Below are 100,293 nucleotides of genomic sequence, written 5' to 3' on the forward strand. Positions count from 1 at the left end.
GCGGCATCCTCGACAGTCAACCGCTTTTCCCGCAGGGCCGTCAGCAGCGCCGAGGACTCCGCCTGGGGCAGGCTCTCAAGGTACAGAATCAGCGGGAGGGTCATCTTGCCTTCGCGCAGGTCGCCGCCGGCGGGCTTGCCCATCTCGCTCTCGGAGACCGCGTAGTCCAGCGCGTCGTCCACCAGTTGGAAGGCGATGCCCAGGTTCAGGCCGAAGTCCCCGGCCAGGTCCTCCAGGGCGCGGTCGCGGCTGGCGAGGGCGGCCCCGCAGCGGCAGGCCGTCTCGATGAGTCGGGCGGTCTTGCCGATGATGATGTCCAGATAGGCCTGCCGGTCCACACTGGGCCGCGCCGTATGCGCCAGCTCCAGGATCTCGCCCTCGGCCGTGGCCATAATGCCCCGGGCCAGGAGCGCGTTCAGCCGGGGGATGTCGTAGCCCGCGCCAAGGCTGTTGGCCAAGGCCAGCAGCACGTCTCCGGCCAGAATGGTCTCGGTGACGCCGAAGGCCACATGCGCACTGGTCTTGCCCCGCCGGGTCTGGGCCTGGTCCAGCACATCGTCGTGCAGCAGGGTGGCGGTGTGCAGCATCTCCAGGGCGCACGCCATGGGCAGCACGTCGCCCTGCCCGTGGCCCAAGGCGCGGGCGCAAAGAATGGTCAGCATGGGCCGGATGCGCTTGCCCCCGGAGAGCAGCACATGGCGCGCCACCTCGCGCACAAGCCCGTCAAGCCTGTCCGCCTCGGCGGCGAGGAAGGCGTTGATGCCGGGAATCTCCCTGGCGAAGTAGGCGCGCATTTCGTTCATGCCGTTCACGTCCGCTGGTTGGGGGTTGCGTCCGGGCCTCCCGTGGAGGCCAAAAGTCGTTGCGCGGCCACGCCCAGGGCGTCCAGCGCTCCGGGCAGATCCCAGGACTCTGGCGGACGCGCGCCCACTGCGTTGGACACCGCGCGCAGTTCCGCAAAGGGCAGCCCGGAGAGCCTGGCCGCGTAGGCCACGGCAAAGCCTTCCATGTTCTCCAGCCCTGGGCCGAAACGGGCCAACCGCTCCCCGGCGCGCGCGCGGTCCGCGCTCACCCCGCTCACGGTGATGCTCGCGGCCCTGTCCAGCCATGCGGCGTCAAGCCCCATGCGCGCGGCCTCGGCCGGGGCGTCCCAGGCAAGGGAGGCGAACACGGCGGCGGGGTCGGACGCGGGCACGCCATTCAAGCTGAAGCCCAGGGCGCGGGCATCCGCATCGCACGCGCCGGAAAAAAGCAGGCCGTAGTCAGGCCAGACCTCGCGCTCCACCAGCCGCGCGCAGCCCAGCGGATGCGCGGCCAGATCGAAGCTCCCGGCCACGCCCACGCACAGCACGCCAAAAATCTCCGTCTGCTCCATGGCGCGCCCCAGGGCCAGCGCAGCGTTCACCACGCCGATGCCGGTGACCAGGGCCAGCACGGGACGGCCATGCGCCTGCGCAGGGAACAGCCGCCCCTGCAGCTGCTCCTGGCCTGGCGCCTGGGCCAGCCCCAGCGCGGCGGCCAGCTCGCGCCCGGTGGCGGCGGCGACCAGCAGCACGCCCGCCCTACAACCGCCAGAGGGTGAACCCGGCCGCAGCAGCCGCCGCCGGATCGAAATGTCCCTTCACGTCCAGCACGATGGGCGCCGCGCCCTGGCGGAACCAGCCGCGCAGTTCCTCGAAACCGAGGTCGGCGTACTGCCGGTGCGCAACGGCCAGGATCAACGCGTCCAGGTCGCGCAGTTCGGAGACGGGCGAAAGCCCGATGCCGTACTCGTGCCGGGCCTCGTCCGCATCGGCCATGGGATCGGTGGTCAGCACCCGCACGCCATAGTCCTCCAGCGCGCGCACCACATCGATGACCTTGGTGTTGCGCAGATCGGGCACGTTTTCCTTGAAGGTGAAGCCGAGCACGCCCACGCGCGCCCCCTTGACCTTCACATCGGCGGCGATGAGCTTCTTGACGCAGGTTTCGGCGATGAAGCCGCCCACGGCGTCGTTGATGGCGCGCCCGGCCAGGATGACGCGCGGCGAAAAGCCGAGAGCCTGGGCCTTGAAGGTGAGGTAGTACGGGTCAACGCCGATGCAGTGCCCACCCACGAGCCCCGGCCGGAAGGGCAGAAAGTTCCATTTGGTGCCAGCGGCCTCAAGCACTTCCAGGGTGTCGATGCCCATGCGGTCGAAAATCGCCGCCAACTCGTTCATCAGGGCGATGTTCAGGTCGCGCTGGGTGTTCTCGATGACCTTGGCCGCCTCGGCCACTTTGATGGAGGAGGCCCGGAAAGTGCCCGCCTTGACCACGGCGCCGTAGAGCGCGCACAGCAGGTCCGCGGTTTTGGCGTCCTGCCCGGCCACCACCTTGGTGATGGTTTCCAGCGTATGGGCGCGGTCGCCGGGGTTGATGCGCTCCGGCGAGTAGCCGACAAAGAAGCCCTCGCCGCACTTGAGGCCGCTGGTTTCCTCCAGCAGGGGCACGCACACCTCTTCCGTCAGGCCGGGATACACGGTGGACTCGTACACCACCACCGCGCCGGGAGCCAGGTTCGCGCCGACGGTCTTCGTCGCGCCGACGACCGGCCGCAAGTCCGGGGAGCGGTGCTCGTCTATGGGCGTGGGCACGGCCACAATGACCACGGCGGCGTCCTTCAGGCGGGCTGCGTCGCAGGTATAGGCGACCTTGGCCGCCTTGAGGTCGCCGGGAAGCACCTCGCCGGTGCGGTCGCTCCCGGCCTCAAGCTCCTCCACGCGCTTCTTGGAAATATCGAATCCGATGACCGGAAAATGCCGCGACAAGGCCACGGCAAGGGGCAGGCCCACGTAGCCCAGGCCAACCACGGCCACGCTGGCGCGCCCGGCGCGCAGATCCTCGATGCCCGCTTTCAAACCCATGTGCATTCCTTCCTCGCTGGTTCATCGGGCAGGGCGCTGTGGACAACCCGCGTCCGCCCGGATACAAGGGCGCATGAACCTCGACTGGCCCCTTTTCTTCGTGGCCCTGGGCCTGGCCTTCCTCATGGAAGGGCTGCCCTACTTTCTGCTGGCCGAGCGCATGCCGCCCGTGCTGCTGACCCTGGCCAGCAGGCCGCCGCGCGCGCTGCGCGTGCTGGGCCTCACATCCATGATCCTGGGCGTGCTTCTGGTGGCTCTGGGCCGCTCGTTCTAGTCCTTTTGCGGGCCGTCGCCGCCCGCCTTTTGCGCCACATGCAGGTACACGATGCCGGAGAGCATGGCAACGTGAAACACGCGCGCAAAGCCCGCGTCCATAAGCTCCCGCGAAAGCTGGCGTTCATCCGGAAACTCGCGAATGGTCTCCGCCAGATAGCGATAGGCGGCGCGGTCGCCGGAAAACAGCCTGCCGACAAGCGGCAGCAGCTTGTCCAGATAAAAATTATACAACCCGCCCCACACCTTGCGTCTGCCGGTGCCGAACTCCAGGATGCAAAAGCGGCCGCCGGGCCTGAGGCAGCGCAGCACTTCCCTGTGGGCGGCCATGCGCGGGCGGATGTTGCGGATGCCGAAGGCGATGGTGGCCGCGTCCACGGATTCGTCGGCCAAGGGCAGTTGCCGTCCATCGCCCTGCACAGGGATGATCTGTCCATCCAGGCCGCGTGACAGCTTGCCCTTGCCCGCCGCCAGCATGGGCAGGGTGTAGTCCACTGCGGCCACGCGCACGCCAGGATACTGGCGCACCAGGGCCAGAGCGACATCCAGGGTTCCTGCGGCCAGGTCGAGAACCACGCCGCCCGGCCTGGGCAAGGCCACGCGGGCCAAGCGCCAGCGCCAGTAAATATCCAGCCCCAGACTCAGGGTGTGGTTGAGAAAGTCATACCAGCGGGCAATGCGGCCGAACATGGCCGCCACCTGCCTGCCGTGGAGCCGGTCTTTCTGGGCCAGCTCCTGATCCGTGGAATGCGGCATGGCCTAGGCGTCCTTCTTCCCCGGCGCGGCCGTTTGCGCGCCGCCGCTCACGGTGCGCAGGACCTCGGAATATATCTCCGCGAAATGCTCGGCGAAATTGGCAGGAGAGATGCGGCCCACCTCGATGAACTTGACCACGATCTCCTTGGCCACCTGCAGGGCCTGCTTCTCCAGCGAATCCATGCCCGCTCCCTTGCGCTTTCCGGACGCGCAGGCCCGGCTTGACTGTCTGAAAACCCGCCCGGTGGGAAATGGTCGCGACCGCACCACGCGGGAGACCCCGGGCGGGAAGGAGGAAAAAACCTGCGAGGCCCCTCCCCCCTTGTTTGGTGGTTAGCCCTACCACGCCGCCCCCCCCTTCGTCGAGTGCGGCGCGCAGGGAATACCGCCCTGCGTGCGGACGCAAAAAGGCCGCCCCCGGAATGGAGGCGGCCCCTTGGTGTTGATCGGCGCGCGCGCTATTCGTCGCGCATACTGGCGGCCAGCGCGGCGATCTCCTCGCGGATGACGCGGGCGGCCTCGCGCGGCACCGCGCGAGAGATCTCGGAGAAGATCTCGCGGTCCAGCTGGGCCTGGCGGTCCTCCACCACGGCAAGACGCTCCGCAGCCCCGGCGACGGCCTTCTCGGCCCCTTCCACGCGCGCCCCAAGCGCCTGTGCGGCGTCGGATGCCGCACGGGCCTCCTCGCGCGCAGCGTTGGCCTCGCGGTCGGCCTCGGCCAGGCGGGACTCCAGTCCGGCCTCCAACTGCGAACGCAGGGCCGTGAGTTCCTCGCGCAGGGCGCCCGCCTCTTCCTGCGAGGCGTGCAAGCGCGCTTCCAGGTCGGAAAGGGCGCGCTCGCGCTCGGCCAGCTGCCCTTCAAGGCGCACCACGGCAACGCTGCTGCCGGTGACCTGCAGGGCCAGTTCGGCCAGACGCTGCTCAATGGCTGCAAGGGCCTCCCCGGACAAGGCGGCGGGGGCCGCCGGGCTTTCGGAAGCGGCAAAGGCCGCTCCAGCGGCCACAACGCCGAGGGCGGCGTCGGCCAGGGGGAGCACCGGCTCCTCAAGCATTGGCTCCTCAAGCGCCGGTTCTTCAAGCGCCGATTCGGACGCCTCCGCCAGCGGCTCCGCTTCGGGCGCGGCGAAAGCGGCGGGGGCCAGTTCGGCCTCAGGCGCGACTTCAAGCTCGGCCTCAGGCTCGACTTCGGGCTCGACTTCGGGTTCGACTTCGGGTTCGACTTCGGGCGCGGCTTCGGGTTCGACTTCAAGACCGGCCACCGGAGCGGTCCCGGGCGCGGCCAGCTCGTCGAGCAAGGCCTGGGGGTCGAGGGAGCGTTCGGGCTCCGGTTCCCCGGCGGAACTCTCAATGCCTTCCATGAGGCCGCTCATGTCCAGGTCGCCGGAATCAAGGATGGTCTCCAGCCCGGCTGGCGCCACGGCTTCCGCGGACTCGTCCAGATCCGGCAGGGACAGGTTCAGATCCCCGCCAAGGTCGGCGGGCTCCTGCTCCGGCGCAAGGTCGCGACCCGGCTCGGGGTCGGAAAGATCAGGCAGGGTGAGGCCCAGCAGATCATCATCCGCCACGGCTGCGTCCGGGTGCTCCGCGACCTCGGCTTCCGGCGTTGCGGCAGCGCTCTCTTCCACCAGATCGCCCAGCGAAAGCTCCAGCAGATCCTCGGCGGGTTCGGCAGGCTCGACTGGCTGGGCGGCCGACACGGCGGCGGCCTGTCCCGCGGCGGGAACGTCCAGGGTCTCCAGCAGATCGGCCATGTCGGTGCTGTCCAGTGGCTCGGGCGCGGCAGGCTGGGCAGGCGCGGCGGCTTTCTCCCCCAGGCCGGAAATCAGGTCATCCAGCCCGGCCAGGTCGATGCCGCCGTCCTTGCCGCCGGACACATCCTCCGGCGGGGACAGCAAGTCCGAACCCGCGCCCTCGGCAAAGGCGGACAGATCAAGGATGTCGTCATCCCCATCGGCAGAGGCATCCTCCACCAAGTCGCCCAGGGAAAGTTCCAGCAGCTCGTCCTCCGGTTCGGAGACAGGCGCGGAAGCGGGCGCAACGGCAGGATCCGGCGCGGGGCCACCCACAGGCGGAGCGGACGCGGGCGTCTCGTCCGCAGCGGCGAGCTCCTCGGCGAAGAGGGCTTCGAGCTCTTTTTCAAAATCGCTCTCGCTGGCCGTTGGTTTTTTCCCCGAGGCCTTCATGTCGAGGGCGTCAAGGTCCAGGGCGTCGTCGGGAGCTCGAGAAGTCGGCGGCATGGGCTTCGCCTCCGGGAGTTAAAAAAAGGGGGCCGCTTGCGCAACCCCCTTGGTGAGCGGGCGTCCTGCTAGGCCTTCGGGTGGCACTTGTCGCAGGCGGTGGGAACGTTGGGCTTCTCGGCCTTCTTGGCCTTGTGGCAGCCCAGGCAGGACTTGGGATTGTTGCCGTGGAACGCGGCGTAATAGGAATCCTTGCCCTGCTTGGCGGTCAGGTTGTCGTGGCAGCCCTTGGTGTCGCAGCTGGCAAACTCGCTGCCCTTGGCGTCCTTCTTGTGGTGGCAATCGGCGCACTTCACGGCACCGTGCTTGCTGTGGGGGAACTTCACCAGCGACTTGGTCATCTTCATGCCCGCAGGGGCCTTGAAGACAAAGCTGTCAGCCGGGGCCTTGGGGGCCGCGTACAGGGGCAGCGCCAGGGCGCAGCCCAGGGCGGCGACGACCAGACTCATAAAGAGAGAACGTTTCATGCTCCTCAATCCTCCTTCTTCACATGCGTGGGAACTCCACTCTACCACTAGCCTTGGGAAGCCTCCCCCGTGTAACGGGGGAACATTCCGAGACGAACACTTAAGCAAATACTCCCAAAACGCGTTCCCTGGCAAGGGAGGGTGCGCACTTTTCCGGGATTTTTTTCACGATCCCGGCGCCGCAGCCCCCCCGGCAAGCGCATATTTTCCCGCATAGCCGCGCGGGGTCAGCAGCCGCCCCCCGACCAGCCTCGTGGAGGCGTTGCCCACCAGCACGATGCTCTGCATGTCCACGGCTTGCGGGTCCAGCGCGTCCAGCGTGGTGGCCAGAATCTCCTGCCCCGGCCGGAAGGCCCGCTTCACCAGGCCGACCGGCGTGCCGCCGGGCTTGTGCGCCCGCAGCAGCTCAAGGGCCCTGGGCAGTTGGTCCGTGCGCCTGCCGGAACGGGGATTGTAGAGCACCACCACGAAGTCGGCCCCGGCCGCCGCCGCCAGCCGCCGCTCGATCTGCTCCCAGGGGGTGAGCAGGTCGGAGAGGCTCACCACGGCGAAGTCGTGCATGAGCGGAGCGCCCAAAAGCGCAGCCGCCGCGCACAGGGCCGGAATGCCCGGCACCACCTCGAAGTCCACCTGCCCGAGCAGGCCGCGCGCCTCCAGGAGTTCCAGCACCAGCCCGGCCATGGCGTACACGCCCGCGTCGCCGCTGGAGACCACCGCCGTCTCCACGCCGGAAACGGCCAGGTCGATGGCCGCATTGCAGCGCTCCACCTCGCCGGTCATGCCCGTGGAAAGCACCTGCCTGCCCTCCAGCAGCTCCGGCTCCAGCAGGCCTATGTAGCCCTTGTAGCCCACGATGGCGCGGGCCCGCAGGAGCGCCTGCCTGGCCATGGGCGGCAGCAAGGCCGCGTCTCCGGGCCCAAGCCCGACAACCGTGATGCGCCTGTTCACTCACTCTCCTTTCACGGGCAGAAGCGCCACCGCACAGGTGACGCCCTCGCCCTTGACCTTGTCCACCAGCGGAGCCGGAGCTCCGGAGAGCAGCAAGGCCGCCGCCTCGCACACGCTCCCGGACCCCACGCGCCGCTTGACCGTCTCGGACTGCCCGGCGGCCTCCACCGCCGCCAGGGCCTCCACCTCGAAAAATACAACTTCCGGGCCAAGGGCCGCAGCCGCCGCACAAATACCCGGATCCTCTCGTTTTATGACCGCAGTGCCCACCCGGCCGATGCTCTGCCGGGCCAGGCCGTGCTGCGCAAACACGTGCGCAACGTGCGCAAGAATTTCCCGCTCCCCCACGCCCCGGCGGCTTCCCAGGCCCAGGCACAGGCAGCGCGGATAGGCGCGGAAGGTTCCCGGATACGCCCCCCCCGCCTGCCAATGGCACCACACCCCCGGCGCGTCCGGGGCCCAGTGCGCTGGCGCGGTCGCGACAAGCAGCCCCCCTGCGTCGTCGCCGCAAAGCAGCCGTCCCTCGGGGTCGTAGCACTGCACCGGGCGTCCCTCCAGCAATGCGGCCGAGACGGCCTTCACCGCGCGGGCGTTTTCCACAGCCATGCCCTTGGCCGCGGCCAATTCGTCCACGCCGGGCAGGCAAGCCGCATCGGTGCCGGTGGTGATGACGGCGGTGGCTCCGGTCAGCCGCGCCAGTTCGCGCGCAAGCTCGTTGGCTCCGCCCACATGGCCGGAGACCAGGCTCACGGCGAAGCGCCCGGCCAGGTCCAGCACGGCCACGGCCGGGTCGCGCGCCTTGTCCTGCAAGTGCGGGGCAACGGCGCGCACGGCGATGCCCGTGGCCGCCACGAACACATGCCGCCGGTGCTGGCGGAACACGCGGGCCATGTGCGCGGCCAGCCCGGCAAAAGGCGCCACGCCCTCGCGCCCGGCGGCGAGCCGCGCAGGGGCGTAGACACGCGCGTCCAGATCCGGGGCGATGCGCAGGGCCAGATCAAGGCCCTGGGCGCTCAAGGCGTGGATGGCTGTTTCCGGTGGGGAGGCCACGGCGTTCAGAGGCGCTTCTCGGCCCAGATGATGAACACCGGGTTCTGGGCGCGCAGCATGAAGTCCCCGGCCAAACGGTCGGCGTGGCTGGCCTGCAGCTGGGTGACGCCGAAGTTCCAGTTGTGGGACTGGAAATACTCCTTCACGCGCATGAGAGTGTCCAGCAGGATGGCGTGGGCCACGATGCGGCCGCCGGGCTTGAGCCTGCGGCAGGCATGGGCCAGGGTGCGGGTGTTCTCGCCCAGGCCGCCGCCAATGAACACGCGGTCCGGGTCGGGCAGCTCCACCAGGCTCTCGGGCATCTCGCCCTGCACGGTCTCCACCAGCCAGGCCCCGATGCGCCGCACGTTCTCGCGGATCATGGCCGCGCGGCGCGGCTCGCGCTCCACGGCGAACACGCGGCCCTCATGGGCCAGGTGCGAGGCCTCAATGGCCACGGAGCCGCAGCCCGCGCCCAGATCCCAGACCACGGAATCGGGCAGCAGGCCCAGCATGGACAGCCCGGCCGCGCGCACGGCCTGCTTGGTGATGAGGCTCTTCTCGTGGAAGTAGTAGTGGTCAGGGATGCCCAGCATCAGCGGGATCTCCGGCGGCGCGGTGCGCTCCACCAGCACCAGGTTCAGGTCGGAAAAGGGCAGGTCCCAGGCCTCTTCCATGCGCAGGCGGCGGGCGGTTTCGCCGGGGGTGCCCAGATTTTCCAAAACGACGAGTTGGGCGTCCACCACGCCGCGCTCCAGAAGCGCCTGGGCCACCGCCGCCGGGCCTCGCTCGGGGTCGGTGAACACGGCGATGCGCTCAAAGCGGGCCAGGGCGGCGAAAAGCGGCGTGAAGTCGCTTCTGCCGTGCAGGGAGACCACGCGCACGTCGTGCCAGGGCAGGCCCACGCGCGCGGCGGCCATCTGCAGGGTGCACAGGTTGGGGTGCACCACCACGCGGGCCGCGCCCAGCGCCTCGATGAGCCGCTTGCCCAGGCCGAAGAACAGCGGATCGCCGTCGGCCAGCACCACCACGGCCTTGCCCGCCGCACGCTCGCGGGCGATCTCGTCCAGGATGGGCGAAAGCGCTCCGGCCACGGGAATGTCGCGTTCGGGCCGACAGCAGCGCGGAGCCGCGTCCAGCAGCCTGCGCCCGGCCACCAGCACCTGCGCACGGGCCAGGATGTCCTCCACGCCCGGCGGGGGCGTAAGGTCTCCGGGCCGAAGGCCCACCACATGCACGGGGTTCTGGCGTTTCTCGAACATGGGCACCCTTACCGCGAACCCGCGCCGGGGTGAAGGGGGGAATCCACGGAAAACAGCGCGGGCGCAATCCCATCGGCATGGAGGATGCTCCCGTCCTGGCCCCCGGCGTTTTTCCCGGTGTCCTGACCGGAAATGTCGAAAACCACGTAGCGCACGTCCAGGGGGGCAAGGCCAGCCTCGCGCAGATGCCGGGCCGCAGCGGCCATGGCGTCCCCCACAAGCAGGGAGGTCAGCCGCCGCGCCGCGTCTGGCGGCAAAAGCGCCAGGGCCTGGGCCGCCGTGTTGGCCCCGGCGATGGCCGTGGCCGCGGCGCGGTCCGCCCCGGCATCGGCAGCGCGCGCGGCGAGCCGGGCGAAGTCGATGGCCTCGCCGTGGGCGTGGGTATTGGCGAGCCCCTGCGCCTGCTTGACCAGCTTGCCGAAAAATACGGCCCAGACGACGATCGCGAAGCCGCGCTCCGCCGCGGCGCACAGGGCGTGGGCGTAGAAGTCCGCAGCCTGGACCAGGCACAGCTCCGGCGCAAAGGGATGGCGCTCCAAAAACAGCCGCTCGCTCCTGCGGCCGGTGGTCATCACCGCGCAGGCGTGCCCGGCGGCGCGGGCCACGTCCAGGCTGCGCGAGACGCACTCGGCCCAGGCCCCGTGGCTGTACGGCCGCACCACGCCGCCCGTGCCCAGGATGGAGATGCCGCCGGTGACGCCAAGGCGCGGGTTCAGGGTGCGGCGGGCCATGTCCTCCCCCCCAGGCACCTCTATGACCACAAGCGCGATGCCGTTGTAGCCTTCTGGCAGGGCCTCCAGCACGCTGGCGCGGATTTGCGCCTCCGGGCCGGGGTTGATGGCCGCGCGGCCCACGGGCACGGGCAGGCCGGGCAGGGTCACGGTGCCCACCCCTTTGCCGCCACCGATGAGCACGTGCGGCCCGGCGCCGGAAAAGGCCGGGTCCAGGATCACATGGGCCTCGATGCGCGCTCCGTGGGTGGCGTCGGGGTCGTCGCCCGCGTCCTTGACCACGACGGCGCGCACGCCCATGCCGTCCTCGGCGGCGCTCAGCACCGGGACGCAGAGGCGGCCCTGGTTGGGCGGCGGCAGGGGAACCTCGACCATCTCCGGCGCGGTCGCGGCGAGAGCGTACAGCGTGGCGGCCTTGGCTGCGGCGGCGGCCGCCGTTCCGGTGGTGAAGCCCTCGCGCAGGGGGGCGGCGGCTGTTTTTCTCACACGGATTCCTTTCCGGATTCCAGACGGACCGGGCCTTCCAACACCGGCGCGTGGGCCGCCCGGGCGATATTTTTGAGCATTGCGGGAAACAGCAGCCCATGGGCCGGGTACATGCTCCACCAGTAGGCCAGGCCCCACAGCCCGCGCGGGCGGAAGCTCGTCAAAAGCTCCAGGCGGGTGGCCTCGCGGCCGTCGCTGTTCCGGGGGGTGGTGCGCAGCTCCAGGGTGGCCGCGCCGGGCAGCTTCATCTCCGCCAGCAGCAAAAGCCGCTCGCCCGGCGTCACGTCCAGCACGCGCCAGAAGTCCAAGGCGTCCCCCGTCCCAAGGCGTTCGGAATCCCGGCGGCCGCGCAAGTGCCCCGGCCCGCCCAGCAGCTTGTCGGCCAAGCCGCGCAGCCGCCAGAGCGGGTCGCCAGCGTACCAGCCCGTGCCCCCGCCAATGCGCTCCACCGCGTCCCACACGCGGGCCGTCGGCGCGTCCAGCACGGCGGCGTAGTCGGCGGTGAAGAGCATGCCCCCGGCAAAGGGGGCGTCGCCGGGCCTTGTCCACTCCGCCGGGCAACTGGTGCGACCGGGCAAAAAGTCCGGGGCGCAGGCCTGGCCCGCATCGTAGCAGCAGCTGGGCGCAGGGCCTTCCCAGGCCTCGGAAAGCGCCTGCGCAATGGCCTCGCGGCAGGTGAGGAGCCTCTGCGGCGCAAGGTCCAGAATGCGCCGGTCCGCGCAGACCACCTCGTTCCTGAGGCCCTCGATGAGCGGACGGACGAGGTGCGCGGGCACCGGGGTGACGAGATTGACCCAAAAGGCGCTCAGGGTCGGCGTAAGCAGGGGAACCGGGATGATGAGCGGAGCGCGGATGCCCGCCGCGTGCGCGTAGATGCGGAACAGCTCGGCGTAGGTCACCACCTCCGGCCCGCCGATGTCCAGGGTGAGCCCGGCCGTGGCCGGATTGTCCAGACAGCCGACGAGGTAGCCCAGGACGTTGCTGACGGCGATGGGCTGGCAGCGCGTGCGCACCCAGCGCGGAGTGATCATCAGCGGCAGGCGCTCCACCAGGTTGCGGATGATCTCGAAGGAGGCGCTGCCCGAGCCCAGAATCACCGCCGCGCGCAGAATGGTCACGGGGACCGGGCCTTCGGAGAGGATGCGGCCCACCTCGGTGCGGGAGCGCAGGTGCTCGGAGAGCCCGGGAGAATCGTCGCCCAGGCCGCTCAAGTAGATGATGCGCTCCACCCCGGCCTCGGCGGCGGCCTGGGCCATGTTGCGGGCGGCCTCGCGGTCCGCCTTGGCGAAGTCGCCGCCAGCGCCCATGGAATGGACCAGGTAGAAGGCCGCGCGGCAGCCGCGCATGGCCTCGGTCAGGCTGGCCCGGTCGGTCACGTCGGCCCGGCATATCTCCAGATTCGGATGTGCGCCCCAGGGACGGCCGGACAGCTTGCGCGGGCTGCGCACCCCGGCGCGCACCTTCTCGCCCCGCGCCAGAAGCAGCGGGGCAAGCCTGCCGCCCACATACCCCGTGGCCCCGGCGATGAATACAGGCCCGGCCTCCATGGCTACTCCCTGGGCCGCCAGCCCAGGCGGCCCAAGCAGTCGGCCATGGCCTTGTCGCGGTCCGCGCCCTGGACCTGCGCCCCGATCTTGCCTTCGCAGAACGCGGTGTCCTCCTCAAAGAGGCGGTCCTCCTTGCGCGGGTCGGCCATCTGCGGGTGGACCCAGTCCTTGGTCTTGGGCAGGCAGCCGGAAAGCAGACCGGCCAGAATCAATGCGGCCCAGAGGCCGGCAGGAACGGGTTTGCGGGACATGAACGGACCCTCCATTTTCGCAGTACGTCGATATCAGCGGCCGTGGACACCCGTGCGAACACCGCCCCCAAGGCAGCCACATAGGCGGCCTGCACGTCGGCCGCGGCCACGGTGCGCCCCTCGTGCTCCAAATCGCGGGTGGCGCAGGCGTCGGCCACCAGGCGGCAGTGAAAGCCCAGGTCAAAGGCGGCGCGCACGCCGGTATCCACACACATATGCGTCATCATCCCGCAAATGGTCAACCGGGAAGCGGAAAAACGCTGCAATACGGCCATAAGATCCGTGTGGCGGAAGCAGTTGTGGTCGTGCTTGCTGATGACGGTCTCGCCAGGCAGGGGGGCCACCAGCGGATGCAGCTCCGAGCCGTCGCCGCCCTTGAGCAGAAACGTCGCTCCGGGCTGGATGCTCTCGTGCCGCACATGCACCACGGGCTTGCGCGCCGCGCGGAAGCGGGCCAACACAAAGGCGGCCTTTTCCGCCGCCGCGGAAGCGTCCGCAAGCTCCATGCGGCCGCCGGGGAAATAGTCCTTCTGGATGTCGATGAGAATCAGCGCCTCGTTCATTGCCTACCTCGCTCGTCTTTCATGCCGGGCGCAATGCGTCCGGGGGGCTCCCTACCACCTTTGACGAGCATGTCCAGCCCGGCGAGGGGGGCTTGTCCCGATTTTCCCAGGGTGCGCAACCCCGCGGACGGCCACGCAAACGCTCAGGCCGGATCCAGTTCGGCGGCAGTCGAGACCTGGGCGAACACCGCGCCCAAGGCGGCCAGATACGCCGTCTGCACCTGAGCGGCACTGGCGCTCTGCCCGCCATGGGACAGGGCGCGCGTGGCGCAGGCATCGGCGGCGAGGCGGCAGGCGAAGCCCAGGTCAAAGGCCGCGCGCACGCTGGTGTCCACGCACATATGGGTCATCATGCCGCAGAAGGTCAGGCGCTGCACACCCTGGGCGCGCAACATGTCCAGCAGGCAGGTGTCGCGGAAGGCGCTGGGAAAATGCTTGAGCACCACGGGCTCCCCGGGCTGCGGGGCCACGCACTGGCGGATCTCCGCGCCGGGCGTGCCGGGCAGGAAGAAGGTCGAGCCGGGGCGTATGCTCTCGTGGCGCACATGGAACACGGGCTGCCCCGCCCCGCGCCAGCGCTCCAGCAGCAACGCCGCCTCGCTGCCTGCCGCATCGGCCCCCTCAAGCTCCATGCGGCCGCCGGGGAAATAGTCGTTCTGGATGTCGATGATGACAAGCGCATCACTCATGCCCTTCCTCCAAGTTTTTCTCCGCTGGTGTTTCGCCGACTGTAGCAGCATCTCCCCGTAAGCCCAAGCGGCCAATGGACCGCCCTGCCGGTGCGCCGCCTGTCGAATGGCTTGCAATAGCTGTTCGGAATGGTTTTTGGTCACACGAAAACAAACGAGCAGCAACGTTTTTCAAGAAGACTTGACAATGAACTTCATTTTCAATTAAGACTGATGGCGAAGCCGCCACGCGGCCAGAACACAACCCAAACGGCCTGTCCGCGCACGTTCCCGGCAGGCCGCAGCCCTCGAAACGAGGAGGCGCGATATGCTGAAGCCAAACATGTGGGACCATCCGGACTACGCCTGTCCCATCGTGGGCACCTGCCTCTCCACGGCCGAACTGCGCAAGCTGGGGGCGCGCGTGCAGCTCATTCTGCCGCCGGGCGCCACGGATTACGAACTGCACGGCTGCTTCGTCACCTTGGCCAAGCGCTCGGACAAGCCGGCGAAAATCGTGCAGAAGTATCTGGACCGCAAGTTCGCCCGGCAGATGAAGCGCTTTGACCACACCCAGGGCGACGAGGCCCTGTGGGCCCTGTGGTCCGAAATGGCCGACGCGGGAGACATCCCCGGCGCGTTCTGGTCCGTCATGCGGCACAACGGCGCCAGCGAGCAGCTCATCGCGCGCATCTACGGCGAGGTGCACATGCTTTCGCACCTGGTGGGCGCCAGCACCCGCGCCGACCTGCGCCGCCTGGCAGAGACCCAGGCCAAGGTGGAGCGCCTTGAGGCCGCGCTTGCCGAACGCAAGAACGTGCTGCGCGAAGCCGTGGCCGTCTGGAAGCGCCGCACCATGGAGCTTGAGCGCGAGCTGGCCGCCGAACGCGCCCGCCGGGAAAAGGCCGAACGCGAACGGGTGAGCCTGCGGGAGATGCTGGAATCGCGCAGCGTGGCCGAGCTGACGCAGGACCGGGAAGCCCTCTTGGGACAGTTGGAGCAGGTGCAGGACAGACTGTTGGACGCACAGGCCGAAACCCGCCGCCAGACCCTCATCATTGAAGGCAACTATCGCGAGGAGGCGCTTCTGCGCAACCAGCTGGCAGAGCGCGACCGCGAGGTGGCCGCCCTGGAGCTGGCCCTGCTGGAAAACCTCCAGCCCAAGCAGATGCCCCCCTGCGGCGGGGCCTGCAGCAACCCCGAAAATTGCCCCTGCCCGCATTTGCGCGGCAAGTGCGTGTTGTACGTCGGCGGCAGAAGCGGGCTCAAGGGGCAGTATAGAATGCTCGGCGAACGCTTCGGCTGCCAAGTGCTGCACCACGACGGCGGCGTGGAGCAGTCCTCCCAGCACCTGCAGCAGCTGCTTTCCAAGGCCGACGCCGTGGTCTGCCCCGTGGACTGCGTGAGCCACGACGCCTGCGCGTTGGTGAAACGCATGTGCCGCGGCAGCATGAAGCCGGTGCTCTTCGCGCGCTCGTCCGGGCTTTCAAGCCTGGCGTCCTCGCTTGCGGCGCTGGACCAGGCGTGCCAGTAGGGCGAAGGGGGCCCGAAGCCCCCTGCCCGCCTGGCTAGAAGATCAGCACCGCGTACCCTTGGGCTTGGTAGCCCGCAATGGACGGGTGCCCGCTCATGTCGTCAAGCAGGGGCAGCCCCAGCGCCTCCACTGCGGCCAGCGCGCCCAGCTTGTTCGAGCAGGCCCGGCACGCGCCGAACAGGAGCCCCCGCTCGCGCGCCTTGCGGTACAGGGGATTCAGGAAATGTCCCGCCTCGGCCATCGGCCCCGCAAGCCGGGTGGCGCCCCCTTCAAGCACAATGCCCGCCCGCGCGCCCTTGGCGTCCAGATCAAGGGCGTTCAACAACACGTGGACGAAACAGAGCGGATCGTCGCGGAAGGCGAACAGCACAGTATCCTGCATGGCGGTCTCCTTGTCCGGCTTTGGGTCGCGGCCAGGGATGCGTGAAGCCCCTGGCGATGAGTATGGGCAGCATAGCCCCGCGCGGAGCGTTCCGCAACCCACGCGAACCGGACAGGGTGACAAGACAACCCACCGTTTTTATGAGCATAAATTCTCACTTCCCCTTCGTCTGCTTTTCAGGTAAGCAAACAGGTTCCGTTGTTTGAGAATCCGGTTCGGCAGACCCCGCGTCCGTGCCGCGCCCGCCAAAGAGAGGTTCATCCATGCCCCTGTGCACCATAGAGGAAGCCATCGAGGACATCCGGCAGGGCCGGATGGTCATCATGGTAGATGACGAGGACCGCGAAAACGAGGGCGACCTCGTGGTCGCGGCGGAAAATACCACCCCGGAAATCATCAATTTCATGGCCAAACATGGCCGCGGACTCATCTGCCTGGCCATGGAGCCGGCCATGATCGACCGCCTTGAGCTGCCGCTCATGGCGCAATCGAACCAGTCCAAGTTCGGCACCAACTTCACGGTCTCCATCGAGGCCCGCGAAGGCGTGACCACGGGCATCAGCGCCTTTGACCGCAGCCACACCATCCTGACCGCCGTGGCCGACGGCGTGAAGCCGAACGACATCGTGACCCCGGGCCACGTGTTCCCCCTGCGCGCGCGCAGCGGCGGCGTGCTGGTGCGCGCCGGGCAGACCGAGGGCAGCGTGGACATCGCGCGGTTGGCCGGGTGCAAGCCCGCTGGCGTCATCTGCGAGATCATGCGCGACGATGGCCAGATGGCCCGGATGCCGGACCTGCAGGTCTTCGCCCAGGAGCACGGCCTCAAAATTTGCTCCGTGTCCGACCTCATCAAGCACCGCATGAAGTTCGGCGGCAAGGCGGTGACCAAGATCGCCGAGGCCGAACTGCCCACGCGCTGGGGGCATTTCAAGACCGCCGCCTTCCAGGCCGAGGGCGATCCCCGTACGCACATCGCCCTGTTCATGGGCGACATCCGCCCGGACAAGCCCGTGCTGGTGCGCGTGCACAGCGAATGCCTCACCGGCGACGTGTTCGGCTCCATGCGCTGCGACTGCGGCGACCAGTTGGCCGCGGCCATGTGCATGATCAAGAACGAGGGCACGGGCGTGCTGCTCTACATGCGCCAGGAGGGCCGGGGCATCGGCCTGGGCAACAAGATCAAGGCCTACCACCTGCAGGACGAGGGCTACGACACCGTGGAGGCCAACGTGAAGCTCGGCTTCAAGCCCGACCTGCGCGAATACGGCACCGGCGCGCAGATCCTGGTCTCGCTCGGCGTGAGCCAGATGAAGCTCATGACCAACAACCCCAAGAAAATCGTCGGGCTTGAGGGCTACGGCCTCAAGGTTGTGGAGCGCGTGCCCATCGAGATGACCGCCTGCTCCGTCAACGAGCGCTACCTCATGACCAAGAAAGAGAAGATGGGCCATCTGCTCAATCTGGGCGAAACCGAAAAATAGCCGTCACCATTTCCGCCACGGAGGACTCTCATGCCGCACATCAAGACCATCGAGGGACAGCTTGACGCCAAGGGGCTGAAGGTGGCCATCGTGGCCAGCCGCTTCAACGACTTCATCGTGGACAAGCTCGTGGGCGGCGCGGTGGACGCGCTCACCCGCCACGGGGCCAGCCGCGAAGACCTGACCATCGTCAAGATCCCCGGAGCCTTCGAGATGCCGCTCATCGCCAAGAAGCTGGCGCAAAGCGGCAAGTACGACGGCATCGTTTGCGTGGGCGCGGTGATCCGCGGGGCCACCCCCCACTTCGACGTGGTGGTGAACGAATGCGCCAAGGGCCTGGCCGCGGTAAGCATTGAGCACGCCATGCCGCTGGGCTTCGGGGTGCTCACCACCGAGAACATCGAGCAGGCCATCGAACGTGCGGGCAGCAAGGCCGGCAACAAGGGCGTGGACGCGGCCATGGCCATGCTCGAAACCGCCCGCGTGGCGGCCCAGATCTAATCGCCGCGGCCCGCCGGGACCAAACCCGCGGGCGCATTTCATGAACCGGGACGGGGCTGCGCCCCCGCCCTCAGGAGCCACTGGTGACGACAACCGATACGCGCAAAGGCGCCCGCAGGCAGGGACGCACCCTGGCCTTCCAGGTGCTCTTCGGGTTGGCCTTCAACCCGCACTTCAAAAACGACCAGGGCTCGCTCCGGCGCACCTTCGCCGACAATCCCGCCGTCATGGACTGCGAGAATCCCGATGCCGTCACGTTCGCCTCGCAGCTGTTCATGGGCATCACCGAGCACCTGGACGACATCGACAAGGTCATCGGCAAGCATTCCGACCATTGGAAGATCAGCCGCATCGGCAAAGTGGAGCTGGCCATCCTGCGCTTGGCGCTCTTCGAGATCCTGCACCGGCAGGACATTCCGCTCAAGGTGGCCATCAACGAGGCCATAGAGCTGGCCAAGGGCTTTGGCGACGAAAACTCGCGCGCCTTCGTCAACGGCATCCTGGACGCCGTGGCCCGCGCCGTGGATCAGGGCCGCTTCGGCGACCTGGGCAAGAGCATCGACAAGAAGATTGAGCCGCAGCAGTGCGGCGGCGCGGACGCGCGCAAGACCGGCGCGCAGAAATAGCGCCGCACGAGAGCACGGGGAGGCAGACGCACCATGGGTTTCGGCAAATACGATCCGCAGCGGGTTGAAGGCAAGTGGCAGCAGAACTGGAACGAGTCCCGCTGCTTCGAGGTCGAGGCCGACGAGGCCAAGCCCAAGTTCTACGTGCTGGAGATGTTCCCCTATCCCTCCGGCAAAATCCACATGGGCCATGTGCGCAACTACTCCATCGCCGACGTGGTGGCCCGCTACAAGCGAATGCGCGGCATGAACGTGCTGCACCCCATGGGTTGGGACGCCTTCGGCCTGCCCGCCGAAAACGCCGCCATAAAGAACAAGACGCATCCCGCCGCCTGGACCTACCAGAACATCAAGGACATGCGCGCGCAGCTCAAGCGCCTTGGCTACTCCTACGACTGGCGGCGCGAGCTGGCCACCTGCCGCCCCGAATACTACAAGTGGGAGCAGCGCTTTTTCCTGCAGATGCTGGAAAAGGGCCTGGCCTACCGCAAAAACTCCCCGGTGAACTGGTGCGAGAGCTGCAAGACCGTGCTGGCCAACGAACAGGTGGAGGAAGGCCGCTGCTGGCGCTGCGACAGCGAAGTTGAGCAGAAGCAGCTGGAGCAGTGGTTCTTCAAGATCACCGCCTATGCCGAGGAGCTCATCGAGGACCTGAAGCTTTTGGAAGGCGGCTGGCCCGACCGCGTGCTCACCATGCAGCAGAACTGGATCGGCAAGAGCATCGGCGCGGAGCTCACCTTCCAGGTCAAGGGCCGCGACCTGGGCATAACCGTGTTCACCACCCGGCCGGACACCCTGTGCGGGGCCACCTTCATGAGCCTGGCCGCCGAGCACCCCCTGGTGGAGCAGCTCATCGCGGGCTACGACAAGGCCGACCAGGTGCGCGCCTTTTGCCGCGATGTGGCCAACATGGACCGCATCAAGCGCGGGGCCGACGACCTGGAGAAGGAAGGCGTCTTCACGGGCGCGTACTGCATAAACCCCCTTACCGGCCGGGAAATGCCCATCCACGTGGCCAACTTCGTGCTCATGGGCTACGGCACAGGCGCGGTGATGGCCGTGCCCGCGCACGACCAGCGCGACTTCGAATTCGCCCGCAAGTACGCGCTGCCCATGCAGGTGGTCATCCAGCCCAAGGATGCGGTTCTTGACCCCGCGTCCATGACCGAGGCCTACAGCGCGCCCGGCGTGCTGGTGAACTCCGGGCGGTTCGACGGGATGCCCAACGAGGAGGCCAAGAAGGCCATCGTGGAGCACCTGGGCGCCTCCGGCCTGGGCAAGCCCACGGTGAACTATCGCCTGCGCGACTGGGGCATTTCGCGCCAGCGCTTCTGGGGCGCGCCCATTCCGGTGGTGCATTGCCCGTCCTGCGGCCTGGTTCCCGTGCCGGAGAAGGATCTCCCCGTGCGCCTGCCCGAGGACGCGCAGGTGCGCGAAGACGGCCGCTCCCCCCTGCCCCTGCTCGACTCCTTCGTCAACGTGGCCTGCCCCAAGTGCGGCGCAAAGGCCCGGCGCGAGACCGACACCTTCGACACCTTCATGGAGTCCAGCTGGTATTTCCTGCGCTACACAAGCGCCCGCAACGAGGATGCGCCCTTCGACCCCGCCGCGCTGAAATACTGGACCCCGGTGGACCTGTACATCGGCGGCATCGAGCACGCCATCCTGCACCTGCTCTACTCCCGCTTCTTCGTGAAGGTGCTGCGCGACCTGGGCTACACCGACCAGGCCGAGCCCTTCAAGAACCTGCTCACCCAGGGCATGGTGCTCAAAGACGGCTCCAAGATGAGCAAGAGCAAGGGCAATGTGGTGGACCCCAATTCCATGATCGGAAAATACGGGGCCGACGCCACCAGGCTGTTCATCCTCTTCGCCTCGCCGCCGGAAAAGGACCTGGAGTGGAGCGACGCGGGCATCGAGGGGGCCTTCCGCTTCCTGAACCGCGTGTGGCGCCTGGCCGAGGACCTCTCCGATGCGGGAGCCCTCAAGGCCGTGCCCCCCTGCGCCCCGGTCTCCGCCCTGGGCGGCGAACCGGCCGGCCCGGTCAAGGACCTGCGCCGCAAGGAGCACGACACCGCGCGCCGCGTCACCCGCGACATGGAGAACAAGTTCCAGTTCAATACGGCCATCGCCGCGCTCATGGAACTGGTGAACGAAATGTACGCCGCAAAGGACGTCCTCAAGGACGCTCCCGGCGGACCGGAGGCGCTGTCTTCGGCCCTGGCCACGGTGCTCGTCCTGCTCTCGCCCGTCACCCCGCACCTGTGCGAGGAGCTGTGGGCCAACATGGGGCAAAAGGGCCAGCTGGCCACCACGCCCTGGCCCGAGCACGATCCGTCCGCCCTGGTGAAGGACGAGATCGAGCTGGTGGTGCAGGTGAACGGCAAGGTGCGCGGCAGGCTCAACGTGGCCGCCGACGCCGACCAGGAAGCCGTGCGCCAGTTCGCCATGACCCACGAGAACGTCCTCAGGCACCTTGAAGGCAAGAGCATCAAAAAGCTCATCGTGGTGCCGGGCAAGCTGGTGAACGTGGTGGCGGGCTAGCGCACGCCACGGGAGGCCCCTCATGCGCACTGTTCCGCTCCGCAGCGCTTCGGCGTTTCCGCCCTCGCTGGCGTTGCTGCTGCTTGCCCTGGCGCTGGTCCTTGGCGGGTGCGGCTACCGTTTCACGGGCCAGGCTTCGGCCGACGGCGAGGATCCCTCCTCCCGTCTGGCCCCGGAATACCGGCAGATGGCCCTGGTGCGCGTAGAGAACCCCACCACCGAGGCCTGGCTTGAGCCGCGCCTGCGCTCGCTTCTGCGCGACGAATTCAACCGCCGCCGCCTGGTGACCTGGACCGACAAATCCAAGGCCACCAGCCTGCTCACCATCACGATCAAGAAGTACACGCGCTCCACCGCCGTGTCCGGCGAGGCGGACCAGTCCGTGAAGCTCAGCGCGGGCATCGTGGTGGTGTTCCGCGTCACGCGCGCCACGGACGGCTCGGTCATCTGGGACTCCGGGGAGATCACCCAGGACGAATCCTACTACCCCGGCGACGCCGACGGCGCGGACCAGCGCGTCACCGACCTGCTCATGCGGCGCATGGCCGACCTCATGACCGAAAACTACTAGGAGCCAGGCCATGTCTCCGGCCCAGCCCAATACCCAGCGAACAGCCCGCAGGGGACACCGCGTCCTCATCTGTCCAGACGCGGAGCTCTTGCGTCGGCAGGTGGCCAAGCTGGCCGAGGGCATGGGCGGCGGGACCGCGCGCAAAATCTTCTGGGGCGACGACGAACCCTTTCCCCAGGCCTACTGGGGCGAGCTGACCATCCAGAACCTTTTTTCCACACCCACGGTGCTGGTGCTGCGCCGGGCCGACGCCCTTAAGGCCGAGCAGTGGGACCGGTTGGACGAAACCATCGGCCTTGCGGCGTCCACGGTGCTGCCCGTCTTCTGTCTGGAAGGCCGCTGGAAGGATTCCAAGCAAGCGCCAGTGCCCGCCTTTCTCACCAAACGCGGACTGTGGCAGGCGGCGGAAAAGAACGCCTGGATCTGGCAGTCGCCCGGTCTCACCGAGTCCACGCTTGGGAAATTCATCGACCGCTGGGCCACCGAAAAGGGGCTTGCCCTTGACGCCCCTGCCCGGCAGGCGCTGGCCGCCGCCCTGCCCCACGACGCCCTGGCCGCCGGGCTCGAGCTGGACAAGCTGGAGCTGGCCGCCGGAGAATCCGGCCGCGTCACCGCAGCCATGGCCGAACTTGTGGCCCCGCACGGCGACATGGAGTTCTTCGACTTCATGCGCGCGCTGGCCGTTCCTCCAGGCCGGGACCCGCAGTCCGCGCGGGCGGTGTGGGCCCGCGTGCTGGACGACCACCTGCGCCCCGGCGGGGACAAAATCCTGTTCCAGCTGCTGGGCTACGTCGCCTGGCAGGCCCGGCAGATGTGGATGCTCAACGAGGGCGAGGAGCAGAAGGTGCGCATGAACCCGCGCGACAAGCCCGCCCTGGCGCAGATGGCGCGCAGGCTCGGACGCGCAGGCATCGCCCAGGTCATTGAGCTGACCTTGGACGCCCAGCTCGGAGTCATCGGCGGCACCCGGCGGCCCGACGACACCCTGGAGTCCTACGTGGCTGAGCTTTCAGCCCTGCTCTCGGGCCAGGACGGCCCCTCCGCCCGGGGCGGAGGCCCTGGGTGAGCCCGCCGCGCGCGGCCAAAGCTGCGGCCTCGGCCGCCGAGTCCCCTGCCCCGCACTACCTGGGGCACCGCCAGCGGCTGCGCGAGCGGCTGCTTGTCGAGCCCAAGGCCTTGGCGGACTATGAACTGCTTGAGCTGCTGCTCGGCCAGGTGCTGCCCCGCCGCGACACCAAACCCTTGGCCAAGGCATTGCTGGCGCGCTTCGGCACCCTTCGGGAAGCCATGAACGCGCGCGCCGACGCCCTGCGCGAGCTGCCCGGCTTCGGCGAGGGGCTGCTTGGCCACTGGGAGCTGTTGCGCGAACTGTTCGCCCGCCTGGGCGAGGCCCCGGTGCGCGAGCGCCAGGTATTTTCCGGCCCCGAGGTGGTGGCCGAGGCGGCGCGCGCGCGCATCGGGCACCTGGGCGTGGAGGAGTTCTGGGTGGCGCTGGTGGACAACAAGAACCGCCTGGTGGCCTGGGAGCGCGTGGGCAGGGGCACGGTGGACGAAACCCCCATGTACCCGCGCGAAGTGCTGGCCCTGGCCCTCAAGCACCAGGCCTCCGGCGTCATCCTGGCGCACAACCACCCCGGCGGCGACCCAAACCCCTCGGTGCAGGACCGCGAGCTTACCCGGCGCATGGTCCGCGCCGCACAAGAGCTGGGCCTGCGCGTGCTGGACCACGTCATCGTGGCCGAAACACGGCATTTCAGCTTCCAAGACGCCGGGCTGCTGTAGCGCAATCCGCGTCTAGATGGTCCCCCGCAAGCCCGACACGGCGGCCTCGCCACGGCCGGACGCGCCATTTCCCGCCTCGCGCCTCAGGGTGTCGGTCACCCGCTGGCTGATCTCCGGAATGAACCCGATGGCCGTGCGCTGGGCCACGTCGCGAGCCTCGCGCAGGGCCTGCGGCAGCACCGCGACGGCCTTGCGGCCAACGGGCGATTCGTAAAACGCGGCGAGCTGGCGCAACTCCGCCTCGGTAAAACGCTTGGAAAACACGGGCATGACCTGCTCGGCAAGGCCGCCGGGCGCGGCGATCTTCTCCCGCAGCAGCGCGGCGATCTCCCGCTCCACCACAGGCATCTTGTCCGCCGGGATGTCCGGCCGCAGCTTCTTCACCAGCTCCATGTTCTGGCGCACGCACTGGTCGATCATTTCGTTTCCCCCAAGCGCCTCCACCAGGCGCAGCACCTCCTGGCGCTTCTCCGGGGTCAGGGTCTCGGCGCGCAACGGGGCAGCGGGAAACAAAAGCGCCAAACCAAGCGCCAGTGCGGCGCAGCATGTTTTCGCAGTCATGGTGTGGTCTCCGGTCTGTTGTGGATTGGTTCGGGCGGGGATCAGCCTGTGCCGCTCCCTGAAAGGTCGAGTTCGGTCATGGCGGTCGCAAGCATCCGCTCCAGGCCCAGGTCCAGGATGCTTTCAAGCGATCCCAGCAGCACCCTCGACTTCTGGCCCAGGGGCGTGGAAAGAAAGGCGGTCAGTTCACGCACCTCGTCCTCGGTGAACAGGTGCGCCACCCTGGATTCCAGCTGGTCGGCCAGGCCGCCGGGGGCCGACATGCTGCGGCTCAGGGCGCGAACGAGCAGTTGCCGGGCCTCATCCCTGCGCTGGGGCGCAATGTCCGGGCGAAGGCCCCACATCCTGGCGTCCCACGCGTTCACAAGGCCGAGCAGCGCGGCATCGTCCCGCAAGACGTGAAACAGATCGGCCACCAGCGCGCGCCGCTCGGCGCCCACCTGGCGCTTGGCCCATTTGGCCCGCAGCTCCTCCATCGCGTCCATGGTCCCCCTCCCGCGCGGCCCAATGCCGCAGCTAGAGTTCGCGCCCCTGGCGCAACTGGCGCAGGCGCTCCTGGATGCGCTGTCCGGCCCTGGCCGTCACGGCCTCGTTCAAGCGCTCGCCAATGCCCTCAAGGTCCGTGGCGATTTGCGGCTGCAGGGCCACAATGCGCCGCATCCTGGGGTCGCGGCCCACGCCGATGAGGTACTCCACGTCCTGACGGCTCAGTCGGCGCTGGAACACGGGCACCATCTCGGCCACGCCGCGCTCGGACTCGACCCGCACATCACCCTCCAGTTCCGTTCGCAGACGCTCCAACACGCCGGGCTGCAATTCGGGCCTGGTCTGGCGCACAAGCTCCACCACGGCGGCCAGTTGCTGCCGCACGCCCAGTTCCAGCATCTCACGATAGCCGAAGAGGTCGATGTACTCGCGCACGGCGGCGTCGGGGGGCGTGTCCGGACCGGCCATGTCCTTTGCCTGCGCGGCGGCTGCCGCCATCGGGGCCAGGGTTGTGAGCCAAAGGCACAGGGCGAGGGGAAAAACCGTGGAGTGGTGGCGCATGGGGCCTCCTGATGTTTGCTGCAGGGAAGCACGCTTTGACGGGAAAGGCAAGGGCCGGGCACCTTGCGAGACCCCCGGCTTCCCATGAAGGCAGGCCATAACCGCTGCCAACGGAGAGAGAACGCGGCCCCCGTACTGGCCGTCGGGCCGCACCCGCCCGTACACGCCGCGCATCATCCGCAAGGCCGAGCGCTTCATCCAAACGGCGCTGCGCGAGTGGGCCTACGCGGTGGGCTCCGCCAGCTCAAATGAAAGAGCCAACGAGTTGCCCCGCTGGCTCCACGAATACAATTATCATCAGAATAACAGTGCGTTACAAAACAAACCGCCAATCAGCCGAATTGGACAGGTGGTGAACAACGTCTTGCAACTCCACACCTAGCGGGCGATCTGCTCGCCGGTCTTGCCGAAGCGGCGCTGGCGGCGCTGATAGTCGGCCAGGGCGCGCTCCAGCTCGGCGGCGTCGAAGTCCGGCCAGAGGGTGTCGGTGAAGTAGAGCTCCGCGTAGGCGGCCTGGAAGAGCAGGAAGTTGGAGAGCCGGAGCTCTCCGCTGGTGCGGATGATGAGGTCCGGGTCGGGCTGGCCAGCGGTATAGAGCGCGGCGGAGAAGTCCTCGGCGTCGATGTCCTGGCCCTTGGCGGCCAGGGCGCGGCAGGCGCGCAGAATCTCCTCCCGGCCGGAGTAGTTGAGGGCCAGGTTCAAGGTCATGGCGCGGCAGTTGGCGGTCTTGGCCATGACGAGGGAGAGGCTCTGCCGGGCCACGAAGGGCAGGCCGTCGAAGTCGCCCAGCACCTTGAGGCGGATGTCCTGGTCCAGCAGGTTCTGCAGCTCGCCCTTCATATACTCCACCAGCAGGTCGAAGATGAGGGCGACCTCGTCCTTGGGGCGCGACCAGTTCTCGCGGGAGAAGGTGTAGAGCGTGAGGTGGCGGACGCCCAGCTCGCGGGCGCGGGTGACGATGGCCTTGGCCGCGCGCGTGCCCGCGCGGTGGCCCTCGCTGCGCGAGAGCCCCCGGCGCTGGGCCCAGCGTCCGTTGCCGTCCATGATGACGGCGACGTGCGCGGGCAGTGCGGCACGATCAAGCGCTTCCGGCATCGGCTACAGCGCCAGAATCTCCTTCTCCTTGGCGGAGAAGGTGTCGTCGCACTTCTTGATGGTCTCGTCGGTCAGCTTCTGCACCTCGGCGGTGAGCTTGCGCTCCTCGTCCTCGGTGATGTCCTTGTCCTTGAGCAGCTTCTTGAGGGCCTCGTTGAGGTCGCGGCGCACATTGCGCGCAGCCACCTTGGCCTCCTCGGTGAACTTCTTGGCCAGCTTCACCAGATCCTTGCGGCGCTCCTCGGTAAGGGGCGGGATGGTGATGCGGATGAGCTTGCCGTCGTTGACGGGGTTGAGTCCCAGGTCGCTTTTGAGGATGGCCTTCTCCACCGCGCCGAAGGCCTGCTTGTCCCAGGGCTGGATGGTGATGGTGCGGGCGTCCGGGGTGGAAAGGGAGGCGATCTGCCCCACGGGGGTGGGGTTGCCGTAGTACTCGGCCATGAGCGGCTCGATGAGGGACACCGAGGCCCGGCCGGTGCGCAGGCGCGCCAGCTCCTTGGTGAGGCTGGTGAGCGCTCCGGACATGCGTTTCTTGCCGTCTTCGATAACCGCGTGCATGTTAGTTCCCTCCTTCTACGATTGTGCCGATCTTCTCGCCCAGGATGACGCGACGGATGTTGCCTTCCTTGAACAGATTGAAGACGATGATGGGCAGGCTGTTGTCGCGGGCGAGGGAAATGGCCGTGGCGTCCATGACGCCCAGGCGCTTTTCCAGGGTCTCCATGTAGGTGACGGTGTCGTAGCGCTTGGCGTCGGCGTGCTTCTTGGGATCCTTGTCGTACACGCCGTCCACCTTGGTGGCCTTCAGGATGGCTTCGCACTTGAGCTCGGAAGCGCGCAGGGCGGCGGCGGTGTCGGTGGTGAAGTAGGGATTGCCGGTGCCCGCCGCGCAGATGACCACGCGGCCGCGCTCCAGGTGGCGCTCCGCCCGGCGGCGGATATACGGCTCGGCCACTTCCTTCATGGTGAAGGCCGTCATGACGCGGGTGTCGCAGCCGAGCTTCTCCAGCGCGTCCTGCACGGCCAGGGCGTTCATCACCGTGGCCAGCATCCCCATGTAGTCGCCCTGGGCGCGGTCCATGCCCTGCTCGCTGGCGGCCATGCCCCGGAAGATGTTGCCCCCGCCGATGACCAGGGCGATCTGCACGCCGAGACTGGCCACATCGGCGATCTCGCGGCAGAAGGTGCCAATGGCCTTGGGCTCGATGCCGAACTGTTGTTCGCCGGCCAGCGCCTCGCCCGAGAGCTTGAGGAGAACCCGTGAGTAGTGCAGCTTTTCCATGATCGTCCTCCCTGGCGTGGGCGTTGTCGGCGCGGGCGCGTCCGTGTTGTGCGGCTTCAAAAAAAACGGGCCTTGCGGCCCGTTTCGTTTCCCTACTCGGCGTCGGCTTCCGCTTCGGCGTCCTCGCCCAGGACAACCCGCGTGAACCGCCCTATCTGCATGTTCTCCCCGAGAACCGAGATCAGCTCGTTCAGCATGTCCTTGATGGTCTTCTTGTCGTCCTTGATGAAGGGCTGCTCCAGCAGGCACACCTCGGAGTAGAACTTCTTCACGCGGCCTTCGACGATCTTCTCGGCGATGGCTTCGGGCTTGCCTTCCTGCATGGCCTGGTTCTTGTAGATCTCGCGCTCCTTGGCCAGCAGGTCGGCGGGCACCTGCTCCGGGGTCACGCACACGGGGCTGGCCGCGGCCACCTGCATGGCGAGATCCTTGGCGAAGGCCTGGAACTTCTCGTTCTTGGCCACAAAGTCCGTTTCGCACTTCAGCTCGACCATGACGCCAAGCTTGCCGTTGGAGTGGATGTAGGAGCCGATGATGCCCTGGCTGGTGGCGCGACCGGCCTTCTTGGCGGCCTTGGCAAGGCCCTTCTCGCGCAGGTAGGCGATGGCCTTCTCCTCGTTGCCGCCGCTCTCAACGAGGGCCTTCTTGCAATCCATCATGCCCGCGCCGGTCTTCTCGCGCAGGTTTTTCACGGCGGTGGCGCTGATCTCAGCCATGTTCCTACTCCTCCTCGGCGTCGCCCTTTTCGGCGGCGGCGGCTTCGACTTCATTTTCCTTGGCCGGTGCGTTCTTGGCGCCTCCGGGGGCGTTTTCCTTCAGGGTGGCGGCGCCTTCGATGCAGGCGTCGGCGATGTGGGTGGCGAAGAGCTTGATGGCGCGGATGGCGTCATCGTTGCCCGGAATCACGTAGTCGATGAGATCCGGGTCGCAGTTGGAGTCCACCACGGCCACCACGGGGATGCCCAGCTTGCGGCATTCCTTCACGGCGATGTGCTCGCGGTTGGGGTCGATGACAAAGGCGCACCGGGGAGCCTCGTTCATGTTCTTGATGCCGCCCAGGGCGTCGTTCAGCTTCTCCACCTCGCGCGCCATCTGCACCACTTCCTTCTTGGGGAACTTGTTGATGGAGCCGTCGGCGAACATGGCCTCCAGGTTCTTCAAGCGGTCGATGCTCTTCTTGATGGTCTGGAAGTTGGTGAGGGTGCCGCCCATCCAGCGCTGGGTGACGCAATGCATTCCGCAGCGCTCCACCTCGGCCTTGATGGCCTCCTGTGCCTGGCGCTTGGTGCCGATGAAGAGCACCTTGCCGCCCTTGGCCACGGTGTCCACGATGAAGTCGTGGGCCTTCTGGAAGAGCTTCACGGTCTGCTGCAGGTCGATGATGTGGATGCCGTTGCGCGCGCCGAAGATGTAGGTGCGCATCTTGGGGTTCCAACGGCGGGTCTGGTGACCGAAGTGGACGCCGGTCTCCAGCATCTGCTTCATGGTGACGTAAGCCATAAATCCTCCTGGGTTTGTCCTCCGCCCCGGCGCATGGCCGTCCCCGGCACGTCCGGGGCACCCAGTGGAAAACCGGGGCGTGTGATTTGTGAAACGGCTGCTTTTACGCCGAACGCGCACGCTTGGCAAGGGGAAAATGTCCGCTGCGAAGAGCCGAGCGCGCCGCCGGACGCTCCGCGCCTTACTGCACGGCGCCGGGATCGGCCGGGCCCTCGCCCGTGACCGGGTTGAGCAGGAAGCCCACCTGGTCGATCTCGATGCTCACCTCGTCGCCTTCGCTCATGGGGCCAATGCCAGCTGGCGTGCCGGTAAGAATCACGTCGCCGGGCAGAAGCGTCATCACGCTGGAGATGAAGCTCACCAGCCGGGCCGGGGGGAAGATCATGTCCGCTGTGGAACCGTTCTGCCGCAGCGTGCCGTTGACCAGCGCGCGCACGCCCAGGGCGTTCACGTCGCCCACGTGCGTCTCGATCCACGGCCCCACCGGGCAAAAGCTGTCGAAGCCCTTGGCCCGCACCCACTGGCCGTCCTTTTGCTGCAGGTCGCGGGCGGTGACATCGTTGGCGCAGGTGTAGCCGAACACGCTGCCCAGGGCGTCATCCTCGGAAACGCGCCGGGCGGCGCGGCCCATGACCAGGGCCAGTTCGGCCTCGTGGTCCACCCGGGCGGAGGCGGCGGGCAGCACGATGGGGTCGCCGGGGCCGATGACGGCGCTGGGCGGCTTGAGGAAGAGCACGGGCTCGTCGGGCGCGGCCATGCCCAGTTCGTCGGCGTGGGCATGATAGTTGAGGCCCACGCACACCACCTTGCTGGGGCGCACCAGGGGCAGAAGCTCCACCTCGGCAAGGGGAATCTCGTCGGGCAGGTTCTCCTCGCGGTTCAGGCAGCGCACGGTCTCCGGGCTTTCGATGACGGCATAAAAGGAACGCTCGCGGTAGCGGACGCGGATGATGCGCATGAGACTACGCGCCCTTGGCCGTCTTGCGGCGGTCAAAGGCAATGTGGATGATGCCCAAGAGTTCCTCCATGGGATAGGGCTTGAGCAGATAATCCGAACCGCCGTGGGCGATCATTTCGGCGGCGATATCCACCGAGGCGTGGCCGGTGAGGATGATGACCTCCAGGTCCGGGTCGATCTTCTTGAGCTCAAGCAGGGTCTGCTGGCCGCTCATGCCGGGCATTTTCACGTCCAGAAGCGCCACGTCGTGGGGCGTGCTCCGCAAGATCTCCACGGCGCGCTCGCCGCCCTCGGCCACGGTCACGGTCATGCCGTGGGCGGTCAAGAGCTTGCCCAGAGTGTTGCGGAAACGTTCCTCGTCATCCACCACAAGAACCTTGATCGTCTCGGACATGGGCGGCTCCTTGCATAAGCTGGAGAATCCGGCGAGGGAGAAGTGCGCGAAGGCCGGGATGCACTCCGGCCAACTCCTCTTCCCGCAACCATGCCACATCAAGCCGACCCCGTCGAGGGGGGCGGGGGCGGATTCATTGCGGAATCTCCGGGCGCGGCAGGCCCCTGCCCTGGACCGTCCTGGCCGCAGGCCAAAGGGACGTTGATGCTGAAGGTGGTTCCCTGCCCTGGGGCGCTGGCCACATGGATGGTTCCGCCCAGGGTCTGCGTCACCAGATTGTACACGATGGACAGCCCCAACCCGCTGCCGCCCTTCTGGCGGTAGGTGGTGAAAAACGGCTCGAAAATCTTGGTCAAATGCTCCGGCACGATGCCCCGGCCATCGTCGGCGAAAATGAAGCGCATCCGGCCGTCCCCGCAGCTGGCGCTAATGCCGATGCGCCCGGCCTGGCCGGGGTCGAAGGCGTGTTGCAGGGCGTTCATCACCAGATTGCTCACAATCTGCGACCATACGCCCGGATAGGAATCCACCTCCACCTCTGGATCGCAGTCCAGGTCCACCACTATGGCGGTCTTCTTCAAATGCGGCCTGAGCGACAGCAGCACCTGCTCCAGGTAGCCGCGCAAGAGGAACACGCGGCGCTCCTCGCTGGAGCGGTCCACGGCGACCTGCTTGAAGCTGCGGATGAGGTCCGAGGCCCGGCGCAGGTTGGCCAGGATCATCTTGGCGGACTCGTCGCACAGGGCGAGGTAGTCGCCCAGCCCGGTGCGCTTCAGCGCCCCGGCGCGGAACTCGTCCAGAACGGTCTTCGTCTTGTCCTCCAGGTGGGAAGCGGCCGTGACGCCGATGCCCACCGGGGTGTTGATCTCGTGGGCGACGCCCGCCACCAGCGCGCCCAGCGAAGCCATCTTCTCCGACTGGATGAGGTGCCGCTGGGCCTGATTCAGGCGTTCCAGCGCGGCGCTCAGCTCGGCATTGGCCTGGGCCAGCTCGCGGGTGCGCCGCTCCACCCGCTCCTCCAGGAACTCGTTCAGGTGGCACACCTCGTTTTCATAGGCGTCGCGCTCGCGCTCGCGTTCCTGCAGCGCCTGGGCCATGGCGTCGAAGGCCTGGCCCAGCCGACCGATCTCGTCGCGCCCCCAGTCCAGTCCGGAGCGGGCGGACAGGTCGCCCGTCCGCAGGCGGGCCGCCGCGGCCACCAGTTCCTTGAGCCGCCGCACAACGGCCACCTCGCCAAGGGTCCAGGCGGCCGCCATGCACAGGCCTGCCGCCAGGCCAAGCAGCAGCAGGTTGCGGCGCACCACGCCCCGCGCCTGGGCCAGGGCCTCGTCCACGGGAACGCCCAGCCGGATCATCAGATACGGAAAGGGCGCACCCTCGAAATGCAGCCTCGTGTACGCGTACAGCCGCAGCACGCCGTCCACCCCGGACTCGCGGAAGGCGCCCTCGTCCTTTGGCCCGCTCATGCGCGCCACCATGCGCGGCAGATCCGGCACCCACGTATATTTCTCGGTTTCCGGAAAACGGGTCAGGCGCATCCCCTTGGCGTCGGTCAGGGTGAACACGGACCCGGCGGGCAGGGCAACCCGCTCGAACAGGGTACCAAAGTGCTGGAGATCGAAGGCGGCGAGCAGCACCCCAACCGGTGCGCCCCGGCCATTGGCCACGCTCTGGGCGAAATGCAGCACCACATGCCGGGTCTGCGGCAGCAGCGCATACTCGCCGGTGACAAAGCCGTCCGTCCTCAGGGCGGCCCGGTAGCATGGGCTGACAAGCAGGTCCGGCTCCGCTGGGGACGGATGCTCCGCCGGGGAACGGGCCAACACGTGGCCGCCAGCATCGGCCAGGGCCAGGGACACGTACACCGGGTTCCTGGCCTGGATGTCGGCCAGCAGGGCCTGGGCCTTGGCCGGGGACAGGGTGCGCACCTCTGCCGTCTTGGCCAGGGTGGCCAGCAACAAACGGGCGTCGTCCACAATGCGCCCGTGCTGGGCGGCCATGGCGCGCACCCGTTCCAGGGCGTCGCCTTCCGCGCGGCGGATGACGTTTTCCTCAAGCTCGCGGCCGGTAAGCAGCATGACGCCCATGGCTGGCAACGCCGCGGCGAGCATGAGGGCGAGCAGACGGGTGCGGATGGAGATGGTCATGAGGCGCCTCCATAAGGACGCGCGGTCCCCGGACGGATGGCCTGTATCCCATTTTGAACATTTAGCGCGCGGACGGCGGGGGAGTCAAGAAACGGCTGGCGGAGGGCAGGTCCCGGGCGGCGCGCCCCGGCCATGGGGAACGGGGCGGAGAGTCTATGCGCGGACGCGCTCCACGGCCTCCCGCAAGTGGGAAAGCCAAATCTCGGCCAGGGCGGGATGTTCGCCCGCGCCCTTCAGGTGGGTCTCGCAGATGAAGCCCGCCCGGGTGAGCGCGCCGCGCCAGGAATGTCCGCCCTCCCCGGCCATGTCGCGGGTGGCGTGCACCCCGCGCGCGAACAACAACGGCAAAAGATGGACCTTCCGCGCTCCCAGGGCGCGCAGCTCGTCCACCTTGGCGGCGAGGCCGGGTTCGGCCTCCAGCGCGCCGATAAGCACCGACGGATCCAGAGCGCGCAGTTCGTCGGCCAGGTCCTGGTACACGGAATTGGCGTTGCCGCGCGTGCCATGCCCCATAAGCAGCACGACCTCGCCCTTGGCGCGCGGGCTGGGCAGCACGGAGAGCAGGGCGCGGGCGGCGCGGCGCACATCCTCGGCGTTGCCCAGCAGCGGCCGCCCAAGCTCGATGCGCTCGAACCCGTCCGGCCCGCCGCGCATGGAGGCCACCAGACGCTGCAAGCCCAGAAACTCGTCGCCGGGCACAACGTGCAGGGACTGCACGGCCAGGCGCCGCACGCCCTCGCGCACAAGCTGCCGCAGCACCTCCCCGGGCGAACGTCCCTGGCGGGAGTGCGCACCTTTATGGCGGCGCACCGTGCCGGAGGTGAACGCCGTCTCCACGCGCCAGTCCGGGTACAGCTCCTGCGCGCACGCGCGCATGACGCCGAGGGAGTCCTCCGCGCCAGGCAAACGGGAGCCGAATGCTGCAAGAAGAATGGCGTTGTGCGTGGTCGGCATGGCGGCGATGCGGCGGAGGGCCTTCCGGTCCGGGCCGCTGGCGGGGGGCTTGGCGTCCAGCCCTCCCCCGCCCGCGGGCACGGGGCCGACTAGCCCAGGGCCAGAATGGGCTCCACGACCTTCTTGAAGGCCAGGGCCGTTGCCGATTCGGCCTGCACCTTCATGAGCGCGAAGCCCTCGTCGCCGCTGCGCACCACTTCCGGGTCCATGGGGATGCGTCCCAGGAAGTTCACGCCCATCTCCTTTGCCAGGGCTTCGCCGCCGCCGGAGTTGAAGATGTTGTGCACGGCCTTGCAGCTGGGGCACACAAAGCCGCTCATGTTCTCCACTATGCCCAGGATGGGATTGCCCAACTGGCGGCAGAAGGTCACGCTGCGGCGCACATCGTCAACGGCCACGCCCTGCGGGGTGGTGACGATGACGGCGTGGGCCTGCGGGCCGAAGGTCTGGAGCGCGGTCAAGGGCTCGTCTCCGGTGCCGGGGGGGCAGTCGGTCACAAGGTAGTCCAGGTCGCCCCAGGACACGTCGCGCACGAACTGCTTGATGAGCCCGAGCTTCATGGGGCCGCGCCAGATGACGGCGGTGTCCTTGTCCGGGATCAGGAACCCCAGGGACATGACCCACAGGTTCTTGCTGTAGGGCACGGGCTCCATGTGGTCGGGTTCGATGTGGGGCTTGGCGTCCTGCAGGGACAGCAGCCGGGGAATGCTTGGGCCGTGGATGTCCACGTCGAGCAGGCCCACCTGCTTGCCCGCCTGGGCCAGCGCCATGGCGATGTTGGCCGAAACCGTGCTCTTGCCGACGCCGCCTTTGCCGGAAAGCACCACGATCTTGTGCTTGATGCGCCCCAGGGTCTTGACGATCCGCTCGTCCTCGGGCTTGCCCCCGCAGGTCTTGGGGTTCTGCCCGGAGGAACAGCCGCCGTCCTTGGTGGCGGAGGAACAACTCTTACATGCCTCGCTCATGGTCATCTCCTTAGAACGCCGGATTCCCCGGCGGAATAATCGCGGCCAAAGTCGGCCGGGTGGCTTTCGCCCCAGAATAGCCCGAACGCGGGCGTCAAGACCGCACGTTGGAATTGCAACGCCAGGGGCAATGCAGGTTGATGAAGTTCACCACCTCGGCCCCCTGCTCGATACGTTGCGATTCGGCGCAATCCAATGCGACTTTCAACTCCGCCACCGGGGAAAACCCGGCATCGGCAAGCCACGCCCGCGCGGCGTCCCGACCAGAGCCCGGCAGCGCCGGGTCCAGCGCGGCCAGCACCAGCGCCCCGGCCCCGGCATAGGGACCATACGCCGCGGCGGCGTCCTCATCAGCGCGCAACGGGCGCGAGAGCACCACCAGGGCATACTGCCTGCGGTAGCTGGCACGCCATTGGTTCTTCGCCATGCCGAACGCTGTCTTGACATAGCGCATCAAGAAACGGCGCAATCCAGCCTCGCTTGCGCCGGTGACCAGCACGGCGAGCTTGGGATGCGCGGCCTGGGGCATAAGGACGCCTCCTAGCCCTTCTTGGCGGCCCGTGCGCGGCGCAGCCAATCGTACCAGGCGGCCAGGCCCTCGCCCTTGCGCGCGGCCACGGGGAATATCTCGATGTCCTTGTTGAGCTTGCGGGCGTGGGCGCTGGCGGTCTCCAGGCTGAACTCCACATAGGGCAGCAGGTCTATCTTGTTCAGCAGCATGGCCGAGGACAGATGGAACATCAGGGGATATTTTTCGGGCTTGTCGTCGCCCTCGGTGACGGAGAGGATGGTGATCTTGTGGTCCTCGCCCAGCAGGAATTCCGCCGGGCAGACCAGGTTGCCCACGTTCTCGATGAACAGGATGTCCAGGCCCTCCATGTCCAACTCGGCAATGGCGTCCTCGATCATGGAGCTGTCCAGATGGCAGCCGCCCTCGGTGTTCACCTGCACGGCCTGGGCGCCGGTGGCGGCCACGCGGCGGGCGTCGTTGTCGGTCTGCAGGTCGCCCTCGATGACGGCCATCTTGAACTCGCCCTTGAGGTCGGCCAGGGTGCGCTCAAGCAGCGAGGTCTTGCCCGCGCCGGGGCTGCTCATGAGATTCAGGCACAAAATGCCCTTGTCCGCGAAGAATTCCTTAAGCTTGCCGGCCCGGCGCTCGTTGGCCTCCATGACGTTGCGGACGATGGTGACGGTCTTGCCCATGTCTTATGCTCCCGTTGCGGCCGCGCCATCCGTTTCATCGGGTATGTCGGCCTCGATTTCGTCTATGTAGAGTTCCTTGCCGCTGGTGACGGTGTGGCCCAGTATCTCGCCGCAGGCGGGACAGGGCATGTAGCGGCCGTCCTCGGGCTCGAAAGCCGTGCCGCACGATCCGCACACCACCTTGAGCGGTGCGTCCACGATGTCCAGCGCGACGCCCTTCAGGTCGCCCTCCTGGGTCATGCATTCCCAGCCAAAGGCCAGCGCGTCGGTAACAGCGCCGGAAAGCGCGCCGTTGACCACCCGCACGCGCACGATGCGGCGCATGTCGTGCTTGTCGCGCTCCTCCCGGATAATGGTAAGCATGCTCTCGATGAGCGATAATTCGTGCATGGTTAGCGGGCATACTCCAAAAGTCCGGGTGGGGCAAGAGCGTGCCGGCGGCCCGCAAACACAGTACGCACATTGTGCGCACTCCAAGCGCAACGCATCACCCCAGCAAATGGCGTATTCAAAAAAGCGACAACACAGGACAGCTCTTTTGCACAATCCAAAAGAGAAAATGCTGCGTGTCATACGACATGCCTATTGACGGAGCACTGCTGCTGGCGTACTGAAAAAACATCGATAAACCTCTTTGCAAGGAGCAGCACATGAACACTCTGCGCATCCGCATCGCGACGATTCTGTGCATTTTGGCCTTCACTGCGTCCGCAGCACTGGCGGGAGGACCCCAAAAGACTCTGCCGGGAGACCTGAGCCTGACGCAGGCCCAGGCCGTGCTGGCCGCCGCCCAGGCCAAGGCTTTGGCCATCAAGGTGCCCATGAACATCGCCGTGGTGGATGCGGGCGGCAACCTCAAGGCCTTTGCCCGCATGGACGACGCCTTCATCGGCAGCATCGACATCGCCACGAGAAAGGCCACCACGGCGCGCTTCTTCAACATGAGCACGCGCGCCCTGGGCGCTGCTGCCCAGCCCGGCCAGCCGCTTTTCGGCATCGAGGCCACCAACGGCGGTTTGGTGATCTTCGCCGGGGGCGTGCTGCTGGTGGACAAGCACAATGTGATCGTTGGGGCGGTGGGCGTCAGCGGCGGCAGCGTGGACGAGGACGAGAGCGTGGCCCTGGCCGGGGCTGCGGCCATCGCCAAGTAGGCGCGGACAACGCGCCCTCGGTTCAGACAGGAACGGCCCGGTGGAGACGCCGGGCCGTTTTCACGCCCTCATATGGGCGGAGGCAAGAGGCTGTTCCAGCCCCCAAACAGCGCGCAGGGCGGCAAGCACCGCCCGCATGGCCGGGTCGGACTCGCGGTCGCGCCGGTAGAGGAAATAGGCGTTCATGGGCAGGCTGTCGCCCCGCCAGACAAAGGCCTCTCCCGCCCCCTCGCAGCGCGCGCCCTCGTCCTCGCGCATGATGCCGAGCCCGGCCCCGCTCTGCACCAGGGCGCGGATGGTGCCCTCGTAGTCGGTGACCGCCACCTTGGAAAGCCTGCACTCATAGGGCGCTATCCAGCGCTGCACCGAGGCGTGGCAGGGCAGCGCGTCCGAATACCAGACCCAGGGCTCGCGCGCCAAGTCGGCCCAGGTGGCGCCCGCAAGCCGCTCGCGCCAAGCCAGCGGCCCGATCACCACCAGGCGGAAAGAACACAAGGGCACGGCTTCCAGGCCCTGCGGCGGTGCTTCCCCGTAGACGAAGCCGCCGTCCAGGCTTCCGGCGCGCACCTCCTCGGCAATAAAATGGCTCATGTTCTGCGGCAGGTGCACGCCCAGGGCCGGGTGCTCCGCGCGCAAAACCGACAAAAGCTCCCGCACGCGCAGGAACTCCGCATCGGTGTTCAGCGCTATTTTGAGCTCCCCATCGAGCTGTTGCCGCAGCGAGCGCGCCGCGCGGGTGAGTTCCTCCGCCTGCTCCAACACGGACTGCGCGCGCGCCAGCAGGGCCTGGCCCTGGGGGGTAAGGCCCATGCCCCGGGCCGACCGCGTGAAGAGCGCCACGCCAAGCTCGTCCTCCAGAGCCTTGATGTGCGCGGACACGGCGGGCTGGCTCACGTGCAGCCCCTCGGCCGCGCGGGTCAGGTGCCCTGCCCTGGCCACGGCCACGAAGGTGCGCAGCTGGTACAGCTCCATGGCTAGCGGACCTCCGCCGGGATCAGGTCCGGGGCCGAAGCCGGATCCAAGCCCCAGACCTCGCCCAGGGCGGCCAGCACGGCGCACAGGGCGGGGTCTTCCGCGCGGTCCTTGCGGTACAGGAAACAGATGTCGATGGGCAGCCCCTCCAGGCTGCGCAGAATGCCCACCTCGCCCTCGCGCTCCCAGGCCTCGGCCTCATGCCGCCCCAGCAGGCCCAGCCCCGCGCCGTCGGCCACCAGGGCCTTCAAGGTGCTCTCGGCATCGGTGACGGCAACCTTGCTGATGCGCTGCGCCAGCGGCCCCAGACGCCGCAAGAGCAGCGGGCGGCAGGGACAGTTGTCCGAGTACCACACCCAGGGTTCCTCCGCCGCGTCCTCCCAGGTGCAGTCCGCAAGCCTGGCGGCCCAGGACGGCGGGCACACCACGTGCAGGGTGGTGGACGCCAGGCGCAGGCCGGTGAGTTCCTCGGCCTGCTGGCCGACCAGGGCCTCGCCGATGTAGGCGAAACCGCCGTCCAGCCGCCGCAGGCGCACCTCCTCCACGATGAGCTTGCTCATGCTCTGGGCGAGGTGCACGGCCAAGTCCGGGTGCGCCGCGCGCAGCAGGGAAAGCAGCCCGCGCACGCGCAGCAACTCGGGGTCGGTGTTCAGCGCGAGCTTGAGCTCCCCGGTGAGGGTCTGGCGCAGGGAGCGCGCACGGGCGAGCAGTTCGCCCACGCTCTGGAGCGCGGCCTCGGCCTGGGGGCGCAGGGCCTGGCCCTCGGAGGTCAGGCTCATGCCGCGCGGCCCCCTGGAGAAGAGCGGCACGCCGAGTTCCTCCTCCAGGGCCTTGATGTGCGCGGACACGGCTGGCTGGCTGATGAACAGGCGTTCGGCCGCGCGGGTCAGGTGGCCCGCCTCGGCGACGGCCACGAACGTGCGCAACTGATACAGCTCCATGCCAGCCTCCGGCACTCGGTCTATCTGAAGATGCTTCGCGCGGGGCATCACGATTCCTGAACCCTTGGTTCAGGCATTGCGATTGGACCCGGCCCGGCCTGCGCTGCTAGTCCTTCTCCACGGGCCGGGGGCATCATGCCAAAACGGACCCGCAGCGTCCAGAACGCAAACACCCGATGGAGGACGCCATGGTTCCGCTGCTTTCAGAACTGGTCCGGTTTCTGCGCTACCTTGTCACCCCGGAGACCGAGTTGGCCGCCGTGCGCTACGATGGCGCGGCCGCAGGCGCGGCCAAGGCCGGACTGTGGATGCTGGTGGCGGTGCTGACGGGCATCGGCCTGGCGCGGCTTTTGGGCGCCGGAGCGTAAGGGCGAAACAAACTCCCCCCTCTGTGCCGCCAGCGGGCTCCAGGGGGTATTCCCCTGCCCGCTTGTGCAGCTTCACGCGCCGCCCGCACGCCAATGCCCCGCAGGGGACGCGAAAAACGCCGCCGCGCGGCCTGTCAGCCCGCGCCCCCGTTTCCCCCGGAGCCCAGCCCCGCCCTGTGGGCGATAAGCTCGGCGTTGATGCTCACGGCGATCTCCTCCGGGGTCTCGGCCCCGATGGCGAGCCCGATGGGGCAATGCACGCGCGCCAAATCCGCATCGCTGAAGCCCTCTTCGCGCAGACGCTCATAAACGGCCTTGCGCTTGCGCAGAGAGCCGATCATGCCGATGTACCCCGACGGCGTGCGCAGGGCCTGGGCCAACACCTGGGCATCGAACATGTGCCCCCGCGTGACGATGACCACCGAGACCTCCGGCCCCTGCGGCAGCCCGTCGAAGCAATCGTCCAGTGAAGGCCGCACCATGGTTTCGGCCCAGGGAAAGCGCTCGGCGTTGGCGAACTCGGGCCGGTCGTCGATGACGGTGACGGCGAACCCGCACAGGGCCGCCATTTGCGCCGTGGGCCGCGACACGTGCCCCGCGCCGAAGATGAGGAGCTGCGGCGGCGCGGCAAGGGGCTCCAGGGCATAGGCCTGCCCCTGATGCTTGAGCACCACGGGCGCGCTGGCCCTCTGCGCCGCGGCAAGGGCCGCTGCGGCAAGCCCGTCGTCCTGGTCCGCACCGGCCGGGTTCAGCAGCGCGGACGGCCCGCCGCCGAGCGGGGTCAGGCGCAGACGGCGGCCCCCACGGGCAAGGGCATGGGCAAGCTCGCGGAACAGGGGCAGGTCGTCCGGGGCCAGGCGCTCCAGGAACACGCGCAACCGCCCCCCGCAGATCATGTCCGACCCGGCGGCCAGTTCGTTGGTAAGGTCGAAGTCCTCCACGCGGCGCTGACCATCGGCCAACACCTGCGCGCCCAAACCGATCACCTGCGCCTCCACCACGCCGCCGCCCACGGTGCCCGCAAGGATGCGCGCGCCGCCCCGGTCATCGGCCTCAAGCAGCATCCGGCTTCCGGCGGAACGCGGGGTGCTGCCCTGGTGGGTCAATATGGTGGCCTGGACAAGGTTCTGGCCACGCTCCAGCGCGTGGACCAGAGGTTTCAGAATCCCGTTCATGCCCTGCGTTCTCCTTTGCGTATCTGGACAATGGTCCCGCCCGGCCCGATCCTGCCCGGCACGCGGCCCAGCCTCCCCAGCGGACTGCCACACGGGCAGGGGCCGGAGAGCCAGCACGCGGCGTCGCCCGTGCGGTAGCGCACAAGGGGCATGGCCCGCTCGCCCAGGGTCGTGACCAGAATTTCCCCCACCGCCCCCAGCGGCAAGAGCGCGCCGCTTCCAGGGGCGGCGATCTCCACCAGCACATCGGCCTCGCGCAGATGATAACCCGAGTGGGCGGCGCATTCAACGCCTCCGCCATAGCCGGTTTCGGTCATGCCCCAATGGTCGAAGACCTCGCAGCCCCAGGCGGCCTGCAATTCGGCGCGCAAATCCCCGGGCAGGGGCTCGGCGCTGGAAAGCACGGCGCGCACAATCCCGAACGCCTGTGACGGCAAGGCCAACAAAGCGCGGAGTTGGGTGGGCGCGGCCACAAGACAGGTGACGCCGTGCGCGGCCATGAACTCCGGCAGCTCCGCAGGGGCCCAGGGCTCCGGCGGGAGCACGGCGCGCGCCCCGATGCCCGGCAGCGCACGAACCAGCAGATCCGCAACCCCCCACTCCCGGCGGCCGGGCAGCAGCACCAGGACCGCGTCGCCCGGCCCGGCTAATGTACCCATGCCCACGGCGAAAAAGTCGATGGTCCGCGCCAGGTCGGCACGGGAAAATGACAAGCGCTTGGGCGGCCCGCTGGAACCCGAAGTCGGCAGGCTCACCACGCGCTCCACCTCGTCCTGGCTCACGGTGAGCAGGCCCGGCTGGGCAAGATCCGCGGCCTCCATGCGCGGCAGCACGGCCAAATCCGAAGGCCCGCGCAGGGCGTCCAGGTCAACGCCCGCAAGACGTGCCGCATGAAAGGGACTGGCTTGCCGCGCCCAGGCGAGGGTGCGCCGCAACTCGGCCATCCGCCAGGCTTGGACGGCTTCCGGAGCAAGACGCTCCAGGCCCATGCGCCCGGCCAGCCAGGCATCCAGCGGGCTGCGCCTCATGCGCCGCGCCCCCGGTACAGCGTCGTGCCGTCCACGGCGGTCAGGTTATAGAGGCAGAAGGGAACAAGCCTGCCGTCCGGGGCCTGGGTGTGGATGCAGCAGCCGCGCACCCGCTCCAGGTCCAGTGTCCAGGCGTCCTGAAAAGCCATGCAGGACACGCTGAAGCGCTTGTCCGCCCCCCGGTTGGCCAGAAAACGCTCGAGATCATCGCGCGCGGGCGCGGCGAGCGGCGCGGCGGCGGCGGCCCACTGCCGGGCCACGCTGGCCTTGGCCTGGCGCGCGCCCTCGGCCGCGGACGGGACCGCCAGCGGCGACAGGGGCGAGCCCGCGCCGCAGCAGCCGCCTTCGGCAAGGGGAACCAGCGCGCCGTCCCGCACGGCGTACCGGGCGCTGAAGGAACAGCGCTCGTGCTCGCAGCCTGGGGGATGGAAATCCTCTGCCCGGAGCATCCCGCCGCTCTGCTCCACCAGCAGGGTCAGCACCTCCGGCAGGGTCAGGCGGCGCGACTCATCCATGCCCAGCGCAAAACGGCCAAAACCCGAAGCGGGCTGGAAATGCACCCCGCGCACCACAGGCGACCGCGACAGGCCCAGGCGCAGGATGTCGCCCAGGGCATGGTCGTTGACCCCGCGCAGCAGCGTGGGCACCAGCACCACGCCAAGACCTGCCCGGCCGCAGGCGTCCAGCGCGCGGAGCTTTTCGGCCAGAAGCGGCCTGCCGCGCAGGATTGCGCAGGCCTCGTCCGGGCCGTCGAACTGCAAAAACACGGACTGCAACCCGGCCTGGGCCAGGCGTTCGGCATAGCCCGGTTCCCGCGCGAGGCGCAGGCCGTTGGTGTTCACCTGCACCAGGCCGAAGCCCAGAGGCCGCGCCGCGGCGACGATCTCAGGCAGGTCGTCGCGGCAGGTGGGCTCGCCGCCGGAAAGCTGCAGATTGCAGCCACCGGCCACGCGGCGCAGCTCGGCCAGGCGCGCCGCCAGCTCCGGAACCGAAGGCTCGGACATGGCCTGTAGAGCCCCGGGCGCTTCGGCCCCAGGCGCTTGGGGCTCGGACGCATCCTTGCCGGATGACGCGTAGCACACGGGGCAACACAGATTGCAGCGGCCCGTCACCTCCACAACGCCGGTGCAGGTGTGCTGGGCGTGCTCCGGACACAGGCCGCAGTCAAAGGGGCAGCCGCGCTCCACGCCGGTGCTGCACACGGGCGGAGCCGATGGCGTCTTGGGCCGCCGCCAGGACTCGAAGGCAGGCGCACCGCGCCAAATCACCGCCTCTGCCGGGCCGTGCTCCGGACAATGGCGCAGCAGCCACACGGCGTCGCCCCGGCGCACGCGCCGGGCGGGCAGACGGCGCAGGCACACCGGGCACAAGGCCTCGGTCTCGGAAAGCACGTCCTGCGCGGCGGCTTCAGGCATCGCGGCCCTCGGCCACGTCCAGGCCATGCCCGGCCAGAATGCCCACGATGCGCGCCCAGGACTCGGCCAGCAACGCGCCGCAGCGGGCCATGTCCGGCCGTCCGGAGTCGTCGCCCAGGATGTCCGCGCAGGCGCTGCCGCCGTACTCGCCACGGGTGCGCTCCACAAACCAGTCCACGAATTCCGCGCGCGCCAAGTCCGCCCGCTCCAGCGGGAACTCCTCCGCCCTGCCCTTGCCGAAGTACAGCCCCAGCACGCAGGCCCCGCCGGTCACGATGCCGCACGCCCCGCAGCCGGATCCGGAGCAGGCACCCAGGCCGTTGCACAACCCGCCAAGGGCGCGGATGAGCTCCGGGTTCTCGCGCCCTTGCGCGCGCAGGGCCAGCAGGCCCATGATCTGGCTGCAGCAAAAGCCTTGGCCCGCCAGGGGCAGAATATCCATGAGCGTCTCGTCCATGCCGTCCTCCTCGCCTTACGCCCGCACACGCGCAAGACACAAGAAATAGCCGGGCCGGGCCAGTTCGGGACCGCCGCCCGAAACGCACCCGCAGCCCCGCCCGAGTCCAAGTTCGGCCAAGGGCAGGCCCGCCAGCACCAGCCGCCCGGCCAGCTCGGCCAGCAGCCGGGAGTGGTCCTCGAACACCAAGGGCGCTAAACCCGCCGCAGCCAGAAGCGCCGCAATGTCCCCGACGGGCAGCGCACCGGCCAGGCAGCCCGCCCCGGTGGCGCAAGCCCCCTTGCCGCGCAGATACAGATCGCTCAGGATCAGCACGCCGCCCGGCTTGAGCACCCGCGCACACTCGGCCAGCACGGCCTGGGCCGCACCTGTCACGGAGAGCACGCACTCGCAGAACACCGCATCCAGGCTTCCACCCGCCAGGGGGAGCCGCTGCGCCACCGCCCGCAACGGCAGAACGTCACGCCCCCACGCGCCGGGCGGGCAATCCGGGGCCGGGTCCAGGGCCAGCACCGTATGGCCGCACTCGGCCAGCAGCCGGGCCGTGGCCCCGCGCCCGCAGCCGAGGTCGGCCACGCGGGCCGCGTGGGGCAGCCCGGCCAGCTCAAGGGCCCGCAGGGTCAAGGTCAGTCCGCCGGGCCGCAGGGTCTCGCCCGCCACGGCGCGGAAGTCCGGCCGGGCGAAAAGGGGCCGCGCCGCCGCGCCGGGGCTCACTTGTCCTCCAGAAGCTGCTCCACCTCGAACATACGCCCCAGGGCCAGATCCTCGGGCACCAGGGTTTGGCCGCAGGCCGGACAGCTTAACAGCGAAATGGTGAACACGCTGCCCAGATAGCTGGCCACCACCGGGCTGGGCGCGAGTTCTTGGCCGCAGGCCGCGCAGGTCCACGAGCCGGATGCGGGCACATAGGTCTGGTCCACGCGGTTCACCACCGCGCCGGACTGCGCCGGGGCCTCCTGCACGCCGCCGGCGCCGGGCACGATCATGCGGTGGCTCCAGGCGTTGGTGAGCCGCAAGTGCCCGTCCTCCGACGCGAACTCCGCCCAGAAGGTCACCCGCCGGGGGCGGAACGACGCCAGCATCCGCCCGGAATCGACATCCAGCAGCAGGCGCTTCCCGGCCTCGCGCACGGCGCGGCGCAGCTCCGGCACAAGGATGCGCCGCTCCTCCAGCCGCGCCAGCAGCTCCGGCGGCACAAGCAGTTCCGGCAGCGAGGCATCCGCCTGCGGCTCCTCGCCCCAGAGCTCGCGCAGCAGCTCCTGCTTGAGCGCCGCGCGGGCCTCCACACGGCCGGAGTAGCCGGGGCCGGGGGTTGCCGCGGGATCGCCGCCCTGTGCCGCCGCCGGGCCGGGAAACACGAAGTCCAGCAGGTGCCAGGTGCGCTTGCCCGTGGCGGCCAGCCGGTCGCGGCACATGGCGCAGCAGGCCAGATAGTCCAGCGGACTGCGGTCGGCGCGGCCCTGGGCCACGGCCTTGCCCAGCGGGGCGTCCACCTGGGCCATAAGCCCGCCGAAGCCGCAGCATTCGGCCAGCTCCCCGGAAAGCGGCAACTCGTCCACCGCCACGCCCAAGGCCGAGGCCACGGCGCGCGCGCCCGCGCGATAGCCCGCATCGTCGCGGGCGGTGCAGGGGTCGTGCAGGGCCAGGGGCGCGGCAGGCACGGCCGGGCGCGGTTCCGGCAGAGGCAACGCGGCCAGGGTCTCCCACAGGGACACGGCCGCAAGGCCCGGCGCGGCGGCCTGGAACAGGGGCCCGCGCAGCATGGACAGGCAGCCCGAGCAGGCGGCGATGACGCGCGGTTGTCCAAGCGCCCGCCACTGGTCCGCGAACTCCCGCGCGGCCTGGCGGGACAGCTCCTCCTGGCCCGCCCAGTGCGCCGGAATGCCGCAGCAGCGCAGCATGAGCCCCACCCCGCCCGAAAGCTCGCGGCGCAGCAGCGCATAGGCGCTTTTCACATGGTGCGGGTGCGATGCGGCCAGCTGGCAACCCGGGAAAAAAACAGCGGCGCAGGTTCCGGTCTCCGGGTCGGGCCGGGACAGGGCCGCGTCCGGCCCGCAGGCCTGGGCCATGTCCTCCAGGGCGAACTCGTGGGCGGACTGGGGCATGACCCCGCGCGCCACCATGTCCTGCCGGGCCGTGAGGCAGAGCTCGGCCATGGCGAAATGTTCCGGGCAGACGCGCTCGCACAGGCCGCACAAGCTGCACGAGTTGACGAGCGTGTTCGCCAGGTGCTGTCCCTTGACGATGGCCGCGTTGTTGTAGATCTGCCGGGCGTAGACCTTGGGATAGGCCTTGTGCTTGGAAAGAAAGGCGCAGATCCGCACGCACTCCAGGCATTGACACTGGAGGCAGCGCGCGGCCTCGCGCACGGCCTCGGCGGCGTCGTAGTCCGCCCCTGCCGGAACGATGCGCGCCAGCGGCTCCACGCCCGCCATGCTGGTGAACAGCCGCGTCTGCGCCACGCCTTCCTTCTCGCGCGAGGCGGTGAGCGAGGCCCCGGACAGCCAGCGGTCCATGGAGGACGCGGTCCGTCTGCCGTCTGCAGCGGCGTCGATGCAGCGGATGCGGCCCGCCCCGTCCGGCCAGCCGCCCAGGAACACTCCCTCGCCGCCATCCGCAGCGGCCAGGGTCACGGGGTCCACGTCCGCGCGGGCGGGATACCCCGCCCCGAATCGCGCGGCGAGGCCGTACTCCAGAAACACGGCCCGGCCCTGGGCCAGAGCCTCGCGCGGCAGGGCCTCCAACGCGGCCGCATCGCCGGAGGTCTCGTCCAGCGCCAGTCCCAGGGACTTCAGCGTGGCCAATTCGGCCTCCAGCGCCTCGGGCGGGAGGATGGCGGCGGACAATTCGGCCAAGTCGCCGAACAGCGGCTGGCCCAGGGTGTGCAGGCCGACGCCGTACCCTTTTTTCAGCAAATCCCAGGCGCAGGTGAGCGCCGCCACGCCGCAGCCCAGCACCAGGGCGGACTTGCCCCGGCCGGGCAAACGCATGGGCCGGGGGCCGGGTTTGCCGTGCAGCATGGCGAAGCGCTCCAGCCGCCCGATGCCAACGGCGTCACCGGCCTCGCGCCGCTTGCAGGCGGCCTCGCACGGGGCCTCGCACACCCGGCCCAGCACGCCGGGCAGGGGCAGCGTGCGTTCCAGCACCTTGCGCGCGCCGTCCGCATCGCCTTTGGCGAGAAACCCCACGAAGGCGCGAGCGTCCACCCGCAGGGGGCAGGCGGCCTGGCAGAAGGGCGGCTCCTCCTGGATGCAGCGGCTTTCCCACTGGCGCAAGGTCTGCTGGTCCATGGCTCCTCCGGCGCAAACGATGCGGGGCGGACGCGGGCAACACTCCCACGCCCGCCCCGGTTGGGGTCACAGGTTCACGCGGCTACGCGCCCTTGGCCTTGAGCGCGGCCAGCACCTTCTCCGGGTAGGCGGGAAGATGGGTGATGCGCACGCCGCAGGCGTTGTAGATGGCGTTGATGATGGCCGCGTGCGGGGCGGCCAGGGGCATCTCGCCCACGCCGGAGGCGCCGAAGGGGCCGTCGGGACGCGGGGTCTCCACGTAGATGATCTCGATCTCGTCGGGGATGTCCTTGATGTAGGGTACGCCGGCCCCGGCCATGGTGGCGTGCTTCTTCAGGTCCTCGTAGTCCTCCGAGAGGGCCAGGCCAACGCCCTGGGCCAGGCCGCCGTAGATCTGGCCGTCGGTCACCAGGCGGTTGTTCACCTTGCCGATGTCGGACACGATGGCCATCTTCTCCACGGTGGTCTTGCCGGTGGCCAGCTCCACGGCGACCTCCATGAGGTATACGCCGTACATGTAGCAGCAGAAGGGCCTGCCCTGGCCGCCCTCCCCGCACTCCGTGGCCGGGGCGGTCCACTTGCCGCGCACCTTGGTCTCGATGCCCGCGGCCTTCATCTCGTCATAGCTGCGGAAGCTCCCGTCGGGCTTCTTCATGGCGGCGAGCAGGTTCTCGCAGGCCACCTTGATGGCCTGGCCGGTGACGACCTGGGAGCGGCTGCCGCCCGCCGGGCCGGAGTTTGGAGCCTTGCTGGTGTCGTTCAGCACCAGGTTGATCCGCTCCGGGGCGAGCTTCAGCGGCAGCAGGGCCTCGTGCGCGGTGCCCAGCGTGCCCGCGTCCGCGCCCTGGCCGTGGTCCTCCCAGCAGTTGTAGATGGTCACGCTGCCGTCGGGCATGAGCTCGGCATCGGCCTCGGAGGAGTCCGGGCCGTCCAGGCCGGAGCCGTACACGCCGATGGCCACGCCCACGCCGCGCTTCACGGCGTCGGTGCTTGCGGCCTTGGCGCGCTTCTTGGCCTCTTCGTACTTTGGCCGGATGATGTCGATCATCCCCGGCAGGCTGTACACTTCGGGCTCCTGGCCGGTGGGGGTGGTGGAACCCTTGCGGTAGACGTTGGCATACCGCAGTTCAAGGGGATCCATGCCGAGCTTTTCGGCCAGCTCGTCCATGAGCACCTCGGAGGGGAACTCGATCTCCGGCGCGCCGTAGCCGCGGAAGGCGGAGCCCCAGGCGTGGTTGGTGCACACGGTGCGGCCCTCGCCGCGGATGTTCGGGATGTCGTAACCGGCCGCGCAGAACTGCGCGCCGCGCAGGGTCAAGAGGTCGCCGAACTCGGAGTACGGGCCGTGGTCGCAGGTCCAGTCGCTCTCCATGGCCAAGAGCTTGCCGCTCTTGTCGGCCGCGTACTTCAGCCGCGTCCAGAAGGGCGAACGCTTGCCGGTGTAGTGCTGCTGCTGCTGGTAGTCGTAGCGCAGATGCACGGGACGGCCTGTGGCCAGGGCGGCCACGCCCACAAGCGCCTCCATGGTGGGGCTGAACTTGTAGCCGAAGGTGCCGCCGGTGGGGTTCTGCACCATGACGAGCTTTTCAGGCTCGATGCCCAGGCCCGGGGCGATCATGTACAGGTGCAGGTGCAGGCCGATGGACTTGGAGTGGATGACCAGCTTGCCCTCTTCGTCCTGGTAGGCGAAGCCCACGTCCGGCTCGATGGGCAGGTGCGGCTGGCGCTGGGTGTAGAACTCGTCCTCGACCGTGACCACGTCCGGGCGGGCGAAGATGGGCGCGGTTTCGCCGCCCTTGGCCACGGGCTGGGTGTAGTAGATGTTCGGCGTGCCGGGATGGATCTCGATGGCGTCCTCGGCCATGGCGGCGGGGGCGCTCATGTAGGCGGGCAGTTCCTCCAGGTCAACCTTGACCTTGTCCGCTGCGGCGCGGGCGTTCTTCTCGGAATCCGCGCAGACGATGGCGATGGCGTCGCCGTACTGGAAGATCTTCTCATCCGCCAGGATGGGGCGGTCCCAGCCGTCGCCCTTGTTGGTGGGGAAGGTGATGAGCCCGGTGATGCGGTTCTTGCCCTTGACATCCTTGGCGGTGAGCACGCTGTGCACGCCGGGCATCTTGAGCGCCTCGGAGGCGTCCACGCCCTTCAGGTTGGCGTGGGAAACCGGAGACTGCACCAGGGCCAGGTGCAGGGTGTTCTTGGGCATCTTGTGGGCCAGGTCCGCGCCGAAGTCCCAGGTGCCGGTGACCTTGGCCAAAGCGCTGGGCCGCGGGTACTTGCTGCCCCAGATGCGGCTGTCGGCCGGCATCTTGAAGTGCAGGTCCTCGACCTTGATCTCGCCGCGCAACACGCGGGCGGCATCCATCACGGCGTCCACCAGGGGCTTATAGCCGGTGCAGCGGCAGACGTTCTTGTGCTTCTGGAACCAGTCGCGCACGTCATCGCGGCTGGGGCTCTTGTTCTCGTCCAACAGAGCCTTTGCGGAGATGATGAAGCCCGGCGAGCAGAAGCCGCACTGGGCCGCGCCGTGGACCATCCAGGCCACCTGGATGGGGTGCAGGGCGTCCTTCTCGGCGATGCCCTCGACCGTGGTGATGATGGAGCCGTCGGGCACGCGCTTCATTTTGGTGATGCAGGAGCGCACCACCTTGCCGTTCATGATGACGCTGCACGCGCCGCACTGGCCCTGTCCGCAGCCGACCTTGACCCCGGTGAGCATGAGCTGCCCGCGCAGCACATCGGCCAGGGTGTCGTCCGGGTCGGCCACAAGGGGTTGGGGGATCCCGTTGATGTTCAGCACCAGCTTGAGCATGAGCTTCCTCCTTGCCGTTCAGGCGTTGTTGACCGAAACAGGGCGCGGGCGGCGGCGGGTCCGCAGTGGACCGCAGCTACGCCCCCTTGCCGAATGGACACATGGGGAACCGGCACTCGGCGCACGCGGAGCAGTATCCGCCGTGGCCCAGAGCCGCGATGTCGGAACGGGAAAGGCGGTCCCCGGCCAGAAGCCGCGGCACCACAAGATCGAAAACGCTGGACTTGTAGTACATGACGCAGCCGGGCAGCCCCAGGATGGGCGTTTTGCCAAGGTAGCCGAGAAGGAACATGGCCCCCGGCAGCACCGGCGCGCCGTAGCAGACCACCTCGGCCCCGGCCTTGCGGATGGCGGCGGGGGTGCGGTCGTCCGGGTCCACGCTCATGCCGCCGGTCACGACGATGAAATCCGCCCCAAGGTCCAGCAGGGCCCGGATGGCGTTCACCGTCATGTCCTCGTCGTCGGACACGAGCAGCTGCCGGACGACATCGCTCCCCAACTGCGCGAACTTGGCGCGCAAAACCGGGCCAAAGCCGTCCTCGATGCGTCCTTTGAACACCTCGCTGCCGGTGGTGACCATGCCCACGCGGGCGCGCCGCAGGGGCCGCACTTCGACAATGGGGCCGCCGCCCGGAACCGGGGCGCACAGCTCCTCCACCCGGCGGACCTTGTGCTCCTCGATGACCAGCGGGGTGATATGCGCGCCCGCCAGATTCTGGCCTTTCCTGACCATCTGGTTGTTGTGCAGGGTGGAGAGCACCAGATCGTCCATGCCGTTGAGCAGGCGCAGACGGTCGGCGTCCACCTTGAGCAGGCCGTCCAGGGCGGCGGACAAGGTGACCTTGCCTTCGCCCGGGGGGCCCATGAGCACTCCGGGGCCGCTTACGGCGCGGGCAACCCGCGTGGCGGCCTCTTCCTCGTGCACCAGGCCCTCGGCCAGATCAAAAACGTAGAGGTGTTCCTTGCCAAGCTGCAACAGCGCGGGCACGTCCTCCGGCCGGACAATGTGCCCCTTGCGGAACAAGGCACGCTTGCACTGGCCGGGTACTATCTGGGTGATGTCGTGGCAAAGGACTGCGCCAACGGAGTCGGAGACGGGGAGTTCGAGCATTCGCGTGGCCCAACCCATGCGTTTCCCCTTTGCCGCGCCAGGGGGTGCGCGGCCTGTCATGCGAACGTTTGAGGAATGTTCCTACTCGCAAGCAAGAGCTTCTACTGGCACGAATTGTGTCAAGAAAGACATAGCATGTCAAACTCCTGCCGCAACTTTTTAGGAACTTTTCTCTTTTTTTGTTTCTTCTCTCCTGCTTGGGAGTTGGAGTGGATTAAGATTGCGTAGGCAAGAAAAAACGCGACCGCGCCCCGGCAAATGGATGCGGGGCGCGGTCGGCGAAGCGTGGATGCAAACGGGCTGGGAGCGAGGCGGGACACGCCCGCGCGCTCCGCTCCGGACCCGGTCAGTGACCCTAGAAGTTGCTCCAGGGGTGCAGGGCCATGGGCACAAAGCCCTCCTTGCGCGCGTGGAGCTCCAGCGGCAGCATGGTCAGCGCGGCCACGTCCGGGTCCGGCACGTCCACCAGCTCCCCGCCATCAAGGCAGAGAACGAAACTTTTGCAGCGCTTGCAGGCGTCCACGCGCTCAAAGGGGCGCTCCGGGGCGCTCAGCACCACGAGCTCGTCCGGCTCCTCGCAGCCGCAGGCCGGGCAGGACACACGCTTATGCGTCCACTCCGTGGCGCAGCAGGAACAACGCAAGAAGCGCCGCCCGCCGTGGGACTTGATGAACGTGTCGTCGTCGCCGCTTTTGCGCAGCACGCTCATGTTGGGCGCGCCGCCGCACACCGGGCAATGGGCCTGATTCCAGGGCAGGTCCTTCACCAGGGGCAGCAGGCTCACGGCCTGGCGCTCGATGAACGGCCGGACAAGCTCCGCCGCGGCGAAGGCAAGGGCCTCGGCGCTGACGCCGGGAACCTGGACCTTGCCGCCGAACGCCGCATCCGCCACTTTCCGCGCGGGCACGGCACCTGAGGCCAGGGCCTCGCCCAGGGCCGAAAACTCGCGCGCCATGGCCGGGAAGCTGGCCGACATCACCGGCAACAGCGTTTGCGCAGCCGCGGGCAGGCGCGAACTCATGTCCTGAAAGCCCCGGTCCGCAAGAATGAACACCCCCTGACTGAAACGCTCCGGGTCCACGAGGGGCTTGCGGCCGCGCCAGCCCGAGGCCTTGGCCCGCAGCTCCGCCCGGCAGGCGAAAAGCGGCCCAAAGGCGTCGAGAAGGGAGGCCATGGCCGGAATATCCGCCTTGGCGCGGGCAAGCGCCAGATTGATTCCGCGCGGGGTTGGCGTGGCGTTGGTGGGGGCGGTCTGCATATGCTGCTCCTTGGGCGTTTGGAAGGCTGGATATGGTGGGCGGGGCCGCCCGGCTCTGGAGTACCAGACGGCCCCGCTTCTCGTTCGGGACGGGCTCGCTCCCGTTATCCCTGCACCTGCTTGGCCGCGCGGCGCAGCGGCTCGAACATGCCGGCAAAGAACTCCTGCCTGGTCATGCCCGGAGCGCCTGCCGCGTCGGCAACGGCGAACTTGTGATACTTGGCCGGTTCGTCGGCGATCAGGTAGATCACGCTGACGGAGTCCATGTCGCACAGTTGCGCCTTGGGGAACTCCTTCTGCACCACGGCCAGACGCTTGGCCGCAATGGCCAGGATGTCCGCACGTTCGCCGAAGTGCATGGCGCCCATCGCACAGCTCTTGACGCAGATGGGCAGCAGGTTCTTCTTGATGCGGTCAATGCACATGTCGCATTTGACTATGCGCTTGGTCTTGGGGTTCAGGCGCGGGATGTCGTAGGGGCAGGAACCTCGGATGGTCTCGAAGTCCTCCTTGGCCGTCTTCTCGGTGTAGATGACCGCGCCGGTGTCCTTGTCGATGATGATCGAATCCTCCAGCGAAGCGCCGCTTTTGCACGGGGCATCCAGGCAGTGGCGGCAGGCGTCCGGGAAGAAGTTCCACCGCACGGTGCCGTCGGGCTCCATGTGCTCCGCGAAGCGCACCAGCTTCACGTTGAAGGGGCCGAGGTCCGGCGGGTTCTGGTGGGTGCCCCGCTGCTTCGTCGGCACGGCGGGGAAGTCCTTCCACTCCTTGCAGGCCACCTGGCAGCCACGGCAGGCCGTGCACTTGGTGGTGTCTATGAGTATCGCCTTGGGCATGATTTCGCTCCTTGCGTACTAGAGCCGCGGCTAGAGTTCGGTCACCTTGGTGGCCTTCTTCACGTTGACCAGACAGGCCTTGTACTCCGGAATGGTGGTGTTGGGATCGCCAACCGAAGTGGTGAGCCTGTTGGCCGAATCGCCGCACTTGGGCTTTGTCCAGCCGAAGGCGAAGGGCATACCCACCAGATGCACGGTCTTGCCCATGACCTGGAACGGCTTGATCCGCACGGTGACCATGGCCACGGCCTCCACGCGGCCGCGCAGGCTCTCCACGATGACCACGTCGCCGTTCTTGATGCCCTTTTCCTCGGCCAGTTGCGGGCTCATCTCCACGTACTGCTGGGGCTCCGCCTCAAGCAGGCCGTTGCCGTTCCTGGTCTCCGATCCGGAGCACCAGTGCTCGGTCAGGCTGTAGGTGGTGAGCACGATGGGGAAGCGCGGGTCGGCGTGCTTGCACAGCACGTCGTACTCGCTGGCGGAAACCGACTTCATGCAGGGGTTGCACATCTGCGAGGAGAACGGGTTCGTGGCCAGCGGGCTTTCGGCCGGTTCGTAGTGCTCGGGGAAGGGTCCGTCCTCGCGGCCGGGGCCGTACAGCTGGCCGTGGCCCTCGGTGTGCATGATGAACGGATAGGGGCCGCCCTCGGCCATGGGCTTTGCCGGACCGTCGGGCACGTCGCCCACCCACTTGCCGTTCTCCCAGGCGATGACCGCCTTGTCCGGATTGTACGGCTTGCCGGCCAGGTCCACGCTGGCGCGGTTGTACAGCACGCGGCGGTTCATGGGCCAGGCCCAGGCGAACTTGGGATACAGGTGGATCTTGGCCTGCATGGGCGTCTGGGTCAAATCGCGGCGCTTGGCCAGGTTGCCCTCGGCCTCGGTATAGCCGCCGCAATACACCCAGCACAGGCTCGACGTGCTGCCGTCGTCCTTGAGGTTGGCGAAGCCCGGCACCAGCTGGCCCTTCTTGTAGGTCTTGTCGCCGATGACGGCATCCTGGGTGAAGTAGCCGTTGATGCGGCGGGTCATCTCCTCGGCATTGAACTTCTCAAGCATCTGATGCTTGAGGATCTGCTCCGGCAGGGCTCCGCCTTCCTTCGCGTACAGGGCGCGCACGCGGTTGCGGATCTCGATGACCATGTCGCCCATGCTGCGGCTCTTGCCGCGGGGCTCCACGGCCTTGTAATGCCACATGTGCCAGCGGCCGGAGTTGGACACCGTGCCTTCCTTTTCCGCGCGGTAGGCGGAAGGCAGCAGGAAGACCTCGGTCTTGCACTTCTTGGGATCCGCGCCGGGGCGACGGAAGTTGTCCGTGGTCTCGTTGTGGAACACCTCGCCCACCACCAGCCAGTCCAACTTGTCGAAGGCCTTGCGGACCTTGTTGGAGTTGGGGAAGCTCTGGCAGGGGTTGTGGCCGAAGATGAACCCGCCCTTGATCTTGCCCTGGTACATGCGGTCGAAGATGAACAGGTGCGAGTAGTCCTCGCCGGGGTCCAGCTTGGGCACCAGATTATAGCAGAAGTCGGTGTCCTTGGTGGCGTTTTCGCCGAACCAGGCCTTCAGCAGGCTGACGATGTACTTGGGCCTGTTCTGCCACCAGTTCACGCTCTTGGGGTCCGCGCTCTTGGGGGTGTAGGCCTTCAGGTAGTCGGCCAGGGCCTGGTACTTGGACACGGGCGCGCTGTGGTAGCCCGGCAGGTAGCCGTACAGCAGGGCATGGTCCGTGCTGCCCTGCACGTTGGGCTCGCCGCGCAGGGCGTTGATGCCGCCGCCCGCCACGCCGAAGTTGCCCAGCAGCAGCTGGACGATGCCGGCCAGGCGGATGTTCTGCACGCCCACGGTGTGCTGGGTCCAGCCCAGGGCGTAGAGCATGGTGCCGGCCTTGTTGGGCTTGCCCGTGGCGCAGAAGGCGTCGTAGACCTTGAGCAGGTTGTCCTTGCTGACGCCGGTGACCTGGCTCACGAGGTCCAGGTTGTAGCGGTCGTAATGCGCCTTGAGCACATTGATGACGCAACGGGGATGGGCCAGGGTCTTGTCGCGCTTGACCATGCCGTCTGGACCTTTCTCAAAGGCCCACTGGCTCTTGTCATACTTCTTCTTGGCCGCGTCGAAGCCCGAGAACAGGCCGTCCTTGAAGGAGAACTTCTCTCCGACCAGGAAGCTCGCGTTGGTGTAGTTGAGCACATAGTCGGTGAAATACAATTTCTTCTCAAGGATGTACTTCACCATGCCGCCCAAAAAGGCGATGTCCGTGCCGCTTCTGAGGGGCACGTGGAAGTTGCTGCGGGCGGAAGTGCGCGAGAACTTGGGGTCCACGTGGATGACCACGGCGCCCTGTTCCTTGGCCTTCAGCACCCAGCGGAAGGAGATGGGATGGTGTTCGGCAGCGTTGCTGCCCATGATGAGCACCGCATCGGCGTTCGCGATGTCGGTGTAATGCTGAGTCATAGCGCCGCGTCCAACCGACTCTGCCAGAGCCGGCACAGTGGGGCTGTGTCAGATACGGGCCTGGTGGTCCATGTGGACGATGCCCAGGCTTCTCATGAATTGGTGGGTGACGGCGCATTCCTCGTTGCTCATCTGCGAAGTGCCCAGGGAGAAGATGCTCTCCACGCGGTTCACCTCGGCACCAGCCGCGTTCTTCAGCACAAAGTCCTTGTCGCGCTGGGCCTTGACCTTGCGAGCGATGCGGTCAAGCATCCAGTCCCAGTCCTTCTCCACCCACTTGGTGGAGCCAGGGGCGCGGTACAGGGGCTTGGTGAGACGCTCCGGGCTGTTGTGCAGGCTCTTCAGGGCCGCGCCCTTGGAGCACAGTCCGCCCGCGCTGATGGGGTAGTCGGGGTCGCCCTCGACGTTGATGATCTTGCCGTCTTTGACGTGCACCAGGGTATTGCACCCGCAGGAGCAGAACGGGCAGATGGAGATGACCTCCTTGGCGCCCTCGATCTTGAGCCCCGCGGCGTATGCCTGCGTGGGGCCAAGGTCGATCCCCAGCTTCGACAGCCCGAGACAGGCGGTGCCCGCCCCGAGCAGCTTGATGAATCCTCGACGTGATACGCTCATGCCTCCTCCTTGTGTCAGCCGACCTGCCGAACGCCGGGCTGGCGCGGCCATGGCCGTTTTTAGGCACTAGTATGCCAATTCTGGCATAGGCATAGCGTGAGGGGCAAATTCAGGTCAACGGCGTTCATGTGTTTGAATAAACACACGCCCTTCAACCGGGAGGGAGGCTGCGCGTTCGCGCACCATGAAGCGACGACACGGGAAAGGGAAAAGATCGGCCGCGCTCTCCAGCGCGTGGCGCTCCACCTCGGCGAACCAACGGCGATAGCTTTCGGCCAGGGCGCGGCCGCTCGCGGTAAGGCGGCAGCCACTCTTGTTGCCCCCAAGCTTCTCCACCAGGGGCGCCCCCAGCGCTTCCTCCGAAGCCTTGAGTTTGCCCCAGGCGGCCCGATAGCTCATGCCCAGCTCTTCTGCCGCGGCCTTGATGGAGCCGCAGCTTTCCACGCGCTCCAAAAGCTGCAAGCGGCCCATGCCGAAAAGCGTTCCTTCCGCCCCCTCAAGCCACAGGTGCAGGCGGATGACCGCCTGTGATGGACGATGTGCATCCATCGAACAGTCGGCAAGATCCAGGTGGCTGTCATCCTTGGATTCTTGACGCTGGCACATGCCTGCTCCTCTCGCCACCGGGGCGCCTTATTCTGTCAAAATAGACAGAACAGGTTATGCGGATTCACGCGAAAAAAGTCGAATTGCGTGAACTGGTACGAGATTTGGCACCAAGACAGTTTGAGCCCCACAACGTGGCCGCTGCGGCCCTGGTCATGGCACCGCTGGAGGCACCCGCCGGATGGGGATCGCGGAGCGCACGAGAAGAGGGCCATGCTTCCGGGCGGCAGGCTGGTGAGAAGGGGCGGAGAACACCGTTGGAGCCGTCCGCCCCCGGTCGTGCGTTCTCAAAGCCCGGGAAGAGGAGCCCGAATGGAATACGCCCCGACCAGCTCCGCATTGCGCGCGGGCCCTCTGCCCTGCTTTCAGCACGCGCAACGCGGGGGGGGGTAAGGCGCTACTCCTTCACGGGCAGCACGTGGATGGCCTTGATGAACAGCTGCACCTCGTCGCCGGGCTTGAGGCCCAGGTCGTCCACGGATTCGGTGGTGAGCACCGAGGCCATCTCGCCCGGGTCGATGACCTGGAACTTCACCAGCGCCATGACGTCGCCCTTCTTCACGCTGGTCACCTTGGCCGTAAGCTTGTTGCGCGCGCCGTACTTCATCGCCGTCTCCTCCGTGATTCTGCGTTGCCCCGCCATGCCGCGCGGGCGGGTGACACCCCAGCCACAAACCTCAGAACAATTCGTCCATGAGGCGTGAAAACCCTTCAGGGTCGGTGAGCAATTCCCGGTCAACGGCCTCCAGCGCCGAGCCTTCGCACAGCACGAACACGTTGCGCGCCAGCCGCCGGGCCTGGTTCAGCCCATGGGAGACCACCAGCAGCGTGTAGCGCGAAGCGAGCTCCAGGAGCAGTTCCTCGATGCCCCGCGCGGCCTGGTAGTCCAGCGAGGCCGTGGGCTCGTCCAGCAAGAGCACCTCCGGCCGCGCCGCCAGCGCGCGGGCCAGGCACAGGCGCTGCTGCTGTCCGCCAGAGAGCGAGGCCGCCGGAGCCTCCAGCCGGTCCTTCACCTCGCCCCACAGCCCGGCTTCCCTGAGCGACGCCTCCATGCGCGCGGCGATCTCCGCTTTGCCCAGCCCGTGGGCCAGGGCCAGCGGCAGGGCGATGTTTTCCGCGATGCCGGCGGGCAGCGGGTTGGGCGTCTGGAAGACCATGCCCACGCGGGTGCGCAGGGTCTCGGGCCGCATGTCCGGGCCGTAGGCGTCCTGCATGGCCCCGGTCAGGCGGATGCGCACCGAGCCGGTGGTCTCGCAGCCCGGCAGGCATTCGTTCAACCGGTTGATGGCGCGCAGGAGCGTGGTCTTGCCCGAGCCCGAGCGGCCCAGCAGCACCGTGGGGCCGCCCTGGGACACGTCCAGGTTCAGGCCGCGCAGCACGGGGCGTCCGCCGAAGGAGACGTTCAGGTCGCGTATCTCGATGGCCGTCATGTGCCGGGCCTCCAGGCCTCATTTGTCGTACCGCCCAGCCTGCGCGCCAGGGCGAAAAGCGCCAGGGTGAGGGCGAGCAGCGTCAGCGCCGCGCCAAAGGCCAGATCCAGCTCCTGCGGGGTCTGGTGCTCGGCGGCCAGGTAATAGATGGTGAAGGGCAGGGCCTCGAACTTGTCCGTAAGCGCGCCCGGCCTGCCAGCACCCACCACCACACCGGTGAGCAGGATCACGGCGGTGTCCTCGGCCGCACGTCCAAGGGCCAGCACCACCCCGCCCAGGATGCCCTGCCTTGCTGCGGGCAACAGCACCCGCTTCACCGCCTGCCAGCGCGAAAGCCCAAGCGCGGCGCAGGTCAGGCGCAGTTCCTGCGGCAACCCGGCCAGGGCGGCGCGGGTGGCGCTCACCAGATAGGGCAACACGAGCAGGGCCAGGCACAGGGCCGAGAGCAGCAGGCAGGTGTTGGCGCTGGGCCAGAAGGTGCGCCGCAGGAGCAAAATCAGCGCGAAGCCGAACAGCCCCATGAGGATGGACGGCACGCCCGCCAACAGGTCCACGCAGAAGGAGGCCAGGCGCGCGGCGCGGCCTGTGGCGAACTCCGCCAGGTGGATGCCCCCGGCCAGGCCAACGGGAACGGCGAAGAGCGCGGCCAGCCCCACCAGCCAGAGGGTGCCCAGGCAGGCTGGCCAGAGCCCGTCGAACACCGGCGCGCCGCGCACAAGCGCGTCCAGGGGCGACGTGTCGCCGAAAAAGAGCACCAGGCTTACGACGGGCAGGCCGCGCAGGAACAGAAAGCCGAGCAGCGCCGCCAGCGCCGCCGGAACAAGGATGGCCGAGGTCCAGGAGAGCCCAGTGGCCAAGGTCTCCAGGCCGGGGAGGGGCCGACCGAGATATGCGAAAAAGGCGGTCTGGCCCGGCCTCCGGCTCAAGCCCCGCAGGCCGAGGTTCACGGCCAGGCTCATGCCAAAAAGCGCGAGCCCGCAGGCGAAGAGCGAGCCATAGGCCTCGCTCTGGCTGTCCGTGGCCAGCACGAGCCCGATGTGCGCCGTGAGCGCCCGCAGGGAGTCCAGGGGCGAATGCGGCACCTGGGCTGCGTTGCCGGAAAGCATGAGGGCGATGAGCGTGTCGCCGATGGCCCGGCCAAATCCCAAGGCTGCCGCCGCCTTTAGTCCGTGGCCGCACTGGGGCAGCGCTAGGCGCACCAGGGTCTGGGCCGGGGTGAGCCCCAGCGCCGCCGCCGTGAGGCGCAGGCCGGGGACGAGGAGTCTGAGCTGGCCGTCCAGCACCAGCGTCACCGTGGGCAGCACGAGCAAGGCCAGCACCAGCATGGCCGCCAGCCAGGAGAAACCGCTGGTGCCCGTGAAACACGAGCGCAACAGCGGCACCAGCAGGAACACCGAGGCCAGGCCATAGACCACCGTGGGGACGCCGCTCATCAGCCGTACCAGGGCCAGGAGGGGGGGCGAGATCCTGGCCGGGCCGAGTCCGTGGGCGAACAGCGCCAGCCCCAGGCCAAGCGGCCAGGCCAGGAGCATGGCCGAAGACGCCAGCAACAGCGACCCCACGGCCATTGGCAGGATGCCGAAGCGGTCCGAGGTGGGCTGCCAGGTCCAGGAAAGCACTGCCGCAAGCTGGCCGGGCTGAAGCAGGGGCAGGCTGAACCAGACCAGGAAGCCCAGGATGCCCGCCACGCACAGCACGCTTGCGCCCGCCGCGCCGGAGAGCAGGACCAACATGCCCCGCTCCCCGGCAGGCCGGAGGATTCCGCGCGCTCTGATCGCGTCGGCCATGCTACTTGGTGGGGATGTATCCGTCGGAGGCGGTGATGGCCGCGCCCTCCGGCCCCTGGATGTAGCTGATGAAGCTGGCCACGACGCCTGTGGGCTCGCCCTTGGTGTTCATGTACAGCTTTCGGGTCACGGGGTACTTGCCGCTCTTGGCGTTGTCCTGGGTCGGGGCCACGCCGTCCAGCGTGGGAGCCTTGATGGTGGCGTCGATGTGGCCGATGGAGACGTAGCCGATGCCGTCGGCGTCTCCCGCCAGCGCGGTCTTCATGGCTCCGTTGGAGGCCACCACGTTGGCTGAGGGCGCGATCTGGCCCTTTTTGAGCATGATCTCCCAGAACACCTCGCGGGTGCCGCTGGCCTCGTCGCGGGTGTAGAGGTGGATGGCCGCGTCGCGCCCGCCGAGTTGCTTCCAGTTGGCGATCTTGCCCGCGAAGATGTCCCGCACTTGGCTGTGGGTCAGCGCGCTCACCGGGTTCTTGGGGTGCACCACTGCGGCCACGCCGTCGATGGCGAAGGCGTAGGATTTGAGCCCGTACTTGGCCACCTCGGCCTCGGTGAGGGCGCGGCCGGTGTTGCCGATGTCCACCAGGCCCTCGCCCACCTTCTGCACGCCCACGCCGGAGCCGCCGCCAGCAACGGTGATGCGGACGCCGGGAGCCTTCTGCATGATGCGCTTGGCCGCCTCCTTCATCACCGGGATGTGCGCCGTGCCACCGGCGATGTCGATCTTGCCGGATTTTCCGGCAAAGGCGTCGAGATCACCCGCCTGGGCGGGCGCGGCGGCGAGCAGCAGGGCCAGGGACAAAAGCGTCGGCAGCAGGGTCTTGCGCATGGGATGGACCTCCTGAAGTGTGCGGTGTTCGGGCGCCGCGCGCAGGGGCCGCCGCCAACGCCAAAGCAAATACGACGAATTGAACATTTCTATGTCAATCTTTCGTATCGCGCAACTCCGCCAGGGGAATTTCAGCCCCTGGCACAGGAGGTCAAAAAACCCTGCCGTGCCTGCCGATGTTTCTCGCGGTCACGCCGCGAGCAGGTTTTGCCGTCAGGTGTCCGGCTGGTCAAAGCCAGCCACGGGGAAGGGAAAGATGGAGTTGGCCTGCGACAGGGCGCAGCGCTCCACGGCCATGAACCAGGCCTGGAACATGTCGGCCAGTTCCTCGCCCTCGCGCGTCAGGCGCAGGCCTTCGCGTTTGGCGCCGCGCTGCTCCACAAGCTTGACGCCGAGGGCCTGCTCGCTCTGCTGGATCTTGCCCCAGGCGGCGCGATAGCTCATGCCCATGTTTTGGGCGGCCTTCTTGATGGATCCGTAGTGCTGGATGTTGAAGAGCAGTTGGGCGCGGCCGATGCCGAAGAACAGCTCGCCGTGGCTCTCCAGCCAAATGTGCAGACGGACGATGGGACGCTCGGAGCTTGTCTTTAGCGGTTCAAGGGGGATCTGCCCGTCGAACCCGTCCGGACCGGACGGGAGAGGGTGTGTGGTCATGCGTCAGTCCTCCTGCCCCCTCGGACCGGCTCCGGCCAACGGTCGTCCAATCCGAGGCTTGGCACCGGATGTGACGGTGCGTTCATGCTCTACTCCTTTGGTTGCTTGTGGGTCATGCCCAGCCAACAGGTCGTAGTTCTCATTGTACGCGTTTCATATTTCCGGCCACAAGCATATGCAACATCGGCGCACATATTCAAGATTTGGCACTTCGCCAACCGTCTGAAATCATGGTGGAGAGGTGTCGTGGACATATGTGTTTCATAAAACACTTTTAAATGATTGAATAAATATTGCCGAATCCCGATGCCGTGGCATGATTGCCAGAATCGGCACACGAAACGGCGGCCGCACCGCGCCGCCGGGACTGACAACACAAGGAGGAGGCATGAGCGTATCACGTCGAGGATTCATCAAACTGCTCGGCGCCGGAACGGCGGCCCTGGGGCTGTCGCGGCTGGGCATCGACCTTTCGCCCACCCAGGCCTACGCCGCGGGGCTCAAGATCGAAGGGGCCAAGGAGTCCATCTCCATCTGCCCGTTCTGTTCCTGCTGCTGCAACGTGCTGGTGCACGCCAAGGACGGCAAGATCATCAACGTGGAGGGCGATCCGGACTATCCCGTGAGCGGCGGCGGCCTGTGCGCCAAGGGCGCGTCCTTGAAGAGCCTGCACAACAGCCCCGAGCGGCTCACCAAGCCCCTGTACCGCGCCCCCGGCGCCACCAAATGGGTGGAGAAGGACTGGGACTGGATGATGGAGCGCATCGCCAAACGCATCAAGAACCAGCGCGACCGCGACTTCAAAGCCAAAAACGCGTCCGGCGCCGTGGTCAACCGGCTGGAGAGCGTGTTCCACCTGGGCTCCTCCCAGGTTTCCAACGAAGAGGCCGCCGTGCTGCACCAGATGATCCGCGCCTTCGGCATCGTGCACTTCGACCACCAGGCGCGCATCTGCCACAGCCCGTCTGTCCCGGCCCTGGCCGAGTGCTTCGGCCGCGGGGCCATGACCAACCACTACTCCGACCTGGGCAATTCCGACGCCGTGCTCATCATGGGCAGCAACTGCGCGGAGCACCACCCCATGACCTTCCGCTGGATCAACATGGCCAAGGAGAAGGGCGCGGTTGTGGTCCACGTGGACCCCAAGTTCTCGCGCACCTCGGCCCGCAGCAGCTACCACGTGCCCATCCGCTCCGGCACGGACATCGCCATGCTGGGCGGCATGATCAAGTACATCCTGGACAACAAGAAGTACTTTGAAGAGTTCGTGGTGAACTACACCAACGCCAGCTTTCTGGTGGGCGAGAAGTACTCCTTCAAGGACGGCATGTTCGCCGGGTTCGACGCGGCCAAGGGCACGTACGACAAGGGCGCCTGGGCCTTCGAGAAGGACGAGAAGGGGCTGGTGAAACGCGACAGGACGCTCAAACACCCCCGCTGCGTCATCAACGTCATGCGCGAGCACTACAGCCGTTACGACCTGGACAAGGTGTCCTCGGTCACCGGCGTATCCAAGGCGGACCTGTTGCGCGTGTATGAAGATTTCAGCGCCACGGGCAAGCCGAACAAGGCGGGAGCCTTTGTCTACGCACTGGGCTGGACCCAGCACAGCGTGGGCGTGCAGAACATCCGCGCTTCCGGGCTCATCCAGCAGCTCTTGGGCAACGTGGGCGTGGCTGGCGGCGGCATTGCGGCCCTGCGCGGCGAGCCCAACGTGCAGGGCACCACGGACCACGCCCTGCTCTATGGCTATCTGCCCGGCTACCACAGCACGCCCACCGCGAAGTACCAGAGCCTGGGCGAGTATCTGAAAGCCTACACGCCCAAGAGCGCGGACCCCATGAGCGTGAACTGGTGGCAGAACAGGCCCAAGTACGTGGTCAGCCTGCTCAAGAGCTGGTACGGCGACAACGCCACCAAGGACAACGACTTCGGCTACTCCTGGGTGCCCAAGATGGATCCGGGCGAGGACTACTCGCACCTGTACATCTTCGACCGCATGTACAAGGACCAGATCAAAGGCGGCCTGTGCTTCGGCCACAACCCCTGCCAGAGCGTTCCCAACTCCAACAAGGTGCGCAAGGCCTGGGACAAGCTCGACTGGCTGGTCATCGGCGAGGTGTTCCACAACGAGACCACGGACAACTGGCGTCGGCCCGGCGTGGACCCCAAGAAGATCAAGACCGAGGTGTTCCTGCTGCCCAGCGCCTACCGCGCGGAAAAGGCCGGCACCATCTCCAATTCCGGTCGCTGGCACATGTGGCACTACAAGTGCGCCGAGCCCCTGGGCAAGAGCCGCAACATGGGCGAGATGTTCGTGGAGATCATGAACCGCGTGCGCGACCTGTACCTGAAGGACGGCGGCGCGTTCCCCGAGCCCATCACCAAGGCCGACTACCCCAAGACCTTTGACGCCGAGGCCGTGGCCAAGCGCATCAACGGCGTCTTCACCCGCGAGACCACGGTGGGCGGCAAGACCTACCAGCGTGGGCAGTGTGTTCCGGGCTTCCCCAACCTAAAGGACGACGGCAGCACCACCAGCATGAACTGGCTCTACTGCGGCGGCTTCACCGAAGAGGCTGGCAACCTGGCCAAGCGGCGCGACCTGGCCCAGACGCCCATGCAGGCAAAAATCCACCTGTTCCCCAAGTTCGCCTGGGCCTGGCCCATGGACCGGCGCATTCTGTACAACCGCGCCAGCGTGGACGTGAACGGCAAGCCCTACAACCCGGACAAGGCCGTCATCGAGTGGAAGGACGGCAAGTGGGTGGGCGACGTGCCCGATGGCGGACAGCCTCCCATGGCCATGAAGGACGGCGTGTACCCCTTCATCATGCACACGGAAGGCCATTCCCAGCTCTTCGGTCCCGGCCGCGAGGACGGCCCCTTCCCCGAGCACTACGAACCCGCCGAGACCCCGCTCACGGTGAACCCCTTCTCGGCGCAGATGCACAACCCGGTGATGAAGGTCATCAAGAGCGACATGGACAAGCTGGCCGAGCACGGCGACCCGCGCTTCCCCATCGTGCTCACCACGTACAGCCTCACCGAGCACTGGTGCTCCGGATCGGAGACGCGCAACGGCCCGGCCCTGCTTGAGGCCGAGCCCCAGCAGTACATCGAGATGAGCCATGAACTGGCCAAGGAAAAGGGCGTCAAAAACGGCGACGTGGTCATCGTGGAGAGCCTGCGCGGCAAGACCCAGGCCGTGGCCATGGTCACGGTGCGCGTCAAGCCCTTCACCATCATGGGCAAGACCACGCACCTGGTGGGGATGCCCTTCTGCTTCGGCTGGACCAAGCCAAAGTGCGGCGACACCACCAACCGCGTCACCGTGTCCATCGGCGATCCCAACACCAGCATTCCGGAATACAAGGCCTGCCTGGTGAACGTGTACAAGGCGACCAAGGTCACCGAGCTGTAGGCGCAAACGACAAGGAGCGACGACATGCCAAAGGCATTTTTCATCGACACCACGAAATGCACAGCCTGCCGGGGTTGCCAGGTGGGCTGCAAGGAGTGGAAGGACTTCCCCGCCGTGCCCACCAAGCAGCGCGGCACCCATCAGAATCCGCCAGACCTGACGCACTTCAACTTCAAGCTGGTGCGCTTCGCCGAACACATGGACGCAAAGGGCACGGTGACCTGGAACTTCTTCCCGGACCAGTGCCGCCACTGCCTGGACGCCCCGTGCAAGTCCGGCGCGAGCCTGCCGGATTCCATCATCATCGACAAGGACACCGGGGCGGTCATCTACACCGAGAAAACGGCCAAGGAGGACTTCGAGACCATCCGCGGCTCCTGCCCCTACGACATCCCGCGCCTGAACCCCAAGACCAAGCGCATCGTCAAGTGCGACATGTGCATCGACCGGGTGAAGAAGAACATGCTGCCCATGTGCGTGAAAAGTTGCGCCATGGGGGCCATGCACTTCGGCGAGCGGAGCGAGATCCTGGCCAAGGCGGCCAAGCGGCTCGCCGCCGTGCAGCGGGAGTTCCCCAAGGCGCAACTGTGCGACATGGATTCCGTCAGCGTGATCTACCTGATCGCCGACGAACCGGCCAAGTATCACAAGTTCGCCGTCGCCGACGCGGCAGGCGCTCCGGGCATGACCAGGCAGGAGTTCTTCGCCGGCATGTTCGAGCCCCTGCGCCGCGCGGCCAAGCAGATCCAGGGCTGATACCCCTCCATCCACGCGGGGCCGTCCGGTTTCTCCAGAGCCGGGCGGCCCCGCCCCTTTGCCCGCATAGCCGCAAGGAGCAGCAACGCACATGGAAACCATCGAAGTCACCCTGGCCCGCGAACTTGGGATGAATCCCGCCCTTGAGCCTTTGGCCGCCGCTTTCGGACCGCTGCTCATCTCCCGGGACCTGCGCCGCCAAGCCGCCCCAGGCTGGCGGGGCACCCCCCCGGAGCTGGAGCCGGAAGCCTTTTCCTCAGGACGCCCGCTGCTGCCGGAGGGCGGCTTCCAGCGCCCTGATGCGGACCTTTGCTCGGCGTTGAAGGACCTTGTCCCGCTGCTGCGCGCCAGCCTGCCGGGCCTGGACAGGGAGCTTGCCGCGCTGGAGGACGCAGTGGCACTGGGGAGCCTCACGCCGGAAGTCCTGTGGGCTGCGGCCTTCGGGCGCGATGCCAGCGTCGCGGGCATCGCGCCGGAGTTGCTGTCCTTTGTGGCCGCCGAGACGGTGCGCCCCTTTCTGGAGCGCCAGGCCGAGGACCTGGCGGCGCTCATCAGCGGGCTGCCCTGGCAGGGAAACGTGTGCCCGCTGTGCGGCGGCGCGCCGCACATGAGCGTGCTGCGCAAGCCCGAAGGGAACGAGGCCTTCATCACCGCCCATGGCGGCAAGCGCTTCCTGCGTTGTTCCTGCTGCGCCACGGAGTGGGCGCACAAACGCGTGTCCTGCCCGTCCTGCGGCTGCGAGGAGCCAGACGAATTGGTGGTCCTGCGCGACCCGGAGCGCCCCTTCGAGCGCGCGGACTGCTGCACCCGCTGCAAAGGCTTCCTCCTCTGCCTGGACAGCGCGGAACTCGTGGCCGTGCCGCATCCGGACGCCGCGGCGCTGGTCATGGCGCCGCTGGAGGCCAGGGCCATTGCGCGGAAATTCCGCCCGCTGGCCGGGCACATCTGGAGCGGGCTCATGGCGTGAACGGCGCCCCCCGCTTCGACCGGACGCCTCGGTACACCGAAGGCAGAGGCCTGCAAGGGCATCCACAAAAAACATGCGGGGGGAACGGCGCTCATGGCCCTCCCCCCCCTTTTTGGGTTGTGCGGATTATCGCCCGGCTCCCCTCCCCGCGGGTCTTGGCAGGAGCTCTTTCCCTCCGCTTTGCGCGAGCCACACCAATACCGCTGGCTGCACCAGAGCCAGCACGATGGAAAGCCCCGCCACCGTGGTCATCCCGACCAATGCGCCGCTGTCCGCCGTGGTGAGAATGGCCGAGGACAGCAGCGCGCCCAGCCCGTTGCCCAGATGCTGCACCGAGGCGGCAAGAGACATGAACGCCCCCCGTTCGTGCGGCTGCGGCAGCTTGGAGCCTTCCGCCGCCGCCGAGACGTCCCTCATGCAGACCAGGGCGGAGAACATGACGAACACCACCAGCAGGGAACTGATGCTCGGATGCATGAACCCGTCCGCAATGAAAAGCCCCAGAAGCGCGGTGGTCGCCAGGTTCAGGGGAATCGGCCCGACCTTGTCGTTGAGCCGTCCCGCGATCTGGACCGCGACCAGGCTGACGATTCCAGCCGCGAAGTACAGCGTGCCCAGCTGTTCTCTGGGAAAATCCCTGTTGAACTGGTAGAATGCGGAGATATTGGTAATGATGAGGAAGGAGGAAATCTTGGACGAGCCGAACATGGCCAGGGCCATGCAATGGGCCTTTTCGCGCAGCAGCGCCCCAAAGCGCCCCGCCGTCTTTGCGGCCCGGGCACGATGGCCGGTCATGGACGGCATGGTCGCCGCGATGACTGCGAAGACAAGGGCCCCCACGGCGGAAATGACGTAGAACGGGCAGGTCCACGATCCCAGCCGGGCCAGCTCCAGGCCGAAGGGCAGCGCCACGATGGCGGAAACGGAAAACGTTCCCATGACAATTGCCAGGGCGCGTCCCCGTCTCTGTGGAGGCACGGCGTCGGTGGTGATGGTCAGGGCGATGGCCGCCGCTGGCCCTCCGAACATGCCTGCCAGGATACGGCAGAAGATCAGGCCCAGAAGGCTTTGCGCCAGAGTCGTGGCCACGGTGCTCAGGCTCAGTCCGGCCACGGCGGCGAGGGCCACGCTTTTCCTGTCGAACCTGTCGAGAAACCCGGCGCATAGGATTCCGGAAAAGGACACAGCCAGCGTGTAGCAGCCGCAAATAATCCCGATGTCCGAGTTGGTCACGGGCAGGACCTTGGCGATATCGGGGCCCAGTGGCATGACCATCATGAAGTCCATGATGTTCACGAACTGGATGAGCGCGGCGATCAGGACGATTTTCCCCTCTTCCCCAAGCGAGAGACCGCGGAGAATGGTGCGTGCATTCATGAAACGCATGGCAAACACCGGCTCAGAACACAACCAGATCGCCGTTGCCGACATACAGGTTTGCTCCCGTGTCAGGGGCGTTCTTCGCCAGCCTGTCGTAGGCCCGGAAACCATCGGTCCCAGGCACGACTGGAACGCCCTGCTCCTGTGCCCGTCGGGCCCAGACCCGCCCGGTGCAGTGGTTGCAAGCAACTTTCCGCATCCCCGACGCCTGTATCTTGTCGATGCTGCCCTGCATTTCCGGATGCCATTTTTCCAGGGGGGCGATGTGCAATCCTCCATAGCATCCGTACATCCTGCCTCCATCCAAGAAATTCGCCGCCGCATGGTCGATCAGCCGTCCGATGCCGGGATGGCCGCAACCTGTAACAATGACATAGCCCTTGTCCCTGACCTTGACGTAGACCACGTTTTCCCCCCGCACTCCGAGCGGGATGTCCACATCCAGCATAGCAATGGCAACACCGAGCTGCGGGACGCACATACCACCGGCAGGCACTGCTGTACGCGGCCCGGTGTGCGGGAAGCTGTTGCGGGGATTGCCAGAAAGCGCGGAATAGTCCGCGCCATCGAGCAGGCGAAGGCTTTTCTCCTGCAATGTGGCCGGAAAAATGATGGGGATACCGGGGTCGTTCTTCAGCGTGCTTTCCAGCCCCCAGAAGTGGTCGTTGTGATCGTGGGAAATTATGAGCCCTGCAATCGTACGATTTCGCAGCATTTCATCGACGCCACTTTTGGCAAAGGCATGATCCATCCAGGCGGTGCTCCAGCCCGTGTCCAACAGATAGCTGGTCTTCCCGCCCTCAAAATCCTCGACAGTCAGAAGCGCGCTGTATCCTCCTGCATTGTCCGGAGCGAAAGGAATGTCGTACTGATTCATGGAAGGGCCGCCAGCCCTGCGCACATCGTTGGCGATCATTTCCGTATCAAACCAGCCCACCTCGGAAACGCATTTGATGGTCAGCCCCCGAACCTCGCCGAAATCCAGCTTCGGGGCGCTGGCCTGCAGCTCAGGGAGACAAAACAATCCGGACATTCCGACTACGGATGCCCCGGCCAGTGTCTTGAGAAACGCTCGACGATTCGCCTCCATATGCAACCTCCTCCAGGCTGTTAGCCCAGCTTGTCGGACCGGATGGATTTGTGCGGCATTCCGCCTGCGCGATAGAGCCGCACCCCGTTCCTCCCTCAATCCTGAACGGATCGGAAAGGAAACGCATGCACGCACCGGGCGTTTTCTTGTCTGTGGAGGTCGTTTCGATGCGAAACCGTCACTGCATGACTGCGGGAAACAGCAGGGGAAAGAGGTCAGGAAAGCAATACGGCGAACGCAACACTAGCTGTCGGAGTGGAGAGTGGAAACATTCCTGCGCAATGCGCTAGGACTGATGCCGAAGCGACGGGAAAACAGACGGGTCAAATGGGCTGGACTGGAAAAACCCACGGCGTAGGTGGCTTCCGTCACGTTCGCCTCGCCCGACTCCAAGAGCATCTTTGCCTTTTCAAGGCGCTCGCTCCGTAGAAATTCGAAAACCGAAACCCCATAGATCTTGCGGAATCCTCGGGTCAAGGTGGTCACGCTCAAGCCCGCCCGCGCAGCCAGTTCGGCAAGGGACGGAGGAGAAACCATGTTCTCCTGCAGAATTCGCCGGACATGACGAAATTGCGAGGTTCCAGCCAAGGCAGGGAAATTGCCCGCCGGAGCGGCGGAGTTCGGCCCGGCATTGGGACTATTGGGGCCGCATGGACAACCTGGAAAACCTAAGGGATCAGGGTTCAGTTCGGACATGATGTGCGAAATGAGTTCCAAGGCTTTGGCCTCCAGAAAGACCATGCCTGCGCGCCCCCGGTAGGGGCAGAGGAATATCTGCTGCACTGCTGCCTGCATGGCGACATTCATGGGGAAAAGTCGATGATCCGCCCCTACCTTTTCCCAAACAGCCGAAAGCCCTAGGTTGGCCCCCAGGGAATCGAAGAGGGAACACTGTATGCTGATACAGGCAAAGCGGATATCCTCGCCGGGCGCGCATCCATGGATACCTTCCCGGCTTGGGGGCGCCCATACGGCGGCATACCGGGGCGGAACCACGACCTCCTGTTCCACATCCCGAATCCGGTTGCGGATGGTCCCGGACAAAACAAACGCCAGCTCGCAAGTCCCACAGCTGGAGCGAAAAGGAAACACCCCAGGGCGTTCGAGACGAAAATCGCCTAGACGGATGTCGATCCCAGGACGGATGGAGATTTTCCGCTCTCTGTCACCGAAAAAACTGGTGGGAGCAAAGACGGACATGGCGGACATGCGCACTCCAAGATCGTGAAAATTGGCAATACGGGCACAAAGACGGCACCTCCGCAGCATAGGTTCTCGTCCGGAACGCGTCAACACGCTTCGGACGCGACTCCTATTGGGGCGAAAATCAAGCTATCCGATGCTCCATGGACACCAAAACACACCCCTTTTGGGACACATTGCCCTGGAATGACTTTCGCCTCGTCCTCGGAGAGCTGACCTACGCGGTCGGCGACAACGGCATAGCCGAACACCAGAATTTCTTTTCCGTCGGTGCCGACATGCCGTGTATCTTCGGACCACTTCAATCTTGAGGGTGGCTTCCCGGTTGACGTTGGCCTGGACAATGCGGCTGTACGCCGTTGGCGTCAGGTTGCCCAGACGTGAATGAGGCAACACCATGTTGTGTGGTGCCGACGCCCCTTGCACAGCGGTTCCACGCAATGGCCAGGACTCCGTCCCATGCTTGCTGCCCTTGCCGCAACCCCGTGTGACCAGCCGCAGGACAGCCAGCCGCCCCGCCCGTGATCCCGTCGGCATCAAGGCGGCCTCAAATGACCCGGGCGGAACAGCGCTTCCACAAATCATGGCACGGGCGCACGCGAACCCGATCAGCCTGCCTTGGCTGTCCAGGTCCGGGGTTCCGATCAGCCTCTCCCCCAGCCCGCATGGAGCAGCCTTCGCCGCGGCCGAAGCATAGCTCAAAAAAATACCATCAGCACAATGGATTGACTCTGCTTGTGCACACGACATACCTTGTGATCAAATTCACATAAGGCATCATTGAACAGTCTCATTCGAAGGGAAACGCCCACAAGGAGACGACATGCAACTCACGTACGCCCAGTACGCAATGTCTGCAGGTGCCCTGATTGCTCTCGTGAGCGAGGTGTTGGCGTTTCGATCCCTGAAAGAGCTTAAGCGGCTGACGGCATACTCCGCATGTGCCCAACTCGGATATGCGCTTGTGGGCGTTGGTTCGGGAGAACCGGTCGGGACGCTAGGGGCCGCCTTGCAGCTGCTCTACCAGGCTGCGGCCAGGGCCGTGTGGTTCCTGTGCCTGCGCCGATTGGCGGCGGAGCAAGGCGACTCTTCCCTTGCGGCGCTGGCGGGGACGGGCGCCCGTCGTCCGGGCCTTGCGCTGCTGCTGGGCTTCTCCATGTTCACGGCCATCGGCCTGACGCCCTTCACCGCGCCTCCGGGCAAGGAGTTCCTGCTCCTTGCCGCGGTGCAGAAGGGCAGCCTCCTTGTCGCCCTTGCCCTTGCCGCAGCGGGAATCTTCGCCGCACTGTATACGGTGCGCGTTGTTCATGCGGTGTGCCTGAAGAAGGGGGTGGAGCCGGAGCCCAAGTCCGCGTATTTCGCCGGTGTCGGCGTCGGCGGGCTGCTGTTGGCGGGAGCGCTGGCCCTGGCCTGCCTCTTTTCCGGGCCGCTTACGGGACTGCTGGCCGGACTGCTTCAAGGCCGTGTGGACGGCTCCACCGCAGCCGCAGGCCACGTGGCCGGGCTGGCGGATTGGCCGCTTCCGGTGATGATCGCCTACCTGGGCGCCTTTGCACTGTTCGCCATCGTCCGCTTCGCTCCGAAGCTGCGGGGTCTGGCGGCACTGGTCCTTGCCGCCGCAACGCTTGGGGCGGTCATGGCCGCTCCTGTCGCCGGGTCTGCGATAGAGCCGCTGCGCCAATTCTTCACCCTGCTCTTCGCCATGGGCGGCGGCCTGATCGTGGTGTATTCCATCGGCTACATGGATGGCCAGGAAGGCGAGGACCGCTATTCCTTCTTCCTGTTCCTCCTGTTCGCTTCGCTCATCGGCCTGGCCTCGGCCACGGAGGCGGCCGCTTTTTACAGCTGCTTCGAAATCATGACGTTCTCCTCCTATATGCTTGTGGTGCACAAGCGCACGGACGAGTCCCTCGCGGCGGGCGCGCAGTACCTGGTGATGTGCGTGGGCGGCGCAGGGGCCATGCAGGTCGGCCTGCTGGCCCTGACCGTCACCGGCACTCCCGATGTTCTGGGGAGCATGGCCGTAGCCCTCTCGGCGTACAGCCCGGCAACGGTTGCGGGCGTGGCGCTAATGGTGCTGGCGGGCTTTACGGTGAAGGCGGGCTTTTTCCCGCTGCACGCCTGGCTTCCCGCCGCGCACCCCGTCGCGCCGTCCTCCATATCGGCCCCGCTGTCCGGCCTGCTGACCAAGGTCGGCGTGTTCGGCGTGGCCCTGGTGGTGTCGGCGCTGGCCAGCACGCCGCTTGCGGGCGGATACGGCCAGTGGGTGCTGTGGCTCTTGACCGCAATGGCGGCCGCGACCTTCATTCTGGGCGAGCTGATGGCCCTGGCGCAGCAGGATATCAAGCGCATGTTGGCCTATTCCACCCTGGCCCAGATCGGGGAGATTGGTCTTGTCCTGAGCCTGGGAACCTTTGCCGCCACGGCAGGCGCGCTGGCCCACGTGCTGAACCACGCGGTGATGAAGGACCTGCTCTTCCTCGCGGCGGGCGGCATCATCCTGCGCGCAGGCAGCCAGCGCCTAGGCGATCTGGCGGGCATGGGCAAGGCCATGCCGTTCACCGGCGTCTGCATGGCCGTTGGCCTGGTCTCCATAATGGGCCTGCCGCCCATGGGCGGATTCTTCAGCAAGTTCCTCATGCTCAAGGCCGCGCTGGACGCAGGGCAGCCGTGGATGGCCGCGTTGATCCTGGTCGGCGGTCTCATCGGCTGCATTTACTATGGCCGGATCATCAAGGTGTTGTTCTTCAGCAAGTACGAAGGCGCGGCCGTGGCTCCGCTGCCGCTGACCATGGGCCTCGCCATCGGCGCACTGGCTGCGCTGGCGCTCTGTTCAGGCGTTTTCCCGACCCAGTGGGTGGCGCTCATCCTGCCCGCGGCAGGCGCTCTTTTCCCGGCCGGGGGGGCCCTGCCCGACATCAGCATTCACTGGTCGGGCGCGGCTGTCCTGCCGCTTGCGGGCGCGGCGCTGGCGATCCTTCTGCGCCGCAACCTGAAGGCGGTCGGCGCCGCGGCCACCTTGAGCCTTGTGCTGGCCCTGGGCTGGGCCATTGCCGGAGCCGGTTTCCCGACAGACCTGCAACGCTATTTCGCCCTGCTGGTGCTGGCCCTGGGCGCGCTGAACGTCGCCTACTCCGCCGGCTACATGTCGCACAGCCACAGCCCCTGGCGCTTCTTCGCGGTCTTTTTGACCATGATCAGCGGCCTGGTGGGCATGACGACGGTCGGTTCGCTCGTGGCCTTCTTCTGCTTCTGGGAGATCATGAGCAGCTGGCCGCTGTTCTTCGCCATCATCCACGAGGAAACGCCCTCGGCCCTCAAGGAAGGCACCAAGTACTTCCTGTTCAACATCGCGGGCGCCTCGTTCCTGTTCCTGGGCGTGCTGCTCCTTGGGCACGGCTGCGGCGGATATGACTTTGAGGTCGTGGCAAGGGCCGTCGCGTCCTCGCCAGCTGGCGTGTGGCTGCCCGGCATATGCCTGATGGGCGTCGGTATGCTCATGAAGGCGGCCATGCTGCCGGTGCGCATCGACTGGCAGATGCACCCGGCCACCGCGCCCACCCCGGTGAGCGGCTACATCTCGGCCATGCTGCTGAAGAGCGGCCCCTTCGGCATCATGCTGCTGCGCTTCGTCCTGGCCCAGGGGGCCAGCGGCGACGCGGCCCAGGCCTTGGACACGGCCATGTACGTGGGCGCCTGGATCGGCGGCGTCACCATCCTGTATGCGGGCGTCCAGGCGCTGTTGCAGACCGGCATCAAGGAAATGCTCATCTACTCCACGGTCAGCCAGCTCGGCTATGTGGTGCTCGGCGTCTGCCTGGGCACTTCGCTTGGCGTCACAGGCGGACTGCTGCACCTGTTCAACCATATGCTCTTCAAGGATCTGGCGTTCTTGTGCGCAGGCGCGCTGATGTTCGCCAGCCACGCCCACAACCTGGAGGAACTTGGCGGCATGGGCCGCAAGATGCCGATAACCTTCCTGTGCTTCAGCGCGGCCCTGTTCTCGGCCGCGGGGATGCCGCCCTTCAACGGGTTCAATTCCAAGCTTGTCATCTACTACGCCCTCATTGAACGCGGCGAGCTGGTGCTGGCCATCATCGCCATCCTGTCGAGCGTCATCACCTTGGCGTACTTTCTCAAGTTCATGCATGGGGCGTTCTTCGGCCAGCTGACGCCCGCTGCGGAGCGCGCAACGGAAGTCGGTCCGGCCATGCGGCTGCCGATCATGATCCTGGGAGGGCTGTGCCTGCTCACCGGCGTGTTTCCGGGTCTGGCGCTCATCCCCCTTGCCGGTCTGGAACAGACCCTGGGCATTACGCCGCCGCAAGTGGGGCTTACGGGCATCGTTTCTGGCTACGGCGCCATGAACATGACGCTGCTGAGCTTCATGCTCCTCGCCGTGGGCGGCGGCGTGTGGCTGGGCGTCGCGCGGCTCACCGCCCGGAGAGTGCGGCGCACGGCCATCCACACCTGCGGCGAGACCAGCGTGGATCAGCGGCTCACGCGCATCAGCGCTGGCGATCTCTACGCTGCCCCGATCAAGCTTTTGGCCGGCCTGTCCAAGGGTCACTTCTCTCTCAAGCGCCTGGGAGGACAGCATGACTGATGTCACTGAAGCGGTTTTCGCCATCCTGCTCTTCCCCGGCGGACTCTTTGTCCTCACCCTGGGGCTGCTGCTCAAGGGCGTGGACAGAAAGGTGGTGGCCCGGCTGCAGCGGCGCGTCGGCCCGCCCCTGTACCAGCCCGCGCTCGACATCATCAAGCTCCTGACCAAGGAGACGCTCATTCCGGATACAGCCAACGAGCTGGCCTTCCGGCTGGCGCCGGTGCTGGGGCTCACCGGCATGTTGGTGACAGCGGCGCTTATGCCCATCGGCGGCGTGTGGAACGGCGTGAGCGGGCTGGGCGACCTGCTTGTCCTGCTCTATCTGCTGCCCATCCCGGCCATGGGGCTTATGCTCGCGGGCGGCTCCTCCAGCTCGCCTTACGGCTCGTTGGGCTTCTCCCGCGAGATGTGCATGATGTTCGCCTATGAGATGCCGCTCATCGCCTCGTTCCTTGCGGTGGCGGTGCGGGTGGGCGGCGCAAGCGGCTCGCTTTTGTCCCTTCCCGCCATCATGGACTACCAGTTCCAGCACGGGCCGCTGCTTTTCGACCCGGTGATGCTGCCCGCGGCCCTGGCGCTGATCCTCTTCATCCCCGGCACCATGGGCCACGGACTGTTCGACATTCCCGAAGCCGAGCCCGAGGTCATCGAAGGACCGCTGCTCGAATACTCCGGCCCGCTGCTGGCGGTGTTCCACCTCATGAGCGCGGTGAAGCTGGTGGTGGTGCTGGAGTTGGGAGTTGCGCTCCTGTTCCCGAATCCCCTCGTGACCACCGGGGGCGGAGGAGTGCTGGTGAACCTTCTTTGGCACATTATGAAGTGTTTGGTGCTGCTTATGGTTTCGGTGACGTGTTTTCGGGCTGCCACTGGTCGGCTGCGCCTGGACCAGGGCTTTTCGTTCTTCGTGAAGTACACCTCACCGCTGGCGCTCGTCAGCCTGGGGCTGGCGTTCCTGCTGCGTTAAGGAAGGGTGCCTGATGCTTCAACTCATAAGCGAACTCGCCTCGCGCTCCCCCTGGATCTACCGCATCAACGCGGGCTCCTGCAACGGCTGCGATGTGGAAATGGCCACCACGGCGCTTATTCCCCGCTATGACGTGGAGCGCCTGGGCTGCAAGTATTGCGGCAGCCCGCGACATGCGGACGTGGTGCTCATTTCCGGTCCGCTGACCTTGCGTGTGCGCGACAAGGTGCTCCGGGTCTACAACGAGATTCCGCATCCCAAGGTCACCGTGGCTGTGGGCGTGTGTCCGGTTTCCGGCGGCTGCTTCCGCGACGGCTACTCCGTGGGTGCGGACATCGACCATTACATCCCGCTGGACGTCATTGTCCCCGGCTGCCCGCCAAGGCCGCAAGCCATCATGGAAGGCGTGCTCAAGGCCGTGGGCATCTGGCGCACCAGGCTTGAGGAGGGCGTATGCTCCCATTCCTGAAAATCATGCTGCGCAACCTGTTGCTTGGGCCATCCACGGACCCGTTTCCCTTTGCGCCCGCGAAGACCCATGAGAATTTTCGCGGCTGCGCCGAGTTCGATCCGGAAAAGTGCATTCTCTGCGGCATCTGCCAGCACGTGTGCGCTGCGGGCGCAATCCAACTCCGCCCAAGCGAAGACGGTTCTGGAATGCAGTATCTACTGTGGCACAACTCCTGCGTCTTCTGCGGAATGTGCGCCCACTACTGCCCCACAGGCGCCCTGACCATGTCCAACAACTGGCACCTTGTCCATACGGGCGCGGAAATGTTTTCAAACTGCATTTCGAGCTTCATTCCCTTTGGCGAATGCGCCCAGTGCGGCGCAAAGATCCAGCCGCGCCCGCAGGCCATCATCGACAAGCTCGGCGTGCGCAGTCCCGAGCGTTTCCTGCTCTGCCCGCAGTGCAAGCGCCAAAGCATCGTCCGAAACGTCGCGCAGGTCCGCTCCACTCGCAGACAGGAGAACACATGAACGACACAGCGCTGCAATCCCTGGAACAGGCGGTCTCCATGGCTCTTGGCACGGGGTTTCTAAACTGGACCTCGGATGTGAACGGCAACCGGTTCGGGTGGGTGAAGCTGGGCACCCCGGAGAGCCTGCTCTCCATCGCGCCCCCGCTGGCCCAATGCGGGGCCCGCCTTATGACCGTAACCGCCTACCGCGGCGACAAGTTCGGCCGCATGGAGATGGAGGGGCACGAGGTGTCGTACCACTTCGACCTGGAAGGCGTGGTGGTGACCGTCTCGGTCTGCCTGCCCGACACGCCGCCCACTGTTCCCTCCATCACTCCGTGGTTCAAGAACGCGGACTGGAATGAACGCGAGTTCGCCGAGCTGTACGGAATTGTTCTGAAAGACCACCCGAACCCGCGCCGCCTGTTCCTCGATTCGAGCCTGGACGCGGCCATCCTCGACCGCCTGGTCCCGCTCTCCACCATGATGAACGGCGCTTCGACCACAACCCTGTGGGAAAAGGTGTTTTCGGGTAAGCAGTTGCCGGAGTGGACCAAGGGAGGGAACAACTGATGTCCTCCACCACCTATACCTTGCCCATCGGTCCGCTGCACGTGGCCCTTGAAGAACCCATGTACTTCGACATCCAGGTCGAGGGCGAGAGCGTGCGTTCCGTGGAGATTTCCGCCGGCCATGTGCACCGCGGCATGGAAGCCCTGGCCATGCAACGCAACTACTTCCAGAACGTCACGCTGACTGAGCGGGTCTGCTCGCTGTGCTCCAACAGCCACCCGGCAACATACTGCATGGCCGTGGAGAACTTGAGCGGCCTTGTCGTCCCCGAGCGGGCCAAGTATTTGCGGGTCATCGCCGACGAGGTAAAGCGCATCGCGTCGCACCTCTTCAATGTCGGCATCATGGCCCACCTTACCGGATTCGACTCCCTGTTCATGCACGCCATGGAAATTCGGGAAATCATACAAGATGCCAAGGAAGGCGTGTATGGCAACCGCATGAACCTGGGCCAGTGCATCATCGGCGGCTGCCGCCGCGACATCGATGCATCCACCGGCCCCTTTCTTCGTGGCCAACTCGAACTGCTCAAGCCACAGCTCGACGAACTTTACGGAGTCTTTGAACGCGACCCGCTCATCCGCACCCGAACCCAGGGCATCGGCATCCTGCCCGTTGAAGAAGCCAAGCGCCACGCTGTTGTCGGCCCCGTGGCCAGGGCTTCCGGCGTGGCCTACGACGTTCGCCGCAAGACGCCGTATGCGATCTACCCCGACATCGACTTCGAGGTACAGACCGACACCAGGGGCGACGTGCATTCACGGGCGCTGCTGCGCCTGCGCGAGGCGGTCCAGTCGGTGAAGATCGTTGAGCAGTGCCTGCGCCAAATTCCCAGCGGGCCGATCAACACCAGGGAGATACCGGTGATCCCGCCGGGGGAGGCGGTGGCCCGAAGCGAAGCCCCCAGGGGCGAGGTCTTCTACTATGTGCGCTCGGACGGGACGGATACCCCCCAGCGTTTGAAGTGGCGTGTTCCGACCTACATGAACTGGGAAGCGCTGCAGGTCATGCTGGCGAACTGTCAGGTCGCCGACATCGCGCTGATCGTGAACAGCATCGACCCGTGCATCTCGTGCACAGAGCGCTAGGCACGCCTGTTCTTTCTCAAGACGTTTGCGTGCAGTGGCGAATCTGGATGCGCTTACATGGCTACGAAAACGAGTACAAACATACCAGGTTGATGAAATGCACGAGTCATCGATGGCGACAAGCATTCTGCGCATTGTGACAGACGAAGCGCAAAAGGCGCACGTAAGTGCAGTGACGCAGGTTTGCCTGTGCATCGGAGACCTGGCTGGAGTGGAAGCCACGACCCTTACTGCCTGCTTTGAAATGCTGTCCGAAGGGACCGTTGCGGACAAGGCGAGACTGCTCATCAAGCGCATTCCGGCCACCGGAACGTGCACGGTTTGCGGAGCGGAGGCAATTGGTCGGGGAAGAATGCTCAAATGCCCCTTGTGCAAGACAGCCTCCGTGAAGCTGGCCACCGGACGTGAGTTCTATGTGGAAAGTATAGAAGTCCAAACACAGTGCAGAGGTGATGAACATGCAGAACGGTAGCCATAACTACATCGTTCACGCCAACCCGGACAGATGCATCGGCTGCAGGAAATGCGAAATGGCCTGCGTAAGCGCGCATGTCAACATGCCTTACAAGGAGGCGAAGAAGCGCGGACTGCCGCTTATGCCCCGCATCAAGGTCGTGAAGGTCGGCGACATCAAGTTCCCGACCCAGTGCCACCACTGCGATGACGCCCCCTGTGCCAGCGCATGTCAATTCGGCCTCATCCACCGCGTTGATGGCGTGGTCCGGGTCAACGAGGAGTTGTGCGTGGGGTGCAAGATGTGCGCGATGGCCTGTCCCTTTGGCGCCATCGAGGTTGGAGTGGAGGGCGAGACCGGCTTCTGCGGGCGCAAGAACCAGGCATCGGCCAAGAAGTGCGACCTGTGCCAAGAGTGGCGCGCCGAAAACAACAAGGACGTGTGCGCGTGCGTCGAGGCGTGCCCGAAGAACGCGCTGGAAATCGTTGATATTTCCTCACCCTATGTCGAGATCGCCGCAAAGATGAGCGCCATCCAGCTCTCTCGGCTGCGCGAGGCCCGTCGAGAGCAGGCAACGCCCCCGGCGCCGCAGGTCAAGACCTTGAGCGCGCCACACCTGGGATAAGCCGGGCCAGGCTTGCGGGCAGGGCCGGACGAACGGATCGGCGCGGTCGGCGTACACCGACGCGTATTCAAGACATTGCGGGAAGGTCCGCGTGGGCATGGTCGTCCACCACTACCCGAAACAATCACCAGGAGGATTTATGGAACTGTGCATGACCATTACCGGACGCTGCTGCGACCTTGCCCTGCATCCCGTATCCTTTTCCACAGCGCAAAAGGTTCGGGAGGAAGGCCGCGGCATCTACAAGACGAAGTACCTGGAGTGGTGGCGCAAGGGCAACACCTGCACCTGCGGCATGAAACTCGGAGAGGACTCCATGGTGGAAGTGACCGTGGACGGCAAGCAGATGCTGTTCAACCCTCAGCCGATAAAGGACGCGGCCGTGCTGCTGCGCCGCCGCATGTACCTGGACAGCAAGGCCCGCTTCCTTGCCCTCATGGGCTACGTTGACGAAGTCTGCTCGCTTACCTGGCGCTGGGAGAACGTGACCGAGTTCAATCCCCAGAAGTTCGACTTTTTCGTGCATCGCTGGGACCGCCTCATGCATGAGGACGGATTCTACATCGTGGACGATGCGCGCTACAATGGACACTTTGCCACAGAGCACCTCTGGGGCGAACGCGGGGGACACAGCATGATCGACCCCGTGGTCATCGACCTGGAGGACGTGCGCCGGGAGATCCAGGGCGGCTACGTGTCCGTCGCCTGACAAAACCGGCTTCGACGCACCGGGGACGGCAAAGGCACCATCGGCGTGTATAGCTGGACCACCAAAGCGGAGGGGGCTTCGTCCCCCGCCGCTCCTCCCAGGCCCGCGTTCTCAAATTGAATGACACGGATTCTCATTTCTCGTGCGCGCCCACAGCAACGAAAAAGGGCTTGCGAATCGCTTCGCAAGCCCTTGCTTTTCTTGAGTGGTGGAGCTGGAGGGAATTGAACCCACGGCCTCTTGAATGCCATTCAAGCAGGGCACTATGCATGCTCCGAAATAATTGGTTAATTTTTTGAATGCACTACAAAAATACGACCTTTCCGGGACTTTTGTAGTGCGGATTTGTAGTGCAAAGGGAGGGCGTTCCACGTGTTTCATGTGCCGCAGACGTCATCTGAAGTCGACGCCCTTCAAACAGGGAAATAAGAAGCCGACACCATGTTGTCCGTGCCTTGAGACACCTCCTATTTCAACACCAAGTTTTCTCCATCCCTTTCTATGTCGCCAGCCAGCGCCAGCAGAGTCACGCCCTTCTGCATGTGCGCGCGGACATTCTGCGTCACGCGTCTGAAGCCCAGAAGGCGGGCGGTTTCCTGCTCCAGGACATCGCGCGAGGCCGAGATGTGCTGACGAAGCACGTGGCGGGCGGCGTTGGCGATCTCCTCCGGCGGAATCTCGCCGGGGTCGCGCTGGCTCTCCTCGCTGCCTCCCGGAATCCTGAATCCCGTGTAGGCATCAGGAGGGGTCTGTCTCTCCCAAAGGAATGTTTCGTCCTTGCCACGGCGAACCAGGACATCGCTCGTGTTCTTGGCCACGCCGAGCACCCGCTCCTTGCACTTCTCCGTTGCTTTGGTGAAGCCCCAGCGCGCGGCGACGCGCCGCGTGAGCAACGTCAGGCTCATGGGCGCCTCGCGCTCCATGACCTCCAGCAGGGCCTGCCGAATCTGCGGTGTGCTCTGGGGCTGGTAGTATTCCTCCTGGGTGCCGAAGACGAGGGGCGCAAAGCTGGGCCTGTATTTCTCTAGGCTCTCGTCTGGAGTCGGCCTCATGGCCTGTCCCGCGGCCGGAGCGCTGGCGAACTGCTGTGCGCAAGCCTCGGGCACAACGAAGGCCGGGGGGGGACACGCCTCAGGCTCCTCCTGCTTTTCCGCCCGGCGGCGCAGCGCCTCCTCTATTGCAGCCTCCACCTTGGCCAGGGCGGCCTGCGCGTTCTGCCACCAGTCCGTGGACCAGATGCGGGCGATCTCCCAGCCCAGCCCGCGCAGCACCATTTCCCGCAACCTGTCGCGGTCGCGGGCGTTGCGTGAGCGGTGGTAATTGGCCCCGTCGCATTCAATGCCCAGGAGATAGCGGTCCGGACACTCCGGGTCCACCACGGCCAAGTCGATGCGGTAGCCGGAGCAGCCCACCTGGGCATGTACCGTGTGCCCCTTGGCTCGCAGGGCTTCGCAGACCTGCTGCTCAAAGGGCGAGTCGAAGTCTGCCGAGGGGTCGCGGGAGATGGCCTCGCGGATCGCCGCCATGCCGCGTTCCGCATATTCCATGTAGCATTTCAAGTCCTGCACGCCCCTGGCCCGTGTGCGCGCCAGGTCAATCTGCTCCGGCTTGAGCGAGGAGAACAGGACCACTTCCTTGCGTGCGCGGGTCACCGCCACGTTGAGCCGCCGCTCGCCACCGTCGCGGTTGAGCGGACCGAAGCTCATGCTCACCTTGCCTGCGGCGTCCGGGCCATAGCCCACGGAGAAGAAGATGGCGTCGCGCTCGTCGCCCTGGACGTTCTCCAGGTTCTTGATGAACACCCGATCCGGATTCTCGGGGTCGAAGAAGCGTTCAATCTCCGGGTGGTTCCTGCGCTCGACTTCCAACAGGTCGGCGATGAGGTCGCGCTGGGCCTGGCTGAAGGTCACCACGCCGATGCTCACCGAGGAAAGCACGGGGTCGAGCAGGCGCCGGACCATCTCGCTTACCAACGCCTCGGCCTCTATGCGGTTCGTGCGGGACTTGGACTTGTCGTAGACACCCGGCACGTGGCGGAAGCTCACGCCCTGCTCCAGGTGCGGAGAGGGGAACGTCAGTAGGCTGTTGTCGTAGTAGTGGTGGTTGCTGAAGGCGATGAGTCCCTCGTTGCGGCTACGGTAGTGCCAACGCAGGTGCAATTGCGGCAGTCTGGCCGCGAGGCATTCGTCCAGGATGCTCTCCTGGTCCGCCACGATTTCGTCATCCATGTCGATCTCGTCATCCTCGCGCTGGAAGAAGCTCGTGGGTGGCAGCTGCTTGGGGTCGCCCACGATGATGGCCTGTCGTCCGCGTGCGATGGCGCCCACGGCGTCCCACACGGGAATCTGTGAGGCCTCGTCAAAGACCACGAGGTCGAAGGGGGTCTGCCCGGCGTCCATGTACTGGGCGATGGACATGGGGCTCATGAGCAGGCAGGGCTTGAGCCGGGGCAGGAGGTTGGGAATCTTCTGCACCAGGGCGCGAATGGACATGTGGCTGCGCTGCCGCCGAAGCTGACCGCTCAGGACGCCCATTTCTGACTCGCTGTTAGCCGCTGCCCCGGCGATGGGCACACGGGCGGACAGGCGCGCATGGATTTCGGCCTGCGTCAGCTTGGTGTAGCGCTCGTCCGTGTCGCGGAACTGCCGGATCTTGTCCTCGAAGCCGGTGCTGAAGAAATTGCGCAGCACGGGCTCGGCGTGGACGACGCTTTCTACCCACCACTGGTAGTAACCGCGCTGGAACACGGGCTCGGCCTGTTCCGGCGTGATGCGTCCCTGCTCCAAGGCCAGCACCAAGGGCTTCAGACCAATATCCAGGGCCTCGTGGCGGGCCTTGCGCCACTGGCACCAGAGACGGAATTTGCCGAGGTGTTCGGTCAGCAAGGCAGCCCGGCTGACGATGCGTTCCAGGGACAACGCCTCGCCCGAGGCGGAGGCGAGGGAGACGCCCTTGCCGAAGCCCAGCAACCCGTCCAAGCGCTCCACGGCCTGGCGGAAACCCTTGCGGGCGGAAGAGTATGCTTCGACACCTGCGCAGAGACGGTCATAGTCGTTCCACAGCGTGGCGGCCCAGATGCGCTGAATGCCCGCTACGCCGCGCCCGGACAGGTTGGCGGCCTTGACGGCCTTGGCCCGGAGTGCCGTGGCCCGCGTCGAGAGCGTTTCCAGCTCCGCGTCCGTGATCTGACCCTCGGCCCAGGCAGAGCCAAGGATGCGGGCACCGGCATCGGATACGGCCTTCCACTGGCTTTCCAACTCACGCAACTCGCGGGCCTGGGCCAGGATGGACTCATAGCGGTCCGTGGCTGGCGCTTGCCCGCTCTTGGACACGGGACGCAGCGTCTTGGCGATGGCCCTGTTCTTGAACCAACGTCCCAGGCCCCAGCTGGCCTTGGCGGCCAAGTGCAGCGCGGCCAAGGCGTCCAGGTCGAGGGCGATGAGCTCCGGCGTGAATGCCGCGCCGAGGGACTCCCACAATGCCTTGCGACGGCGGCTCTTGCGCACCAGTTCGTCGATCTCCGAGCGCAGCGTGGGCCAGTCGGCGGCTTCGAGCAAGGGGGCTGGCGGACGCGGCTGTGCCGTCAGGCTTTGGCCCAGCTCCTCGTATTCGTTGAGGCGGGCGGGCTGGAGCTGCCCGATGCCGAGCAGCGGCAGCAGCGCGTTCGCCGAACGTTCAAGCTCGCCCACAACCACGGGTACGCTCTCCAAGGCCTCCTGGACCTCACGCTGTACCACCGGGCTCCAGTCCTCGCAGGCGACGCCCTCCCAGGGATGTCCGGCAGGGGTCCCGATGGCGCCTGAGGTGAGTGCCAATTGACGGGAGGCTTGATTCAGGCGCTCAAGAAGAGGCTGGTCGATGGCCTCCGGCGAGGACCAGGACAGGGCCACATGCAGCACGTCCGTAAGTCCGATGAGCTTGGACAGGCCTTGGAAGGCGGTTTCGCCGGAGCCCTGGACCTTGTGCAGAGCCTGAACATACTCGTTCAACTCCGCGCGCAGGGCGGCCAGACGCTCGGCTTCGCGCCGCCAGTGCTCGGAATCGAAGGTGGACGGGCCGGTGAGGGATTGGCCGAGCTGCTTGATGACCTCCTGCTTGCTGCTTTTGTTCGAGTGCAGTTCCAGGCAGAAATTCCCCAGTCCGCACTGGGCCAGGCGGTCGCGCACCACTGTGAGTGCGGCCATCTTTTCCGAAACGAAGAGCACGGATTTTCCGCAGGCCAGGCAGTGGGCGATGAGGTTGGTGATGGTCTGGGATTTGCCTGTGCCCGGAGGTCCATGCAGCACGAAGCTCTTGCCTTCTGCGGCGGCGTACACAGCCGCCAACTGCGAGGAGTCGGTCAGCACCGGGCAGAAGGTTTCCGTGGGCGAGTGGGAGTGGTCCAGCCGGTCGGCGTCGGGGAAGCCCCCGGAGTCCGGGAAGGGCAGGTCCGGCGTGTTGACTAGGTGGGACACGATGGAATTTTTAAGCAGCTCCTCGGTGCGTTCCTCAAGGTCCCGCCACATAAGGAACTTGGCGAAGGAGAAGAAGCCCAGGCAGGCGTTTTCCACAATCTCCCAGCGGTCGATCTTCTTTACGGCCTCGCGGAAGGTGCTCAGGATGAACGGCACGTCAACGCCGTGGTCGTCCTGGGGCACGGGGTCCATGCTGGGCAGGGTGAGCTGGAAGTCCTTGGACAGAAGCTCCAGCAGGGTGGTGTTGATGCGGGCCTCGTCGTCGCGCTTGCGCAGGCGGAAGCCCTCCAGGGCCGAACCGCGCATGACCTCCACGGGTACAAGAATGAGCGGCGCGAGCAGGCGCTTTTGGCTGGCCGGGGTCTCGTACCAGGCCAGAAAGCCCAGGGCGAGGTACAGGGTGCTGGCCCCGCCTTCTTCCATTTGCAGGGTGGCTTCGCGATAGATCTCCAGCATCTGGCGCGACAGCCTGTCGCGTCCGGCCTCGGCGCGCAGGCGTCTGGCCTTGAATTCTTCCTGCAGCACCACCTTGCGGGCGTCGTCGCCCGTTCTGCGGCGGAACACCTCGGCGCTGCGCGGATCGTCCTCGGCGAATTCGTTCGGGTTGGCCAGAACCTCGAATTTGTCGCCATCGGCGAGCGCGTCCTCCAGTGTGGCGATGTCCGGGCAGAGGATTTTCACGGCCTTGTTGGTGAACTTGAAGTTCAGCAGCTTGTTGCGGAGCGAAAGGTCGAGCAGCTTTCGCTTCCAGCGGTCCAGGCGCGTGGCCGGGGTCTCTGGTTGCTCCTCTGGTTGAGTGTCGGGCCGCACCGCCCCTTCCACCAGCGAGAGGTCGGGGGGTAAAGCCGCCCCGTCTGCCGCCTGCCCGGAATTTGCGCGCTCCGCCCCGCCAAGTGTGCCCCGCAGCGGCAGAGGACGGATGGCGGCCTTGCGGCACCTTGCCACATCCACCACGCAGACGAAGTCCTGCTCGCTCTCAAGTTTGGCCTTGCCCAACTGCACGGCGAGATTGAAGTCGTTTGGCGGCGCGGAAGTGAGCGTTGTCGCCTCCACAAGGCAGATCTCAGCAAGCTCGGCGCGCTTGCGCAGCCGCAGCACATCATCGCCCACCACATCGGGGAAGGTCTCCTCCACCAGCCAGAACCCGGCGAAGGCGTGCCCCTTGGTGAAGACCACGAGGGGATGGAGCCCGGCCTGCTCGAAACAGGAGGCCAGGAACAGGGCAAGGTCCAGGCAGGTGCCCAGGCCGTTCTCCAGGATGCGCTCGGCCAGGCGCACCTTCTGCCCGGCCTGCTCGAAGCTGGCCGGCGGCGAGATGTATTTGAGCCCACGCCGGCGGATGGCCTCGTAGATGGCGCCGCCCTGCCGGAGCGCGTCCTGCTTTTTCTTCGTCTGGTAGGCGCAGAGCGAGGCCCCGCGCTCCCAGCCGGAAAGAATGCCGGCGGCGTCGGCCAGAATGCCCTCCACCACCGGGTGATTCGGGGTGACAAAGGCCGCCAGCACCTCGGGCAGGGAGCGCAGGCCACTCCATTCGTCGTAGGCCAGCACGTCGATGCGCGCCGTCTCTTGCTTCAACTCCTGGCCGGAGGCGCTGACAGACACAGTGATGGTTCCGGCCACGCGCTCGGTGAGTTCCGCCAGGAACTTGGGCGAAAGTTGCAAGGGAACATGGCCGAAGGCATATGAGGCCCCCGGCTCCAGGCTGGTGACGCGCCCCTCCCACGTGCTCGCGAAGTCAGGCTCGACCTCAACGCGGACCAGCACATCCTTCAGGCACTCGCCGCCAGAATTGGTCAGGCGGAGCTGCTTGATGACCGGGACGTCATTCTGCTGGAGGGCATAGTTGACCGTGGGGTCGTGGATGAGTTCAAGGTCAAGCGCTTCCGGCATGGCGAGGCTCCTGTATGATTCGATAACGAAACAGCTACGTACATGGCTCAATCACCGCAAGATGTCTAGCGGCGTGAATAAAATGTATGCTTTGGGCACCTTTGCATGGCATGGCAAAAGCCTGTATGGGCCAGTGAATGGCTTGTCCGATGCTTCAGCCATGGGCAGGCAATGCACGGAGGGGAAGGGATTATGCTACTTGAGGCTGCTGTAGGCGCTGTTGTCGGAAAATTGCTGGACGGTCTCCTCAAGCCGCTCATTGCAGGCCATGAAAGGAAACGTGTACAGGAAGCCTCCCAAGCTGCGTTGCGGCGCGCTGTCGCGGCATTTTCCAAACGCTATCCAGAACTGACCACCACGAGTGCTGATGAAGAATTCCATGAGCGCATCGTAGGTGTAGCCATGTTGAAGTTCCTCGCGCCAAGCCAAGCCCCTGAATCGGGGAAATTAGCCGAGGCCTACCATACACAAAACCCGCATGTGACGGTCCGGGAAGCGGCTACCGCATTCGACTGGCTACTCCAGGAGATCCACGGTGAGTTAGCGAAAGAGCCGGAGCTAGCGGATTTAGTGCACCTACAGCACTGCACTGCTACCTTGAGGAACACAGAGACGCTCCTCCCCTTCGCAGCAGACACAAATAGCACGGTCCATGAAATTAGGCGGATGCTTGAACGGCCCCTTTTCTCACCCGAAGCCCTGCCGCGCATCCGAGAGGTGTTCGGGCGCAAGTCCGCAGCGTTGCTCGAATGGCCGCAGTCCCTCTGCACCGGGGACTGGATTGATCGCCCCGAGGAGCAAAAGCTGCACGATCTCCTGACGGATGAGGCGACCCGTCTCACGTTGCTGCTCGGGCCAGCGGGGTGTGGCAAGTCTGCGCTCATGGCGCGCCTTGCCAACAAGATTCGGTCGCAAGGCACGACGTTCCTCGCTCTTAAGGCGGATACGTTGTCACGGGAGGTCGGCACGTTGGCCGCTTTGCAGACAGACCTGGGAATGCCGGAGCCTTTGGGCGCCTGCCTCCAACGGCTGGCGGATGAAGGGCCTGTTGTCCTGTTCGTGGATCAGCTGGACGCCTTGTGCGAATTGATGGTGACCCGGCATTCGGAGCGGCTTTCCGTGTTACTCAACGTCATCCGCGAAGCGTTTTTCCTGCGCCACCGCAATCTCAAGGTCATCGTCTCCACACGCACCTTCGAGGCCAAGCACGACAGGAGGTTGTGCGATCTCATTGACTATGCCGAGCGCAAGGAGTCTCGCGAGGCGGTGGCCCGCGTCGAGTTGGGCGTGGTGCCGTGGGAGGCTGTCGAGGCCATTCTCACCCGGAGTGGAGTGGCGACACGAGGCTGGCCCGCAGAGCTTCGGCGCATGCTCACGACCCCGCAGCACTTGGACGTGTTTCTCAACTTCTTGAAGGATGCGCAGGACGTCTCGGCATTGACGGCTTACCCCCGGATGCTTGAGGAGGTCTGGCGACGCCACATCGAAGATGAGGAAGACTCCGCAGACCGGCAGGATTTGGTCATCGCCCTTGCCAAGGACCTTGCTGAAGATGAGGAGCTATGGGCGCCGGAGCTTCAATATTCTTCGAGGTGGTCAGGCGCCCTCAAAGGTCTCAAGTCCTCTGGCTTTCTGTGCACCGAAGGCTCCAAGGCGGTCCTCGGCTTCCGACATCAGACCCTGTTCGACTTCGCACGCTCAAAAGCGTTCCTGCGGCGCGAGGATTCGCTCTCGAATTACGTGTTGGGCAAGCAGACCAGCCTCTTTGTCCGGCCTATCCTTTGGAGCGCGTTGGGGCACCTTCGCGACGTGTGGCCGAAGCGCTACTGCGAAGAGTTCCGGAAGCTCTGGGGCGGAGTGGAGCGGAAGCATTTGCGCTTCCTTCTCATGGAATTCCTCGGCAGGCAGCAGGCCCCCATGCCGGAGGAACGCGGCTGGCTCCTGCCCTGTCTCGATGACCCGGCGCTTCAGGCCAAAGCCATGCAATCGATGGCGGGCAGCCACGGATGGTTTGACATCCTTGAGTCTGAGTTGTTGCCCCGCATGATGGCGGAGGGCGAAGCCAATGTCGGCCCCTGCCGCGTGCTACTGTTCGCAGCGCTTTCCTTTGCCCAGGCCCGCGTCGTTGCGCTGATCCGTCGGCAATGGCTTCCCCGCCCGGAGTTGGATAGTGAGACACTCTGGACGCTCCGGGATGCTCCGGCATGGGACGAGGCGACCATCAGCGTACTGGAAACCATCGTGGGGCGTATGGATGTCGCCGCCTGGCTCGTGGAGGACATCATCGGCAAAATTGCCAAGGTGGACCCCACTCGGGCGGCTACATTCCTGAAGACCCACCTAGACTTTGCCTTTGCGGAGATGGAGCGGGTGGAGAACCCGGAGTTTTCGGAGCTCCTGAAGGAGCGAGAAGGCTACTCCATCGTCAAGACAGTTGGCGTACACCCCGTGGAGTTCTGCCGAGTGCTCTTCCCCTGGTTCATCCGTGTTCTTGAAAGGGTATCAACCTATGAATGGCGGGACCACAGGTATCTTTGGCTTCAGTCCTTCCCGATAGATGAAGACCATGAACCCAGCCTGAAGAGTTACCCACTGCTCCATGCAATTCTAACGTCCATAACAGGCTATGCTCGAAAGGATTCCTCAGGATTCCTCGCACACTTGAAGGACTGGCAGATAAGTGACCGCATGTTGGTCCACCGCCTGCTCTGTCGAGGCTTGGCGCTTGTTGCTCCCCACTACCCGCAGGATGTATTGGCCTATCTCCTCGCGGATTCCCGGCGGCTCGCTGTAGGGAACATGCGTAATGCCTACTCCGGAACTCAAAGTGTTATCAGAGCGTTGGTCCCAGCGCTATCCCCGGCAGAATGCCTGCAGCTGGAGCAGGCGATCTACGCATGGACGCCTCATCCTTCCCAGCCAGATGATGACAAGCAAAGGGAGACAGAACGCAAGGAGTGGAATGAAGAAACTCGGCTCAGACTGCTCAACGCGTTTCCAGAGGCTTCTCGGTCTCCTGCACTTCGGCGGAAAATTCTCGACAGGCTCGCGGCGCATGGGCCGGTGCGCGACGAAGACTCCTCCATGCGCAGTGGATGGATTGGTTCACCCGTGAGCGCCGAGGAGATGGCTGGCCAAACGGACGACGAGATTGTCGACCTGTTCAAGCTCCTCCACGATGGCCAGGACCATCATCCCGAAGACTGGATGAAGGGAGGCAGCGTCGAGGCCTCGCGCGAATTCGAAAAGTTCGCGGAGAAGCATCAAGAACGCGCGATGGCGATCATTGAACGCTTCGAGCCGGGAAATCAGGAGCGCCCTGCCGCGCACGGGTTTCAAGGGCTGCACAAGGGCGGCCTGAACAAGGCACGCCTCTTCGACATGCTACGCGAGTTGCACCAAAGGGGCTTTGCTTCGAGCGACATCCGGCATGCGGCCGCATCGGTTCTAATGGACCGAGCACAGAGCGAGAAAGGACTGCCGGACGATATCTGCGGCATCCTGCGCGGCTGGCTGGCGCAGCATGAAGACGCTTCTGAGCAGGAGCCTACCGAGACGATAGAGCATGGCATCCTTTGGGATTCCATGCGGATGCACGCCCTCACTACCAACAGCATGTTGTTGGATTCCGTTGCCCTTGGGTACATATGCCGGGAGAACCCGGTGTATCCGGAATGGCTCCAGGCACTTGAGGAAGCCTTGACCGGGCCGACGAATACGCGGAGCTGGGTGGCGTCGGTCCACACGCTGCGCTACCTCGGCCGGGGGGAGCGCGCGCAGGCGGCGGCATTTGTCACCGCCCTCCTGGCCAAGCATCCCAACATGAGATGCAGTGTTGAAGGCGCAATACTGCTGGCCCATGCGCACTGGTGGGGAGAAGACGGCGTCGTTGCCGGATGGTTTGCCGACATGCGCGATGCCGCCAGCCCATTCACCGACCAAGCCTTCGGCGAACTTGTGTCGCTCCGGCACCTTGCCCGACCAGAGGACACCTGGTGCGCTGAACAGGTTCAGGCCACTCTCGACGGCAACGGTGCCGACCCCGATCGTTTGGCCCTGTGGCGGCTCGGCTGTGTCCATACCGCCGCCCATTGTTGGAAGGGTGAGGAGACTCGGCATCGGGCCACGGTACTGTTGGAGCAGCTTGGCCCGACTGCGGATGAAGTCACCGCCAAGGCGCTATTGACCACCTTCCGGCTGGCAGACCCCCTGCCGCTGGATGCGTATTCGGAGAGGCTTTTTCAATTGATTTTGGGGGCACCTCACCTTCTGGAAAAGGGGCACGAGCATTTCCTCGTGGAGGCCTTGTCCGCTGCTGTCGAGTGGCGTCCGGATCTGGTCTGGGGCATTTGCCATCGCATCGTAGCCATGGCAGGCATCCAGTTGGGAGACCATAGAACCCGTTGGCCGCTTGAGTCGGAGCACCTCGTTGGCATCGCGCTGACCCTGCATCGCCTCGCCGACTTCATGGAGAAGGGACTTGCCTTGTACGAGGACATGCTTGAGTTGGAAGCGCATGGGGCCAAGGATGCCCTGCGGGACATTGACCGACGTGTCCTGACGTAGGCAATTTCCTGCGGCTATCGTAGATTCTCTGCTTGTTCTGGAACTGCGGACAACACCTCGTCGGCAGTGAACCACCCATTTGCGACGACATGCGCCTGGGCCGAAGAGGGGTCAGCCGAATAGGCCACGAGCGCCAAGCTGGATTGAGCGCGGCTGCAGGTCACATAGAACAGGCGTCGAGTGGTATCCACGGAGGTTTCCTTGCCCGCTTGAACGTTCTTGATGTCGGTGGCCGTGGGTGCTTTGGCGCCAAACAACTTGTCAAAACTAAACCGAAAACCGCGGGCCTCCTCATCGTCCATAATGACCATGACGCGTTCGAACTCCAACCCCTTGACCCCCTGATGGGTATCGAATGGAGCCTCGTGCGCCACGTATGCGGCATACTGCTCTATCTCCGTGAATGAGCAATTGAGGAGCGAAACAAGTGCCGCAATCTTTTCGCTGACAGGATCCGCTTCGACGTCATCAGGGGTTTCTGGCTGTGAAGCTTGCAACGTAGCCAAGGCGGCTTTGAGGTTGTCCGGCACCTCAAAAAGATTGGTTTCAACGATGCTTGCTGTGATTGCTGCGCAGGTGGGGTGGCCATTGACCCAAAGGGCCATCACGCTGTCGACTGCTGCCTGGGCAACGCGAAGTTGCGCTATCGGATTCTCATGGTTTTTCAAGGCGTCCTTGCGAAGCAGTGGTGAGTGCTCTCGCACCAGCTTGGCCGTCGCGAACTTGTCAGCCGTCTGCTGGACCTGGGCCTTGACGAGCGGCAGGATGGAATGAGTGAAGAAACGTGTTGGTGCAAGACTGCCATCGAGAAGTCCGGTCCGGTATTCTTCGACAGAATACAACGATTCGAACAAGTTGAGAAATCCCATTCGCCGGGCTGCCATGCGATGTTCCAGGGTGAGGATTTTGCATTTGCTGGCAATGGTCCAATCCTGGTCGCCTGTCAGTCCCGCCATGTGGTCTCGGACTTTCTGCTCCAAGGCAGGTTTGTTGGGCACATCGATTGGAAACACAAAAAGCCGCGCCCAGCCTTCCGGGCTGTCGTCGCGCGGTTCCTGTTTGTGGGCATCAGCGCCATCACGGATTTGATTGATGAGCTGCACAATGCGTTGTGGACAGCGGTGATTGAGCTTCTTCTCGGGCCGCCCCCAGCTCTCTGGTATCTCTCGTTCAATCCGTTCCTTGCCGTCCGCATAGATGCGTTGCATCGTGTCACCGATTAGGCCGAGGCAAAAGCGGTCGGCATGGGCCTGCTGCACCACGAAGAGGGCGTCAATGAGCGCGCGGCTGGTGTCCTGGCTCTCGTCAATCAACAGAAACGGGAACTTCCCAACGAAGATGCGCTGCATGAGCGGTTTTGTGAGCAGGAAATCCGAGAATATTTTAACGACTTCACTGTGGTTTAGCGAATTCCGTTCCCGGTTGTCACCGTTGGGGTTGTATACGAATGTTTTGGTGTCAGCGAGCCGGTCCAATCGCCGCTGCTTGGATTCGATCTGGGTTTGGCGGGCGATCGACGCTTTGCCCGCTCGGCCCTTTGCCTCGGCGGCTTGTAACTCGGCGATCTCGCGCGGGAGGTTGTCCTTCAGCCAGGCGCGGATGTCGGAGTTGAAACCCTGGATTTGCGACCACGCGAAGCTGTGGATGGTGCGCACGACGAACAGCGGATCGTATTCGGTTCGGCGGGTGATCTCGTCGCAAGCGGCATTGGTGTAAGTGACGACGGCGATTTGTCGGCCGCGAAGGCGGAGAACATCCCGGTATGTCTTGGCCAGATAGTTCAGGGCGTTCACCAGCGAACGTGTCTTGCCCGACCCGGCGCCGGCAAAGAGGAAAAAACTGGTGGGGTTCTCAAGGCTCAAGTAGCCGGCCAGTTCATCTTCAACGTGATCGTCGAGCGTGACGTTTGAAGTAGTGGCAGGTGTGTTCACGCCGAGGCCTCCGCAGGAGCTTCGTCTGCTGGCGGCGCATCCCTGTTTTCTGCGATCTGCGCGAGACCAAGCTCGACCTGCTCTCGCTCAAGTTGGGCAGCCAGCCAGAGCAGCCCGTCTTTGATATAGGCCGGTGGCTTCAGGGACGCGGAGTCTTTGATTTTGAGCAGATCCAAGGCGAATTCGGCTTTCCCCCCACCTTCGAGTGCCTTCTTCAGGGCGATGCCCAGAGCAGCCAGGTCGGCGCTATTCTTGATGGCCTTGCGGAATTTATTAATGAGTCCGGTCCCCGGCAACGTTTTGAACAGGTCGATATTCGCCATCACTATCGCGTCTTCCAAGGTGTAGGACAGCGCCTCGGCGGTTACGCCTTTGAACGTCGCGGAGATGGGCGACTGGTAGGCCACGCGCACCGAGAATCTCTCATCGGCGTAGACTTTGACCTTCTCATCTTCGGGTTTGTCGAGGAGGGGGTCAAGGTCTGTGATAGCGGGCCACCATTTTCGAAGGGTTGTATTGCGGGTTGTGTAGCCAGCGTTCCGAACCGGCGGCGCGGGGATTCCGTCGATGTCGCATGAATCGATGTCGGTGATGACCAGCGTGGTGAGCCCGATCTTCTCGATCAAACTGCGCATCTTGTGGGCATGGCTGCCGCCGATCTCAAGCCAAGTGATGTAGCTCTCCTTAAGCTTCTCGAACTCCGGGCGGAAGTCTACAAAATGGGGGACGAGGATGCGTTCGGCCGACCCCTCAATCAAAACGGCCGCATCGGCAAAGAACAGGTCACAGTGGGTGACGCGCAGGTAGCGTGTCACAAAGCGCTTGGTGTCCGGGGCGTCACCGAACGCGTCTTCCAGATTGACAACGCAGGAGGTCGGGATGGCTTTGCCACCGCCTGGTAGGCGCCGGAAATAGCGGAGCGATTCAAACTTGCACTCGTGAGCGATGTGGCTGGAATGGGTGCTGACCACTAGCTGCGTCACAAAATGTGAGTTCTCACCGAGGTCGGGGTGGTTGCGCAAAATCTTGTGCGCCTGGCGGATGAAAACCTGCTGCACCTGGGTGTGAAGATGCGCTTCGGGCTCTTCGATCAGCACTAAATGCAAAGGTGGAATGATCGTGTCGTCGGCAGCCTTGTACTTGGCCTTACCCAACCGCATCCAGCTGTCGCGAAACGCCATTAGGCGAAAAACCATGGAAATGAGGTTCTGGTAGCCTAGCCCGTTGGAGTCCTCCGGAAGATATAGAGCCGTGGTTTTCCCGCCATCATTAATAGGCACGGCGAATTGCACAGCGGCATCGTGGTTCAAACCTTCAACGGGGCGCAACCGTGTCGAGATGTCCAACTTCGGATCCGTGACTCCCGGATAGCCGAGCGTGTGCATCTCCTTGAGTGGATTCTTGAAGCCGTGGTTCAAGCGTAAGTTGAAGGCCTTTTGAGCTTCCTCAATCGCTTTGAGCGCAACAAGGTCTTCCGCGTCCGGGTTCTCGCAGGGGTCGAGATGGCGGGCATAGTACTGGCGGAGCTGCGTTGACAGCTTCCGCGATCCACTGACGCCACCGGTGGCGTCTTCGTCGCTGTCTTCACCGGGTACGCCGAAACCGCGTTGAGCGCTGATCTCGTCGATGCGGATGAGCCCACGAAACGGGTTGCCGTCAATGGGGTCGCTCCCATTGAGCAGCTGCGGCTTGGCCCTGCCATGCTCCGGATCGACGCAGGCGGCGGGGTCGAGCACGTAGGCCCTGACCGTGAAGGAAGCGGTCAGCTTGCGTTGTAGGAACTCGACAAGGTCCTGAGGCCAGATGGCCACCTGGAAGTCTGCGGCGGCCCCGCCTTGTTTTGCGGCCTGATCCGCACCGACCATTTGCAGTGTCAGCACTTGCGCTCGTGCGGTCACAAATTCCTTCTGCAACTGTGCGGAATCCTTCGGCTCCAGGCGCATCCGCACACCGAGCCGTCCGCCATCCCAATCGAGAGTCGGAAGGATCCTCTGGACGTAGTGCACTTCGTCTTTGGCAACCTGGAGCCAGACATCGAGGAACGGTAATACTGAATCCCATTCGGGAACTGGTAGCTCATCACCTGCGGCATGCGCCGCTTCCCACGAATTTCCCATCTCTTTGATTGTCGGCCAATGGGCAAGCGTGAAGTCGTTTATGCAAAATCTGGAGCGCTCACGGTCGGCGAGGAAATAGCGTAATGCTGTCATTGCAGAAGTTTTTCCGCTATTATTTGCACCAACAAATACGGTCTTTCCTGGTGACAGGCCAACCCTCGCCGAAAGCAATTTTCGGAAGTTTGCAATTTCAACAAATTCGATATGCACTCTTTCCCCCTCTCAACATGGCAGGCGTAGTATCAGCAGGTCATACGCGGCAGCACGGTCAGACGCTGTGCCTGAACGCCACTGGCCTTGGCGGTGTTGGCACCCATCCGATTTTAAGTTCTCCAAAGCAATTCTGCTAAATTTGCGTTATCGTCAACGACGTAGACGCGTGGAGGCTGCCTGCTTAAGCGGCGTCGCTAACAGCCCCAAGCACCCTGGAGCCCGAGCGAAAGTCGCCGCTCCCCCTCGCCGTCGCATGAACACACTCCACGGCGCGCCAGGTCACGCGGTCACAGGAAGCGCATGGCGCGACCTTTACCGCGTGACCTGGCGCGCGGTATCATCCCACACGACGGCGAGGGGGAGCGCTTCGCGCCGACTTCCCGTGCGCGCACTCGTCTGCGCACCATGACCACGCACTGGCGCGCGCACTCTTCCTATCTGATCTGACCCGCGAAGCATCCACTGCGTCCGGTTTTGTTGTCGCGCCTACCGTGACAACAAAACCGGACAGGATTCCTCCTGGAGCCTCTTCGTCTCATCATCCTTTTCTGCCTGGCCGCATAATTTTCTTCCGTGCCCCTCCTCGCCGGACTTGCTGCGGGTTCTTCTGACGTGCGACGCTCATCTTTGCATCTGTTTCGTTTTGGGCTTCGGAGCGTTGGGCTCTGTGAACGACCGCCTGCCAGACGGGATGGCTGAAACCGCCCACCAACAGTTGTGGGGTGACCATGAAGTTGCCTCACTGGGTTCTGAATCGCTCGCATTCCGCGAGCAAAACCACCGGATGGTCCAATCCGAAACCCTGCTGCAAGAGGAGACGCAGCGCAACATGGAACGGCGGAGTTGCTACCGCCGGCGCCAGGACAAGCCCTGGCGTATATGCCGAAAATTCGGCGCGCAGGCCCAGCCTGTAGAAAGAGCACACTACTCAACTGAAGAAGCGGCGGAAGGGATCGGAACGGGAGGGATGCAAGCGAGATGGGAACGAACAGATGGCCAAAATCATTGCACGGGCAAGCGGAGGCACTGCTCGGCGGCGTCCGTGCAATCGGGCGCAAGAAAGGCTCCGTGGATCAGCGTTTCATCCGAGGCATTGGCGCGTGGGACGTATACCGCCGCGACATTCACCGCTTCGTTGAGTTCCTGCAGCGAACTGGGCAATGCGACCTGCGCCAAGCGCTGCGCGTCTCCGGCTATGTTCGCACGTACATCGCAGGTCGTGGCCAGGCGCTGCGCGATGCTGGCGGCTCTTTCCAAACCATCGAGCGTGAAATTTCCGCGCTCACAAAGCTCTCACACGCGCTCGATGTGTACACCGAACGCCACGGCGGCGAGTCGGCGGCGGATATTCGCACGGTTCTGTCTGAAGAGAAGGCGCACTGGCGTACAGAACTGGCGGCACGATCCGCCGGATACACGACTCGCGCGTATCCCGACCCGGAGGGGCTCTACGCGGCCATTCCTGACCCTGCTCTGCGCCTGCAAGCTCGCCTCATGGGTGAAACCGGCTGTCGCGCGGAAGGCGTTGGCGCTCCGGCGCGCGGGAGCAATCCGCTCACGGCCGCAAACCTTCTCGGATTCGGAACAGACCCGATCTCGGGCGATGCCGTCGGCTGCATCACGGTCACGGAGAAAGGCGGCAAGCAGACCGAGCACTTCGTGGATCCGGCAACGTACCGTGAGCTCACAGACTACATTGCGGAGCACGGCCTGCTCGCCTCACCGTACCGCACGTTTCTTCGTGCGGTCGAAGCGGCGGCGCGGGCGACGGGACAGTATGCGCCTGGCCGGGGCACCCACGGGCTCAAGCACAGTTTCGCACAGTCGCGCATGCACGAAGCCGTCGAGTCCGGCATGTCGCACGAAGAAGCCATGCAGACCGTGGCGAACGAGATCGCGCACAACCGCATGGACAGCGTTGATATCTACATGAGGTAGTAGGTGCCGAAGCTCGCGATACATCCCTCCGGCTTGAACACAGCGAAAGAGCGCGCTCGCGCCCTGCGCTGGCTCTCCGGCCTCGCCGAGAAAGACCGCGAACGCATCCTCACCGATGCCTTCAGCGCATGCGCGACGGCCACGCCAGCGACTCCGTACGTCGCGTTGCTCGGCGCCATCCGCCGCTTCGGCTTTGACACGGTCCGTCGGCGCGGCTTCCGTGCCGCCGGCCCGGAGCAATTCGAGAATTTCCAGCGCGTGCGCGAGTCCCGCGCCCGGAACCTGCGGAACGAGCGGCCTTCTCCTTTGCGCGACAAAGTGCTTCACAGGTGGGCGCTGGTGCGGGAGCTTCACGGGCAGGGACTCGGTTTCAGGCTCATCGCGCGCTACTTCTCGAAGCAACTGCGCATTTCAGTCTCCGCGTCATACCTGCGCAAAATGTGGCGGGAGCTTGAGCCCGCCACTGAAAACGGCCAGCCGCAGCAGTAGCTGCCCGGTCGCCAGCGGTGCCCTCCTTCGCCATTTTCATCCTTCTGCTCGCAGCTTTTGCGCTGCTGGCGTTCTTCACCGTGGCCTTCATCCTGCGGCGCGCCCTGACGCCTGATTTCCCCGCAGCTCACCCTCCCGAACACTCTCTCAAAGGGCGTACAGTTCCTCCCCCGGCCAAACGCCACCAACACATTGCGCATTCTCCGCGCAAACGCTGGCGCCGTACGCCGGGCATGCAGTCTGGCTTGCCGCCGCCAACCGTCTGGGCAGGCTGAACAAGCCCCTCTGCATGTTCCGATGCCTGACGCGCCGCTGGCGTCGTCGTAAGCATGGGAACGCAAGCTCCTGTTCGTTTGCCGTGATTTGGAGTGATGGAGTTGTTTGCCCTTCGCCTGCTCTGGCAACGACCTGTAAATTTCTTTTCGAGAGTTCGGAAATAGCCAGGAATTCAAGGGACTCGAAGTTCTCGAATATAGACTGCAACCGGCTTGATTTTCGAAACATATTTCGAGAGACCATGGATCCCTTTCACCCGAACACCGGAGGGACCATGATCAAACGCCTCACGCTCATCACACTCGCGCAGGCAATCATCCTGCCTTGCTTGTCCCGACGGACAGGCAAGCCGTGCCGCTCTGAAATTTCGCGGCAACTTCTCCTCAATCAGACGGGAGGCGGCATCCAATTGGTTGGCTGCCTGGACCCTCAAGGCCGTGCGCACCGGACTGCTGTGCGCGATGTGCTCTCGGTCCAGCGTAGACTCATCGTTCATGCGGAGGTGCTCGGCGGCGCGGGGCGTGTCTGGCGCGAACTCGAAGCGTTGGCGCCTGTCGCTTTCTCTCTCGATGCCACCGGCTCACCGTACCAGTTCGTTTCGCTCGGCAGCAGGGACGCGGTGGAACTCATCGGCGCGTGGCCGTCGCCCAACGGCGACATCACCGCGATGCTGCGCCCAATCTGCGGCATGCTCATCTCCGCTGCAGATTCGGTCGTGCCGCCGTTCCGCCAGATCGGCCATTTGTGGCCCCACGGCGATTTCGCGAGGCCGAGCGGCTCTCTCGTCCTGTCCTTCGCCCGCCGTCCCGGCATGCTCTTCGCCGCGAGGTATCCGCTGGAGCTTGCGGCGAAAGTCATCGTGCGGAACCGCAATGTCTGGGGTGAAGCCTGGGAGCCCGAAGCGCCGACCGACGGGAACCGGCACTCGGCCTTGTTGATGGCAGGGCAGTACATGCCGCGCCCGCACGTGCCACTCACCGCCGAGATTCTCCGTGAAGCCGCGAAGTCGAAGCCTGTCGAAGACCTGGAGACGTGGTGGCACGACTGTTCCATCTGGCACGCCGTAGGCTGTCCGCGCTGGCGCAATGGCCGCAACCTGTCGGGCGTCCTTGTTTCGAACGACGATCCCTGTATTCGGCATCTGCTCATGACCAAGAATGGCGAAGACTCCGCAGCGGTGCTGGTCCGTTAGAGGCGTTCTCTGGCAGGGCCGAGGCCTTCTCGGCCCTGCCGACACATGCCGCCGCCGGGGAGGGCATCATGTTGATGTTTTTTGGAGACACCCCCGCATTTCTGCTTGCTAGATTGTTTTTCGCAGCGGACGTTCGGGCTGCCAATTCGCGTTTCTCAAATGGAGGAAACCGGGTTGGCCGTCTCGCCGCGCAACAGCAGCACCACCAGCGAAAAGAACACGAGCCAGAGCATCATCTCCGGCCCGTTCTTCACGTTCCGCGCCGCTGCTGCATACTGTGGCTATCAGCACCCCGACTCCTTCGCGCGGATGCTGCGCGAAGAAGAAATCTCCTTGCCGGCATGCGGTCCGCGCCGCAATCGTTATGCCCGCTCAACTCTGGACGACTTCATGTCCGCTCCTGACGCCTTCCGCGCCACTCGTTCTGCGCGGGTTCGTCGTCATGTGCCGAAACCTGTTTCCATAGACTGAGGAAGGAGCTCTATGGCAGTTTGTCAACGCAAAGATGGCAGGTGGCAGATCACGTACCGCGACGGCGAGCACGTACGGTCGAAGTCGTTCCCACCAGGCCGGGAAGGAAAGCGCCAGGCAAAGGCATTCGCGGGGGAAATCGCAACACGCAAGGCGTTGCGCGAAGAACTCGTAGATGTGCAGCCCCAGGTGGTCTACTTGCAAGACCTCATGCAGTCCTGGGTCACAGCGAAGAAGACGAATGGCCTCAAGCAATGGGTCCGGGATTGGATATCCGTGTTCAACGCCGTTTTTCTTCCCGCCCTCGGCAGGACTCCGGTTCACTTGCTCACGCAGGATGCAATCCTCGATGTCGTGAACGAACACTACGAACACAAGGCCCAGGCGACACGCAATCGGTACATCGGCTACCTCAAGACCGCCCTGAACATCGGGGTTAAGCGCAAAATCATTCAGGTGAGCCCACTTTCAGAATTTGTGAAGGGCGAAGAGCCGAAGCACGAGTCCTCGCTCACGCTTGAAGACCTGGATCTCATCATCGCGAATGCGCCGACGCACCTCGCCTGGGCGATCCAAGTGGCGTGGAACATCCCCTGTCGCCCCGGCCTGGACCTGTTCTCACTGACGTTTTCAAGAAACGTGAAGTGGCAGCGCGGTGGCGTGCGGGTGTATCATCGCAAGGTGAGAAAATGGGTGTTCGTCAGGTGCTCCGACGAGTTCATGCAGGCGCTGGAGGAGCGACGGCATTTGCATAAGAGTGGACATCTCATCGAATATCAAGGCAATCCGGTTGCCGACATCGGCACGGCCTTCAGCAATGCCGCCAAGCGTGCCGAGTTGGATTACGATGTCTGCCCGTACGACATCCGGCACCTTTGGATCACGACAATGCTCGACAAGCAGGTGGAGATTTCCGCCATCGCCCATTTGGCCGGCACCAGTGTGCGCATGATCATAAAAAACTACTACGAACCGCATTCCTCGGAGACGGAAAAGGCGGCCGCACTGTTGCCGAAGCTCGGAACCGCGCAGGAGACGCCGCTGCGGTTGGTTGACCGTGTCAGGCCGGTTCAGGTGGCATGAGGATTTGACACGGCAAAGATGAAGGGGCTTGCCTTTGCGGAGGCAAGCCCCTTCAT

The 100,293-nt window shown here is 65.7% G+C and carries 87 protein-coding genes and 1 pseudogene (1 of these 88 only partly in view); 30 read left to right on the plus strand and 58 right to left on the minus strand.

Going from position 1 to position 100,293, the window contains the following annotated elements:
• The 3 genes in view from CHB73_RS03345 to CHB73_RS03355 are tightly spaced (at most 7 nt apart) and all read right to left on the minus strand, a layout consistent with a single transcriptional unit that may run on beyond the window.
• Positions 1–803: the 5' portion of a polyprenyl synthetase family protein gene (locus CHB73_RS03345; RefSeq protein ID WP_089272271.1), read on the minus strand. It extends 166 nt beyond the left edge of the window; the window shows 803 of its 969 coding nt (coding positions 1–803); the start codon lies at positions 801–803; its stop codon lies off the left edge, out of view.
• Between the two features lie 5 nt (positions 804–808).
• The gene (gene mqnB / locus CHB73_RS03350) at positions 809–1,555 is read right to left on the minus strand and encodes a futalosine hydrolase (RefSeq protein ID WP_179216871.1); all 747 of its coding nucleotides are present in this window, start codon (positions 1,553–1,555) and stop codon (positions 809–811) included.
• Between the two features lie 7 nt (positions 1,556–1,562).
• Positions 1,563–2,885 (minus strand): nucleotide sugar dehydrogenase, encoded by a 1,323-nt coding sequence (locus tag CHB73_RS03355; protein ID WP_089272042.1) that lies wholly within the window; start codon positions 2,883–2,885, stop codon positions 1,563–1,565.
• 73 nt (positions 2,886–2,958) lie between these two features.
• Here CHB73_RS03355 and CHB73_RS03360 point away from each other — a divergent pair, with 73 nt between their 5' ends.
• Entirely contained in the window at positions 2,959–3,159 is a 201-nt protein-coding gene (locus tag CHB73_RS03360; RefSeq protein ID WP_089272044.1) for a DUF2065 domain-containing protein, read from the plus strand.
• On the opposite strand, the gene CHB73_RS03365 is transcribed toward CHB73_RS03360, so the two are convergent.
• From CHB73_RS03365 to CHB73_RS03420, 12 genes are all read right to left on the minus strand, one after another.
• Entirely contained in the window at positions 3,156–3,914 is a 759-nt protein-coding gene (locus CHB73_RS03365; protein ID WP_089272046.1) for a ubiquinone/menaquinone biosynthesis methyltransferase, read from the minus strand. The genes CHB73_RS03360 and CHB73_RS03365 overlap by 4 nt on opposite strands.
• Positions 3,915–3,917: 3 nt before the next feature.
• Complete coding sequence (locus tag CHB73_RS03370; protein WP_089272048.1) at positions 3,918–4,097, minus strand: hypothetical protein; 180 nt, start codon at positions 4,095–4,097, stop codon at positions 3,918–3,920.
• Between the two features lie 275 nt (positions 4,098–4,372).
• Complete coding sequence (locus tag CHB73_RS03375; protein WP_089272050.1) at positions 4,373–6,151, minus strand: hypothetical protein; 1,779 nt, start codon at positions 6,149–6,151, stop codon at positions 4,373–4,375.
• Between the two features lie 68 nt (positions 6,152–6,219).
• Positions 6,220–6,618 (minus strand): cytochrome c3 family protein, encoded by a 399-nt coding sequence (locus CHB73_RS03380; protein WP_089272052.1) that lies wholly within the window; start codon positions 6,616–6,618, stop codon positions 6,220–6,222.
• A gap of 165 nt (positions 6,619–6,783) precedes the next feature.
• A complete protein-coding gene (cobJ, locus tag CHB73_RS03385) occupies positions 6,784–7,566 on the minus strand; it encodes a precorrin-3B C(17)-methyltransferase (protein WP_089272054.1) in 783 nt (260 codons plus the stop codon).
• Positions 7,567–8,616, minus strand: coding sequence for a cobalt-precorrin 5A hydrolase (locus tag CHB73_RS03390; protein ID WP_143337298.1), 1,050 nt, complete (start codon positions 8,614–8,616; stop codon positions 7,567–7,569).
• A gap of 5 nt (positions 8,617–8,621) precedes the next feature.
• Positions 8,622–9,857 (minus strand): precorrin-6y C5,15-methyltransferase (decarboxylating) subunit CbiE, encoded by a 1,236-nt coding sequence (gene cbiE, locus CHB73_RS03395; protein WP_089272058.1) that lies wholly within the window; start codon positions 9,855–9,857, stop codon positions 8,622–8,624.
• 8 nt (positions 9,858–9,865) lie between these two features.
• Positions 9,866–11,074: a cobalt-precorrin-5B (C(1))-methyltransferase CbiD gene (gene cbiD / locus CHB73_RS03400; protein WP_235641490.1), complete on the minus strand. Its 1,209-nt coding sequence runs from the start codon at positions 11,072–11,074 to the stop codon at positions 9,866–9,868.
• A complete protein-coding gene (locus tag CHB73_RS03405) occupies positions 11,071–12,621 on the minus strand; it encodes an SDR family oxidoreductase (RefSeq protein ID WP_089272060.1) in 1,551 nt (516 codons plus the stop codon). The genes cbiD and CHB73_RS03405 overlap by 4 nt, the downstream gene beginning before the upstream one ends.
• Before the next feature lie 2 nt (positions 12,622–12,623).
• Positions 12,624–12,872: a hypothetical protein gene (locus tag CHB73_RS03410; protein ID WP_089272062.1), complete on the minus strand. Its 249-nt coding sequence runs from the start codon at positions 12,870–12,872 to the stop codon at positions 12,624–12,626.
• Positions 12,830–13,435 carry a cysteine hydrolase family protein gene (locus CHB73_RS03415; protein ID WP_089272064.1) on the minus strand — a complete coding sequence of 202 codons (606 nt, stop codon included), beginning with the start codon at positions 13,433–13,435 and terminating at the stop codon, positions 12,830–12,832. The genes CHB73_RS03410 and CHB73_RS03415 overlap by 43 nt, the downstream gene beginning before the upstream one ends.
• A gap of 143 nt (positions 13,436–13,578) precedes the next feature.
• Positions 13,579–14,124, minus strand: coding sequence for a cysteine hydrolase family protein (locus CHB73_RS03420; RefSeq protein ID WP_089272066.1), 546 nt, complete (start codon positions 14,122–14,124; stop codon positions 13,579–13,581).
• A 307-nt stretch (positions 14,125–14,431) separates the two neighbouring features.
• On the opposite strand from CHB73_RS03420, the gene CHB73_RS03425 reads away from it, so the two are divergent.
• A complete protein-coding gene (locus CHB73_RS03425) occupies positions 14,432–15,637 on the plus strand; it encodes a DUF2325 domain-containing protein (RefSeq protein ID WP_089272068.1) in 1,206 nt (401 codons plus the stop codon).
• 34 nt (positions 15,638–15,671) lie between these two features.
• Here CHB73_RS03425 and CHB73_RS03430 read toward each other — a convergent pair whose 3' ends face one another.
• A complete protein-coding gene (locus tag CHB73_RS03430) occupies positions 15,672–16,019 on the minus strand; it encodes a cytoplasmic protein (RefSeq protein ID WP_089272070.1) in 348 nt (115 codons plus the stop codon).
• 263 nt (positions 16,020–16,282) lie between these two features.
• On the opposite strand from CHB73_RS03430, the gene CHB73_RS03435 reads away from it, so the two are divergent.
• The 7 genes from CHB73_RS03435 (at position 16,283) to radC (ending at position 23,524) form a co-directional block, all read left to right on the plus strand.
• Positions 16,283–17,500 carry a bifunctional 3,4-dihydroxy-2-butanone-4-phosphate synthase/GTP cyclohydrolase II gene (locus tag CHB73_RS03435; protein WP_089272072.1) on the plus strand — a complete coding sequence of 406 codons (1,218 nt, stop codon included), beginning with the start codon at positions 16,283–16,285 and terminating at the stop codon, positions 17,498–17,500.
• A gap of 30 nt (positions 17,501–17,530) precedes the next feature.
• Entirely contained in the window at positions 17,531–18,001 is a 471-nt protein-coding gene (gene ribH / locus CHB73_RS03440; RefSeq protein ID WP_089272074.1) for a 6,7-dimethyl-8-ribityllumazine synthase, read from the plus strand.
• Between the two features lie 83 nt (positions 18,002–18,084).
• Positions 18,085–18,627: a transcription antitermination factor NusB gene (gene nusB / locus CHB73_RS03445; protein ID WP_179216872.1), complete on the plus strand. Its 543-nt coding sequence runs from the start codon at positions 18,085–18,087 to the stop codon at positions 18,625–18,627.
• A gap of 33 nt (positions 18,628–18,660) precedes the next feature.
• The gene (gene leuS, locus CHB73_RS03450; RefSeq protein ID WP_089272078.1) at positions 18,661–21,171 is read left to right on the plus strand and encodes a leucine--tRNA ligase; all 2,511 of its coding nucleotides are present in this window, start codon (positions 18,661–18,663) and stop codon (positions 21,169–21,171) included.
• A 22-nt stretch (positions 21,172–21,193) separates the two neighbouring features.
• The gene (lptE, locus tag CHB73_RS03455) at positions 21,194–21,742 is read left to right on the plus strand and encodes an LPS assembly lipoprotein LptE (RefSeq protein ID WP_089272080.1); all 549 of its coding nucleotides are present in this window, start codon (positions 21,194–21,196) and stop codon (positions 21,740–21,742) included.
• Positions 21,743–21,752: 10 nt separating this feature from the next.
• On the plus strand, positions 21,753–22,808 hold the full coding sequence (locus CHB73_RS03460) for a DNA polymerase III subunit delta (RefSeq protein ID WP_089272082.1): 1,056 nt from the start codon (positions 21,753–21,755) through the stop codon (positions 22,806–22,808).
• Positions 22,805–23,524 (plus strand): RadC family protein, encoded by a 720-nt coding sequence (radC, locus tag CHB73_RS03465; protein WP_089272084.1) that lies wholly within the window; start codon positions 22,805–22,807, stop codon positions 23,522–23,524. Before CHB73_RS03460 ends, radC begins: the two co-directional genes overlap by 4 nt.
• Before the next feature lie 12 nt (positions 23,525–23,536).
• On the opposite strand, the gene CHB73_RS03470 is transcribed toward radC, so the two are convergent.
• From CHB73_RS03470 to CHB73_RS03480, 3 genes are read right to left on the minus strand one after another with little or no spacing between them, the layout of a single operon-like run.
• Positions 23,537–24,085, minus strand: coding sequence for a DUF2059 domain-containing protein (locus tag CHB73_RS03470; RefSeq protein WP_089272086.1), 549 nt, complete (start codon positions 24,083–24,085; stop codon positions 23,537–23,539).
• A 41-nt stretch (positions 24,086–24,126) separates the two neighbouring features.
• The gene (locus CHB73_RS03475) at positions 24,127–24,570 is read right to left on the minus strand and encodes a DUF2059 domain-containing protein (protein WP_089272088.1); all 444 of its coding nucleotides are present in this window, start codon (positions 24,568–24,570) and stop codon (positions 24,127–24,129) included.
• Between the two features lie 31 nt (positions 24,571–24,601).
• A complete protein-coding gene (locus CHB73_RS03480) occupies positions 24,602–25,132 on the minus strand; it encodes a hypothetical protein (RefSeq protein WP_089272090.1) in 531 nt (176 codons plus the stop codon).
• Between the two features lie 148 nt (positions 25,133–25,280).
• On the opposite strand from CHB73_RS03480, the pseudogene CHB73_RS03485 reads away from it, so the two are divergent.
• Positions 25,281–25,514, plus strand: a pseudogene (locus tag CHB73_RS03485) (integrase core domain-containing protein); the annotation flags it as partial.
• Here CHB73_RS03485 and uppS read toward each other — a convergent pair.
• The 13 genes from uppS to CHB73_RS03550 form a co-directional block, all read right to left on the minus strand.
• A complete protein-coding gene (gene uppS, locus CHB73_RS03490) occupies positions 25,511–26,227 on the minus strand; it encodes a polyprenyl diphosphate synthase (protein ID WP_089272094.1) in 717 nt (238 codons plus the stop codon). The pseudogene CHB73_RS03485 and the gene uppS overlap by 4 nt on opposite strands.
• Positions 26,228–26,230: 3 nt before the next feature.
• A complete protein-coding gene (gene frr, locus CHB73_RS03495) occupies positions 26,231–26,785 on the minus strand; it encodes a ribosome recycling factor (protein WP_089272096.1) in 555 nt (184 codons plus the stop codon).
• A gap of 1 nt (position 26,786) precedes the next feature.
• The gene (pyrH, locus tag CHB73_RS03500) at positions 26,787–27,509 is read right to left on the minus strand and encodes a UMP kinase (protein WP_089272098.1); all 723 of its coding nucleotides are present in this window, start codon (positions 27,507–27,509) and stop codon (positions 26,787–26,789) included.
• Between the two features lie 92 nt (positions 27,510–27,601).
• Entirely contained in the window at positions 27,602–28,225 is a 624-nt protein-coding gene (tsf, locus tag CHB73_RS03505; RefSeq protein WP_089272100.1) for a translation elongation factor Ts, read from the minus strand.
• Positions 28,226–28,229: 4 nt separating this feature from the next.
• A complete protein-coding gene (rpsB, locus tag CHB73_RS03510; protein WP_089272102.1) occupies positions 28,230–29,009 on the minus strand; it encodes a 30S ribosomal protein S2 in 780 nt (259 codons plus the stop codon).
• Between the two features lie 181 nt (positions 29,010–29,190).
• Positions 29,191–29,967 (minus strand): fumarylacetoacetate hydrolase family protein, encoded by a 777-nt coding sequence (locus CHB73_RS03515; protein WP_089272104.1) that lies wholly within the window; start codon positions 29,965–29,967, stop codon positions 29,191–29,193.
• 4 nt (positions 29,968–29,971) lie between these two features.
• Positions 29,972–30,361, minus strand: coding sequence for a response regulator (locus CHB73_RS03520; RefSeq protein WP_089272106.1), 390 nt, complete (start codon positions 30,359–30,361; stop codon positions 29,972–29,974).
• A gap of 98 nt (positions 30,362–30,459) precedes the next feature.
• Positions 30,460–32,508 carry a sensor histidine kinase gene (locus CHB73_RS03525; RefSeq protein WP_089272108.1) on the minus strand — a complete coding sequence of 683 codons (2,049 nt, stop codon included), beginning with the start codon at positions 32,506–32,508 and terminating at the stop codon, positions 30,460–30,462.
• A gap of 153 nt (positions 32,509–32,661) precedes the next feature.
• Positions 32,662–33,462, minus strand: a complete 801-nt coding sequence (locus CHB73_RS03530; RefSeq protein WP_143337299.1) for a sirohydrochlorin cobaltochelatase — start codon at positions 33,460–33,462, stop codon at positions 32,662–32,664.
• An 89-nt stretch (positions 33,463–33,551) separates the two neighbouring features.
• Positions 33,552–34,427, minus strand: coding sequence for an Mrp/NBP35 family ATP-binding protein (locus tag CHB73_RS03535; protein WP_089272112.1), 876 nt, complete (start codon positions 34,425–34,427; stop codon positions 33,552–33,554).
• A gap of 94 nt (positions 34,428–34,521) precedes the next feature.
• Complete coding sequence (locus CHB73_RS03540) at positions 34,522–34,956, minus strand: hypothetical protein (RefSeq protein ID WP_089272114.1); 435 nt, start codon at positions 34,954–34,956, stop codon at positions 34,522–34,524.
• Positions 34,957–34,967: 11 nt separating this feature from the next.
• Positions 34,968–35,630 carry a hydrogenase nickel incorporation protein HypB gene (gene hypB / locus CHB73_RS03545; protein ID WP_089272116.1) on the minus strand — a complete coding sequence of 221 codons (663 nt, stop codon included), beginning with the start codon at positions 35,628–35,630 and terminating at the stop codon, positions 34,968–34,970.
• Positions 35,631–35,633: 3 nt separating this feature from the next.
• Positions 35,634–36,020 (minus strand): hydrogenase maturation nickel metallochaperone HypA/HybF, encoded by a 387-nt coding sequence (locus CHB73_RS03550; protein WP_089272118.1) that lies wholly within the window; start codon positions 36,018–36,020, stop codon positions 35,634–35,636.
• 260 nt (positions 36,021–36,280) lie between these two features.
• Here CHB73_RS03550 and CHB73_RS03555 point away from each other — a divergent pair, with 260 nt between their 5' ends.
• Complete coding sequence (locus tag CHB73_RS03555) at positions 36,281–36,781, plus strand: GlcG/HbpS family heme-binding protein (protein ID WP_089272120.1); 501 nt, start codon at positions 36,281–36,283, stop codon at positions 36,779–36,781.
• A gap of 60 nt (positions 36,782–36,841) precedes the next feature.
• Here CHB73_RS03555 and CHB73_RS03560 read toward each other — a convergent pair whose 3' ends face one another.
• Entirely contained in the window at positions 36,842–37,753 is a 912-nt protein-coding gene (locus tag CHB73_RS03560) for a LysR family transcriptional regulator (protein ID WP_089272122.1), read from the minus strand.
• A gap of 2 nt (positions 37,754–37,755) precedes the next feature.
• Positions 37,756–38,694 carry a LysR family transcriptional regulator gene (locus tag CHB73_RS03565; RefSeq protein ID WP_179216873.1) on the minus strand — a complete coding sequence of 313 codons (939 nt, stop codon included), beginning with the start codon at positions 38,692–38,694 and terminating at the stop codon, positions 37,756–37,758.
• 188 nt (positions 38,695–38,882) lie between these two features.
• Between CHB73_RS03565 and CHB73_RS03570 the strand changes: the two genes are divergently transcribed.
• The gene (locus CHB73_RS03570; RefSeq protein WP_089272126.1) at positions 38,883–39,062 is read left to right on the plus strand and encodes a hypothetical protein; all 180 of its coding nucleotides are present in this window, start codon (positions 38,883–38,885) and stop codon (positions 39,060–39,062) included.
• A 134-nt stretch (positions 39,063–39,196) separates the two neighbouring features.
• Here CHB73_RS03570 and CHB73_RS03575 read toward each other — a convergent pair whose 3' ends face one another.
• The 17 genes from CHB73_RS03575 to CHB73_RS03655 form a co-directional block, all read right to left on the minus strand.
• Positions 39,197–40,237: an XdhC family aldehyde oxidoreductase maturation factor gene (locus CHB73_RS03575; protein ID WP_089272128.1), complete on the minus strand. Its 1,041-nt coding sequence runs from the start codon at positions 40,235–40,237 to the stop codon at positions 39,197–39,199.
• A complete protein-coding gene (locus CHB73_RS03580; RefSeq protein WP_089272130.1) occupies positions 40,234–41,265 on the minus strand; it encodes a DVU_1553 family AMP-dependent CoA ligase in 1,032 nt (343 codons plus the stop codon). The genes CHB73_RS03575 and CHB73_RS03580 overlap by 4 nt, the downstream gene beginning before the upstream one ends.
• On the minus strand, positions 41,262–42,680 hold the full coding sequence (gene trsS, locus CHB73_RS03585) for a radical SAM (seleno)protein TrsS (RefSeq protein ID WP_089272132.1): 1,419 nt from the start codon (positions 42,678–42,680) through the stop codon (positions 41,262–41,264). The genes CHB73_RS03580 and trsS overlap by 4 nt, the downstream gene beginning before the upstream one ends.
• Positions 42,673–43,137, minus strand: a complete 465-nt coding sequence (locus CHB73_RS03590; RefSeq protein ID WP_089272134.1) for a DVU_1555 family C-GCAxxG-C-C protein — start codon at positions 43,135–43,137, stop codon at positions 42,673–42,675. Before CHB73_RS03590 ends, trsS begins: the two co-directional genes overlap by 8 nt.
• A gap of 15 nt (positions 43,138–43,152) precedes the next feature.
• Positions 43,153–43,851 (minus strand): DVU_1556 family methyltransferase, encoded by a 699-nt coding sequence (gene trsM, locus CHB73_RS03595; protein WP_089272136.1) that lies wholly within the window; start codon positions 43,849–43,851, stop codon positions 43,153–43,155.
• Complete coding sequence (locus CHB73_RS03600; protein ID WP_089272138.1) at positions 43,848–46,427, minus strand: pyridine nucleotide-disulfide oxidoreductase/dicluster-binding protein; 2,580 nt, start codon at positions 46,425–46,427, stop codon at positions 43,848–43,850. Before CHB73_RS03600 ends, trsM begins: the two co-directional genes overlap by 4 nt.
• Positions 46,428–46,509: 82 nt before the next feature.
• Complete coding sequence (locus CHB73_RS03605; protein WP_089272140.1) at positions 46,510–49,239, minus strand: molybdopterin-dependent aldehyde oxidoreductase; 2,730 nt, start codon at positions 49,237–49,239, stop codon at positions 46,510–46,512.
• A 76-nt stretch (positions 49,240–49,315) separates the two neighbouring features.
• A complete protein-coding gene (locus CHB73_RS03610) occupies positions 49,316–50,350 on the minus strand; it encodes a molybdopterin-binding protein (RefSeq protein ID WP_089272275.1) in 1,035 nt (344 codons plus the stop codon).
• A 355-nt stretch (positions 50,351–50,705) separates the two neighbouring features.
• Positions 50,706–51,608, minus strand: a complete 903-nt coding sequence (locus tag CHB73_RS03615) for a formate dehydrogenase accessory protein FdhE (RefSeq protein WP_089272142.1) — start codon at positions 51,606–51,608, stop codon at positions 50,706–50,708.
• A 104-nt stretch (positions 51,609–51,712) separates the two neighbouring features.
• A complete protein-coding gene (locus CHB73_RS03620; RefSeq protein WP_089272144.1) occupies positions 51,713–52,444 on the minus strand; it encodes a 4Fe-4S dicluster domain-containing protein in 732 nt (243 codons plus the stop codon).
• Positions 52,445–52,474: 30 nt separating this feature from the next.
• On the minus strand, positions 52,475–55,510 hold the full coding sequence (gene fdnG, locus CHB73_RS03625) for a formate dehydrogenase-N subunit alpha (protein WP_089272146.1): 3,036 nt from the start codon (positions 55,508–55,510) through the stop codon (positions 52,475–52,477).
• Between the two features lie 114 nt (positions 55,511–55,624).
• Positions 55,625–56,116 carry a winged helix-turn-helix domain-containing protein gene (locus CHB73_RS03630; protein WP_327438363.1) on the minus strand — a complete coding sequence of 164 codons (492 nt, stop codon included), beginning with the start codon at positions 56,114–56,116 and terminating at the stop codon, positions 55,625–55,627.
• Positions 56,117–56,513: 397 nt separating this feature from the next.
• The gene (locus CHB73_RS03635) at positions 56,514–56,723 is read right to left on the minus strand and encodes a TOBE domain-containing protein (protein WP_089272148.1); all 210 of its coding nucleotides are present in this window, start codon (positions 56,721–56,723) and stop codon (positions 56,514–56,516) included.
• A 70-nt stretch (positions 56,724–56,793) separates the two neighbouring features.
• Complete coding sequence (locus tag CHB73_RS03640) at positions 56,794–57,546, minus strand: phosphate ABC transporter ATP-binding protein (protein WP_089272150.1); 753 nt, start codon at positions 57,544–57,546, stop codon at positions 56,794–56,796.
• On the minus strand, positions 57,543–59,279 hold the full coding sequence (locus tag CHB73_RS17070) for a phosphate ABC transporter permease (protein WP_235641491.1): 1,737 nt from the start codon (positions 59,277–59,279) through the stop codon (positions 57,543–57,545). The genes CHB73_RS03640 and CHB73_RS17070 overlap by 4 nt, the downstream gene beginning before the upstream one ends.
• Before the next feature lie 55 nt (positions 59,280–59,334).
• Positions 59,335–60,162 (minus strand): phosphate ABC transporter substrate-binding protein, encoded by an 828-nt coding sequence (locus CHB73_RS03650; RefSeq protein ID WP_089272152.1) that lies wholly within the window; start codon positions 60,160–60,162, stop codon positions 59,335–59,337.
• Positions 60,163–60,375: 213 nt separating this feature from the next.
• A complete protein-coding gene (locus tag CHB73_RS03655; protein ID WP_235641494.1) occupies positions 60,376–60,816 on the minus strand; it encodes a winged helix-turn-helix domain-containing protein in 441 nt (146 codons plus the stop codon).
• A gap of 388 nt (positions 60,817–61,204) precedes the next feature.
• On the opposite strand from CHB73_RS03655, the gene fdnG (CHB73_RS03660) reads away from it, so the two are divergent.
• From fdnG (CHB73_RS03660) to CHB73_RS03670, 3 genes are all read left to right on the plus strand, one after another.
• Positions 61,205–64,240 carry a formate dehydrogenase-N subunit alpha gene (gene fdnG / locus CHB73_RS03660; RefSeq protein ID WP_089272154.1) on the plus strand — a complete coding sequence of 1,012 codons (3,036 nt, stop codon included), beginning with the start codon at positions 61,205–61,207 and terminating at the stop codon, positions 64,238–64,240.
• A 24-nt stretch (positions 64,241–64,264) separates the two neighbouring features.
• The gene (locus CHB73_RS03665; RefSeq protein ID WP_089272156.1) at positions 64,265–64,996 is read left to right on the plus strand and encodes a 4Fe-4S dicluster domain-containing protein; all 732 of its coding nucleotides are present in this window, start codon (positions 64,265–64,267) and stop codon (positions 64,994–64,996) included.
• A gap of 91 nt (positions 64,997–65,087) precedes the next feature.
• Entirely contained in the window at positions 65,088–65,963 is an 876-nt protein-coding gene (locus CHB73_RS03670; RefSeq protein ID WP_089272158.1) for a formate dehydrogenase accessory protein FdhE, read from the plus strand.
• Between the two features lie 126 nt (positions 65,964–66,089).
• Here the strand turns inward: CHB73_RS03670 and CHB73_RS03675 are convergent, their stop codons facing one another.
• From CHB73_RS03675 to CHB73_RS03680, 3 genes are all read right to left on the minus strand, one after another.
• Positions 66,090–67,340: an MFS transporter gene (locus tag CHB73_RS03675; RefSeq protein ID WP_179216874.1), complete on the minus strand. Its 1,251-nt coding sequence runs from the start codon at positions 67,338–67,340 to the stop codon at positions 66,090–66,092.
• Positions 67,341–67,362: 22 nt separating this feature from the next.
• Positions 67,363–68,433 carry an MBL fold metallo-hydrolase gene (locus tag CHB73_RS16695; RefSeq protein WP_179216875.1) on the minus strand — a complete coding sequence of 357 codons (1,071 nt, stop codon included), beginning with the start codon at positions 68,431–68,433 and terminating at the stop codon, positions 67,363–67,365.
• A gap of 243 nt (positions 68,434–68,676) precedes the next feature.
• The gene (locus CHB73_RS03680; RefSeq protein ID WP_179216876.1) at positions 68,677–69,642 is read right to left on the minus strand and encodes an AraC family transcriptional regulator; all 966 of its coding nucleotides are present in this window, start codon (positions 69,640–69,642) and stop codon (positions 68,677–68,679) included.
• Positions 69,643–70,459: 817 nt separating this feature from the next.
• Between CHB73_RS03680 and CHB73_RS03685 the strand changes: the two genes are divergently transcribed.
• The 9 genes from CHB73_RS03685 to CHB73_RS03725 all read left to right on the plus strand — a co-directional run bounded on the left by CHB73_RS03685 (position 70,460) and on the right by CHB73_RS03725 (position 79,617).
• The gene (locus CHB73_RS03685; protein ID WP_089272164.1) at positions 70,460–74,242 is read left to right on the plus strand and encodes a proton-conducting transporter transmembrane domain-containing protein; all 3,783 of its coding nucleotides are present in this window, start codon (positions 70,460–70,462) and stop codon (positions 74,240–74,242) included.
• Positions 74,235–75,206, plus strand: coding sequence for a respiratory chain complex I subunit 1 family protein (locus CHB73_RS03690; RefSeq protein WP_089272166.1), 972 nt, complete (start codon positions 74,235–74,237; stop codon positions 75,204–75,206). The genes CHB73_RS03685 and CHB73_RS03690 overlap by 8 nt, the downstream gene beginning before the upstream one ends.
• A 13-nt stretch (positions 75,207–75,219) precedes the next feature.
• The gene (locus CHB73_RS03695) at positions 75,220–75,675 is read left to right on the plus strand and encodes an NADH-quinone oxidoreductase subunit B family protein (protein ID WP_089272168.1); all 456 of its coding nucleotides are present in this window, start codon (positions 75,220–75,222) and stop codon (positions 75,673–75,675) included.
• Positions 75,660–76,187 (plus strand): 4Fe-4S binding protein, encoded by a 528-nt coding sequence (locus tag CHB73_RS03700; protein ID WP_089272170.1) that lies wholly within the window; start codon positions 75,660–75,662, stop codon positions 76,185–76,187. The genes CHB73_RS03695 and CHB73_RS03700 overlap by 16 nt, the downstream gene beginning before the upstream one ends.
• Positions 76,184–76,741, plus strand: a complete 558-nt coding sequence (locus tag CHB73_RS03705; protein WP_089272172.1) for an NADH-quinone oxidoreductase subunit C — start codon at positions 76,184–76,186, stop codon at positions 76,739–76,741. Before CHB73_RS03700 ends, CHB73_RS03705 begins: the two co-directional genes overlap by 4 nt.
• A complete protein-coding gene (locus CHB73_RS03710; protein ID WP_089272174.1) occupies positions 76,741–77,829 on the plus strand; it encodes a hydrogenase large subunit in 1,089 nt (362 codons plus the stop codon). Before CHB73_RS03705 ends, CHB73_RS03710 begins: the two co-directional genes overlap by 1 nt.
• A gap of 97 nt (positions 77,830–77,926) precedes the next feature.
• Positions 77,927–78,301 (plus strand): hydrogenase maturation nickel metallochaperone HypA, encoded by a 375-nt coding sequence (gene hypA / locus CHB73_RS17320; RefSeq protein WP_089272176.1) that lies wholly within the window; start codon positions 77,927–77,929, stop codon positions 78,299–78,301.
• Positions 78,288–78,908, plus strand: coding sequence for a 4Fe-4S dicluster domain-containing protein (locus CHB73_RS03720; RefSeq protein ID WP_179216877.1), 621 nt, complete (start codon positions 78,288–78,290; stop codon positions 78,906–78,908). The genes hypA and CHB73_RS03720 overlap by 14 nt, the downstream gene beginning before the upstream one ends.
• A 139-nt stretch (positions 78,909–79,047) precedes the next feature.
• Positions 79,048–79,617, plus strand: coding sequence for a hypothetical protein (locus CHB73_RS03725; RefSeq protein ID WP_089272180.1), 570 nt, complete (start codon positions 79,048–79,050; stop codon positions 79,615–79,617).
• Positions 79,618–80,084: 467 nt separating this feature from the next.
• Here CHB73_RS03725 and CHB73_RS03730 read toward each other — a convergent pair whose 3' ends face one another.
• Together CHB73_RS03730 and CHB73_RS16700 are read right to left on the minus strand one after the other, a co-directional pair.
• Positions 80,085–85,961: a DUF3320 domain-containing protein gene (locus CHB73_RS03730; RefSeq protein ID WP_089272182.1), complete on the minus strand. Its 5,877-nt coding sequence runs from the start codon at positions 85,959–85,961 to the stop codon at positions 80,085–80,087.
• A gap of 195 nt (positions 85,962–86,156) precedes the next feature.
• Positions 86,157–86,342 carry a hypothetical protein gene (locus CHB73_RS16700; protein WP_179216878.1) on the minus strand — a complete coding sequence of 62 codons (186 nt, stop codon included), beginning with the start codon at positions 86,340–86,342 and terminating at the stop codon, positions 86,157–86,159.
• A gap of 21 nt (positions 86,343–86,363) precedes the next feature.
• Here CHB73_RS16700 and CHB73_RS03735 point away from each other — a divergent pair, with 21 nt between their 5' ends.
• Positions 86,364–90,527: an AAA family ATPase gene (locus tag CHB73_RS03735; RefSeq protein WP_179216879.1), complete on the plus strand. Its 4,164-nt coding sequence runs from the start codon at positions 86,364–86,366 to the stop codon at positions 90,525–90,527.
• Positions 90,528–90,541: 14 nt separating this feature from the next.
• Here CHB73_RS03735 and CHB73_RS03740 read toward each other — a convergent pair whose 3' ends face one another.
• Together CHB73_RS03740 and CHB73_RS03745 are read right to left on the minus strand one after the other, a co-directional pair.
• On the minus strand, positions 90,542–92,458 hold the full coding sequence (locus CHB73_RS03740) for a UvrD-helicase domain-containing protein (protein WP_089272186.1): 1,917 nt from the start codon (positions 92,456–92,458) through the stop codon (positions 90,542–90,544).
• Positions 92,455–94,785, minus strand: a complete 2,331-nt coding sequence (locus CHB73_RS03745) for an AAA family ATPase (RefSeq protein WP_089272188.1) — start codon at positions 94,783–94,785, stop codon at positions 92,455–92,457. The genes CHB73_RS03740 and CHB73_RS03745 overlap by 4 nt, the downstream gene beginning before the upstream one ends.
• A gap of 1,071 nt (positions 94,786–95,856) precedes the next feature.
• On the opposite strand from CHB73_RS03745, the gene CHB73_RS03750 reads away from it, so the two are divergent.
• From CHB73_RS03750 to CHB73_RS03765, 5 genes are all read left to right on the plus strand, one after another.
• Positions 95,857–96,726 carry a hypothetical protein gene (locus CHB73_RS03750; protein WP_143337302.1) on the plus strand — a complete coding sequence of 290 codons (870 nt, stop codon included), beginning with the start codon at positions 95,857–95,859 and terminating at the stop codon, positions 96,724–96,726.
• Positions 96,727–96,729: 3 nt separating this feature from the next.
• Complete coding sequence (locus CHB73_RS03755) at positions 96,730–97,215, plus strand: hypothetical protein (RefSeq protein WP_089272193.1); 486 nt, start codon at positions 96,730–96,732, stop codon at positions 97,213–97,215.
• A 550-nt stretch (positions 97,216–97,765) separates the two neighbouring features.
• Positions 97,766–98,683, plus strand: a complete 918-nt coding sequence (locus tag CHB73_RS03760) for a hypothetical protein (RefSeq protein WP_089272195.1) — start codon at positions 97,766–97,768, stop codon at positions 98,681–98,683.
• Positions 98,684–98,842: 159 nt separating this feature from the next.
• Positions 98,843–99,154 carry a hypothetical protein gene (locus CHB73_RS16380; RefSeq protein ID WP_143337303.1) on the plus strand — a complete coding sequence of 104 codons (312 nt, stop codon included), beginning with the start codon at positions 98,843–98,845 and terminating at the stop codon, positions 99,152–99,154.
• Positions 99,155–99,166: 12 nt separating this feature from the next.
• Positions 99,167–100,237, plus strand: a complete 1,071-nt coding sequence (locus CHB73_RS03765; RefSeq protein WP_089272197.1) for a tyrosine-type recombinase/integrase — start codon at positions 99,167–99,169, stop codon at positions 100,235–100,237.
• The last annotated feature ends 56 nt before the right edge of the window (positions 100,238–100,293 follow it).

This window comes from Humidesulfovibrio mexicanus (assembly GCF_900188225.1).
In the GTDB taxonomy this organism is placed as follows: domain Bacteria; phylum Desulfobacterota; class Desulfovibrionia; order Desulfovibrionales; family Desulfovibrionaceae; genus Humidesulfovibrio; species Humidesulfovibrio mexicanus.

Coding starts and splice junctions, on each gene's coding strand:
- CHB73_RS03355 (WP_089272042.1), bottom strand. CDS start 2,885: ATGGGTTTGAAAGCGGGCATCGAGGATCTGCGCGCCGGGCGCGCCAGC.
- CHB73_RS03360 (WP_089272044.1), top strand. CDS start 2,959: ATGAACCTCGACTGGCCCCTTTTCTTCGTGGCCCTGGGCCTGGCCTTC.
- CHB73_RS03365 (WP_089272046.1), bottom strand. CDS start 3,914: ATGCCGCATTCCACGGATCAGGAGCTGGCCCAGAAAGACCGGCTCCAC.
- CHB73_RS03370 (WP_089272048.1), bottom strand. CDS start 4,097: ATGGATTCGCTGGAGAAGCAGGCCCTGCAGGTGGCCAAGGAGATCGTG.
- CHB73_RS03375 (WP_089272050.1), bottom strand. CDS start 6,151: ATGCCGCCGACTTCTCGAGCTCCCGACGACGCCCTGGACCTTGACGCC.
- CHB73_RS03380 (WP_089272052.1), bottom strand. CDS start 6,618: ATGAAACGTTCTCTCTTTATGAGTCTGGTCGTCGCCGCCCTGGGCTGC.
- cbiE (WP_089272058.1), bottom strand. CDS start 9,857: ATGTTCGAGAAACGCCAGAACCCCGTGCATGTGGTGGGCCTTCGGCCC.
- CHB73_RS03405 (WP_089272060.1), bottom strand. CDS start 12,621: ATGGAGGCCGGGCCTGTATTCATCGCCGGGGCCACGGGGTATGTGGGC.
- CHB73_RS03410 (WP_089272062.1), bottom strand. CDS start 12,872: ATGTCCCGCAAACCCGTTCCTGCCGGCCTCTGGGCCGCATTGATTCTG.
- CHB73_RS03415 (WP_089272064.1), bottom strand. CDS start 13,435: ATGAACGAGGCGCTGATTCTCATCGACATCCAGAAGGACTATTTCCCC.
- CHB73_RS03420 (WP_089272066.1), bottom strand. CDS start 14,124: ATGAGTGATGCGCTTGTCATCATCGACATCCAGAACGACTATTTCCCC.
- CHB73_RS03425 (WP_089272068.1), top strand. CDS start 14,432: ATGCTGAAGCCAAACATGTGGGACCATCCGGACTACGCCTGTCCCATC.
- CHB73_RS03430 (WP_089272070.1), bottom strand. CDS start 16,019: ATGCAGGATACTGTGCTGTTCGCCTTCCGCGACGATCCGCTCTGTTTC.
- CHB73_RS03435 (WP_089272072.1), top strand. CDS start 16,283: ATGCCCCTGTGCACCATAGAGGAAGCCATCGAGGACATCCGGCAGGGC.
- ribH (WP_089272074.1), top strand. CDS start 17,531: ATGCCGCACATCAAGACCATCGAGGGACAGCTTGACGCCAAGGGGCTG.
- leuS (WP_089272078.1), top strand. CDS start 18,661: ATGGGTTTCGGCAAATACGATCCGCAGCGGGTTGAAGGCAAGTGGCAG.
- lptE (WP_089272080.1), top strand. CDS start 21,194: ATGCGCACTGTTCCGCTCCGCAGCGCTTCGGCGTTTCCGCCCTCGCTG.
- CHB73_RS03460 (WP_089272082.1), top strand. CDS start 21,753: ATGTCTCCGGCCCAGCCCAATACCCAGCGAACAGCCCGCAGGGGACAC.
- CHB73_RS03470 (WP_089272086.1), bottom strand. CDS start 24,085: ATGACTGCGAAAACATGCTGCGCCGCACTGGCGCTTGGTTTGGCGCTT.
- CHB73_RS03475 (WP_089272088.1), bottom strand. CDS start 24,570: ATGGACGCGATGGAGGAGCTGCGGGCCAAATGGGCCAAGCGCCAGGTG.
- CHB73_RS03480 (WP_089272090.1), bottom strand. CDS start 25,132: ATGCGCCACCACTCCACGGTTTTTCCCCTCGCCCTGTGCCTTTGGCTC.
- uppS (WP_089272094.1), bottom strand. CDS start 26,227: ATGCCGGAAGCGCTTGATCGTGCCGCACTGCCCGCGCACGTCGCCGTC.
- frr (WP_089272096.1), bottom strand. CDS start 26,785: ATGCACGCGGTTATCGAAGACGGCAAGAAACGCATGTCCGGAGCGCTC.
- pyrH (WP_089272098.1), bottom strand. CDS start 27,509: ATGGAAAAGCTGCACTACTCACGGGTTCTCCTCAAGCTCTCGGGCGAG.
- tsf (WP_089272100.1), bottom strand. CDS start 28,225: ATGGCTGAGATCAGCGCCACCGCCGTGAAAAACCTGCGCGAGAAGACC.
- rpsB (WP_089272102.1), bottom strand. CDS start 29,009: ATGGCTTACGTCACCATGAAGCAGATGCTGGAGACCGGCGTCCACTTC.
- CHB73_RS03515 (WP_089272104.1), bottom strand. CDS start 29,967: ATGCGCATCATCCGCGTCCGCTACCGCGAGCGTTCCTTTTATGCCGTC.
- CHB73_RS03520 (WP_089272106.1), bottom strand. CDS start 30,361: ATGTCCGAGACGATCAAGGTTCTTGTGGTGGATGACGAGGAACGTTTC.
- CHB73_RS03525 (WP_089272108.1), bottom strand. CDS start 32,508: ATGACCATCTCCATCCGCACCCGTCTGCTCGCCCTCATGCTCGCCGCG.
- CHB73_RS03530 (WP_143337299.1), bottom strand. CDS start 33,462: ATGCCGACCACGCACAACGCCATTCTTCTTGCAGCATTCGGCTCCCGT.
- CHB73_RS03535 (WP_089272112.1), bottom strand. CDS start 34,427: ATGAGCGAGGCATGTAAGAGTTGTTCCTCCGCCACCAAGGACGGCGGC.
- CHB73_RS03540 (WP_089272114.1), bottom strand. CDS start 34,956: ATGCCCCAGGCCGCGCATCCCAAGCTCGCCGTGCTGGTCACCGGCGCA.
- hypB (WP_089272116.1), bottom strand. CDS start 35,630: ATGGGCAAGACCGTCACCATCGTCCGCAACGTCATGGAGGCCAACGAG.
- CHB73_RS03550 (WP_089272118.1), bottom strand. CDS start 36,020: ATGCACGAATTATCGCTCATCGAGAGCATGCTTACCATTATCCGGGAG.
- CHB73_RS03555 (WP_089272120.1), top strand. CDS start 36,281: ATGAACACTCTGCGCATCCGCATCGCGACGATTCTGTGCATTTTGGCC.
- CHB73_RS03560 (WP_089272122.1), bottom strand. CDS start 37,753: ATGGAGCTGTACCAGCTGCGCACCTTCGTGGCCGTGGCCAGGGCAGGG.
- CHB73_RS03565 (WP_179216873.1), bottom strand. CDS start 38,694: ATGGAGCTGTATCAGTTGCGCACGTTCGTGGCCGTCGCCGAGGCGGGC.
- CHB73_RS03570 (WP_089272126.1), top strand. CDS start 38,883: ATGGTTCCGCTGCTTTCAGAACTGGTCCGGTTTCTGCGCTACCTTGTC.
- CHB73_RS03575 (WP_089272128.1), bottom strand. CDS start 40,237: ATGAACGGGATTCTGAAACCTCTGGTCCACGCGCTGGAGCGTGGCCAG.
- CHB73_RS03580 (WP_089272130.1), bottom strand. CDS start 41,265: ATGAGGCGCAGCCCGCTGGATGCCTGGCTGGCCGGGCGCATGGGCCTG.
- trsS (WP_089272132.1), bottom strand. CDS start 42,680: ATGCCTGAAGCCGCCGCGCAGGACGTGCTTTCCGAGACCGAGGCCTTG.
- CHB73_RS03590 (WP_089272134.1), bottom strand. CDS start 43,137: ATGGACGAGACGCTCATGGATATTCTGCCCCTGGCGGGCCAAGGCTTT.
- CHB73_RS03600 (WP_089272138.1), bottom strand. CDS start 46,427: ATGGACCAGCAGACCTTGCGCCAGTGGGAAAGCCGCTGCATCCAGGAG.
- CHB73_RS03605 (WP_089272140.1), bottom strand. CDS start 49,239: ATGCTCAAGCTGGTGCTGAACATCAACGGGATCCCCCAACCCCTTGTG.
- CHB73_RS03610 (WP_089272275.1), bottom strand. CDS start 50,350: ATGCTCGAACTCCCCGTCTCCGACTCCGTTGGCGCAGTCCTTTGCCAC.
- CHB73_RS03615 (WP_089272142.1), bottom strand. CDS start 51,608: ATGCAGACCGCCCCCACCAACGCCACGCCAACCCCGCGCGGAATCAAT.
- CHB73_RS03620 (WP_089272144.1), bottom strand. CDS start 52,444: ATGCCCAAGGCGATACTCATAGACACCACCAAGTGCACGGCCTGCCGT.
- CHB73_RS03630 (WP_327438363.1), bottom strand. CDS start 56,116: ATGTGCCAGCGTCAAGAATCCAAGGATGACAGCCACCTGGATCTTGCC.
- CHB73_RS03635 (WP_089272148.1), bottom strand. CDS start 56,723: ATGAAGTACGGCGCGCGCAACAAGCTTACGGCCAAGGTGACCAGCGTG.
- CHB73_RS03640 (WP_089272150.1), bottom strand. CDS start 57,546: ATGACGGCCATCGAGATACGCGACCTGAACGTCTCCTTCGGCGGACGC.
- CHB73_RS17070 (WP_235641491.1), bottom strand. CDS start 59,279: ATGTTGGTCCTGCTCTCCGGCGCGGCGGGCGCAAGCGTGCTGTGCGTG.
- CHB73_RS03650 (WP_089272152.1), bottom strand. CDS start 60,162: ATGCGCAAGACCCTGCTGCCGACGCTTTTGTCCCTGGCCCTGCTGCTC.
- CHB73_RS03655 (WP_235641494.1), bottom strand. CDS start 60,816: ATGACCACACACCCTCTCCCGTCCGGTCCGGACGGGTTCGACGGGCAG.
- fdnG (WP_089272154.1), top strand. CDS start 61,205: ATGAGCGTATCACGTCGAGGATTCATCAAACTGCTCGGCGCCGGAACG.
- CHB73_RS03665 (WP_089272156.1), top strand. CDS start 64,265: ATGCCAAAGGCATTTTTCATCGACACCACGAAATGCACAGCCTGCCGG.
- CHB73_RS03670 (WP_089272158.1), top strand. CDS start 65,088: ATGGAAACCATCGAAGTCACCCTGGCCCGCGAACTTGGGATGAATCCC.
- CHB73_RS03675 (WP_179216874.1), bottom strand. CDS start 67,340: ATGAATGCACGCACCATTCTCCGCGGTCTCTCGCTTGGGGAAGAGGGG.
- CHB73_RS16695 (WP_179216875.1), bottom strand. CDS start 68,433: ATGGAGGCGAATCGTCGAGCGTTTCTCAAGACACTGGCCGGGGCATCC.
- CHB73_RS03680 (WP_179216876.1), bottom strand. CDS start 69,642: ATGTCCGCCATGTCCGTCTTTGCTCCCACCAGTTTTTTCGGTGACAGA.
- CHB73_RS03685 (WP_089272164.1), top strand. CDS start 70,460: ATGCAACTCACGTACGCCCAGTACGCAATGTCTGCAGGTGCCCTGATT.
- CHB73_RS03690 (WP_089272166.1), top strand. CDS start 74,235: ATGACTGATGTCACTGAAGCGGTTTTCGCCATCCTGCTCTTCCCCGGC.
- CHB73_RS03695 (WP_089272168.1), top strand. CDS start 75,220: ATGCTTCAACTCATAAGCGAACTCGCCTCGCGCTCCCCCTGGATCTAC.
- CHB73_RS03700 (WP_089272170.1), top strand. CDS start 75,660: ATGCTCCCATTCCTGAAAATCATGCTGCGCAACCTGTTGCTTGGGCCA.
- CHB73_RS03705 (WP_089272172.1), top strand. CDS start 76,184: ATGAACGACACAGCGCTGCAATCCCTGGAACAGGCGGTCTCCATGGCT.
- CHB73_RS03710 (WP_089272174.1), top strand. CDS start 76,741: ATGTCCTCCACCACCTATACCTTGCCCATCGGTCCGCTGCACGTGGCC.
- hypA (WP_089272176.1), top strand. CDS start 77,927: ATGCACGAGTCATCGATGGCGACAAGCATTCTGCGCATTGTGACAGAC.
- CHB73_RS03720 (WP_179216877.1), top strand. CDS start 78,288: ATGCAGAACGGTAGCCATAACTACATCGTTCACGCCAACCCGGACAGA.
- CHB73_RS03725 (WP_089272180.1), top strand. CDS start 79,048: ATGGAACTGTGCATGACCATTACCGGACGCTGCTGCGACCTTGCCCTG.
- CHB73_RS03730 (WP_089272182.1), bottom strand. CDS start 85,961: ATGCCGGAAGCGCTTGACCTTGAACTCATCCACGACCCCACGGTCAAC.
- CHB73_RS16700 (WP_179216878.1), bottom strand. CDS start 86,342: ATGGAATTCTTCATCAGCACTCGTGGTGGTCAGTTCTGGATAGCGTTT.
- CHB73_RS03735 (WP_179216879.1), top strand. CDS start 86,364: ATGTTGAAGTTCCTCGCGCCAAGCCAAGCCCCTGAATCGGGGAAATTA.
- CHB73_RS03760 (WP_089272195.1), top strand. CDS start 97,766: ATGATCAAACGCCTCACGCTCATCACACTCGCGCAGGCAATCATCCTG.
- CHB73_RS16380 (WP_143337303.1), top strand. CDS start 98,843: ATGGAGGAAACCGGGTTGGCCGTCTCGCCGCGCAACAGCAGCACCACC.
- CHB73_RS03765 (WP_089272197.1), top strand. CDS start 99,167: ATGGCAGTTTGTCAACGCAAAGATGGCAGGTGGCAGATCACGTACCGC.